This is a genomic window from Bradyrhizobium sp. SZCCHNRI3052 (assembly GCF_032484895.1).
In the GTDB taxonomy this organism is placed as follows: Bacteria; Pseudomonadota; Alphaproteobacteria; order Rhizobiales; family Xanthobacteraceae; genus Bradyrhizobium.
The window spans coordinates 1-113,367 of the sequence record NZ_JAUETW010000012.1 but is presented as its reverse complement, the minus strand read 5'-3'; the positions used below and the strand labels follow the sequence as shown (position 1 = coordinate 113,367).

The window sequence follows — 113,367 nt, the reverse complement described above, 5'->3', positions numbered from 1 at the left end:
GGCGCTCGGCCGTGGCGAGCGGCTGATGGGGTTCGGGCATCGGATCTATCGCGTGCGCGATCCGCGCGCCGACGTGCTCAAGAGCGCGATCGAGCGGCTGGCGGGCAGCGGGGCTGATCTGCCTTTTGCGAGCGAGGTAGAGGCTTACATTCGCCAAGCGCTGCGGCGGAAGAATCCGGAGCGCGTGCTCGACACCAATGTCGAGTTCTTCACCGCCATCCTGCTCGATGCGCTGAAGATTCCGCGCCAGGCGTTCACGCCGATCTTCGCGGTGGCGCGTGCCGCCGGCTGGACGGCGCATGCCCGCGAGCAACAGCGCACCGGGCGGTTGATCCGGCCGAGCTCGGCCTATATCGGGCCGAAGCCCTGATACCTTCAACGCGACGTGCGGCAGCCTCGCGCGCTGCCGCGCGTCAGCCCTTCACCACCGTCTTCAGGTAGTTGTAGGCCTTGATGATCTCGATCAGGCGATCCTCGGTGGAGCGGTCGCCGCCATTGGCATCGGGATGGTGCTGCTTCACCAGCGCCTTGTACTTGACCTTGACATCCTCGAGCGTCGCGTCGGGACCGAGGCCCATCACCTGCAGCGCCTTGCGCTCGGCGTTGAAGACCTTGCGCGTCTCGGCCTTGGGAGCCGAGCGGGGATCCGGACGCCAACTGCCGCGGCCGTTGATCTCGGCGAATACGCTGAACGGATCGGCGGCATCGCCGAGATCGCCCTCGGCGCTGCCGGTGCCGCGCTTGGCCGACGTGTTGGCACCCATCTTCCAGGTCGGGCGGTGTCCGGTCAGCGCATCCTTCTGATAGCGCGCGACCGCTTCGGCGTTCATCCCCGAGAAGAAATTGTAGGACTGGTTGTACTCGCGCACGTGATCGAGACAGAAGTGCCAATACTCGCGCGCGTTCTCGCGTCCCTTGGGCGCGCGATGCGAGCCCTTGTTCTTGCAGTCCGGCCACTGACAGGGCTGGGCCTCCTCGCGCACCACCGGCTGCCGCGCAGCCTGTTTCTTGGGCTTGATGCGGATGGAGTCGAAGAATTTGTTTGAATCGATCGGCATGGCGGACTTTGACTACGCAACGCGAAAAGCTTCAAGTCTTGACATTGCGAATACCTCAGGCGGGGACCGCCGATTGACGAAAAATAATTTGATGCGTATTTCCAGAGACCATGCGGACCCGAGATGCTATCATCGATAAGTTGCGCGAAGCTTTCTCGCCCGAAAGCCTCGATGTTCAAGACGAATCACATCTGCATGAAGGCCATGTGGGCCATCAGCCGAGCGGTGAGACCCATTTCCGCGTGTATATTGTGTCGCAGGCCTTCGCCGGCAAGAGCCGTGTCGATCGCCACCGCCTGATCAACGCCGCATTGGCAGCGGAACTTGCCGGCTCGGTGCACGCGCTCGCGCTGCATGCGAAGGCGCCGGGCGAGGCTTGATCCCCAATTAGAACGCCGTGCCCGCACGGCGCGGCCGCGCCTCCTCGGTTTCGCCGCGCGGCACCGGTACGATACGCAGCGCGGTGATGCGATTGCGCTCCCGGCGCAGCACGCGAAAGCGGAAGCCGTGGAACGTGAAGCTCTGGCCGCGCTCGGGGATCGAACGCGCCTCGTGAATGACGAGACCGGCAACTGTCGTTGCTTCCTCATCGGGCAGCGTCCAGTCCATCGCGCGATTGAGATCGCGGATCGGCACTGAGCCATCGACGACGACGGACCCGTCCGGCTGCACGCGCACCCCCGCGACCTGCACATCTTGCTCGTCGGAGATGTCGCCGACGATCTCCTCCAGAATATCCTCCAGCGTGACGATGCCTTCGACCTCGCCATACTCGTCGACCACGAGCGCGAAATGCGTCTTGCGCCGGCGGAACGCCTTCAGCTGTTCCGATACGGACCGCATCTCCGGTACGAACCACGGCGGGAGCGCCAGTGAAGCAACGTCGATGTGCGACACATCGCCCTCGGCGGCGCGAATCGCACGCAGCAGGTCCTTCGCATGCAGCACGCCGATGATGTTCTCTGGCGTGCCGCGCCACAGCGGGATGCGTGTGTACTCGGTGGCGAGCACCTCGCGCACCAGTTCCTCCTGCGGCAGGTCCGCATTCACCATCACCATTTCGGTGCGGTGGACCATCACGTCGGACACCTGCAATTCGCGCAGATCGAGTAGGCCGCCGAGCATGTCGCGGTCCTGCTTCTCGACCTTGCCTTCATGATGCAACAGATCGACGGCACCGCGCAGGCGTTCGGTCGGCGACAGGATCGGCTGATTGGCCCCGACCTTGAAGCCGATCAGCCGCATCAGCCCGCGCACGATCGCCTCGATCACGGCAAGCACCGGACCGAGCACGAACACAGTCGCGCGCATCGGCCTGGCGACCGCGAGCGAGACGCGATCCGGCGCATTGATCGCGATCGTCTTCGGCAGCACCTCGGCAAAGATCACGACCAGCGCGGTCATCACGCCGGTCGCGTAGAGCACGCCGACCTCACCGAACCAGGCGGTAAAAATACCGGTCGCCAGCGCGGAGGCGCCGATATTGGCGATGTTGTTGCCGAGCAGCAGGGCCCCGATCAGCCGTTCGCGCATGTCGAACAGGCTCGACACCACATCGGCATCGCGATTGCCCTGCTTCGACAGCCGCAGCATCGAGGCGCGGGAGGCACCGGTCAGCGCGGTCTCGCTCAGCGCAAAGAAGGCCGAGGCGGCGAGGAGGAGGATGACGACGGAGAGTGTGAACCAGTCCATGACGCCGATGTCGCTCTGTAGGGAGGCCGCCGATGATCCGTTGGCACTGCTCAATACGGCGTAAAGCCCGGGATCAGCTTCTGCTGCGCAATTTGGCCTGGAGAAAGTCGCGGACGCGCGCCGGATCGACGTCCTTCGCGATGACGGCGCGGCCGATGGCCTCCATCAGGATGAAGGTGAGCTTGCCGCGCTTGACCTTCTTGTCCTGCGCCATCAAGGCCAAAAGCCGATCGGCGTCGCCGATCCCCTCCTGGGCGAAGCCGGCGATGTCCTGCAGATGGGTCGGCAGACCGACCGCGGCAAGGTGACGCTCGATCCTGACGACGTCGTCGGGCGGCAGCACGCCGAGTTCGGCCGAGAACTGCGCCGCCAGCACCATGCCGACCGCGACGCCCTCGCCGTGGAACAGCCGATCGGAGAAGCCGGTCACGGCCTCCAGCGCATGGCCGAAGGTGTGGCCGAGATTGAGCAGCGCCCGGTCGCCGGTCTCGCGCTCGTCGCGGGCGACGATCGCCGCCTTGGCGCGACAGGAGGTCGCGACCGCGTGCTCACGCGCCGCACCGCCCTTGACGATGTCGGCATGGTTGGCCTCGAGCCAGGCGAAGAAGCTGGCATCGCCGAGCAGGCCGTATTTGGCGACCTCGGCGTAGCCGGCGCGGAACTGGCGCGGTGACAGGGTGTCGAGCACGGCGGTGTCGGCGATCACCAGCACCGGCTGGTGGAAGGCGCCGAGCAGGTTCTTGCCCTGGGGCGAATTGATGCCGGTCTTGCCGCCGACGGAGGAATCGACCTGCGCCAGCAGCGAGGTCGGCACCTGCACGAAATCGACGCCGCGGCGCAGGATGGCGGCCGCGAAGCCGGCGAGATCGCCGACCACCCCGCCGCCGAGCGCGATGACGAGATCGTTGCGCTCGATCCTGGCAGCGATCAGCGCCTCGCTGACCTTCTCCAGGCCGGCATAGGTCTTGGAGCCCTCGCCCTCCTCGACCACGATCGTGGACGCCGGGATGCCCGCCTCCGCCAGGATCGCCTCGGCCGGCTTCAGCCAATGCGCGGCCACGGTGCGGTCGGTCACGATGGCGGTGCGCACGCCGGGCCGCAGCGCGGCGATCCGCTGGCCGAGCGAAGCCAGCACGCCGCGGCCGATGACGATGTCATAGGCGCGCTCGCCGAGCGCGACGTCGACGATGATCGGATCGGAATGCTTCAGTGGTGCTGTCATCGGAGCGCGCCCATCGCCTGCGGAGGATCGGGTTGAACTGGATCGGGTTGTGGTCCGGCCGGCCCCGCCTCGGTCTCCGGTGGCGAGAAGAACGCCTGCAGCGCCTCCATGCAGTCCTCGACAACGCGATCATGCGGCACATCGCGCGAGCAGATCGTGAGATCGGCAAGCTGGTAGACCGGCTCGCGCTCGACGAGCAGGCGAGCGACCGTGCCTTCCGGATCGGCGGTCTGCAGCAGCGGCCGGTCGGCCCGCCGCCGGACGCGGCGCATGATCACGTCGGCATCGGCCTTGAGCCACACCGAGACCGCCTTCTCCTGGATGCGCCGCCGCGTCTCCTCGCGCATGAAGGCACCGCCACCGGTTGCCAGCACCGCCGGACCATTTTCGAGCAGACGGGCGATCACCCTGGCCTCGCCGTTGCGGAAATAGTCCTCGCCGCGCGACTCGAAGATTTCCGGTATGGTCATGCCGGCCGCGGTCTCGATCTCGGTGTCCGCATCGACGAAGGGCAGCCGCAACCGCGCCGCGAGCCGCCGGCCAACGGTCGACTTGCCGACACCCATCATGCCGACCAGCACGATCAGCCGCTTGCCGAGGCCTGCGAGAATCGCGGCCTCCGGAGCGGCTGGGCTGGGTGCGGGTTGCGTCGTGTCGGTCATCTCCAGGCTTCTAACCCAGCCCCTGCTGCTTTCAAAGGCATCCTGTTCCGTCCCCCCGAGCCAAGGCGAGCTGCCCGGTCTGCCCGACGGGCTTGCAAGGCCGATGCGAACATGTTGGATGAAACCGTTCCCTTTCTGGTGGCCTGCGCGACCGACATGCCCAGCCTGTTCCGCTTCCTGACCGTCATCGCCGTCATCGTCGGCGTGGTCTATGGCGCGATCTACGCGCTGGCGAATTTCGTCAATCCGAAGCCGCGCGAGATGACGGTGACGATCCCGCCCGACAGGTTCCAGAAGAGATGAGCGGCGCCGCTGCGACGAACCGAAAAGCCACAGGGCATTGATTAAGAATTTTGCGGTTGTCTGAGGCGGCCGGGCGCCGCGATATCGGCCAGATTTGCAGTCACCGCTCGCCGTGCCGGCACGAATACCTCGTAGTGATTCGATCGCCTCGGACGCAGCGGATTTCACGACATGAAGGTCAAGGCCTCCGACGCCGGGCTGATGAGCCTGTTCCTCGACATGATGGCCGCCGAGCAGGGCGCCGGTCAGAACACGCTGGACGCCTATCGCCGCGACCTCACCGATCTCTCCGAATTTCTCGGCGGCAAGGCCAACGGCTTCGCCACGGCCGACACCCAGGCATTGCGCGACTATCTCGCCGATCTCGACACCAGGGGTTTCAAATCCTCCAGCGTGGCGCGGCGGCTGTCGGCGATGCGGCACCTGTTTCGCTTCCTGCTGAGCGAGCGCATCCGCAGCGACGATCCCGCTGCCATCCTGTCGGGCCCGAAACGCGGCCGGCCGCTGCCCAAGGTGCTGTCGATCGGCGATGTCGACCGGATGCTGACCCGCGCCAAGGAGCTGAGCGAGGGCGCGGACGCTTCGCCGGCGCAGCGGCTGCGCGCGCTTCGCCTGTATTGCCTGCTCGAGGTGCTCTACGCCACCGGCCTGCGCGTCTCCGAGCTGGTGGCGCTGCCGCGCAGCGCGGCGCGCAACGACGCCCGCATGATCGTGGTGCGCGGCAAGGGCAACAAGGAGCGGCTGGTGCCGCTGAACCAGGCCTCGCGCCAGGCGATGGCGGACTATCTGGCGATGCTGGACAGGCAGAAGCCGGAGAAGAAGGCCAGCGCCACCTTCGGCAAATGGCTGTTTCCGTCGTTCGGCGAGAGCGGCCACCTCACCCGCCAGCACTTCGCCCGCGACCTCAAGGAGCTCGCGGTGGCGAGCGGCCTGCCGGCCCGGCTGGTGTCGCCGCACGTGCTGCGCCACGCCTTCGCCAGCCATCTGCTGCACAACGGCGCCGACCTGCGCATCGTCCAGACCCTGCTCGGCCACACCGACATCTCGACCACCCAGATCTACACCCACGTGGTCGAGGAGCGGCTCAAGAGCCTGGTGCGCGACCTGCACCCGCTGGCCGAGACCTGACCTCGCTTCACACCTTCCCGAAACCAAATCCGCCGGCGTGACGCCCGGCCGGCTTGACTTCGCGCCCGTCTGCCCCGAAAGAGCGCCATCCTGCCCGCGATCCCGGCGCGATGCCTGGAGGCTGGGCACCGATCGTACCCTAAGCTCCTGAAGTCCTTCGGCTTCAGGTCCGAAGGCCGAACCGATTTCGTCTCCCAGCGCTCTTCCTTCAGCTCTTCCATGCCGGATCCCATGCGCAGCTACCTCGATTTCGAAAAGCCCGTTGCCGAGCTCGATTCCAAGGTCGATGAACTCCGGGCGATGGCCGCCTCCGGCACCGACATCGGCGAGGAGGTCAGCCGGATCGAGGAGAAGGCCGGCCAGGCGCTGGCCGAGCTCTACGCCAATCTGACGCCCTGGCAGAAGACGATGGTCGCGCGCCACCCGCAGCGGCCGCATTTCACCGATTTCGTCAGCGGGCTGATCACCGAGTTCACGCCGCTGGCCGGTGACCGCAAGTTCGGCGAGGACGCCGCCTTGCTCGGCGGCTTCGGCCGCTTCCGCGGCGAGCCGATCTGCGTGATGGGCCAGGAAAAGGGCGCCACCACCGAATCCCGACTGAAGCACAATTTCGGCATGGCCCGCCCCGAGGGCTACCGCAAGGCGGTCCGGCTGATGGAGATGGCCGAGCGGTTCGGCATCCCGGTGCTGTCGCTGGTCGATTCCGCCGGCGCCTATCCCGGCCTCGGCGCCGAGGAGCGCGGCCAGGCCGAGGCCATCGCCCGCTCCACCGACGCCTGCCTGTCGCTCGGCGTGCCGAATGTCGCGATCATCACTGGCGAGGGCGGGTCGGGTGGCGCCATCGCCCTGACCACCGCCAACCGGGTGCTGATGCTGGAGCACGCGATCTACAGCGTGATCTCGCCGGAAGCCGCCTCCTCGATCCTGTGGCGCGACGGCACCAAGGCGCAGGAAGCCGCCAACAACATGAAGATCACCGCCCAGGACATGCTCCGCTTCCACGTGGTCGACACGGTCATCAAGGAGCCGGTCGGCGGCGCCCACCGCGACCCGGCGGCGATGATCGCCGCCACCGGCGAGGCGATCGCCCAGGCGTTCGACGAGCTGAAGGGCCTCGACGCCGACGCGATCCGCAAGCAGCGCCGGCAGAAGTTCATGGACATCGGCCGCAAGCTCGGCTGACCGGGCCGGAGCCGAGCTCCCGGCGCTCGCGGTTTTGTGAGTCTTTCCAGCCGTTTGGCCGCATTTCGGCCCCGCCGGCGGGGTCTGCTGTTTAGGAGTTGTTGACCAAGGCGGCCGGGGCCTTTCGGCATCGCCGGAGCGCGGGTTGCGAGGCTTGGGGTCAAAGGCTACAATTTTAATCAATGGTTTGACGGCATGACGCAGGGTCGACCCGTGATTTATCCAGCTTTCGGGCCGATCGCGTGAGATGAGACTGGGGTGTTGCGGCATGCCGGGTTTGCGGGGAGCTTTGCTTTGATCAACCGCGCTTTCGTCCGGGTTCTGATGACCTCGGCGGTGTTGGCCGCCGGCGCGCTGCTGACGGGTTGCAACAGCGATCAGGTCGCGCTCGCCACCAACGCCAAGGCCAACCAGCCGGTGCCGCCGAAGCTCGTCGCGACGATGGGCGAGAAGGACATGGATCTGCAGTCGCCGATCCTGGTCCGCGTGTTCAAGCAGGAAGCCGAGCTCGAGGTCTGGAAGCAGGACCGCTCGGGCAAGTTCGCGCTGCTCAAGACCTATCCGATCTGCCGCTGGTCCGGCGATCTCGGACCGAAGGTGCGCGAGGGCGACCGCCAGGCGCCGGAGGGCTTCTACTCGATCAATCCGAGCCAGATGAACCCGCAATCGGCCTACTATCTGTCCTTCAACACCGGCTATCCGAACGCGTTCGACAAGGCGCTCGGCCGCACCGGCTCGCAGCTGATGGTGCATGGCGACTGCTCCTCGCGCGGCTGCTTCGCGATGACCGACGAGCAGATCGCCGAGATCTATGCGCTCGGGCGCGAGTCCTTCTTCGGCGGCCAGCGCGCCTTCCAGTTCCAGGCCTATCCGTTCCGGATGACGCCGGTGAACATGGCCAGGCACCGCAACAATCCGAACATGCCGTTCTGGCGCATGATCAAGGAAGGCTACGACCATTTCGAGGTCACCCGGCAGGAGCCGAAGGTCGACTTCTGCGAGAAGAAGTACGTCTTCGACGCCCAGAAGCCGCCGGGCGCGACGCATGATCCGGTGTTCGACGCCTCCGCCAAGTGCCCGGCCTACGTCGTGCCCGACGAGATCACCGCCGCCGTGCGCGACAAGCAGCAGGCGGACGAGGCGGAATATGCCAAGCTCGTCGCCAAGGGCACGCCGGTCGCCAAGCTCAACACCGGCATCGATGGCGGCATGAATCCCATCTTCGCCAGCCGCGTGCCGGGCGCCTCCACCGGCCTGTCCGATGCCGGCGAAGCGCCGGGCCTGTCGCTCGCCAACTTCCAGGCCGCGCCAGGCACGATCCCCGGTCACGTCAACCCGCCGCGCGCACCCGGCGCCGACGAGGTCGCCGCGATGCCGGCCAGTGCGGCTCCGGCTCCCGCAGCGGCGCCCTCCACCCGGGTGGCGGCCGTCAGTGCGCCGGAGAAGCCGAGCTTCATGTCGAGCCTCGCCCGCAAGGTCGGGATCGGCGGCAATGCCGCGGCCGACACCAAGGCTGCGACCGCGAAGCCCGAGAGCAAGACCGCGGACGCCAGGCCCTCGGAGATCAAGCCCGCCGAGATCAAGCCTGCGCCCAAGCCGGTCGCGGCGAAGCCCGCCGAGACCCGGCAGGCCGCCGCGCGGCCGCCGTTCAAGCCCGCCGCCGGCGACGCGCCCGCCACCACGGCCTCGGCCCCCGCGCAGACCCAGACCGCGCTGGTCTCCGGCGCCGTGCCAGTGCTGCAGTCGAACTCGTTCGACAGCCGGTTCGCAGGATTCAAATAGCAAGCCGTCCATCGAGCGCCGCTTTTTTTGGCGAGATACCGAGGGCCGCCGGACGCTAGCCGCGCGCTCGGGTGCCACCCTCCCCTGGAGGGGGAGGGTCGATCGCACGCGAAGCGGGCGAGCGGGGTGGGATGATCTCTCCACGCATGCTTTTGCGCGCGGAGACATCACCCCACCCCGCCTCACGTTTCGCTTCGCTCCTCGTGAGGCGACCCTCCCCCTCCAGGGGAGGGTGAGCATCGCGTTTGTGGTGCCGTCGTGGTCAGCAATCTCAAACTGCATTTGGGGACGCGCGTCATTGTCCTCGCGACGCTCTTGGCGTCCGAGTGATGCATCGATCTCACCCTCTTCCGAAGCGAGGGTGCAGGGAAGGCCGGACCTCGACTGAGGCCCGTGGCCCGCCTGCGAAAAAAATGCAGGCGGCAGGTACCACAGGTCCAGCCGGACGACCCGGCCCTCCCTGCGCGATAGTTTTAACGGCTGCTTCGCGATCTCCCTGGGGACCGGGCTGTGTTGCCCCCATCACCGGCGAGATGCGCGGGGCATCAACAGCCGGCTTGACCTCAGCATCGGGAGGTCAGGACCACGCGACTTGACCGTGCGAGCCGATGTTGTTCGTCCGCGCGAATGATCACGCTGCAAACCGGCCCGCCCATCACATCCCGCACTCCACGCTTCGTGACGACCGCGCAGCGCCCCTCGTCGATGAGGCGGGACGGACGGAACAAATCACGAAATTCCGAAATTGAGAAGCGGCATATTTTTACTGATGGGACTGGACAGCCCAAATCAGCTTGAATGCGCGGGCAAATTCAGTCTTTCCGCGCAGCGCGTTTCTCATCGCTGCGAGGCATGGACCCGCCCGCCGCACGCGGGATGCAGAACCGAATGATCGTGTCCCCAAGCGTGGTGTAGCTGGCGGCCCACCGCGTTCGCCGGCTGGAGCCGGGCCTGTCAGCTGGCGATAGCCGTGAGGCTGACGTTCGGATCATCGCTCAATGGCGCGATGGTTTCCAGCGTCATGTAGCGGGCGCGTTGGACCGCCCATTCATCGTTCTGTTCGAGCAGGACAGCTCCGATGAGGCGGACGATAGCGTCCTCATTGGGGAAGATGCCGACCACCTCGGTGCGCCGTTTGATCTCGCCGTTGAGGCGTTCGATCGGATTGGTGGAGTGCAACTTGGTCCGATGCTGCGGCGGGAACGTCATGTAGGCAAGCACGTCGGTCTCGGCCTCGTCGAGGAAGCCGGCAAGCTTGGGCAGCTTGGGACGGAGCTGATCGGCGACCTTGCGCCATTGGGTGCGAGCGGCCTCGGCATCGTCCTGGGCAAAGGCCGTGGCGATGAAGGCGGAGACCACGCGCCGTCCGCTCTTGCCGGCATGAGCCAGCACGTTCCGCATGAAGTGGACGCGGCAGCGTTGCCAGCTGGCGTTGAGCACCTTGGTCACGGTGGCCTTGATGCCCTCGTGGGCGTCGGACACCACCAGCTTGACGCCGCGCAAGCCGCGGCGGGCCAGCTTGCGCAGGAAGGCGGTCCAGAACGTCTCGGCCTCGGACGGCCCGATGTCCATGCCGAGAACCTCGCGCCGGCCGTCGCTGTTGACGCCGACTGCAACGATCACCGCGACGGAGACGATGCGCCCCTGCTGGCGCACCTTCACATAGGTGGCGTCGATCCAAAGATAGGGCCAGTCACCCTCGATTGGACGGCCGAGGAAGGCCTTCACTTTGTCGTCGATCTCGCCGCACAACCGACTGACCTGGCTCTTGGAGATGCCGGTCATGCCCATCGCCTGCACCAGATCGTCGACCGAACGGGTCGAGACGCCCTGAACGTAAGCCTCCTGAACCACGGCGGTGAGCGCCTTCTCGGCCATGCGCCGCGGCTCCAGGAAGCCGGGGAAATAGGAGCCCTTGCGCAGCTTTGGGATGCGCAGCTCCACCGCACCGGCGCGGGTCTCCCAGATCCGGTCGCGGTAGCCATTGCGCTGGGCCAGACGTTCGGGGCTCTTCTCGCCATAGGCAGCCCCGGTCTGGCTCTCGACCTCCAGCTCCATCAGGCGCTGGGCCGCAAAGCCGATCATCTCGCGCAGCAGATCGGCGTCCGGGGTCTTCTCTACCAGCGTGCGCAGGTTCATCATGTCTTCGGTCATCGGTGGTTCCTCGGTTGCGTTGGCGTGTCGCAACCCGATCCTACCGGAGAACTGCCGGTGACCACCGCAAAGCCGCCCGCCCGCTACGGCGCTATTTGGGAGCGCGCGTCCGGGCGGCTTTGCTCCACCGAGCTACACCACCTCCGGGGACACGACCAACCGAATCGCCCGACGGGCAGAGGCGCCAGCGTCGGCGCCCAAGCCTTCATGGCCGGGCCGGCCGGTTGACGGCTGGAATATCATGTCATATTAAAAGTTACATGAGACCCAACAGCCAGTTGTCCGGCATCCTGCACGTCCTGCTCCACATGGCGGAGCACGACGGTCCGGTCACGTCCGAGGCCCTCGCAGCGATGATGCAGACCAATCCGGTCGTGATCCGCAGAATCATGGCGGGCCTCCGGGACAGCGGCTATGTGCGCTCCGAGAAAGGCCATGGCGGCGGCTGGACGCTCGCCTGCGATCTGGCGACCGTCACCCTGCGCGACGTCTACGATTCACTCGGGCGTCCATCGCTGTTCGCCATCGGCCATCGGAGCGAGACTCCCGACTGCCTCGTCGAGCAGGCGGTCAATGCGGCGCTCGACACCTCCATCCGGGCCGCCGAGACCTTGCTGCTGTCCCGTCTCGGCGCCATCACGCTGGCGGCGCTGAGCGCTGATTTCCACGACCGCCTCGAACGACGCAAGCGACCTCGCAAAGGAGACATTTGTCATGCCGGCTGACATTGCCGACGGCGCTCAGCAGTTCATCCGCGCGTTTTCCGATCCCGAATTCGTCGCGCGCTACACGGATGGTCCACGTCGCTTCGTGCCCGGTCTCGACGGGCTGCACCGGATGACGGCGGTCCTGCTGGCCGAGCGGGCGCCCGAACATGCGAGGGTGCTCGTGCTGGGCGCGGGCGGCGGGCTCGAGCTCAACGCGTTGGCGGAAGCGCAACCATCGTGGACCTTCGTCGGCGTCGATCCGGCGCCGCAGATGCTGCGACTCGCCGAACGCACGCTCGGCGCGCGGACGAGCCGGGTCGAACTGATCGAGGGCACCATCGACGATGCGCCGGCCGGCCCGTTTGACGCGGCGACATGCCTGCTGACGCTGCATTTTCTGGCAGCATCGGAACGGTTGCGGACAGTCCGCGCCGTGCACGACCGGCTCCACCCTGGAGCGCCTTTCGTGGTGGCCCATAGCTGCCTGCCCAACGAGCCAGTCGAGAGGTCGCTGTGGCTGGATCGGTATGCGGCCTATGCCGTTGCGTCCGGCACAGACCCCGAGCAGGCCAGGACGATGCGCGCGACCGTCGATGCCAGCGTCAACATGCTGAGCCCAGGGGAGGATGAAGCCATCCTGCGTGACGGCGGCTTTCGCGATGCCCGTCCATTCTTCACAGCGCTGACCTGGCATGGCTGGATCGGCCACGCCTGAACCGCCGCTGAGCATCACCGATGCCCCCTGAACGAACGCGATCAGGGCCTGCTAATTAGTTGCCCGGCCTGCGCCGGCATCCACGCATGTCCCTTCCCGCGGCCCCCGAAGAGGTGGATGACGCGGCTTGCGGACAAGCTTCGCGCCGGAGCCGTGCCACGTCTCAGCCTGCGTGATGTCGCGCACGGAGCGCGGGGACGCGATCTGCGACAAACGGCGCGTCACCCGAGGCGAGGTGACGCAACCGAGAGGAGCAGGTCATGAGCTTTTGGGATGATATCGGAGATGCCGTCAGTTCCGCCGTGGACGACGTGAAAGACGTCGCGAAGGATGTGGCGGGTGCGGTCGGCGGTGCGGCGGGCGCCGTGGTCGATACGGTCGAGCACGTCGCCGGCGATGCGGCCCATGCCGTGGGCAGCGTGGTGCATGGCATCGGCGCGCTCGGCGGCGAGGCCATCCATACCGTGGGCGGCGTACTCGGCGCGATCGGGCACGGTGCCGAGGCGATCGGCGGCGGCCTGCTTCACACCGTAGGCGACGTCGCGTCGACCGTGGTCCATGTCGGCGGCGACGTCCTCCATACCGGGATCAACGTCGCCGGCGACGTGGCGTCCGGGGTCGGCCACCTGGTGCATGGCGACATCGACGGCGTCATCAACGACGTCAAGCATATCGGCGGCGACATCGTCGACGGCGGGCTCAAGGTCGGTGGCGACGTGGCGCATGGCGCCCTCGACGTCGCCGGCGACCTCGCACACACCGCGGTCGGCCTCGGCGAGGCCGGGCTGGAGGCGGCCGGCGCAGTCGGCCACGGCGCGCTCGGCATGGCCGGCACCATCGTCGGAACGGCCGGCGAGGTCGGCATGGACGCGCTCGACGCTGCAGGCGCCGTGGTGAAGGGCGGCTTCGACGCCGGCGTGGCGGTGGCCGACGGCGCCATCGGCGTGGTCACCGACACGGCGTCGGCGGCGGGCCACCTGATCGGCGGACCGATCGGCGAGGCGATCTCCGGCATCGCCCACGGCGCCGATGCGGTCGGCACCGGCATCGTCGATGGCGTCGGCCATTTCGTCGGCGAGGGTCTCAACGGGCTGGCACAGACCGCCGGCGAGTTGAGCCACTCTCTGGGGCAGCAGCTCGACGCGATCGGCCACGACCTGGGCTCGCTGGTCAACGACCTCAGCCATGGCGATCTCGGCGCGGCGATCGGCGACGTCTTCAAGCTGGCCCGGGACGGCCTGCGCAGCGACGGCAGCATCCAGATCGCTCATGCGGGACAGGACGGCGGCAGCCATGGCGGGTTCTGGGACTCGATCGCGCAGGCGATCCATCAGTCCGCCGACAACGTCCAGGGCGGTCAGGGCCCCGGCTTCCCCGGCCCGTTGCACGGCGAGGGCTCGTCGCACAACCCGATCATCGTCGACAATTTCGGCGACCATGGCCATGCCGGCAACACCGGCATCGTACCGCCGAATTTCGACCACGCGCCGGTGGCCGTGCACGACGCGCCGCACGCCGACTACAGCCACATCGTCCAGATGGACGACGCGCATCACTTCGCGATGCATGGCTGAGGCAACGCCGCTCGGCCGGCAGGCATCCCGCCGTGATCGTCACGGCGGGATGTCGCGTCAGGATCGATCGGCGTCGTGCTGGACGATGGCCGGCGGTGCACCGGTGGCCTGCGCGCGATCGCGCGGCAGGGGATCGTTCATCGCCGAGAGCGCGCATAGCGCCAGCGAGCCCCACACGGCGGCGCTGAAATACAGCGACATCCAGGCGATCTCTTCCTTCCAGTGCTCGAACTCGTGGGTGACGGTCCAACGCGTGGCGGAGTCGCGCAGACCGGCGAGCGGATGCAGGAGTGGCGTGCCGGCGGCGCGCTCGATGCGCCAGCGCTTCACATACATCGGGACGTCGATCACGACCAGGAAGGCGAGATAGCAGGCGATGCCGACGAGGCCCGCGATCAGAAGGCCGCGCACCAGGCCGTCGAACTCCGGCAGCAGCCGGCCGAGGCCGATGCCGACGAACAGGAAGGCCACCGCCCACAGCGAGTTCTCGATCGCGTTGTAGAGGAAATTCCGGGTGACGACGGCGTACCAGGAACAGATCTCGGCGACGACGATCAGCGGCACGATGATGCGGGCCATGTTGACCGCGGTCTCGGCATCGGCGATCGCGCCGAGCTGCGCGAGGATGATGGCCCACTGCGCCGCGAAGGCGATCTCGGCGATGGTCGCGACGGTGCGGCCGATGAACACGCTCGACAGCCAGCTGTCGACCAGGCAGATGCGCTGCACGTCGGCGCGCGGCAGCACCGAGCGGAAGGCGCAGCCGAACACATAGGCCGCCGACAGCGCCAGCATCGAACTGGTCTGGGACGCCTGACCCGACGAACTGCTGCCGCCGTTGAGTTGCCGGTACAGGATGAACCAGAACACGATGTTGGCGAGGCTGACGAGCGTCAGCATCGCCCACCACAGGGCGACCGGGTTCGACAGGGCTCGCGACTGCGCACGCATCCGGGCACTCCAAATTTCATGTGAACGACATCGGATCGTATTAATTCCGTCATGCAGCGGCAACCCATTCCGGCCACGGAGGATCGCAAAAGGCCGTGTGCCGGCGAGCCCTGCGGCCTGCACTGGGAGTTTCGTCACGATGTCCCGAGTTCCCTGCAGCGGGGCGGCCCTTGCGCCTCGATGGTCGGATTCCAAACCCCTTGCATGGATCGGCACGGGCGGAGGTGCTGCCCGCGTTGACGCTTCGCTAACCGCGAATCGCGCGTGCCAAAACCGGTCCCGCCGCGGACCGTAGCTCGGCTGAGCGAGGGTACATTGCCGATGTTGACGATCCTGTCCTGCCTGCCCGCCGATCATGATCTGCGCTACGTCGCCGCCGCACTGCTCGTCTGCGTGCTCGGCTCGATTCTGTCCATGCGGCTGCTCGCGCGGGTCCGTCGCAACGCCGGCCTCCGCCGCTTCCATCTGCTGTTTCTGGCCGGACTCGTGGCCGGTGGCACGGTCTGGACCACGCACTTCGCCGCGGTCCTCGGCTACGACACGCCAGGATACCGCTCGTTCGAGCCGGCGATGACCTTCGCCTCGCTCGGACTGGCGGTGGCCTTTGCGTGGCTCGGCTTCTTCATCACGACACGCACCCAGCGCGGCCCGCTGATCGAGGCCGGCGGCGCGGTGTTCGGCTTCGGCATCGCCGCCATGCATTACAGCGGCATGAGCGCGCTCAAGCTCGACGGCGCGCTGACCTGGAACGTGCCGATGGTTTGGCTCTCGATCGCGCTTGCAACGGTGTTCGGTGCCGTCGCGGCGAACCGCATCGCGCGGCCGGTCACCCGCTTCTGCAAATATGGCAGCTCGCTCGCGATGGTGCTTGCGATCCTGAGCCTGCACTTCACCGGCATGCTCGCGTTGACCCTGGCACCAATGGCGGCCAGCAGCGCGCCGGTGCAGTCGCTGTCGGACAGCCTGATGCTGGTCACGGTCGTCACCGGCATCGGCCTGATCATGGCGATGGCCGCCTCGGCCTACATGATCGACATGCAGGCGACGCAGGAAGCGGTCGAAGGCTATCGGCAGCTGGCGCTGCAGGACCCGCTGACCGGCCTGCCGAACCGCAGCGGCCTCGGCCAGCGGCTCGCGCCGCTGCTCACCGAGGGCGACGAGACCGCGCATCTGGCGGTGCTCGCGATCGACCTCGACCGCTTCAAGGACGTCAACGACGCGCACGGCCATGCCGCGGGCGATGCGGTGCTGACGGTGATCGCACAGCGTATTGCATCGACGCTGCAGCCCGGCGAGTTCCTGGCGCGAATCGGCGGCGACGAGTTCGTCGCCGTCAAGAGCGAGATCTTCGCGCGCACCGAGGCGGCGAAGTTCGCCGAGCGGATGCGCGCGCTGGTGCTGGCGCCCGTCGAGTGGGAGGAGCGCAGCCTCTCGGTCGGCTGCAGCATCGGCATCGCGCTGCATCCCGACCACGGCCTGACCTCGGACGAGCTTCTTACCCGCGCCGACCTCGCGATGTACCGCGCCAAGAGTCTCGGCCAGGGCAAGATCTGCACCTATGAGCCGTCGATGGACGAGGCCAGCCGGCGCCGCGCCGAGCTCGCGATCGACCTCAAGCGCGCGCTGGTGCGCAACGAGTTCGAGCTGCACTACCAGGTGCAGAACGACACGCAGAGCGGCGGCATCGTCGGCTTCGAGGCGCTGCTGCGGTGGAACCATCCGGTGAAGGGCCGCGTGCCGCCGAACGATTTCATTCCGATGGCCGAACAAACCGGGCTGATCGTCGACATCGGCGACTGGGTGCTGCGCACCGCCTGCGCCACCGCCGCGACCTGGAGCCAGCCGTTCAGGGTCGCCGTCAACGTCGCGCCGATGCAGCTCAACCACGACCTGCCGAAGCGCGTCGCCGAGGTGCTGCGCGAGACTGGATTGGCGCCGGAGCGGCTGGAGATCGAGCTGACCGAGACCGGTATCATCGCCGACCGCCAGCATGCGCTGCAGGTGATGCAGGCCTTGAAGGCGATCGGCGTCACCGTGGCGATGGACGATTTCGGCACCGGCTATTCGTCGCTGTCGACCCTGCAGGTGTTTCCATTCGACAAGATCAAGGTCGACAAGAGCTTCATCCAGTCGGTCGAGACCAGCGTGCACGCCGCGGCGATCGTCAAGGCGACCCTGCTGCTCGGGCGCAGCCTCAACATCCCGGTGCTCGCCGAAGGCGTCGAGACCGAACAGCATCTCGCCTTCCTGCGCGAGGAAGGCTGCAGCAGCGTACAGGGCTTCCTGTTCGGCAAGCCGATGCCGCAGGAGGCGATCAGCCGGATGATTCGTGAGGTCGGAGGTACGCCGGCGGCTGCCGTCGGCGTGCACGCCAAGAAGGCTGCGGCCGCGTGACGGCAGATCTTGTCATCGTGATTGCCTTGCGGCCGAACTGAACAGGCGGCTGCGAATGTGATGGCTCACCCTCCCCTGGAGGGGGAGGGTCGATCGCACGCGAAGCGGGCGAGCGGGGTGGGGTGATGTCTTCACGCGCGCCGGCTCCAGAGGAAAGATCACCCCACCCCGCCTCACGCGCCGCTTCGCGCCCCGTGAGGCGACCCTCCCCCTCCAGGGGAGGGTGACCGCGGCACGCAGCCCGGCCAAGCTCGGCGCAGCGTTACTCAGAACGTGCGGATGATCTTGAAGTCCAGCCCGTCGGCCGCGGCGAGATGCATCGCCATGCCGGCGCGGCCCTGCCGGATCGTCACCTCGCCGCGCGCGCCGGAATAGACGATGTTGCGGCCGGCGGCAGCGAGCGGTTGCAGGGACAGCGAGCCGGCGCGCTCGGCGGCCGCCTTGAGAAAGCGCAGGCCCTCGTAGTTCGACTGGCCGACCGATCCGACCGGCGGCGCATCGGCGCCGAACATCGCGGTGTAGCGGCTCATGAACGCGTCATTGGCCTTGGAGCCGATGCAGCTGAAATAGCCGGAGGCCGAATACAGGTTCTCGGTGTTGTCGGCGCCGATGCCGAGCAGCACCGTTTCGTCCACCGCGCCGGCGAGACGCAGGGTGGTCGCGGCGAGGCCCGACTCGCCGAAGGCGCGATTGAAGGTAATGCTGTCGGTGCCGATCAGCGAGATCAGCACGACATCGGGCCTGGCGGCGCGGATCCGCGCCAGATGCGCCTCGTGGTCATCCTCGCCCACCGGCACGAACTCCTCGCCGACCACCTGGCCGCCGGCCTCGGTGATGAAGGTCTTGGTCTGGAGGTGCGACTGCCACGGCCAGACATAGTCGCTGCCGATCAGATACCAGCGCCGGGCGCGCTTGTTCTCCGCCAGCCAGTGGATGGCGGGGCGCGTCTGGCTGTGCGGCGTCTCGCCGATCGCCATCACGCCGGGCGTGCGCTCGCCGCCTTCATAGACCGGCGTATACACATACGGGATGCGCCCGCGGGTGAGCCGGCGCAGCGCCAGCCTCACCGCGCTGATATGCGAGCCCATGACCACGTCGATGTCGTCGAATTCGAGCGCGTCCCTGGCGCGCTCGGCCACCTCGTCCGCCGGCCCGCCGGAATCGTAGAACGACAACTCGATCTCGCGCCCGAGAATGCCACCGTGGCGGTTGATGTCGGACACCGCGAGCAGCGCGCTGTTGGTCGCGGCCGGCCCCCAGATGCCGGGTGACCCGGAGAAGGTGAGGAAGTTGCCGATGCGCAGCCTGTTCTGGGAGCCGCGCCGCTGGATACGGTCAGGATCGAAGGGGGCGAGTGCAGGAAGGCCGGCCCGCCGGGGCGGGCTCCTGAACAGCAGGGATGGCGGCAGACGGAGACGCCCGGCCGTGACAGATCCTGTCGAGAGCACACCCACTCCTTGGCCGCAACCGTGCCTGGCCCATTGTGGGCCGGCGGTCATACGCCGTCAAAATCAGCACGCGTTCGGCAAATATCCTATTCGAAAATGTTGAATGTTCAAGAATTGGGATGCATATAGATCGGGCAGCTACTGCCGGACATTCATTCAAGTCGGGACCGCAAGCGAAGTTCACCGTGGCCAAACCGCCCCATCCTAACAGCCCCCTCACCGAACATCTCGCCTACCTGCTCGCGCAGGCCAACCGGGAGATCAACCGGCAGCTGGAGTCACGCCTGAGCACCGAGGGCGTGCCCGTCGAGCAGTGGCGCATCCTCAAGGTGCTCTCCGACGGCGAGGGGCACTCGATGGGCGATCTCGCCGACGCGGTCCTGCTGAACCACCCGACCCTTACCAAGATGATCGACCGCATGGTCTCCGACTCGCTGGTCTACCGCCGCCAGGACGCCCACGACCGGCGCAAGGTGCTGATGTTCATCAGCGATCATGGCAAGGCGCTATGCAAGCGGCTGAACTCGCTGGCCGCCAGCCAGGAGGCGCACATCCTGGAGAACTACGGCGACAAGGCCACCGGCGAGCTGAAGCGGCTCTTGGAAAATCTGATCGACGCGGCGAGCTGAGGCACGCTGCGCTGCCGACATTCAGGGCTAAGCTCTATCCTCCCGTCATTGCGAGCGCAGCGAAGCAATCCAGAGCCCCGCCCACCACCCTGGATTGCTTCGCTGCGCTCGCAATGACGCGGAAATCGGAGCGGTCTTCGCGTCGCATCAAGACGACTTGACCACGCCTCGTCTCCTCGCCTGCGGCAAACCGGGCGGTCCGCCCCGGCAACGCCGGGATAGACGCAAGACGAATCCTCCCTCATCCTGTCCTGTGACGATCGCGACGAACGGGCCGCATAGAGCCCGCGCGCGGTCGCCGGCCGCAATCGACCGGACGAGGACACGACACAGGGAGGACAGGCCATGGGCATTCACCTGCTCGATCGCGCCATCGGCAGCGATTATCCGACATTCGCAAGCACCGCTGACATCCGCGCCTTCGAGCAGACGCCGTATGGCGAACGGATCGCCGCGCAGAGCACCTATGAGGCGTTGAAGTGCGGCGCCTCGGTCAATCCGGATGCGCCGGCGATCCAGTTTCTGCCCAACGCCGATCCGGCCGACACGCCGGTCGTGATCTCCTATCGCGACTTCATCGCCCGGGTGACGCAGGCGGCGAACATGTTTCATGCGCTCGGCGTCGGCCCCGACGACGTCGTCAGCTTCATGCTGCCTTTGGTGCCCGACGCCTTCGTCACGCTGTTCGGCGCCGAGGCCGCCGGCATCGCCAACCCGGTCAATCCGCTGCTCGAGCCGCACCAGATCGCCGAGATTCTCGATGCCGCCAGGACCAAGGTGCTGGTGGCGCTCGGCCCCCTGCCCGGCACCGACATCTGGCAGAAGGTCGAGAAGGTGCGCGGCGGCCTCAAGCACCTCAAGGCGATCGTGCAGGTGCATGGCGGCGGCGGTGACCCCGCCAACGGCATTCACGCGTTCAACGACCTGATCGGAGCGCAGCCGAGCGACCACCTCGTCAGCGGCCGGCAGATCAAGGCCAGCGACACCGCCGCCTATTTCCACACCGGCGGCACGACCGGCACGCCGAAGCTGGTGCGCCACAGCCATGGCAACCAAGTCTATCAGGCCTGGGGGATCAACCTGGTCCTGAAGGCCAAGCCCGGCGGCACCTTGCTGTTCGGCATGCCGCTATTCCATGTCGGGGGATCGCTGACCCAGGCGCTGCAGACGCTGTCGGCGGGCGGGTCCCTCGTCGTGCTGTCGGGCGCCGGCTGGCGCAATCCGAATGCGGTGCGCAACATCTGGGGCCTGGTCGAACGCTTCAAACCGGAGACGCTGTCGAGCGTGCCGACCGTGCTGGCGGCGACGCTCGCGGTGCCGCAAGGCGCCGCCGACATCTCCAGCCTGCGCTACGCAGCAGGCGGCGGCTCGGCCATCCCTGTCGCCGTGGGGCAGGCGATCATGGACAAGCTGAAGCTGCCGGTGATCGAGGTCTACGGCATGACCGAGACCGCCAGCGTGCACACCATGGCCTACCCGGACCAGCCGATCCGGCTCGGCTCGGTCGGCCTGCCGCTGCCTTACGCCAAAGTGCGCATCGTCAAGCTCGATGCCGATGGGCGTTACGAGCGCGATTGCGCCGTAGACGAGATCGGCGTCGTCATCATGGCCGGGCCCGGCGTGTTTTCCGGCTATCTCGACGACGCCCACAACAAGGGCGCCTTCGTCCAGGGGCATTGGGTCAATTCCGGCGATCTCGGCCGGCTCGATGCCGATGGCTTCCTGTGGATCACCGGCCGCGCCAAGGATCTCGTCATCCGCGGCGGCCACAACATCGATCCGGCGCCGATCGAGGAGATCCTGTTCCAGCATCCGGCCGTCGGCTTCGCCGCCGTGGTCGGCCAGCCCGACGCCTATGCCGGCGAGCTGCCGATCGGCTACGTCCAGCTCAAGCCGGGCGCGAGCGTGCAGCCGGGCGAGCTGGAAGACTGGGTCCGCGCCCGCACGCCCGAGCGCGCCGCGGTGCCGGTGCAGATCATCCCGATCGACCCGATGCCGGTGACCGGCGTCGGCAAGGTGTTCAAGCCGCAACTGCGCTGGGACGCCGCGACGCGGGTTTTCGCCAAGGTGTTGTCGCAACTGACCGACCGCGGCATCGATTGCAGCGTCAAGGTCGGCCCGCACGGCAGCCACGGCAGCATCGCCACGGTGACGTTGCGCAACGTGCCTGCGGAGACCCGCGAGGCGGTCGAGAACGAGGTGCACACATTGCTGGCGCCGTTCGTGATCCGGCACGAGGTGGTGATGGGGTGAGCCGCGATTCCGGGTGAGACAGCCGTCTCGGCATTTGATCGAGACGGTGGTGCTCTGGCACGATGCTGACGCGTTTCGTCACGTTTGCCAGGCCGGGGCGATGAACCCAACCGACATCACCATCGCGATCGAAGATGCCAGACAGGCTGATGTGGCCGACCTCATCGCGGAGGCCAATGCCTTTCTGCGGACGCTATACCCTGCTGAAAGCAATCATCCCGTCGATGCCCACGCGCTTTCGGTGCCCGGGGCCGCATTTTTTGCCGCCCGTCGTGACGGGACGCTGCTCGGATCGATCGCCCTTCGGCTCATTGGTCCAGGACACGCCGAGATCAAGCGATTGTTCGTTCGCGAAACCGCCCGCGGCTGTGGGCTCGGACGCAGGCTCCTCATGACGTTGGAAGACGAGGCCCAAGGTCGCGGGCTTGGCCGCGTGAGCCTCGAAGTGGGCATCAGACAGCCGCAGGCGATCCAGCTCTATCGCAGCTCCGGCTATCAGGATTGCGGGCCGTTCGGGATCTACCGACTCGATCCGCTCAGCCTGTTCATGACCAAACGGCTGGTGGCTTGACCAGGCTGGCTCGAACGGTGCTTGGGTGTCCGGATGCATCGAACGTGCAGTCAGGGGGAAGTGACGACAGGTCGGACAACAAAGTATCCCCGCGCGGCGGCGCCTCACCCCGGCCTCCTCCCTCGTCAGAACGAGGAGAGGGAGCCGACTGTCTATGCCGCGACTCATCGCCTATGATCCTGTCAGGAGCCACGGATTCCGACGCGTGAGAGCTCTCGGCTCCGCTAGTCCGGATGCGCCCTTGGCTTCGTCGATTGCAGCCGCAGCTCACCCGTTGGATTTGCCACCCCCTTGTCGGCAGCAACCTTGCGCAGCACATCCGGCCGGTCGGAGATGATGCCGTCGACGCCGTCATCGATCAGTTGCGCAATGTCCGCGGGCTTATTGACCGTCCAGACCACGACCTCCAGGCCAAGCGCATGCGCCTCGGCAATCAGCTCCGGCGTGACATCGGTAAAAAAGGGCGACCACACCTTGCCGCCGGCCGCCTGAATCGTCCGTGGCAGCGAGCCGCCGTGATCGGCGGGGTTGAAGCCCGCGGTCCAGCGTGTCGCCTCGGTCAGCGACACCGTGGGCGTCTTGCCGCTTTGCCGTGACAGATAGACGGTGGAGATCCTTGGCGCGCGCTGCTGCACCAGTTGCAAGGTGCGCCAGTCGAACGACTGGATCATGACCCGGTCGGTGAAGTGCTCGGCCTCGATCAGGCCGAGCAGTAGGGATACGAACCGCTCGGGGTCCGGCGCTTCATTCGGAAGCGCTGGATCGAGCTTGGTCTCGATGTTGAGGCGCACGCGATCCTTGCCAGAGCCCCTGACGAGATCGAACACCTGCTTCAGGGTCGGAATGCGCGGCGGCGGGACGTCCCCGGAGATCACCTGCTGCTCCGGAAACTGCCTGGCGTAGTCGCTGCCGGGACGGATCTGGCCGACGTCGTAGGACTGCACCTCCGCAAGCGGCAGATCGATCAGCAGCGGCCCCGGCGGCGCAACGTAGTTGCCATCGGGGGCGCGGGCGAGATCGGGATTGAGCCGTCGCTCATGCGAGACCACCAGCACGCCGTCCTTCGTGACGCCGACATCGAGCTCGAGCGTGACGAGATGAAAAGCCAGAGACATCTTGAAGGCCTGCAGCGTGTTCTCCGGATACAGCGCACGCCCGCCGCGATGGGCCTCGATGTCAAAGGCCATGGCAGGGCTCGCAAGCCCGAGCAGCAACAGAGCCGCGGTGAGGAACAGAGTGGGACGGTGCATGGCACCAGCCTACCACGGCCGCGCGGAATGCCCATTCCCCTTGTCTCCGCCGGGCATCTGAACTAGGCCTCTCTCCATCGGACCAGCCGACAACGCTGGCCAAGGACGGATCGAAGGGAGGCGATCCGCACGCGCAGCAGCGCCGTGCCTGCATCCCTTTGCCCCCTCCTTTCGCGTTCAGCTTTCGAGTTCACGTGCGACGGACCCATGCCCATGACCGACCTTCCTGTCATCATCGCCGGCGGCGGCATCGGCGGCCTCGCGACCGCACTCACCCTGCAGCAGATCGGCGTGCCCTGCGTGGTCTACGAGAGCGTGCGCGAGATGCGGCCGCTCGGGGTCGGCATCAACCTGCAGCCCAATGCCGTGCGCGAGCTGTATGATCTGGGCATTGGCGCCGACGATCTCGATCAGGTCGGCGTGCCCGCGAAGGAATGGGCGCTGGTCGGGCTGAACGGCAACGACATCTATTCCGAGCCGCGCGGGCTGCTTGCCGGCTACAATTGGCCGCAATATGCGGTTCACCGCGGCAAGCTGCACATGCTGCTGTACAGCCGGCTGGTGCAGCGGGCTGGCGCTGATTGCGTACGGCTCGGCAGCCGCGTCAGCGGCTATGAGAAGAACGCGGACGGCACGGTGACGGCGCGCATCGAGCACGCCGATGGCTCGCGATCCGAGCAGCGCGGACGGCTGCTGATCGGCGCCGACGGCATTCATTCGGCGGTGCGCGCGCAGATGCACCCCACGCAACCACCGATCCATTGGGGCGGCGCAGTGATGTGGCGCGGCGTCACCTGGGCGAAGCCGATGCGCACCGGCTCGTCCTTCGTCGGGCTGGGTACTCACCGCCATCGCGTCGTGGTCTATCCGATCTCGCATCCCGACCCGAAGACGGGGCTGGCGCTGATCAACTGGATCGCGGAAGTGACGATGGACAACACCGAGGGCTGGAAGCAGACCGGCTGGTTCCGCCAGGTCCCGGTGCAGGAGTTTGCGCATCACTTCGCCGGCTGGACCTATGACTGGCTCGACGTGCCCGCGCTGATCGCCGGCGCCGATGGCGCCTATGAGAACCCTATGATCGACCGCGATCCGGTCTCGACCTGGGTCGATGGCCCGGTCGCGCTGATGGGCGACGCCGCGCATGCGATGTACCCGACCGGCTCCAATGGCGCGAGCCAGGCGATCGTCGACGCCCGCGTGCTCGGTACCTGCCTGCTCGCGCACGGCGTCACGCCGGCCGCGCTCGCCGCCTATGACGAGAAACTGTGCGGCCCGATTTCGGCTGTCATCCTGCGCAACCGCGGCGCCGGCCCGTTCGGCCTGCTCAATCTGGTCGACGAGCGCTGCGGCGGGACCTTCACCAATATTGACGAGGTCATCCCACCGGCCGAGCGCGACGCGTTCATGGCCGGCTACAAGAAGGCGGCAGGGTTTGCCATCGAGCAGCTCAATGCCGCGCCGCGGACCATTGCCGAGGGGGCGACGGTCGCGAGCCTGTCAACAACCTGAGATGTGCCTTCGCGGCGATCTGACCCCGTGCATATGAGCGAGTCACCTCCACAGCCGCGAGGCGTGATCGCAATGCTGCGACGACTGGGCCGACTGTCCCTCGCCCTCGCACTCCTGATGCACTCGGGGCACGCCGGCCTTGCCGCCGGCTGCCGCAACACAGCGGCAACGTCGCGGCTCGTGGGCCCGATGATCATGGCCGGCTTCTTCGGGACCAAGGCATCGGATGCCGGATTTCAGCAGATTCTGTCCGATCTCGAGGAGGGGCTGATCGGCGGTGTCGTGATCCTCGGCCGCAATGTCGGAACGTCAGATGATCTCGCCGCGATGATCGATCGACTCCGGTCCTGCAAATGCGCGGCTCCTCCGTTCATCGCCATCGACGATGAAGGCGGAACGGTCGAGCGGCTCGGATCGAATGTCGGCCTTGCGGAAACGCCGTCGGCCGCGGAGATCGCCCGCGGCTCCGTCCCGGCGGCGCGCCGCGCTTACGCGGCACTCGCCGAGAAGCTCGCGACGCTGCACATCAACATGAATCTCGCGCCGGTGGTCGATCTCAACACCAACCCGTCGAACCCGATCATCGGTCAGCGGCAACGCAGCTATGGCCGCGACGCCGACACGGTGGTGCGCTACGCGGCAGCCTTCATCCGGGCGCACCGAAGGCAGGGCATCCTGACGGTGCTCAAGCATTTCCCGGGGCATGGATCGTCCACCGCCGACAGCCACGCCGGCATCGCCGACGTCACGACCACCTGGTCATCGGCGGAGCTGAAGCCGTACAGGCGCCTGATCAGGCGGGGACTGGCTGGCGCGATCATGGCCGGGCATCTCGCGCATTCAAGCCGATGGGGCGGCGTCGCCACCCAGAGCGGCGGCCGTGCGATCGATCGGCTGCTGCGCCGCGAGCTCGGCTATGACGGCGTGGTGATGACGGACGATCTCGCCATGAAGGCCATCCTCGATGCCAAGCCGCCGGCCGCCGCCGCCATCGCCGCCGTCAAGGCGGGCGCTGATATCATCATGTTCACCAAATTCAGCGACGAGGACCAGACCTCCGATGTCGGCCGCGAGATCAACGGTGCGCTGACGGCTGCTGTGTGCGCGGGCGAGCTCAAGGCCGGTGCGATGCAACGCTCCGTCGCGCGGATTCGAAGCTGGAGATCAGGCTGGCTTCAGCACAGCCGCAGGCAAGCACAGCAATAGCCTCGTTGTGCGCGGACCTTGGCCCATGGTTTCAGCCGGACGCAGCGCGACATGCTGGAGTTATCAAAGTGTCGCTGCAGGTAAGCCGGTGGCTATGGATCCCGGCGTACGCCGGGATGACGGCGGTGTGTTCGGCGCGGCTCGATCAACAAGCGTCATTGCGAGCCGCCCGGTCCCCGCAAAGCGCGGCCGGATGACAGGCTCCGCGAAGCAATCCAGAGTCGTGGGCGGATCTCTGGATTGCTTCGCTTGCGCTCGCCATCACGGAAGAGAGACCTCGACCCGAGCTTACGCGTACCTGCCGTGGCAGTGCTTGTACTTCTTGCCGGAGCCGCAGGGGCAATCCTCGTTGCGGCCGATCTTGCCCCAGGTGGTGGGGTCGTTGGGGTTGCGCGCTTCGGCCGGGACCGGGGCGGCGCCCGAAGAGGGCACGAGTGACACGTTGGCGAAGGCCATCTCGTCCTCGCCGGTGCTGGGATCGGCGTGGTGCGCCTGCATCGGCGGCAGCACCGGCTGCTGCTCCTCCGGTGGCACGATCTCGACCCGCATCAGCTGCGCGGTGACGGCCTCGCGCAGATGCGCGATCATCGCCTCGAACAGCGTGAAGGCTTCCGACTTGTACTCCTGCAGCGGATCGCGCTGGCCGTAGCCGCGCAGGCCGATGACCTGGCGCAAATGGTCGAGCATCACCAGGTGCTCGCGCCAGAGGTGGTCGAGCGTCTGCAGCAGGATGGTCTTCTCGACGTAGCGCATCACGTCGGGGCCCCATTGCGCGACCTTGGCGGCCATGCGCTCGTCGGCGTGGGTCTCAATGCGCTTGAGCAACTCCTCGTCGGCGATGCCCTCTTCCTTCGCCCATTCGTCGACCGGCAGGTCGATGTCGAGCACGCGCTTCAGCTCTTCTTTCAGGCCGGCGACGTCCCACTGCTCGGCATAGGCGTGCTCGGGAACGTGCTTGGCGACGAGATCGTCGATGAAGGCGTGACGCATGTCGGTGATCGTCTCGACCACGCTCTCGTCCTGCATCAGCTCGACGCGCTGGTCGAAGATCACCTTGCGCTGGTCGTTCTGGACGTTGTCGAACTTCAGGAGGTTCTTGCGGATGTCGAAGTTGCGCGCCTCGACCTTCTGCTGCGCCTTCTCCAGCGCCTTGTTGATCCAGGGATGGATGATGGCCTCGCCTTCCTTCAGGCCGAGCCGGGTCAGCATGCTGTCGAGCCGGTCGGAGCCGAAGATGCGCATCAGGTCGTCTTCCAGCGACAGGAAGAATTTCGACCGGCCGGGGTCGCCCTGACGGCCGGAGCGGCCGCGCAGCTGGTTGTCGATGCGGCGGGATTCATGGCGCTCGGAGCCGATGATGTAGAGGCCGCCTGGCTTGGTCACGGTCTTCGCCGCCTTCGAGCCCTTGGCGGGCTCGATCTCGACCGTCTCCTCGGCCTTCAGCACGATCTCGCGGAAGCGGGCAATGTCGGCCTTGATCTGCTCGATCTTGGCGGCCTTCTCGGCCTCGTCGGTGATCCCGGCGGTCTCCTGCTGCAGGCGCATCTCGAGCGAGCCGCCGAGCTTGATGTCGGTGCCGCGGCCGGCCATGTTGGTCGCGATCGTGATCGCGCCGGGCACGCCGGCTTCGGCCACGATATAGGCTTCCTGCTCGTGGAAGCGCGCATTGAGCACCGCGAACAGTTTCGCGGGCTTGCCGGCGCGAGCCGCCGCATAGAGCTTGTCGAGCGCGCGCTCGCTGCCGAAATCGATCTGCTTGTAGCCATGCTGCTTGAGATAGGCGGCCAGCACCTCGGACTTCTCGATCGAGGCGGTGCCGACCAGCACCGGCTGCAGGCGCGAATTTGCCCGCTCGATCTCGGCGAGGATCGCGGCGTATTTCTCCTGCTGGGTGCGATAGACCTCGTCGTCCTCGTCGAGACGCGCGACCGGCAGGTTGGTCGGGATCTCCAGCACCTCGAGCTTGTAGATGTCGAACAGCTCGTCGGCCTCGGTGGCCGCCGTGCCGGTCATGCCGGCGAGCTTCTCGTACATCCGGAAGTAGTTCTGGAAGGTGATCGAGGCCAGCGTCTGGTTCTCGGGCTGCACCGGCTGGTGCTCCTTGGCCTCGAGCGCCTGGTGCAGGCCTTCCGAATAGCGCCGGCCCGGCATCATGCGGCCGGTGAATTCGTCGATGATCACGACCTCGCCGTCGCGGACGATGTAGTCCTTGTCGCGGGTGAACAGCGTGTGCGCGCGCAGCGCCTGGTTGATGTGGTGCACGACGGAGACGTTCTCGACGTCGTAGAGCGACTCGCCCTTGAGTTGGCCGGCATCGCGCAGCAGGGTCTCGATCTTCTCCATGCCGGCTTCGGTGAGCGTCACCGTGCGCTGCTTCTCGTCGACCTCGTAGTCGGTCTTGTCGAGCTTCGGCACGAAGGTGTCGATGGTGTTGTAGAACTCCGAGCGATCGTCGAGCGGGCCGGAGATGATCAGCGGCGTGCGCGCTTCATCGATGAGAATGGAGTCCACCTCGTCGACGATGGCGAAGAAGTGCCCGCGCTGGACCATGTCCTCCAGCCGGTACTTCATGTTGTCGCGCAGATAGTCGAAGCCGTATTCGTTGTTGGTGCCGTAGGTGATGTCGCAGGCATAGGCCGCCTTGCGCTCGGCATCGTCGAGGCCGTGCACGATCACACCCGTGGTCAGGCCGAGGAAGCCGTAGATCTGGCTCATCCAGCCGGCGTCGCGGCGGGCGAGGTAGTCGTTCACCGTCACGACGTGGACGCCCTTGCCGGCGAGCGCGTTGAGGTAGACCGCGAGGGTCGCCACCAGCGTCTTGCCTTCGCCGGTCTTCATCTCGGCGATGTCGCCCTCGTGCAGCACCATGCCGCCGATCAGCTGGACGTCGAAATGGCGCTGGCCGAGGGTGCGCTTGGAGGCCTCGCGGACGGTGGCGAAGGCCGGGACCAGGATGTCGTCGAGCGTCTTGCCGTCGGCGAGCTGCTTCTTGAACTCCTCGGTGCGAGCCTTGAGCTGCTCGTCGGTCAGCTTGGCGAGCTCCGGCTCCAGCGCATTGATGGCATTGACACGGGACTGGTAACCCTTGACGCGACGGTCGTTGGCGGAGCCGAATAGCTTACGGGCGAGCGCGCCGATCATTGCTGAAATCCTGCCTCTATGGGTCTGCGTTGCAGCCGTAACTCATGGTTTGGGTTTGCTGTTCCCGACGTGATGCACCGCAGCACCCGCGCCAGCCTCGACCTTCGGCGCCGGGCGGCGTCCGCCAGATGAGTGGGAGACAGGCAAACCAGGGTTCAACGGCCAAAAACGCAGCAAAATAAGCGCCATCGCCCTTGAAGCGACCGGGCAGAGATATGGCTGGGGGGGAACGTTGTCAACGGCGCCCGACAGCGGGGCCGTCGTTGCCAACCTGTCGCCGATTTCACGAAATTGACAGACTTTTCGCGTTGCCAAGGCACGGCGATTGGGCGAGTGTCCCGGCCGCCCTGAGGCCTCCCCCTCGAGCCCCCTCTTCTCAACAAGGATTTTCCATGACCACGTCGTTCCCGGTTACGAAAACCGGCCTGCGCCTCGGCCTTGCCACCGCTCTCGCCGGAAGTCTCGCGTTGTCCCTGCTTGCCGCGCCCGCACGCGCCGCCGACGATGCCAACCCGGTGCTGGCCAAGGTGAACGGCGCCGAGATCCGCAAGAGCGACGTGACGCTCGCCGAGGAGGAGCTCGGACAGAGCCTCGCGCAGATGGATCCGGCGACCAAGGACGAGAACGTGCTGTCGTTCCTGATCGACATGAAGCTGGTCGCCAAGGCGGCCGAGGACAAGAAGGTCGCCGACAGCGAGGAGTTCAAGAAGCGCCTCGCCTTCACCCGCAACCGGCTGCTGATGGACAGCCTGCTGGCCAGCGAGGGCAAGGCCGCGACCACGCCGGACGCGATGAAGAAGGTCTATGAGGAGGCCGCCAAGCAGATCGGTGGCGAGCAGGAGGTCCACGCCCGCCATATTCTGGTGGAGACCGAGGACGACGCCAAGGCCGTCAAGGCCGAGCTCGCCAAGGGCGCCGATTTCGCCGAACTCGCCAAGAAGAAGTCCAAGGATCCCGGCGCCTCGGACGGCGGCGACCTCGGCTTCTTTACCAAGGAGCAGATGGTGCCGGAATTCGCCAACGTCGCCTTCTCGCTGGAGCCGGGCAAGATCTCCGATCCGGTGAAGACCCAGTTCGGCTGGCACGTCATCAAGGTCGAGGAAAAGCGCAGCCGCAAGCCGCCGGAGTTCGACCAGGTCAAGGGCCAGATCGAGACCTACGTCACCCGCAAGGCCCAGGCCGACTACGTCGGCAAGCTGCGCGAGGCCGCCAAGATCGAGCGCCTGGACAAGCCGGCCGCCGACGCCGCCAAGCCGGCGGACGCGAAGCCGGCCGACGCGAAGCCGGCCGAGCCGGCGAAGAAGTAAGCGGCTCGGCTACTTGGCTTGAGACGGGACATGGTCGCGTCATAAATGGTGTCGTCCCGGCGAAAGCCGGGACCCATACCGCGTGATGTTTGAAACAGGCACGCGGCCGATACCGGGGCTCCCAACTGGACCCTGTGGTTATGGATCCCGGCGTTCGCCGGGATGACAGCAGTGGGTGCAGTGACATCCACTCCCACAACGACGACCGAGATGATACAGAGCGCTTCCCGCTCATTCCTGCCGGAAGCCTCTCCGATGTCCTCAGCCGTCTCCCCGCTCGCCCCCACCGATGTCCCCGACATGCCCGCCGTTGCGGGCGTCAAGCTCGCGACTGCGGCGGCCGGCATCCGCTACAAGAACCGCACCGACGTGCTGCTGGCGCTGCTCGATCCCGGCACCACCGTGGCCGGCGTGTTCACCCTGTCGAAATGCCCGTCGGCGCCGGTCGAATGGTGCCGGGCCAAGCTGAAGGGCGGCAAGGCACGCGCGCTGGTGGTCAACTCCGGCAACGCCAACGCCTTCACCGGCAAGACCGGCAAGCAGTCGACGGCCCTGACGGCGGCGATCGCCGCCAAGGCGGTCGGCTGCAAGCAGGACGAGATCTTCCTCGCCTCGACCGGCGTGATCGGCGAGCCGCTGGATGCGACCAAGTTCGACGGCGTGCTCGAAGGGTTGGCGGGCACCGCGGCCCCTGAGGACTGGATGGGCGCAGCGCGCGCCATCATGACCACCGACACCTTCCCCAAGGTCGCCACCGCCACCGTCAAGCTCGGAAAGGCCAAGGTGACGATCAACGGCATGGCCAAGGGCGCCGGCATGATCGCGCCCGACATGGCGACGATGTTGTCGTTCATCTTCACCGATGCGCCGATTTCGGCCCCCGCGCTGCAGGCCCTGCTCAAGGCCGGCGTCGAGGACACCTTCAACGCGGTGACGATCGACGGCGACACCTCGACATCCGACACGCTGCTCGCCTTCGCCACCGGGGCCGCCGCGGCGAAGGGCGCACCGAAGATCAGCCGCGCCAGCGATCCGCGCGTGAAGGCGTTCGTGAAGGCGTTCAATGCCGTGCTGGCCGACCTCGCCGAGCAGGTCGCGCGCGACGGCGAGGGCGCCCGCAAGCTGGTCGAGATCATCGTCGAGGGCGCCAAGAGCAAGCCGTCGGCGCGCAGAATCGCGATGTCGATCGCCAACTCGCCACTGGTCAAGACCGCGATCGCCGGCGAGGACGCCAATTGGGGCCGCGTCGTGATGGCCGTCGGCAAGGCCGGCGAGCCGGCCGACCGCGACAAGCTCTCGATCTCCTTCAACGGCATCCGCGTCGCATCGAAGGGCGCGCGCGATCCGTCCTATGACGAGACGGAAGTCTCCGAGGCGATGAAGGCGCAGAAGGTGCAGATCAAGGTGGCGCTCGGCCTCGGCAAGGGCCGCGACCGCGTGCTGACCTGCGACCTGACCAAGGAGTATGTCGCGATCAACGGCGACTACCGATCCTGATTCCGCAACCAACCGCGGCCAGGAAGCGCGCAGCTGCCGGCGCGCTTCCTGGGGCCGAGTCGATCAGCTCGCGATCCGTGCGTCGGCGACCGCCTTCTGGAACAGCGCCTTCATCGCCTCCGCGATGCCCTGCGTCGGCGACACCTCGAAATAGAATCCGTCCGAGGCGCAGGCCTGCATCTTCTGCGCGATCTCGCTGTTCGGCGACGGGCCGAACGGCCCCTTGTTGAAGGGATCGATCCAGCTCATGTACCAGCTGTTGGTCGGCAGTTGCAGATAGGTCGTATAGAGGACCGCGATCTTGATGCCGCGGTTCTTGAGCGTGGTGCAGAGCGCCGGATTGATCGGCGACTGGCAGCGATTGCCGCTGGCCTTTGGCTTCAGGCAGGAGGCGTTGCTCTCGTCCGCGACGCCATCGGAGACGAAGAACAGGTATTTCAGCGGCGAGCCGGTCGTGCCGTCACCAGGCGTCGAGATCTCGTTGTTGATGGCGGGGAACACCGTGGTGAACGGCGTATCCTTGTCGGCCGTGTAGGAATCATTGTTGCCGTAGACGCCCATCAGGTCGATGTTGCCCGCGGCACTCTTGGCGCTGGACAGGCTCGACGACAGCGAAAACAGCGCCCGCAATCCGATCGTCTTCGACGCCGCGCCGAAATCGTAGATCGCCATGCGGAACTGGTTCGTATAGGTCTGCGTCTGCTGCGCCGTGTCCATGAGCTGCTGGGTGGCGCTGCGCAGCACGTCGATCCGGGTGGTCACGTTGAGCGTCTTGGCGAGATTGTAGTAGTTGTTGGAGTCGTTGTAGTCGTGGCAGGCGAAGGCGCATTTGTCGGAGGTCGCATTGACCATCTTGGTCACGTCCGCCGGCGTCGCCGCCACGCCCATCGACGGCGAATTGTCGAGCAGCAGATAGAAATCGATGTATCGCGGCATCGAAGCCTTGGCCGTCGACGAGCCCTGCAGGGTCATGGTCTTGAACCCGACGATGTTCATGAACATCATCGGCACGGTGGCCGAGAACGACACGGTGGCGGTCAGCACCGAGCCGGCCTTCTTCACCTCCGGCGTCAGGCTGGTCAGCGTATAGCCTGAGGTGCCCGACATGTTGCCGTTGAAGATCTTCGCCGCATCGTCATTGCCGGCGGCGATCACGCCGTCCGAGGTCATCGTGCCCGCGGCGATGAAGGCCGGCGAGGTCCGGGACACCGCGCCGACCGAGGCGGCGTCGACCGCCGCCTGCAGCTTGGCGCGCATCTGGTTGGCGCGGCTGTAGTCGACGCCGCAGCCGACCGCGGTGATCAGCGGGACGCAGACGATCGCGAACGTCACCGCGACGTTGCCGCTGACGTCACGCCGCAGGCGGCCGAGCAGGCTGGATAAAATTCGCATGAATGATGCCTAACAAACCATGAGGAGGCCATGGCGTTCACCCGTGAAAATACGCGGCCGGCCATTAAGGTTGGCTTATTTCGACCGTGGAAACCGGGCTCGAAACGGCCTAGGTTAAGATTCCCTCAACAGGCGCACCTGGTTCTCGGACCGGCGCATCCCTCTCAAACCGATCGGACCATGCCCGACCTGAAACTCACGCTCGTGGTCGCCTGCGCGCTCGTCGACGCCGACAATCGTGTGCTGCTGGCGCAGCGGCCGCCCGGCAAGACGCTCGCGGGACTCTGGGAGTTTCCCGGCGGCAAGCTCGAGCCCGGCGAGCGCCCCGAAGCCAGCCTGATCCGCGAGCTCGACGAGGAGCTCGGCATCACCGTGCGCGAGGCCTGTCTCGCGCCGCTGACGTTTGCCAGCCACGCCTATGAGACGTTCCATCTGTTGATGCCGCTCTACATCTGCCGGCGCTGGGAAGGCGTGGTCACCGCGCGCGAGGGACAGCAACTGGCCTGGGTGCGGCCGAACAAGCTGCGCGACTACCCGATGCCCCCGGCGGACATTCCGCTGCTGCCGCATCTGATCGATCTGCTGATGTGAGGATCGCGCAGCGACGTTTCTCCGGGCGAGTTCATGGCCCGTCCGGAACCCCTTGTTTCATTCGTGCAAGGGCGTTTTCGTCGATCCAGTTCTGGCTATTATCGGAAATATAAAATTCATTGCCGTCTGGATCGTAGAACGACACGAATTCAAGCCCGCCATTGAGGTGACAGTGGAAGCGAACTCCCTTTGCAAGCAGAGCGTGGTAGGTCTGCTCCAAATCCGTACAGCTCAGCATGATCGGGGTGCTGCGCGAGGTGTCGCCGGGCGGGCGTAAGGTGAGTTGCAGCATCATGCGCTGCCCGGGCAGGCCTACGGTCAGATCATATCCCCAATTAATGATGCCGCCAGGCGAGCAATGCCGCAGTTCAAATCCGAGTGTATCGACATAGAAGTCGAGTGCAGCTCTTTGATCGGCGACATAGACCGCGACGTAGTCGATCCGGGTAAGCATGGCAGGCGATACCGTGCGACTTTATAGGCGACGACTATAAGGCACGGCCTTCGGGAGAAAGTCTAGTCGCGGCCTGCTTTCTTCACCGCCGCCTCCAGGCTCGCCGTCGCCGAACCCGGCTTCAGCGGCTTCTGCTGGCTCTCGTGCGGGGCCCAGCCTGACAGCCAGATGATGTCGAAGGTGGCGCGGATACGGCCGTCGGGATCGGCGAAGCGCTCGGCATAGATCTCGGCCATGCGCAGCAGGGTGGCGCGGCGCAGCGGCGTGCGGCGGCGCTCGCCCAGGCTGTTGGTCGCGCCCATGCGGCGGAGATCCTGCATCAGGCCGAGCGCGCTGGCATAGCGGACCACGACGCGGTCGACGTCGGTGACGGGTAGCGCGAAGCCGGCACGCTGCAGCAGACCGCCGATGTCGCGCAGATCGGCGAACGGCGCGACACGCGGCGAGACGCCGCCCTCGCATTCGGCTTCGGCGGCGGCGAAGCTCTGCCGGAGCTCGGTCAGCGTATCGCCGCCGATCATCGCCGCCAGCAGCAGACCATCGGGACGCAAGGCCCGGCGAATCTGCACCAGCAGTCCGGGCAGATCGTTGACGAATTGAAACGCCAGCGCCGACAGCGCGAGATCGAGCGATTGCGCGGCCAACGGCAGCCGCTCGTCCGCGGTGGCGGGCGCGGCGATATGCGCGAGCTGCGAGAGGCGTCCCGAAAGATACGGCTTCAAGCCGGCGGCCGGCGTCCAGACGTCGGCAGCCGCGGTGAAGGACCGGTTCACCGCGGCAAGGCGATCCGCGATATCCTCGGCGACGCGCTCCAGCAGGAAGGTCTCGGGCGCGCGCGCAGCCCGCCGCAGCCTGAGCGCGAGCAAGCTGCGATCGAACAGAACGGGAGCGGTGCCGGGCGGGGTCATGGGGGCTGGTTACGCCGATCCTGGTGGCCGGGCAATGCACCGCTTGAGCAGCGTGGGTTGCGGCGCTAGCCTCAACACATGGGTGTGACGTTTGCTCCAATCAGCGTCGGACGACTTCGTGCAGCCGTGGGCGCGCTGCATGGCAGTCTCGCGCGCGTTGCGAAGCTCGCACTCGACGTCGCGCTTCCCACCCTGTGCATCGCCTGCCGCGAGCCGGTCGACGGCGAGGGCGTTTGTCCCGCCTGCTGGGGCAAATTGTCGTTCATCGAGCGGCCGTATTGCCCGAAGCTCGGCATCCCCTTCGTCTACGATCCGGGTCCCGAGCTGCTGTCGATGGAAGCGATCGCGGCGCCGCCGGCGTACGCCCGCGCCCGCGCCGCCGTGCGCTATGACGAGGTCGCCCGCACCCTGGTGCATCAGCTGAAATATCAGGACCGCACTGATCTGGCGCCGATCATGGGCCGCTGGATGGCGCGCGCCGGCCGCGAGCTGCTGGCCGAGGCCGACCTCGTGGTGCCCGTGCCGCTGCATTGGCGGCGCGGCTTTTCCCGCCGCTACAACCAGTCCGGCGCGCTGGCGCGGGCGGTCGCCCGGTCCAGCGGCGTCCGCATGCAGGGTGATGCGCTGCGCCGCGTGCGGGCGACCGAGCAGCAGGTCGGGTTGTCGCGCGCCCAGCGCACCAGCAATGTGCAGGGAGCATTCCAGGTATCTTCAGATCGCCTGCATGACGTGCAGGGGCGCCGCATCGTCATCGTCGACGACGTGCTGACCACCGGCGCGACGGTGGATGCCTGCGCCCGCGCTCTGCTGCGCGCCAAGGCGGCCGAGGTCAGCGTGCTGGTTTTCGCCCGGGTTGTCGATGCGCCCCGCGCTCCCATATAATCTATCGTTCTGAAACAGCTGAGCGCGACATGACCGCTGCGATCGAAATCTATACCCGTCCGGGGTGCGGCTACTGCACGGCCGCCAAATCGCTTCTGACCCGCAAGAACGTTGCCTTCACCGAGCATGACGCGGGCAAGGATCCGACGATTCGGCAGAAGATGTATGATCGTGTCGGCCCGGGCTCGACCTTTCCGCAGATCTTCATCGGCCACACCCATGTCGGCGGCTGCGACGACCTCTATGCGCTCGATCGCGAGGGCAGGCTCGACGCCATGCTGGCGGGAGACAAGGCGACATCATGAGCAACGACCGCAGCTTTACCGCCGCCATGGTGCAGATGCGCACCTCGCTCCTGCCCGAGCCGAGCCTCGAGCAGGGCATCAGGCTGATCCGGGAAGCGGTCGCGCAGGGCGCGGAGTACGTCCAGACGCCGGAAGTGAGCAACATGATGCAGCTCAACCGGACGGCGCTGTTCGAGCAGCTCAAGAGCGAGGCGGACGATCCCTCTCTCAAAGCCTATCAGGCGCTCGCCAAGGAGCTGGGCATCCATCTGCACATCGGATCGCTGGCGCTGCGCTTCTCGGCAGACAAGGCCGTGAACCGCTCGTTCCTGATCGGGCCCGAGGGCAACGTGCTGGCGAGCTACGACAAGATCCACATGTTCGACATCGACCTGCCGGGCGGTGAGAGCTATCGCGAGTCCGCCAACTATCAGCCGGGCGAGACGGCCGTGATCTCGGATCTGCCCTGGGGTCGTCTGGGGCTGACGATCTGCTACGACGTGCGCTTCCCGGCGCTGTATCGCGCGCTGGCCGAGAGCGGCGCCTCCTTCATCAGCGTGCCCTCCGCCTTCACCCGCAAGACCGGCGAGGCGCACTGGCACACGCTGCTGCGCGCCCGCGCCATCGAGACGGGATGCTTCGTGTTCGCCGCCGCCCAGTGCGGCCTGCACGAGAACAAGCGCGAGACCTTCGGCCACTCGCTGATCATCGATCCATGGGGCGAGATTCTCGCCGAGGGCGGCGTCGAGCCCGGCGTGATCATGGCGCGCATCGATCCGTCGCGGGTCGAGAGCGTGCGCCAGACCATTCCTTCGCTGCAGCACGGCCGCCGGTTCGGCATCGCCGACCCCAACGCGGGTCCGGACTATCTGCACCTGGTGCGGGGCTCGGCATGATCCGCTATGCGCTGCGCTGCGAGCGTGACCATACGTTCGAAAGCTGGTTCCAGAGCTCCTCGGCCTACGATTCGCAGGTGAAGCGCAAGCTGGTGGAATGCCCGACCTGCGGCTCGACCAAGGTCGAGAAGGCTATCATGGCGCCGCGCATCGTCAGCAAGAAGGGCCGCGAGGCCGTGCCGGTACCGGCCTCACCGACGCCAGCGCAGGAAGTGATTCCGCCGGGATCGACCGCGCTGATGATGGCGCAGGAGCGCGAGCTGCGCGCCAAGCTCAAGGAGCTGCGCGACCACATCGTCAAGAACGCCGACGATGTCGGCGAACGATTCCCGACCGAAGCCCGCAAGATGCATTACGGCGAGACCGAGCACCGGCCGATCTATGGCGAGGCCTCGCTCGACGAGGCCCGCGAACTGATCGAGGAAGGCATCGAGGTCGCGCCGATCCCGGTGCTGCCGGACGACCGGAATTGAGCAATAGAGACGCCCTCTCCGTCATTGCGAGCGAAGCGAAGCAATCCAGCGCCGGGCAAAGATTCTGGATTGCTTCGCTTCGCTCGCAACGACGGGAGAGAGATCTCGGCCTGCACTCTCTCTTTCGCCGGTGTGACGACATGTCCCCCCTCTCCTCGTCCTGGCAGCTCTGGGCCCTCCTCTCCGCGCTGTTCGCGGCCCTCACCGCCATCTTCGCCAAGGTTGGCGTCGAAGGTCTCAACTCCGATCTTGCCACGCTGATCCGCACCGCGATCGTGCTGGTGACGCTGGCGCTGATCCTGTTTGCGACGGGCCAGCTCACCAGCCCGGGACCGATCTCGACCAAGAGCTGGGTGTTCCTGACGCTGTCGGCGCTCGGCACCGGCGCCTCGTGGCTGTGCTACTTCCGCGCCTTGAAGCTCGGACCAGCGACGCTGGTCGCGCCGATCGACAAGCTCAGCGTCGTGCTGGTCGCCTTGTTCGGCGTCGTGTTTCTCGGCGAACGACCGAGCCTGCAGGGCTGGATCGGCATCGCGCTGATCGCGGCCGGCGCCGTGCTGATCGCGATCAAGGGCTGACTACACGGCGACCAGCAGCGCCACGCCGGCGACGATCAGCGTGATGCCGCCGATCTCGCGCAGCGAAACCGGCTGCTTGAACGAATAGTACGACACGCCCTGCGCGAACAGTACCTCGATCAGCGCGAGCGTGCGGACGTTGGCGGCCGCGGTCAGCGCGAACGCCAGGAACCAGAATTGCGATGCGAAGGCGCCGACGAAGCCGGCCATCATCGATGGCCGCCACAGCGACAGGATTCCGCGCAGGATGTCGGGCGCGCGCGCCAGCAGATAGACGGTGAGGAGCGCCGTCTGCACGAATAGGCCCCAGACCAGCGTGTACGACGCGGCGGTGACGAAGGACACGCCGTCGACGGTGATGATGGCGCCGCGGAAGCCGACGGCCGACAAGGCGAACGACGCCGCGGCAACCAGGCCGGTTACGGTCGGCCTCAACTCGGCAAAGCTCTTCTCACCGCCGGGCCTGAGGGCGGTGATGACGACGCCGATGGTGGCGATCAGGATCGCGATCACCTTTGGAAGCGAGAGCGGATCGCCGAGAAAGATGAAGCCGAAGATCGCGGTCTGGATCGCCTCGGTCTTCAGATAGGCCGTGGTGACGACGAAGGAGCGGTCGGTCATCGCCAATAGCATCAGCCCGGTGGCGATGATCTGGCTGAGCGCACCGAGCAGCAGCCACGGCCAGAACACCGCCGGCGGCCACGGCAGGTGGTCGCCGGTGGCCAGCAGCACCGCGGTCAGGAACACCAGCGAGAACGGAAAGCCGAACAGGAAGCGGATATTGGTCGCCCCCCAGGTGCCGAGCTTCGCCGTCAGCGACCGCTGCATCGCATTGCGCGCGACCTGGCCAGCGGCGGCGACCAGCGTGAAGGGAATCCAGAGCGAGGTGATGGAGAGCATGCGGCACAATGCAGTAGTGAGATTGGCACCGTGACGACCACGGGGCGCTGGGTCAACAGCGGTGAGGCGGTTCAGCCGCATGTCAGGATTGCAGCTCTCGCCGGAAGGGCCAGGACGGATTGGGTCTTGTGGTAAGCTCGCGCCACACATCCGGTGTCGTCCCTGCGAACGCAGGGACCCATAACCACCGGCTTCAATTGGGTTAGGCGATCCATCCACGCGATGGTGCGGCGATGTACTATGTCTATATTCTCGCCAGCGGCCGTCACGGTACGCTGTACATCGGTGTGACCAACTCGTTACGGACTCGGCTCGAGCAGCATCGCAAGGGCGAAGGCTCGGAGTTCGTGAAGAAGTACGGGGTGTTTCGGCTGGTCTACGTCGAAATCTACACTGTTGCTGCGGAAGCGATCACCCGCGAGAAGCAGCTCAAGCGCTGGAAGCGTGATTGGAAAATCGAACTGATCGAGCGCGACAATCTTGAATGGCGCGATCTCAGCGACCTGATCTCCTAGCGTGCCTCAAACCCCTCCCTGTGGTTATGGGTCCCTGCGTTCGCAGGGACGACACCGGTTATGGAGCGGCAGACGGGTCAAGCCGATGAATGGCCGCGCGCGCTACACCATCTGCTCGGCGACCATCATGTAGTTCACGTCCATGTCGGTCGACAGGCTCCAGCGGTCGGCGAACGGGCTGTAGACCACGCCGCTCTGCTCGGTGATGACCAGACGGTTGTCGAGCAGGTATTTGGTCAGCTCGTCCGGCGTGACGAACTTGCTCCACTCATGCGTGCCGCGCGGCAGCCAGCGCAGCACGTATTCGGCGCCGACGATGGCGAGCGCAAAGCTCTTCCAGTTGCGGTTGAGGGTCGAGACCACCATCATGCCGCCCGGCTTCAGCACCGCGGCACAGCGGCCGAGGAAGGCGCTGACGTCGGTGACGTGCTCGACGACCTCCATCGCCAGCACGATGTCGAAGCGCTCGCGCGGGTCCATCTCCTCGATCGTGGTGCAGCGGTAGTCGATCGACAGATGACCCTTCTCGGCATGCAGCCTGGCGGCGGCAATGTTGCTGGCCGAGGGGTCGACGCCGACGACCTGCGCGCCCAGCCGCGTGAACGGCTCGCACAGCAGTCCCGCGCCGCAGCCGATGTCGAGCATGCGCAGCCCCGACAGGCAGTTGAGGCTCTTGGCGTTGCGCTCGAATTTCCGGCAGGCGGCATCGCGGATATAGGTCAGGCGCAGCGGGTTGATCTTGTGCAGGGGCGCCATCTTGCCCTTGGGGTCCCACCACGTCTCGGACAGTTTGGAGAACTTCGCGATCTCGGCCGGATCGACGGTCGAGCCGGAGGGAACAGAAGTGCTGCGGGAATCCTGAGGCATTGTCATCGCTGAATACTCAATGATCGAAGCTGCGGCGCCGTACCGGGCTAACGCGCCGTGATGGCGTTCCGGAACGCCAGCGGCTCCGCGATGGTCGAAATGGTTTCCTTGCCCTCGCCCACACCCAAGATGGTGACATCGCCGTAATTGAGAACCCGTCCCATGATGGTCTGGTTGACGTCGACGCTCTCGACCTTGTCGAGAGCCATCTCGAAGGTACGGCGCTTGATGAAACCGGTTTTGTGCACGACACGGCGATTGGTGACGTCCGTCTCGGTGGTCAGGCGATGGAACCAGGCCCGGACCGTCCAATACAGGGCAACAATGGCGATGACGGCGGCGGTGGCCAGGCACAGCAGGACCAGATTGTCGTTCACGGTCATGCGGGAGAGGACGAGCAATCCAAACACGACGATCCAGGCTCCGATCGCCGGCAGGTAGAACATCCAATGTGCATTGGTCGAATACAGCACCTTCTCGCCGGGTTGCAGGATTTCGTCGATGTAACGCGCCATTCCAAAGCCTCTACCTGACCCTGTCACCACAAGGAACCGTCTTGCCCCCAGCCGCGGCGCTATGTATACGCGCGTTTCGGCTGGCGCGCCTCCGGTTTCGCGCCCAGCCGGTCAACTTATCCTCCTGATGGGAATGAGCGCGTCGTCATGGGTCGCCTCGTGCTGAAATTCGGCGGCACATCCGTCGCCAACATCGACCGCATCCGCAACGTCGCGCGCCACGTCAAGCGCGAGGTCGACGCCGGTCATGAGGTCGCCGTCGTGGTCTCGGCCATGTCCGGCAAGACCAACGAACTGGTCGCCTGGTGCACCGAGGCGTCGCCGATGCACGATGCGCGTGAATACGATGCCGTCGTGGCCTCGGGCGAGCAGGTCACGTCCGGCCTGCTGGCGATCGTGCTGCAGAGCATGGGCATCCAGGCCCGCTCGTGGCAGGGCTGGCAGATCCCGATCAAGACCAGCGATGCCCATGCCTCGGCGCGAATCGTCGATATCGACGGCTCCGAGCTGATCCAGCGCTTTCGCGACCGCAAGGAGGTCGCGGTCATCGCCGGCTTCCAGGGCATCAACGCCGAAACCGGGCGAATCACCACGCTCGGCCGCGGCGGCTCGGACACCTCCGCGGTGGCGATCGCGGCCGCCATCAAGGCCGACCGCTGCGACATCTATACCGACGTCGACGGCGTCTATACCACCGACCCCCGGGTGGTGCCGAAGGCCAAGCGGCTCGACAAGATCGCCTTCGAGGACATGCTGGAGCTGGCGTCGCAGGGCGCCAAGGTGCTGCAGGTCCGTTCGGTGGAACTGGGCATGGTGCACAACATGCCGATCTTCGTCCGCTCCTCATTCGACAAGCCCGAGGATATCGACCCGCACGCCAACCAGCCGCCGGGGACGCTGATCTGCAGCGAGGAACAAATCATGGAAAATCACGTCGTGACCGGCATCGCCTTCTCCAAGGACGAGGCCCAGATCTCGGTGCGCCAGATCGAGGACAAGCCGGGCGTCGCCGCCTCGATCTTCGGACCACTGGCGGATGCCAATATCAACGTCGACATGATCGTCCAGAACGTCTCCGAAGACGGCAAGACCACCGATCTCACCTTCACGGTGCCGGCCACCGATTACAATCGCGCGCGCGAGACCATCACCGCGGCCAAGGACAGGATCGGCTATCAGCGCCTGGATACCGCGACCGACGTCGCCAAGGTCTCGGTGATCGGATCGGGCATGCGCAGCCATGCCGGCGTCGCCGCCAAGGGATTCGCCGCGCTCGCCGCCCGCAACATCAACATTCGCGCGATCACGACCTCCGAGATCAAGTTCTCGGTGCTGATCGACGCCGCCTACACCGAGCTCGCCGTCCGCACGCTGCATACGCTCTACGGACTGGACCAGGCCTAGAAAATCCTCCTCCGCGACCACACCTGTCCCGTTCTGTGACAGCGGGACGGGCCGGAGATCGTTCGAAAGCCGTTGACGCCGCCCGCGGTGGCAGGCGTTTTGCTTGGCAAAACAAGCCCTAATTCGCTATACGCCATCGCAGGATGGCAGCCGCAAACTGTGCTCCAGTGAAGGTTGTTCTGGTTCGGGCCGGCACTCTGAGCGTGCGATAGTGCCGAATCGAGAAAGCTGTTCGATGCCGCGAGTTTAGCGCCAGATCCGGCCGCGTGCCGGGCTGGCCCCAGGAAGGGGGATTGTGCCACATGCGAAGCGCGTCGGGAGGCCCCCGCGTCCTGCTCAGACGGCTTCGCGAGACCATGGCGGAGCAGGTCTCGGCACAGGAGCGGCTCGACAAGATCGTGGTGCTGATCGCGGCCAACATGGTCGCGGAGGTCTGCTCGGTCTATGTGCTGCGCGTCGACAACACGCTCGAGCTCTATGCCACCGAAGGTCTGAACCGCGACGCCGTGCACATGACCGTGCTGAGCGCGCATGAAGGCCTCGTCGGCCTCGTCGCCAGCGAAGCGACGCCGCTCAACCTGAACGACGCGCAGAGCCATCCCGCCTTCTCGTATCGGCCGGAGACCGGCGAAGAGATCTACCACTCCTTCCTTGGCGTGCCGATCCTGCGCGCCGGCAACACGCTCGGCGTGCTGGTGGTGCAGAACCGCGCCAAGCGCACCTATGTCGAGGAAGAGGTCGAGGCGCTGCAGACCACCGCGATGGTGCTCGCCGAGATGATCGCCTCCGGCGAGCTCGCAGCGCTGGCGCAGCCCGGCGCCGAGCCGGCGGCGCGGCACTCGATCCACAAGACCGGCACGGTGCTGTCCGATGGCATCGCGCTCGGCCATGTCGTGCTGCACGAGCCGCGCGTCGTCATCAACAACTACATCGCCGAGGACCTGCCCAAGGAGATCAAGCGGCTCGACGCCGCGCTGCTCAAGCTGCGCGCCGACCTCGACCGCATGCTGGAGCGCGGCGACGTCGCCGATGGCGGCGAGCACCGCGAGGTGCTCGAAGCCTATCGCATGTTCGCCAACGACCAGGGCTGGTCGCACAAGCTGCACGAGGCGGTGGCGACCGGCCTCACGGCGGAAGCCGCCGTCGAGCGCGTGCAGTCCGACACCCGCGCCCGCATGCTGCGCTCGACCGATCCGTATCTGCGCGAGCGGCTGCACGATCTCGAGGATCTCGGCTACCGTCTGCTGCGTCAGCTCGTCGGCCAGGACCACGCGCCGCGGCGCGAGCACCTGCCGGACAACGCCATCCTGATCGCACGCGCGATGGGTCCGGCGGCGCTGCTCGACTACGACCGCAAGCGGCTGCGCGGCCTCGTGCTCGAGGAAGGCACCGCCAATTCGCATGTCGCGATCGTGGCGCGCGCACTGGGCATTCCCGCCGTCGGCGAGGTGCCGAACGCGCCGGGCATCGCCGATCCCGGCGACGCCATCATCGTCGATGGCACCTCAGGCTCGATCTATGTGCGCCCGTCGTCGGAGATCGAATCCGCCTATGCCGAGCGGGTGCGCTTCCGCGCCCGCCGTCAGGCGCAATATGGCGAGCTGCGCAACAAGCCCTGCGTGACCAAGGACGGCCAGCCGGTCGAGCTGATGATCAATGCCGGCCTGGTCATCGACCTGCCGCATATCGAGGACACCGGCAGCGCCGGCATCGGCCTATTCCGCACCGAGCTGCAATTCATGGTGTCCGCCAGCCTGCCGCGCTCGAGCGACCAGCTGGCGCTGTATCGCACGGTTCTCGACGCCGCGGGCCACAAGCCGGTCACGTTCCGCACCTTGGACATCGGCGGCGACAAGGCGCTGCCGTACATGGAGACCGTCATCGAGGAGAATCCGGCGCTCGGCTGGCGCGCGATCCGCCTCGGCCTCGACCGTCCGGGCCTGCTGCGCGGCCAGATCCGGGCGCTGCTGCGCGCCGGCGGCGGCCGCTCGCTGCGCATCATGTTCCCGATGATCTCGGAAGTCGCCGAGTTCGACACGGCGAAAGCGATCGTCGAGCGCGAGCTGACCTATCTGCGCCAGCACGGTCACACGCTGCCGGAGCGCGTCGACGTCGGCACCATGCTCGAGGTCCCGGCGCTGCTGTATCAGCTCGACGAGCTGCTTTCGAAGGTCGATTTCATCTCGGTCGGCTCGAACGACCTGTTCCAGTTCCTGTTCGCGGTCGATCGCGGCAATGCCAAGGTCTCCGAGCGCTTCGACACGCTGTCGACGCCGATCCTGCGGGCGTTGCAGCAGATCGTGCATAAGGCCAAGGCCGCCAAGCGGTCGGTGTCACTGTGCGGCGAGATGGCCTCCAAGCCGATCGGCGCATTGGCACTGATCGCGCTCGGCTACCGCTCGCTGTCGTTGTCGGCCACCGCGCACGGCCCTGTGAAGGCGATGATCCTCGAACTCGACGCCGGCAAGGCGGCGACGAAGATGGCCGAATGGCTGGCCGCGCCGGCCGGCAGCTTCTCGATGCGGCAGAAGCTGACCGAGTTCGCCGAGAGCGAAGGCCTCGCGCTGTAGCGGGTCTGTCGCGGCCTGCGCGTCTTCCGTTCGTATCGTTTGCTCCTAGAACAGATTGCATCATGTCGTCGCTTCCCCAAGCCAAACTGGATGTCCTGCTTGCGCATCACGCCTCGCTCGAGGCGGAGCTGCTCGGCCAGGTCAATTCCGACCGCTACGTGCAGATCACCCGTGAGCTGGCCGAGCTCAATCCGCTGATCGACGCGGTCAAGGCCTATCGCGCCGGCGTCAAGGAGCTCGCCGACACCGAGGCGCTGATCGCCGATCCCGCCACCGATGCCGAAATGCGCGCGATGGCCGAGGCCGAGCGCAACGAACTGATCGCGCGGCGCGGCGAGCTGGAGCAGAAGATCCGCGTCGCGCTGCTGCCGAAGGATGCGATGGACGACCGCAACGTCGTGCTCGAAATCCGCGCCGGCACCGGCGGCGACGAGGCCTCGTTGTTCGCCGGCGACCTGTTCCGGATGTATGAGCGCTTCGCCGCCCTGCAGGGCTGGAAGGTCGAGGTGGTCTCAGCCTCCGAAGGCACCGTCGGCGGCTACAAGGAGATCATCGCCGAGGTGCAGGGCCGCGGCGCGTTCGCCAAGCTGAAATTCGAATCCGGCGTGCACCGCGTGCAGCGCGTGCCCGATACCGAGACGCAGGGCCGCATCCACACCTCCGCGGCGACGGTCGCCGTGCTGCCCGAGGTCGAGGATGTCGACGTCGACATCAAGCCGGACGACCTGCGCATCGAGACCATGCGCGCGCAAGGCGCCGGCGGCCAGCACGTCAACAAGACGGAATCGGCGATCCGCATCACCCATATCCCGACCGGGATCGTCGTGATGATGCAGGACAGCCGCTCGCAGCACAAGAACCGCGCCTCCGCGATGAACATCCTGCGCTCGCGCATCTACGACGCCGAGCGGCAGAAGGTCGACGCGGCCCGCTCGGCCGAGCGCAAGGAGAAAGTCGGCTCGGGCGACCGCTCGGAGCGCATCCGCACCTATAATTTTCCGCAAGGGCGCGTCACCGACCACCGCATCAACCTGACGCTCTACAAGCTGCCGCAGGTGATCGCCGGCGAAGCGCTGGGCGAACTCATCGACGCGCTGACGACCGAGCACCAGGCCGCGCAGCTCGCCGCGCAAGGTGCTGCGGCGTGATGCGCACCGGCGCATTGCAGGAGGCGATGCGACGCTGCCCCGACGCAAACGGTGTCGTCCCGGCGAACGCAGGGACCCCTAACCACCGGCCTTCGTGGCTGTCACAGAAGGCAACTCCGACCGCCCGTCCCGCCACGGCACGGCGTATGGCTCCCCGCGTTCGCGGGGATGACGCGTGGAGGGAGTTTGCGCGATGACCGGCCTCATCGCCGGCGTGACGATCGATGCCGCCCGCCGTGCCCTGGCCGCGCGCTTTGCAGATGCGGGCCTCGACTCGCCCGAGCTCGATGCGCGGCTGCTGGTCGGCCATGCGCTGCAGCTCGACCTCACCGGGCTCGTGATGCACGGGAGACGACAGCTCTCCCATGACGACGCGCAGCGCCTGGAAACGCTGGTGCGGCGCCGGCTGGCCGGCGAACCGGTCGCCCGCATCCTCGGCACCAAAGAGTTCTGGGGCCTGGACCTGCGATTGTCGGCCGACACGCTGGTGCCGCGGCCGGACACAGAGACTGTCGTCGAGCTGGCACTGGAACATCTCGCGGCCGGCGGCGACCTGAAGCGTCGCTTGCGCATCGCCGATCTCGGCACGGGCTCCGGCGCGATCCTGCTGGCGCTGCTGTCCGAGCTGCCGGGGGCCTTTGGACTCGGTACCGACATCAGCTTGGCCGCGCTGACCACCGCGCGGGATAATGCGCGCGCGCTCGGATTGGCCGACCGCGCCGGCTTCGTCGCCTGCTCCTACGCCGCAGCGCTGTCTGCGGGTTTCGACCTGATCGTGTCGAACCCGCCCTACATCCCGTCGTCCGAGATCGGTGCGCTCAACGTCGAGGTGCGCACTCATGATCCGCTGCGCGCCCTGGACGGGGGCAAGGACGGGCTCGACGCCTACCGCGCGCTGATCCCGCAGGCGGCGGCCCTGCTGCGGCCGGACGGCGCTGTCATCGTGGAGGTCGGGCTTGGCCAGAGTGACGAGGTCGCTGCATTGATGGTGAGGGCTGGCCTGACGGCCGATTCCTCGACGATCCGGGCCGATCTGGCCGGTATTCCCCGAACCGTCATGGGCCTAAAAAAGCTCCGGTAAAGGTCGGGGAATGCAGAAAAAGCTCTTGGAATATCCCCCGGGAGCGACTACGTTCCATCCATAGCACCGGTGCAGGCCACGACGAGCGGTATTCACGGAACACCGCCGCGGTCAGATGCCAGAGAGCCGCGCCGGGCGATAGGTTCCAGAACGCAGATCTGCTGAGCGCGAGAGCCCGGATGGCTGCGCAGCCCGCGACTGCAAAGCGAACGAAAGCCTGACTTTGCACTTGAGGTCTTACGCTAAGCAAACTGGGTCGGTCGTGGCGCATGTCGCCTTGGCTGGCTGAATGACGTGGTTCGCCGGTCCCAGGGGCTGGCGGGTGGGGAACGCGTTTTGAACGCGCTTTTGTCGAGAGAATCGGCTGTCGATCACATCGGCATGGGTCAAACCGGCATGTCGGAACCGACATGGGTCGGATGGGACCATTTGGACCGCGCGCGAGGCGTCCGAGCCCGGCGAAGGTATTTCAATACACTCTCGGTATTCCGATAACAATCAGTGCTCAGACAATCGGTGCTCCTAACGCAGGGTTGGAATAAAGGCAGGACATGAGAAACGGTCAGAACAACAAGCGGATGCGCAACCGGAACAGCGGCGGTAACAACAACAATAACCGGCGCGGCCAGAATCCGCTGACCCGGGTGTTCGAGTCCAATGGACCGGACATCAAGATCCGCGGCACTGCCTCTCATGTCGCCGAGAAATATGTCCAGCTTGCCCGCGACGCCCGCTCTTCGGGTGACCCCGTAGCCGCCGAGAACTACTACCAGCACGCCGAGCATTATTTCCGCCTGATTGCCGCCGCGCAGGAGCAGTTCCGCCAGAATCAGCCGCAGCAGCCGCGCAACACCGAGGACCTGACCGTCGACGACCTCGACGATGACGGTGAGAGCTTCTCGCATTTCGGCCAGGAGCCCGGCTTCGTTCCGGCCCAGCCGCAGCCTCAGCCCCAACCCTTCATGCGCGACCGCGAAGGCGGCCAGCGCGAGCGCGGCGACAACCAGCCCTATCAGCGCGAGCAGCAGCCGCGCGAGCACCGCGAAGCGCGTGAGCATCGCGAGCCGCGCGAACACCGCGAGCCGCGGGAACACCGTGAACCCCGCGAACATCGCGAGCGGGAGCCGCGCGAGCACCGGGAGCGGCCGCAGCCGGTCCAGTACCAGCCGCAGCCGCAACCCCAACCCGTCATCGCCGACAGCGGCGTCGATCGGCTGCCGTCCTTCATCACCGGTCCGCAGCCGCAGATCGCCAATCCCCCGGCCGCCTTCGAGGGCGCTGCCGAGCGCTATCCGCGGCGCCGCCGGCGTCCGCATGGTCCGCGCGCTGAAGCAGCCGCTGCTGCACCGGCGCCGAGCGAGGACCTCAATCCGGGCGAATAGCGATTACGCTCCATCGTGAAATACGAAACGGGTGGGCTCTGAGCCCACCCTTTTTTTTGCGCGGGAGGCGCGCAGGAAAACGGCCCGGGATCATGCTTCGCGCGACGGCGGACCGACCTCGCGGCGACCGGCGCCACCGGATCCGGGGGCCGACGGTGACGGCGCCAGCACCGGTTCGAGCCGCGGGATCAGCCGGATGCGCTCGCGGCGCGCCGGGATCACCCGGTAGACCTGCTTGGTCGCCTCCACGATGTGGACACCGGCGAACGGCAGCGACAGCGCCGCGCCGACGCGCTCCCAGGCCATCGCCGATTTCAGGAACCAGCCGCCGACCGGAGGCATGAACAGCGCCTCGCCCCAGCCGGTCGGCGTGAACCAGGTCTGCCGCAGCAGTTGCGTGATCTGCGAGCGCGAATAGGGCCGGCCATGGCCGAACGGCGTGTTGTCGGTCCGCGTCCAGACGCCGCGCCGGTTCGGGATCACGATGATCATGCGTCCCGCCGGCGCCAGCACCCGCCACATCTCGCGCAGCAGCCCGGCCGGGTCGTCCGACATCTCCAGCGCATGCACGATCAGGATGCGGTCGATCGCCGCATCGGGCAGCGGCAGCGAGAACTCGTCCACCAGCGAGGCCAGCGTCGGCCGCGCCGTCGGCCATTTCAGCACCCCCTGCGCCGCCGGCATGAAGGCGATGCAGCGTTCGGAATCCTCGCGGAACAGGCCGAGATAGGGCGTGGGATAGCCGACGCCGAGCACCCGCTGCCCGGCCGCGCTCGGCCAGCGCGCGCGGATACCGCGGTTGATCAAGAGCCGCGCGACGATCCCGAGGCGACCCGAATAGAAATTTCGCAGATCGATCACGTCCATGACGTCAATGTATCATGCGAGCGCGCGCTGCCGCGCGCCGAATATTGCGTTGCGCCTCCAGCGTTAACGCCATATCTCTGCGCGGGACATCGGAGGCCGCCCCGCAGCGCTGCGCCCGGGCTCCGCTTCCACGACCTTCTGGCATCGCGAGCGCGACCATCGTGCCTCGCCCGGTCCCGCCGACGGAGACATCATGGCCGCCGACATCCGCGCCTTCACCTGCCTGTCCGACAATTTCGGCTATCTGATCCATGACCCGGCAACCGGTGCGACTGCCTCGATCGACGCCCCCGAGGCCGGACCGATCGTCCGGCAATTGGACGCCGAAGGCTGGACGCTCACCGACATCCTGATCACGCATCATCATCACGACCATGTCGGCGGCGTCGCCGAGCTCAAGCAGAAATATGGCTGCCGGGTGGTCGCGCCCCACGACAAGACGACGGCGATCGCCAACGTCGATCTGCGAGTCGCCCATGGCGATGTCGTGAAGATCGGCGAGTTGCTCGCGCGGGTGCTGGAAACGCCGGGCCATACGCTCGACCACGTCTCCTACGTGTTCGATGCCGACAAGGCGCTGTTTGCGGCCGACACGCTGTTCTCGGTCGGCTGCGGCCGGGTGTTCGAGGGCACCTATCCGATGATGTGGGACTCGCTTCTCAAGCTGCGCGCGCTGCCGGACGACTTCCGGCTCTATTGCGGCCACGAATACACAGCCTCGAACGTCAAATTCGCCCTCACCGTCGACGGCGACAACGCGGCGCTGAAGGCTCGCGCCGAGGAGGTCACGCGGCTGCGTGCCGCCAACCGGCCGACCATTCCGTCGCTGCTGGGCGACGAGAAGACCGCCAACGTGTTCCTGCGCGCCGACGATCCGGCCGTCGCAGTGCGGCTGCGCATGAAGGGCGCCAGCGCCGAGCAGGTGTTCGGCGAGCTGCGCGAGCGCAAGAACAAGTCGTAAGGGCGAGGACGACGATGGCCACGCTCTCGGCTGCCGACATCATCGCGCGTCTCGGCCTGCAGCCTCATCCGGAGGGCGGACATTTTCGCGAGACCTTCCGCGATCCGGCCGTCGACGCCTCCGGCCGCGCCGCATCGACGTTGATCTATTTCCTGCTCGCGCGCGGCGAGCGTTCGCATTGGCACAGGGTCGACGCGGTCGAGACCTGGCACTTCTATGCCGGTGCGCCGCTGACCTTGCGGATCGCCGCCGAAGGCCAGGCGCCGCAAACGACGACGCTGGGCATCGACCTCGCAGCCGGCCAGCAGCCGCAGGCGGTGGTGCCCGCCCATGCCTGGCAGGCCGCCGAGAGCGCCGGCGATTGGACGCTCGTCGGCTGCACGGTGGCGCCGGGCTTCATGTTCGAAGGATTCGAGCTTGCGCCGCCCGGCTGGGAGCCGGAGGTCTGAGTCACGCGCTCGCGCCGGCGACCTTCGCGGCCGGCTCGGCGAAGCGCTGGCGCTCCTGGGCGAGGAAGCCGGAAATCGCGTCGGCCGGCATCGGCTTCGCAAAGTAGTAGCCCTGGATGTAGTCCGCGCCCAGACGCCGCAGGCTGTCGAGCTGCTCCTTGGTCTCGACACCCTCGACGACGCACGAAATTTCCATGTCGGCGCAGAGGCCGGTCAGCGACTTGATGATCTTGTGGCTGATCGGGTTGGCATTGACGTCGCTCACGAAACTGCGATCGACCTTGAGCTTGTCGAGCGGCAGCCGGTGGACGTGACTGAGCGACGAGTAGCCGGTGCCGAAATCGTCCAGCGAGATGCCGCAACCGATCGCCTTCAATGCCGCGATCGACTGCTCGGCGCGGGCGAAGTCGAAGGTGACGGCGGTCTCGGTGATCTCGAACTCGATGCGGCGCGGCGGCACGCCGCTGGCATGGATGACCGCCAGCAGGGGCAGGACGCCATCCGGCGAACAGATGTCGTGCGCGGAGAGATTGAACGACACGCGAATGTCGTCCGGCCAGGTCCGCGCGGCGGCGAGCGCCTTGACCAGCAGACAACGCGTCAGGCTGCGGATGACGCCGATCCGCTCGGCGGCCGGGATGAAGCTTGCGGGCGACACCGTACCCAGCTTGGGGCTGTGCCAGCGCGCCAGGACCTCGAATCCGGTGGTGCGCGAATTCGTCGCGTCCATGATCGGCTGAAACGCCAGGTCCATCTCGGCGTCGAAATCGGCCGTGCGCAACAGGTGCTCGATCACGCTGCGGCTGCGGATCTCCGCCTCGAGCTCGGTCGAGAAGATGATGGCCTGGCCGCGGGCGCGGCGCTTGGCGTGGTACAGCGCATAGTCGGCGCATTCGTACAGCGCATCCGCAACCATGGCCGAGCGCGGATACAACGCAAAGCCGGTCGAGCACGACAGGCCCGTATGGGTCGTGTCGAACTGATAGGGCAGCTTGATGAGGTCGGTGATCTGCCGTCCGAGGTTGAGCAGATCGTCGTCCGTGGGATTGCCGGCGACCACCAGTCCGAACTCGTCGCCGCCGAGCCGGGCGAGATGGACCTGGCCGCCATGGCCGGCGCAGGCGTCGCGGATGCGGCGCGCGGCCTCGATCAGCACGCGGTCGCCGACCGTATGCCCATAGGTGTCGTTGATCGGCTTGAAGCCGTCGAGATCGATGATGCCGACGGCAAGCCGCGTGCCGTCCCGGTCGGCCTCGGCGAAAGCTTGCGTGAGCTCCGAGAAGAAGCGACGGCGATTGGGCAGATCGGTCAGCGAATCCAGATTGGCGAGGCGGAAGTTTTCATCCGACAGCGCTTGCGTCGCCGCCTGCTCCGCGAGCAGCGATTTGCGGCTGGCGACGAGCGCGGCGAAATCCCGATAATAGATGAACAGCACCGTGACCATCGCGCCGGACACGAGCAGCTGATTGACCGCGATCGCCCGCAGCGCGTGAACGCCCGTGGACATGAAGAAGATGACATAGGGCACGATGACCACGAGGGTCACGATCAGGGCTGCGGAGCGCAGGTGCATCAGGCAGAAGATGATGCCGATGACCGTGACCGCCATGTAGAACGCGACCTGCCCCTTGGCGAATGGGTCGCCGTAGGGAAACAACGCGAAGGACCAGACGACGAACAGCGCCCCGATCGGGCCGGCAATCCGGTTGGTGACACGCAGGTTGCGCAGCACCTCGGCGTCGCTGCTGGCGGCCTCGCCCTGCCGCAGCCACCACAGCATGCGCGCGCCGGTAATCGTCGATAGCAACGCCGGCACGGAAATCGTGAGCCACGTCGGCGCCAGCGGCAGGAACGTGTAGGCGAGCGCCAGGCTGTTGGTGATGAGAATGAAATAGAGCAGCGGCACCTGCTTGGAGAACGCCTGGAACTGCGCGCGCGTCAGCTCGGGACTGTCGGCGGGAACGCGAAACAACTCCCCTGCGCGGGCCATGTAACGTCTCACGTCCGGCATTGCCGCCCCGTTGTCAGCACCATTTCGCAGGGACTATCGCTCAGCACGGGTAAAGGGCGGGTTAGGTGCAGACCGCGCCAAACTGTAATCGGCGGTTGTGAGCTACCGGCCGGCGCGCCGGTTTTGCGCACGGTTAAGTGCGCATCAAGGATAACCGGCGGATTCGGACCGCCGTGCCGAGTCCGCATGCGAGCCGGCCCCGCCTGACGTCGCTCGACCTGATGCGGTCAGCGCTTGCGCAGGAGGAACATGTCCTTGGCCGCGACCAGACCGCCGCCGGCAATCAGCAGTGCGGCCACCGCCAGGGTGGCGCTCGGGCGGGCATAGCCGGCAACGATCAGGAAAGCCGTCGACAGCAGCGGCGTCGCATAGGATGCGGCACCGAGCACGCGAATGTCTCCGCGCTTCATCCCGATGTCCCAGGCATAGAACGCGGCGCCAACCGGGCCAATGCCGAGACCGGCAACAGCGAGCCACTGCGTCGGGCTGTCGGGCCAGACCGTTCGCTCGACCGCAACATGGACCAGGGCCGCGAGCGCGGACGTCGCCATGCAGAAGCCGGCGACGGCATCGGTCGGCACCGCCTTCAGACGGCGCGAGAGCACCGAATAGATCGCCCACACGAACGCCGCGACGAAGGCGGCCGCGAGCCCCGGCAACTGGCTCGCAGCGAAGCTCGCACCGTTGCCGAGCAACAGCAGCGCGGTGCCGACAAGCCCGATCACGGCGCCGGTCACGTGATGAACCGCGAGCCGCTCCCCCGGCAGAAAGGCCGAAAATAGCACGATCAGCAGCGGCCAAAGATAGTTCAGCAGCCCGGCTTCTGCCGGCGGCGCGAAGCGCAGCGCCAGGAAGTACAGCGCGTGATAACCGAACAGCCCACCGACGCCCACGGCCCACGCCGTCAGCGGCTGCCGCAGCACCCGTAGCCCGTCCGGTCGGCGGACCAGACTGAGCAAGCCGACCGCGCCGCCGATCGCGAAGGTCATCGCCGCAAGCTGGAAGGCGGGGATCGTGCCAGTTGCCACCGTCAACAAGGCGAGCAGCGACCACATCAGGATCGCGGTCAGACCGATCAGGGTCGCATTGCGCTGGGACATCAGGCGGCAGGCTCCGTCACGGCCGGCTCATGCCGGCCACCCACGCCTGCGTCCGTGCGGGGAGCGTCCAAGACGTGAATGCCCGCGGCGAGCGCGGGCATCAGGTTTTCCTTAACCGCAGATGGTGGCCGGAGGCAACGCCGCCGGCGAGGCTCACACCATGTACTGGCCGCCATTGACCGACAGCGTCGAACCGGTGATGGCTCCGGCCTCATCAGCCGCGAGGAACACCACGGCGCGCGCGATCTCCTCGGGCTCGCCGAGGCGCCCCACCGGAATCAGCGGCAGGATGGCTTTCTCGAGCACGTCCTTCGGCACCGCCTGCACCATCTCGGTGTTGATGTAGCCCGGGCAGATCACGTTGACGGTGATGCCGGCCTTGGCCGTCTCCAGCGCGAGCGCCTTGGTGAAGCCGATGTCGCCGGCCTTCGCCGCGGAGTAGTTGACCTGGCCGAACTGGCCCTTCTGGCCGTTGATCGAGGAGATGTTGATGATGCGGCCGAACTTGCGCGCGCGCATGCCCTCGATGACCGGGCGGGTCATGTTGAACAGCGAGCCGAGATTGGTGTTGATCACCGCGCTCCACTGCTCGAGCGTCATCTTGTGGAAGGCCGTATCACGGGTGATGCCGGCATTGTTGATCAGCACATCGATGGGACCGAGATCGGCTTCGACCTTCTTGATGCCTTCGCCGCAGGCCTCGAACGAGCTGACGTCCCATTTGTAGACGGGGATCTCGGTCTCGCTCTTGAACTTCTCCGCCGCGGCATCGTTGCCGCCGTAATTCGCCGCGACCTTGTATCCAGCCGCCTTCAGCGCCTTGCTGATCGCCGCTCCGATACCGCGCGTTCCCCCCGTCACCAACGCTACACGTGCCATGTCGAATCCTTCCCTCGATGACTGATCGCACAGGACAACCTCTGGCTGTCGCCGCGCTTGCCGTTGTTATTGGATCATGAACCTCCGCGCGACGATCAACTTGCCGCACGACCGTCCATGCTCGCTCAACTCCATTTTTTTAGTGGTCGATTATGCGACGTGTTTGACGGACATCAAGAACAAAACGCCCGGCGAGATCGCCGGGCGTTGATCTTTAGTTGAGCTGGACGCGATTGCGAAGGCTGAACGGTTCGCAGTCACTGCCGGCTTTTTAGTCGCGTGCAACGCACAGCGCGATGCCCATGCCGCCGCCGATGCACAGCGTGGCAAGACCCTTCTTCGCGTCGCGCTTCTGCATCTCGTGCAGCAGAGTCACGAGCACGCGCGCGCCGGACGCACCGATCGGATGGCCGATCGCGATCGCGCCGCCGTTGACGTTGACCTTGGCCGGATCCCAGCCGAGATCCTTGTTCACCGCGCAAGCCTGCGCGGCGAACGCCTCGTTGGCTTCGATCAGGTCGAGGTCGGCGATGTTCCAGCCGGCCTTCTTCAGCGCCGAACGCGACGCCGGGATCGGGCCGGTGCCCATGATCTTCGGGTCGACGCCGGCCTGGCCCCAGGACACGATCCGCGCCAGCGGGGTCTTGCCCTCCTTGGCCGCCTGCTTGGCGGTCATCAGCACCACGGCAGCCGCGCCGTCATTGATGCCCGACGCGTTGCCGGCCGTGACCGTGCCGTCCTTCTCGAACGCCGCACGCAGCTTGGCCATGGCCTCGATCGTCGCGCCATGACGCGGATATTCATCGGTGTCGACCACGGTGTCACCCTTGCGGCTCTTGACCGTCACGGGTGCGATCTCGTCCTTGAACCTGCCGGCCTTCTGAGCCGCCTCGGCCTTGTTCTGCGATGCAACGGCGAACTCGTCCTGCTGCGCGCGCGTGATCTGATATTGCTTCGCAACGTTCTCGGCGGTGTTGCCCATGTGATAGCCGTTGAAGGCGTCCCACAGGCCGTCCTTGATCATCGTGTCGACCAGATCGAGCGAGCCCATCTTCACACCGGCGCGCAGATATTGCGCATGCGCCGCCATGCTCATCGACTCCTGGCCGCCGGCGACCACGATGTCGGAGTCGCCATTGACGAGCGCCTGGTAGCCGAGCGCAACGGACCGCAGGCCGGAGCCGCACAGTTGGTTGATGCCCCAGGCCGGGCTCTCGACTGGAATGCCGGCGGCGATCGAAGCCTGGCGCGCCGGGTTCTGGCCCTGCGCCGCAGTCAGGATCTGGCCCATAATGACCTCCGAGACGCGGCCCGGCTCGACGCCGGCGCGCTCCAGCGCGGCCTTGATGGCCACCGCCCCCAATTCATGAGCCGGGACACTGGCGAAGGCACCGTTGAAACTTCCAACCGCGGTGCGGGCGGCGCTGACGATGACGACATCGTCTGACATGAGCATCTCCTGGGGTTCTTGATCTTGAACGTGAAAGCGAGGGCTTGAGACTCGAGGGTATTTGAAATGAAAATGATCTTTTCAGTTCACGGTCGTGCCGGCCCTCCGCAAGCCCCGGATTGGCGAGTGCGCAACCTTCGTCCTTCATCCTGTTAACGTCGTTGCGACATGTCAATTGGCGGCATCAGCAATTCCTGTTGCAGCGCATTCAAATTGGGATGCTTGGCCGTTTCGTGGGCAAGATTTCTGCTGCGGGATTAACCGTTCCGCACAAAACCGTAGCCGAACTCGCTCGAAAGTGATTACGTTATTGCATTGCGTAGCTCTTCGCCCTGCGGCGACGCCGCCGGGTTCCCTGTTCTCGGTTTGCATGTGTGAGCTCATGGCGAAATCTGACCAACCCACCACAATCAAGAAATACGCGAACCGGCGGCTCTACAATACCGGGACGAGTACCTACGTGACCCTCGAAGATCTGGCCTCGATGGTTAAGAACGGGGAGGATTTCCTGGTCTACGACGCCAAGACTGGCGACGACATCACGCGGTCGGTCCTCGCGCAGATCATCTTCGAGCAGGAGAACAAGGCCGGTCAGAACCTGCTGCCGACCACGTTCCTGCGCCAGCTGATCCGCTTCTACGGCGACAGCATGCAGATGGTGGTGCCAAAGTACCTTGAGCAGTCGATCGATACCCTGACCCGGGAGCAGGAGAAATTCCGCAAGCAGATCGCCGACACCTTCAGCGGGACGCCGTTCGCGCCGCTCGAGGAGCAGGTGCGCCGCAACATGGAACTGTTCCAGCAGACCTTCTCGATGTTCAAGCCGTTCACGCCGCCGGTGCGCGCCGACGAGAAGGCCGCCGAGCCGGCCCCGGCCGCCGACGACAACATCGACGAGCTGCGCCGTCAGATGAAGGAAATGCAGGACCGGCTCGATCGCATGTCGGAGCCGAAGAAGGACGAGCAGCAAGGCTGACGCCGAAGGCCGGCGGCTGATCAACCCGCCGCCGGCAGCTCCACCCTGCCGTTACCGATCCACGGCCGATCGACCGAGGCGAGGCCAATCACCCGGCCCTGGATGTAATCGCAGCCCCAGTCGCGCAGCAGCCCGACCGACGCCTCGTCCTGCACCCATTCCGCGACCGTCTTGATCTGCAGCCGTCGCGCCAGCTCGACCAGCGTCTGCACGAAGGCGCGGTCGTCAGCCGAGCGCACGAGATTCTGCACGAAGGCGCCGTCGATCTTGACGATGTCGACGCCGAGCTTGCGCAGATTGCGGAACGAGGTGTGCCCGGCGCCGAAATCATCGATGGCGATTCGGCTGCCGAGATCTTTCAGCCGCGTCACGAAGCCGCGGAGATCGTCGACGTCCTGGATCTCGACCGTCTCGGTGATCTCGACGATCAGCCGTTCGGCGACCCCAGGATGGGCGCGCATCATGGACTCGATCGAGGCCCACCAGTCCGGATCCATGGTGGTCTCAGGCGAGATGTTGAGGCTCAGGGTGACGTCGGGCGTGCTCGCGAGCTCCGCCACCACCAGCTCCAGAATGCGGTGATCGACCAGACGGATCAAACCGAGCCGTTCGGCGACTGGGACGACGTCCGGCGCCAGCAAGGCCCGGCCGTCATCCTGGCGCATCCGCACCAGGCATTCATAGAAGGCGGGCGCAAGCGTGTTGGCATTCACCACCGGCTCGAACGCTGTGACGATGCGCCGCTCATTGAGCGCGGTCACGATCTCGTCGGTGACGCGGATGTTGACCTTGCGCTGTGCGTCGCGCTCCACGTTCGGCCGCCAGGTCGAGAACGATCCGATGCGGCGGCGCTTGGCGGCGTCGAGCGTCTCATGGGCGCGGTTGACCGCTTCCTCGACCGAGCGGGCGTGACGGGGAACGCTCACGGCGCCGATCGTCGCGGTGACGGCGACCGGACCTGACTTGGTCGGCACCACCTCGTCGCGCACGGTCGCGAGAAAGCGCTCGGCCGCGGTGGTCATGTCGTCCATCGTGCAGTTCTTCAGGATCAACCCGAACTTGTTGCCCGAGAACCGCCCGAGCGTGTCGCCACCGCGGAGCCGGCCCCGGATGCGCTGGGCGATCTCCAGCACGACGCCGTCGGCGACGTCGAAGCCGAAGGCGTCGTTGATGCGCGCGAGATGATCGATGCCGACCAGCATGAAGGCGCAGGAGAAGCGGAACCGCTGCGACTCCTCGATCACCTCGGCAAGCGTCGCCAGCAGATGCGTTCGGTTCAGCTCGCCGGTCAGCGGATCGTGCCGTGACAGCTTGAGCAGCTGCTCCTCGCGGGCGTGGCGCTCGTTGTTGATCCGCACGATGCCCTGGGCACGCAAGGGCCGCCCATCGGGGCCGGCGAACCAGCAGCCGGTCTCCTCGACCCAGATCAATGGCGCACCGGCGTGGGTGCGCACGCCATATTCGATCCGGTACGGCGTGCCGGCGGCGCCATGCAGCGGCGCCCCCTGGTGCATGATCTCGGAGCGGATGCTGCGGTCCGGCTCGATCAGCTTGCTGAATTCGGCGCCGTTGCAGAGTTGCGGCAGCGGAACGTCGGCAAACACCGCCCCGACGTGATCGCTCCAGACGATCACGTCGCTCGCCAGATCCCAGACGAAGGCGGCTTGGCCCAGGGACGCCAGGATCATCGCGGTCTGTGGCAATTCGGATGTCAAGGTCGCCTCGTTTCGGCACAGGCCGGCAGGACCGGCGCTGATTTGGGAACGGCCAGCGCGCATCCGCGCGAGCGGCGGCGGCCGAGTTCGCGAATCAGACTACGCATCTCTGGTTAACGGAGAGCATGCCGAGGCGACGAGCGCGTGTCCGAGACGCGTCAACCATGTTTGGAACATGCAGCGCTCCAGAGCGCTTGGAACGGCATTGCTCTTGCGAGATCGAGGAGCGAAAGGCTCCGGCGTCCCAGAACGTGACAATCGCGCCGGCGGTGGTTGGACAATGTTAACGATTGATCAGGACGGCGATCGCCTGGATGGGTCGGAGGAGACCTCCCGCTCCGTGACGCTGCTGCCGAGCGATGCGAGCCATGACCTTCGCGCGCGGATCGTTCGCGCAGCACGCCCCGACGCCGGCTTCGTGACCCATCTGATCGCGACCGCCGAGCAGCTGCCGCAAACCCGCACGCTCAGGCGCGCGGCGGTTGCCGACGTCCACAGTGCCTATGCGGCGAGGCTTCAGCCGGTCACGCGTGCCGGCGGCCGGACCCGAGAAATGATGTGAGCGGCGCGCTCCTGCGCCTCAGGGCTTCGGCGCGTCGGGTTTGGGCGGCTCTGGAGCGCCCGGAGCAGCGGTCTCGGTCTCCTTTGCCTCCGCGACCCAGCCGGTCGTCGGAGCGGGAGCCGGCCGGGGGACCGAGCGGTCGAGCAGCACGGACTCGGCGACCGAAGCAGCAGCCGGCACGGCATCGATCGGCTCTTCAACGACGGGCGCGGCAGCATCCGCCTTCTGAACCTCCGCCTTGGCCGGTTCTTTGACCGAATCTCTGGCCGGCTCCTCGATCGGCTGAGGTTCCGGATCAGGCACGGTCGCTTCGGCCGGCGCCGGCACGGAAGCGGGAGCTGCGACGACTGAGCGGGCGGCGCGCTTGGTGCGCAGCGAGACTCCGCCGAAGAAATCGACCATCGCCAGCAGGGTCAGCAGCAGGAAGGTCGAATTCCCGAACTTCTGCCACATCGCGAATTCCGCCGCGGCGCCGCCGAAGACCAGCAGCGACAGCAGATGATCGGTCAGATATTTCCCGTTCGGCTTCGCCGCCTTGATGATTTCGAGCAGCAGCAGCAGCACGCCCAGGGCCAGCAGCATGTCGCCGAGCGAGATCGTCCAGACCTCGCCGGACGGAAGCTGAAGGCGCAGCAGCGTCTCGCTGAACGCGACCCCCGGCATCAGGAAGACGATCATGTTGTAGATCGCCAGCGGGATCAGCAGCAGCGGGAAACCGACCATGGACATCGGTTGAAGCCTTGGATGGCGCGGGCGGCGGCCCGGCGCAAAATCAATCGGTGCGAAGATGAGACAACGAGACGGGATCACGCGACACAGATACGCAACGGTCCCGGCGAATCACGTCGCACGGGACCGCTTTCAACCCCATCGATGGCCGAATTCGGGCAGCTTGGAAAGCGGCCCGCGCGGACAATCAGGCGTCTTTCTTCTTCAGGACCTGGCGGCCCTTGTACATGCCGGTCTTCAGGTCCAGGTGGTGCGGACGACGCAGCTCGCCGGAATCCTTGTCCTCGACATAGGTCGGCTTCTTGATGGCGTCAGCCGAGCGGCGCATGCCGCGGCGCGACGGCGAAGTTTTTCTTCTGGGGACGGCCATATCGGTATCCTCTAGGGTATTTTTGCAAGGCATCGTCCGCAAAGGACGGCTGCAGCCATGAAGCTGGCGAGCCCGGATGCCGATCAAGGCCGCGCTTATAGAGGAAGGGGTGCGGCATGGCTAGGGCTCTCCGAGGCATTTTTGGCCAAAATTGCGCCCGCTCGGACCTCACCGCCGTTCCCCCCAGCAGGCCTGCAGGCTGGAGGCCTGGGCCCGCACCATGTAGGTCGCCGACAGCCGCCGCACACCCGGCCCCGGGGCCCGGGCGCTGCGCCGGACGGGGTTCGGCAGGATCGAGGCCATCAGCGCCGCCTCGCGCGGCCCTAAGCCAGCTGCCGAGCGGTTGAACGCGTAATTGGCGCCCGCCTCCACCCCGAACTGGCCGCTGGGACCGAGCTCGGCGATGTTGAGGTAGATTTCGAGGATGCGCCGCTTGCCGAGGACGAGGTCGATCCACAGCGCCAGCGGCAGTTCCAGCGCCTTTCGAACATAGCTGCGGCCCTGCCACAGGAACAGGTTCTTGGCGACCTGCTGGGTGATGGTCGAGCCGCCCCGCGAGACCTCGCCGTCCTCGGCATCGTCCATGACCTCGCGCAGCGCGCCCCAGTCGATGCCGTGATGGCTGCAGAATTTGGCATCCTCCGCGGCCACCACCGAGCGGGGCAAATACGGCGACATGGCCGAGAGGTCGATCCAGTGCCGCGTCACCGGCTGCCCCGTCACCGACCGCCACAGCATCAGGGTCGAGGCGGGGTGACCCACGGCATAGAACGGCGTCAGCGCATAGGGCACGAGCAGCACCAGCACGGCGATCACGAGGATGGTTCTGACGGTACGCAAGGGCAGGCGCCGCTCGGTTGGGACCACCGCGGGGGCGGACAATTGGAGGGGATTATCCGACATCTCGATGTGGTTTCCTGCTTTTTTCCGCCGTCGCGGCCGAAAGCCGCCACCGCTCCGGCAATTGACGAAGTCGCCGCCATCAACGATTGTCCGGCGAATTTTGCCCCTGGAGCTCTTGTTAAATGACTGCGACGGCCCTCACCGACTTCACCCAACGCCTGGACAAGACCGCGGAAGAGACCGAAGCCTTGCTCGGCGAGCTCCTCGGCGATGCGCCGCTGGCGGACGAGATCATCAGGCCGAAGCGGCTGATCGAGTCGATGCGCTATTCGAGCCTGAACGGCGGCAAGCGGCTGCGCCCGTTCCTGGTGGTCGAGAGCGCCGCCGTGTTCGGCGTCCCGCGCAAGGGCGCGCTGCTGACCGGCGCGGCGCTCGAATGCATCCACTGCTACTCGCTCATCCACGACGATCTGCCGGCGATGGACAATTCCGACCTGCGGCGCGGGCGTCCGACCCTGCACAAGGTCTATGACGACGCCACCGCGATCCTGGCCGGCGACGCACTGCTGACCATCGCCTTCGACATCATCACCCGCGACGAGATCCATCCCGATGCCGGCGTCCGCCTCGCTTTGACCCGGGCGCTGGCCCGCTGCGCCGGTGTCGGCGGCATGGCCGGCGGCCAGATCCTCGACCTCGCCGGCGAGGGCCGGTTCGGCGACAGCGGCCCGGTCGACGTCGCCCGCGTCCAGCAGATGAAGACCGGCGCCCTGCTCCGCTTCGGCTGCATCGCCGGCGCCCTGCTCGGCCAGGCCTCGGCGGCCGAGTACCAGGCGCTCGACGACTACGGCCGCGCGCTCGGCGAAGCCTTCCAGATCGCCGACGACCTGCTCGACGTCGAGGGCGATGCCGCCACCCTCGGCAAGCCGGCCGGTGCCGACGCCGAGCTCGGCAAGACCACCTTCGTCACCCAGCTCGGCGTCGAGGGCGCCAGGCAGCGCGTCCGCGACCTGCTCGCCCGCGGCGATGCCGCGCTGTCGGTGTTCGGCGCCAAGGGCGACGTGCTGCGGGCGGCCGCGCATTTCGTCGCCGAGCGCAAGAGCTGAGGCGAGGCATTGGGCGGAGTCCATCCCGACGATCCGGACCTCGCCCGCTTCACGCGGCTGCCGGCTGCGCTGCGCGTCATCTATGCGCGGCCGCGCACCTTCATATCGCTGGGCCTCGCGATCGTCGCGTTCTTCCTGCTGCCGCCGGCACTCCGCCTGATCACGCGGCTCCTGATCAGCTGGGACATCTTCACCGCGCTCTACCTCGTGCTGGTCGCGGCGATGATGCTGCGCAGCGAGCATCATCACATCCGCCGCAAGGCGGTCATGCAGGACGACGGCCGTTTCGTGATCCTGCTGGTCACGGCGCTCGGCGCCTTCGCCAGCATCGCCGCGATCGTGCTCGAGCTCGGCGCTTCCAAGCGCGACGCTCCGGCGCTGACGCTGGCGCTGCTCACCGTCTCGCTGTCCTGGGCCGCGGTGCATGCGACCTTCGCCCTGCACTACGCCCATGACTACTACCGCGGCGCCAAGCCCGGCGGCCTGCAATTCCCCAGCGGCGACAAGGACGAGCACGCCGACTACTGGGACTTCGTCTACTTCTCCTTCATCATCGGCATGACCGCCCAGGTCTCCGACGTCGGCATCACCGACAAGATCATCCGCCGCACCGCGACCGTGCACGGCATCATCTCATTCGTCTACAACACCGCGCTGGTCGCCCTGATGGTCAACATCGCCGCCAGCGTAATCTCGTCCTGATCAGTTGCACACCTCGACGCTGGCATTGTTGGCCGGGCCGCCGCCGCCGCGATATTCCAGCCGGCAGCCGGGCCTGACGGCGCGGCACAGATAGGCGTCGCAATAGATCTGCCCGCCCGACTTCGGCCGGGCGGCTTGCGTCTGCGGCCTGGTGTAGCCCGAGGCCGTCCCGACGCCGAGACCGCCACCACCTCCGATCCCAACCCCGACGCCCGCACCGGGAGCCGGCATCGGCAGGCCGGCATCCGGCGCCGCGCGGGCGCGGCGGCGCGACGGCACATCTTCGTCGCTGCCATCGCGCTTGGCGACCGGCTTCCTGTCGCGCCGCTTCTCGCATTCATTGTCGTCGTTGACGAACGAACCCTCGGCGCAAACGATGCGGGCGCAGCGGTCGCCGTCCGGCTTGGTGCCATGCTGGCAGACCAGCGGGCAGACGCGCGCCTGCTTGAGCTTGATCGCCTGGAGCGCATCGGCCGAGGCGGCCTGGGTATCGAGCTTGGTACCGGCATAGCGGTTGAACTGCGACAGCGAGCGGCGCGAGGCCGAGCCCCAGTCGCCATCGGCATCCTCGGTGAGGCAGCCGACGCGGCGCAGCTCGAGCTGCACCGACTTGGCGAGATCGGCGGGCTGCGCGGCCGGGGTGAGCGAGGCGACCTGGCCCTGCTGCGGTGCTGCGGGCGTGGGCGCGCCGGGCGAGGTCGCCGCGCGCGGATTGTCGACCGCCGCGAGCTGCTGCTCACCGCGCTTCTTCTCGGCGTCGGCCGCCTGCTGCTGCGCCACCTGATTAGCCTTCTCAGCGACAATCCGAGCCTGCTCCGCCGCCCTGGCCTCGGCCTCCGCCTTGGCGAGGGTCTCCTTGCGCGCGCCCTCGGCGGCGAGCCGCGCCCGCTCGGCCTCGGTGGCGCGGGCCTTCTCGGAAGCGGCGGCGCGATTCTCCTCGGCGGTGAGCTTGTCGAGCTGCAACTTGGCGAGGCTGGCGTAGAACCCGTCGGGATATTGCGCCAGGAAGGCGTTCAGCGCGCCCTTGTTGCCGACCTGCATCGCGAGCTCGTAGTCGCGCCGGATGTCGGCCTGCGGGCTCGGCGGCGGCGTCACCGGCATCTGTGTCACGACGCGCGGCACGCCAGGGACCAGCGGCACGTCCTCGCCGCCGAGCGAGCCGTACACGAACGGCTCCTGGCGGTTGGCGGTCGCTTTCAGCACCTCGTCGCGGACGAAGCCGAACGCCTTGCGGACGTCGAGGCCGGGGGTCGCGATATGCCGCGACAGCGCTAGCGTGAATGGCGAGTTCTTGCCGTCGCCGTCCTGCGCGGTCGAGCCGGCCTTGGCGGAATAGGCGATCAGCGTATTTGGGCTGGTCGGCTCGACCTTGGCGAGGCCGCGGCCGAGGCTGCGGGTCGCCACCGTCCGCTGCATGTTGCGGGTGAACGGGTTGTCGCGGCAGGCGTCGAGAATGACCAGGCGCAGCTTCTTCGCCGGCTCGACGGCGACCAGAATACGGTCGAGCGACAGCGTCTCGTCATAGACGTCGGTGTCACGCTCGAGCCGGGCGTCGATCGGGATCAGATAGTTCGCCCCTTCGACCTCCATGCCGTGGCCGGCGTAGTAGACCACCGCAATATCGGCATCGCGGGCGGCGTCGGCGAAATCGCGCAAGGCCCGCCTGGTCTCCCGCGCGGTCAGATCGCGCCGGTAATCGACGACATCGAAGCCCGCGCTCTTGAAGGTCGCCGTCATCACCGCGCCGTCATTGGCGGGGTTCGTCAGTTGCGGCACGTTCTGATAGGCGGAATTGCCGATGACGAGCGCCACCCGCTTGTCGGCGAGCGCGGGGTGGCCGACCAGCAGCAGCGCTCCCGCCAGGATGTAACCGCCCAATCGAAGTGACCAAGACATCGTACCTACCCCATACCGCTGGGAGACCTGCTGGGACCTGCCTATCAGAGTGCAGCCCATTGGGCTTGTGACCGGGATCACGCAGATTTATTCCCGATCGACCTGGCCTCGGCCATTATAGTCTGTCGCTGGCGCAATGACGCCAGTTCATGCCTTGCCAAGCGCCGTTTTGCATCGAAAATGCGATCCTTGTTTGTCCAGGTTCCCAGGGAGTTGGCCGTGAGCACAGACCGTTCCACCGTCGAGGCCGTCGTTCAGGGATATTTCGATGCGCTCTACGAGGGCGACGCCGACAAGCTCGGTGCCGTGTTCCACCCCACCGCGGACCTGCGCTGGGTCGAGAATGGCGAACTCAAGATCCTGACCGTGCCGGACTGGCTGGCCTGGGTGCGCAAGCGCCCATCGGCCAAGGCTGAGGGCAAGCCGCGCGAGGACTTCATCGTCACCATCGATCGTTCGGACGACAAGACGGCCTTCATCAAGGTGCGCTGCCAGCTGCCGCCGCGCTATTTCACCGACTATCTCGTGGCGATGAAACTGAAGGACGGCTGGCAGATCGTGTCGAAGTCCTACCGCTACGACCTCCGGGATTGACGCCGGCGCGACGACGCCAAGCCCCCAGCCATGGAAGCTCACTTTCAGATATTCCTGATCCTGCTGGCCGTGTTGGCGGGAACCGCCCTGATCGCGCGACGCGCCAATCTCGCGCCGGCGATCCTCCTGATGCTCGCCGGCATCGCGCTCGCCTTCGTGCCGACGATGCCGGCGTTCGCGCTGCCCCCCGAGCTCGTGCTGCTGGTGGTGCTGCCGCCGCTGATCTATTCGTCGAGCGTCGCGATGAGCTGGCGCGAGTTCAAGCGCAATCTGCGGCCGATCGTGCTGCTCGCGGTCGGCTGCGTGATCTTCACCGCCTCCATGGTGGCCACCGCGACCCACTATCTTCTCGGCCTGCCCTGGAGCCTCGGCTTCCTGCTCGGCGCCATCGTTGCGCCGCCAGACGTGGTGGCGCCGCTCGCCATCGCCCGCCGGCTGCACCTGCCGCGCCGGGTCATGGTCATTCTCGAAGGCGAGGGCCTCGCCAATGACGCGACCGCGCTGATCCTCTATCGCTTCGCGGTGGCCGCCATCACCACCGGCGCCTTCTCCTTTCCGGTCGCGGCCGGCGAGTTCGGCCTGATCGTGGTCGGCGAGATCGCGTTCGGCATCGGCGTCGGCTGGCTGATGCTGCGCGCCCGTCACTATGCCCGCGACCCGCAGGTCGAGATCACCCTGTCGGTGCTGACGCCGTATCTGGCGTTCTGGATCCCCGAGCATGTCGGCGGCTCCGGCGTGATCGCGACGGTGGCCTGCGGCCTCTACATGAGCTGGAACGGACCGCTGTGGATCTCCTCGGCGACCCGCCTGCAGGGCATCTTCTTCTGGGACCTGATGATCTACCTCATCGAGGGCATGCTGTTCCTGCTGACCGGCTTCCAGATGCGGCTGATCTACGAGAAGTCGAAGGTCTTTCCGCTCGACGACATCATGATCGCGACCGCGCTGGTGCTCGCCATCGTCGTTATCGCGCGCTTCGCCTGGACCTTCCCGGCGACCATCCTGCCGCGTTTGCTGAGCTCGTCGCTGCGAGCCCGCGATCCCTTGCCGCCCTGGCGGCAGACCTTCATCATCGGCTTCACCGGCGTGCGCGGCACGGTCTCGCTCGCCACCGCGCTGGCGCTTCCGCTGACGCTGTCGACCGGCGACGCGTTTCCCTATCGCGACCAGATCCTGTTCATCGCCTTCGGCGTGATCTTCTTCACCCTGATCGGCCTCGGCCTGACCCTGCCGGCCGTCGTGCGCTGGCTCAGGGTCGGCAACCAGGGTCGCGCCGAGCGTCAGCGCGAGCATGAGCAGGAGATCGCGGCCCGGCGCGAGGCGCTCGACAGCGCCTTGCGGTCGCTGGAGACGATGACCAGCGATCGCGAGCTGTCGGACGAGGTGGTGCGGCTGCTACGGGCGCGCCACGAGGTCCGGACCAACCAGCTCCCGGAAGGTCTGAAGCCCGAGGACAACGACGCATCCGCGCTCGGCATCGAGCTGACCCGCGAGCTGATCACGGCAGAACGCAAATTCATCCACGTGATGCTGCGCGACGGCAAGATCACCGACGAGACCCGCCGCCGCATCGAGCGCGATCTCGATCTGGAGGAAGCGAGCCTCGCCAATCGCTCGTATGGTGAGTTGCCGCTGTAGGAGCTGAGAGCTGGTCACGCGGTTGTAGGACGCGATGTTGCGGCAAACGCCGTCATTGCGAGCGCAGCGAAGCAATCCAGAAATCCTTGCGCGGCCCTGGATTGCTTCGCTGCGCTCGCAATGACGTGGAGGGGAGCCTCACGTCACCGCTCGATCATCCAGCGCGTCACGGCCTGGTGGTAGTTCATCGGACCCGGCACCGTCTTGTAGGTCTTCAAGTAACGGAAGCCGGCCTTCTGCAGCGCGCGGTTGGGGGCGGTGTTGTAGGCGTGCGGCTCGCAGAACAGCTGCTTGAGCCGCAACCTCTCGAAATAGAAATCGATGCTGCGGCGGACGCATGCGGTGCCGAGGCCGCGGCTGCGCAGCTCGGGCTCGGTGATATGCAGATGCATGTGGGCGCGGTTGCCGTAGACGATGCGGTCGCAGCTGGAAAAGCCGATGGCGCGGCCGTCGAGCCGCCAGATCACCAGCAGCGCCGCGCGCTCGGCCAACGGCGTCTCGTACAGGGTCTGGAAGAGTCCGGCCCACACCGGCCTGGTCGGCATCCGCGTCGGGTCGATGCCCATCAGGTCGAGTTGCTCGATGCTCGACGAATAGAAGTAGTCGATGACCAGCGAGGTCTCGGCAAGTTCCATTTCGCGGATGTCGAGATTCATCGAGGCGTCCTCTTCAGCAGGCCTCAAGGTGCTGATCATGCGGGCGGCAGTGGGGCGGCGCCGTTCTGATGGGGGCAACCGCGACATCACGGCGTGCGTTGCAGCCGATCCGCATGCAAAAATTTCAGACCGCGGCGCGCGGCACAAGCAGCCGTCGGTTGCAGGTCGGCTGTCGCTCTCACGGCAGGCCGATTGGACATGAAATCTAGCCGAGGACTCTTTCTCAAGCTCCTCGCCTGCGACAGAGCGATCGCATATGACGATCGGAGTTGTGCGCCCGTCTGCTGCCACATCGTCATGGCCGGGCTCGTCCCGGCCATCCACGCCGCTCGGCATCCTCGGAACGACATGGATGCCCGGGACAAGCCCGGGCGTGACGGAGTAACGAATGGTCAGACCTTCTCGCCGCAAGCAACCGCGCGATCAACCCAGCGGCACAGGAGGCGCCGCTGGCTGAGCCGGGACCAGCGTGCCCGCCCTACTCCGCCGCGGTCACGCTCTCCGGCGCCTTGGCGCCGCTGCCGTAGCGCTGGTCGATGTAGTCGATGACGAGCGCCTTGAAGTCGGCGGCGATGGTGGGCCCGCGCAGGGTGCGGAACTTCTTGCCGTCGACGAAGACCGGCGCGGCCGGGGCCTCGCCGGTGCCGGGCAGGGAGATGCCGATATTGGCATGCTTGGATTCGCCGGGGCCGTTGACGATGCAGCCCATGACGGCGACGTTGAGCGCCTCGACGCCGGGATATTGCGTCTTCCAGGCCGGCATCTCCTCGCGGATGAAGTCCTGGATCGAGCGCGCCAGCTCCTGGAACGTGGTCGAGGTGGTGCGGCCGCAGCCGGGGCACGCCGCAACCAGCGGCACGAAGGTGCGGAAGCCCATGGTCTGCAACAGCTCCTGCGCGACCTGAACTTCGAGGGTGCGGTCGCCGCCGGGCTCGGGGGTCAGCGAGATGCGGATGGTGTCGCCGATGCCCTGCTGCAGCAGGATGCCGAGCGCCGCCGCGGAGGCGACGATGCCCTTCGAGCCCATGCCGGCCTCGGTGAGGCCGAGATGGATGGCGTAGTCGGAGCGTGCGGCGAGGTCCTGATAGACCGCGATCAGGTCCTGCACGGCCGAGACCTTGGCCGACAGGATGATGCGGTCCTTCGGCATGCCGAGCTCCTGGGCCCGGGCGGCCGACAGCAATGCCGACTGCACCATGGCTTCGCGCATCACCGCGCGCGCATCGCGCGGGTTCGCGGAAGCCGCGTTCTCGTCCATCAGCTTGCTGAGCAGCTCCTGATCGAGCGAGCCCCAATTGGCGCCGATGCGGACCGGCTTGCCGTATTTGTTGGCGAGCTCGATGATGGTCGAGAATTGCGTGTCCCGCTTGTCCTTGAAGCCGACATTGCCGGGATTGATGCGGTATTTCGCCAGCGCCTCGGCGCAGGCCGGATAGTCGGTCAGCAGCTTGTGGCCGATATAGTGGAAGTCGCCGATCAAGGGCGTGGTGATGCCGCGCTTGTCGAGCTGCTCGCGGATCTGCGGGACGGCCGCGGCGGCCTCCTCGCGGTCGACCGTGATGCGGACCATCTCGGACCCGGCGCGCGCCAGCGCTGCAACCTGGGCCACCGTCTGGTCGACGTCGGCGGTGTCGGTGTTGGTCATCGACTGCACCACGATCGGGGCGCCGCCGCCGACGGCGACGTTGCCGACCATGACGCGGGTGGTCCGATGCCGGGGAGCGGGTCCGGCGACATCGGACGCTGAGGTGTTCTCGGTCAGGATCTCGGGCTTGTTCATGGGCGCTCGGATATCAGGTTTTGGTGACATTCAGCAATGGATCAGTCGCGGCCAGGACCACGCGGTTCGGGCGGTTTACGAGAAAAAGCCCAACGATCACAAGCACGGCAGCCAGGCCAAAGGCCAGCGTCAGGGCGTCATGCAGGATGAAATAGCTCGCCAGCACCCCGAATAAAGGGGTGATGAAGGTAAATGCCGACAATTTGCTGGCCGAGTAGGCCTTGATCAGGGCGAACCAGACCGTGAACGTGGTCCCGACCACCCAGATCGACTGGTAGGCCATCAGGCCGATCACGAACGGGCTGGGAACCTGGGTCAACCGCTCCCCGGCAATGAGGGCCGCCAGGGCCATGATCGGGACGGAGACCGCCACCTGGTACCCCAATGCCCGCTCGGGCGCGATGAAGCGCAGCCGGGTGCCTTTGACGAACACCGTGGTCACACCCCAGAGCAGGCCGCCGCCGACCACCAGGAGATCGCCGAGCAGCACGCGGCCGTCGACATCGGCCTGGGGAATGCCGATCGCCAGCGCCACACCGGTGAAGCTGAGCGCCAGCCCGCCCCATTGCGCCGGCCCCATCCGTTCGCCGAGGAAGCGGAACGAGCCGAGCGCGACGAAGAACGGCGCGGTATACAGGAACACGATGGCGCGCGACGCCGAGGTCAGCAGCAGGCCCTGATAGATCAGCACGAATTCCAAGCCGAACAACAGGCCTGCCACCAGGCCGAGCCCCAGCGTGCCGTCGCGCTCGAACATCTTCACGCCGCGCACCCGCGCGAACACCAGCAGCACCGGCAGCGCACCGAGCGAACGGAAGGTGGCCTGCAGCAGCGGCGGAATTTCAGGCAGCGCGAGCTTCACGGCGATCTGGTTGAACGCCCAGGACAGGCACAGCACGAGGATGACGGCGATCGCGCCCAGGCCGAGCGGCCGGGTCGCGGCGGATGAGGTTGACGTTGCGGACACGAGGACGTTGGCTCCTTGGCGCGTTTCGTTTTCTGGACCGCCATCAAGGTGTGGTCAGCTTTGTCTTGGTCGGTCGGAGATGATGCGGACGTAGAGCGGCGGTGCTGGCCTCTGACTGCGCGCACCGGTCTCGCGCAGAAACTCGAATACGACGGTCATTCACACGTGTACAGCTTGCGCCGCAGTGAGCGTTCTCACGCCGCCTTCTGGCAATGGGCGCACAGCCCGGTGATCTCGACGACCGACAGTTTCGGCGTGAAGCCCGATGCCGCGGCGGCCAGCTTCAGGCTTTCGGCGATCGGCGCTGCCGGAACCTCGCCGACGGCGCCGCAGCTCTCGCAGATCAGGAACGCCACCAGCGCGGTCTGCTCGTGGTCATGGGCGCAGGCGAGGAAGGCGTTGCGGCTCTCGATGCGGTGCACCAGGCCGTTCGCCATCAGGAACTCGAGCGCGCGATAGACTGTGATCGGCGCCGGCCGCGCGGCGACCTTGGCAAGTTCCTCGATGATCTCGTAGGCGCCGAGCGGCCGGTGGCTCGACAGCAGCGCCTCCAACACCTGGCGGCGCTGCGGCGTGAACTTCTGGCCGCGCTGGGCGCAGATGCGCTCGGCATGGTCCAGGGCATCGGCCGCGCAGCGGCCATGGTCGTGATCCGGCGCCGGGAAGGTGGGCTTTGCGAGGGTCATTGCCGACAATCTAGCATCTCGGGCCGGTCTCGCCAAAGGCCGCGGCCGAGCCATGCATCTGCGGCGGGGCGGGTGCGCTCGGCAGGGCCATCAAATATTCATAAGCTTACTTATCATATCCGAGGCTCATTACAGCCAAAGCTTAGTTCCCCCTCTTGGAATCGAGATCAGCCATGACCCGCACGTCGGTGGACGTGAACTTCCTGTTTACGCTCGGCGAGCTGCAGCGCCTGGTGCGCGCCTATGCCGACAAGGAGGCGGCGCGCTTCGGCATGACCCGCGCGCAATGGGCCGTGCTGGCGAAGGTCGAGCGCTACGAGGGGATGAAGCAGTCCGAGCTCGCCGAGCAGATGGAGATGCAGCCGATCACGCTGACACGGCTGATCGACAAGCTCGCCGAGGCCGGGCTGATCGAGCGGCGCGGCGACGACAGCGACCGCCGCGTCAACCGGCTCTATCTGAAGAAGGCCGCGCGCCCGCTGCTCGCGAAGCTCGCGGTGCTGCGCAGCGATCTGACCGACACCGCCCTCCAGGGCATCAGCGCCGGTGATGCCGAGCGGCTGATGACCCATCTCGAAGCCATCAAGGAAAACGTGAGAAACGCCCTGCAGTCGCTGTGCGACGAGCAGCGAAAGGAGCAGCGCTATGGCTGAGCCCGCCCTGAAACTCGCCCCCGACCAGAAGGCCAGCCCGGATGCGGCGCCGCCCGCGGCCGCCGACGCGAAGCCGGCGCGCCCCGGATTGCTGCGCCGCTACCGTCGCACGCTGCTGCTGGTCGTGCTGCCGCTCGTCGCCGCCATCGGCGGCCTCGTGCTGTATCTCAATGGCGGCCGCTACGTGACGACCGACGACGCCTATGTCGGCGCCCAGAAGGTGCTCATCACGCCCGACATCTCCGGCAAGATCGTCAAGGTCGTCGTCAAGGAAGGCCAGCAGGTGCAGAAAGGCGACGAGCTGTTCGAGATCGACCCCGTGCCCTATCGCCTGGCGGTCGACCAGGCCAAGGCGGCGCTGGAGCAGGCGCGCATCAGCTATGACAACCTCACCGCCAACATCAAGATCTACGGCCAGATGCTCGATCTCGCGCAGCAGGGCATCGACCTGAAGCAGAAGGACGTCGAGCGCAAGCAGACGCTCGCCAAGAGCAATTTCGGCTCGCAGCTCGACCTCGACAATGCCGCGAATGCGCTGGTGACCGCCGGCGCACAGGCGCAGTACATCAAGCAGCAGCTGTCGAACGCGAAAACGCAGCTGCTCGGCAATCCCGATCTGCCGCTGGAGCAGTTCCCGCCTTACGTCCAGGCAAAGGCCAAGCTGGACGACGCGCAGCGCGACCTCGACCACACCACCTTGCGCGCGCCGATGCCGGGCATCGCGACGCAGGTCGACCAGATCCAGCTCGGCCGCTTCGTGGCCGCGGGCACGCCGGTGTTCTCGGTGATCGACATCAGCAATCCCTGGGTCGACGCCAACCCGAAGGAGAGCGACTTCACCTATGTCGCGGTCGGCCAGCCGGTCGAGCTCGACGTCGATGCCTTCCCCAACCACCGCTTCAAGGGCACGGTCGGCTCGCTGTCGCCGGGCACCGGCGCGCAGTTCGCGATCCTGCCGCCGCAAAATGCAAGCGGCAATTTCGTCAAGGTCGTGCAGCGCGTGCCGGTCCGGATCTATTTCGACAAGGCCGACAGGTTCGTCGCGAAGCTCAAGGCCGGCATGAGCGTCAACGTGTCGATCGATACCGGCCACGAGCGCACGCTGGCCGGGCTGTTCGGATCGGCGCACGCGGCGGACAAGGACGAGTAGCGTCATGACCGCGCCTGCGGCGGCCTCATCCGCAGTTCCGGGCTTCCGCCGGAACATGGTGACGATCTGCGCCATGACGGCGACGATCATGCAGGCGCTCGACACCACCATCGCCAACGTCGCGCTGCCCTACATGCAGGGCACGCTGTCGGCCTCGCAGGACCAGATCAACTGGGTGCTGACGTCCTACATCGTCGCGGCCGCGATCATGACCGCTCCGGTGGGATGGATCGCCAACCGCTTCGGCCGCAAGCGCACCTTCATCGTCTGTTCGGCCGGCTTCACCATCGCCTCCGTGATGTGCGGGCTCGCCCAGGACATCACCCAGATGGTGCTGTTCCGCCTCCTGCAGGGCGTGTTCGGCGCCTCGCTGGTGCCGCTGTCGCAGGCGGTCATGCTCGACTCCTACGCGCTGCATGAGCGCGCCAAGGCGATGGCGATCTGGGGCATGGGCGTGATGCTCGGCCCGATCATGGGGCCGTCGCTCGGCGCCTGGCTGACCGAGACCTATTCCTGGCATTGGGTGTTCTTCGTCAACCTGCCGTTCGGCGCCGTGACCGTGCTCGGCCTGATGGCGTTCATGGAGGAGACCAAGCCGAACGCGGAGCTGACCTTCGACTGGTTCGGTTTCGCGGCGCTCGCCATCGGCATCGGCTCGCTGCAGATCGCGCTCGACCGCGGCGAGGATCAGGGCTGGCTGGAGAGCAACGAGATCATCATCGAGTTCATCATCGCCGCCGTCGGCTTCTATTACTTCCTGGCGCATTCGCTGACGACGCAGCGGCCGTTCATCCAGTTCGCGCTGTTCAAGGACCGCAATTTCGTCGGCGGCTGCGTGTTCATGACGGTGATGGGCCTCGTGCTTTTCTCGACCATGGCGCTGTCGTCGCCGTTCCTGCAGAACGTCATCGGCTATCCCATCATCACCGCCGGCGTGCTGCTCGCGACCCGCGGCTGCGGCACCTTCGTCGCGATGATGCTGGTCGGGCGTCTCTTGCGCTATATCGAGGCGCGCACGCTGATCATCGTCGGCCTGGCGCTGACCGCAGTGTCGCTGTTCCAGATGACGGCGTGGACCGACCAGACTGGCGTGCCCGAGATCATCACCATCAGCATCATGCAGGGGTTCGGCTTCGGCCTCGTGTTCGTGCCGCTTTCGACCGTGGCATTCCTGACCTTGCCGGGCGAGTTGCGGACTGATGGAACCTCGATGCTGACCCTGGTGCGAAATGTCGCAAGCTCGATCGGCATCTCGATCGCGATCGCGCAGCTCACCGAGGGAACACGGCGCAACCACGCGATCCTGGTCGAGCACATCAACCCGTTCAATCACGCGCTGCAGATGCCCAATGTTGCCGGCCTCCTGAACCTGTCCACCGATGCCGGGCGCGCGATGGCCGACGCGATGGTGACCGTGCAGGCGCAGATCCTGGCATTCTCGCACGACTACCAGCTGGTCATGACGTTCATCCTGGTCTCGATCCCGCTCGCGGTCATGATCGGCTCGACGCGCACCGCGTTGCGCGCGCAGTCCGCCCCGGCCGACCACGCCGTCATGGAGTGACCGCTTCCCCCGCGACGGAAAATGCGCGCGCTGTCGAGACAGGGTGGGGGCGGGATAGCAAAAAGGTGACCGCGACGTGATGGATTTGTAACTTCAATCCGGCGCGTTTCCGGCTATCTTCTGCTCACCCCACTCGGTTCTCTGCGTATGAGTTGCGCGCAGGGACTGCACCTCATGAGCGCCCCACTCGTGATGTGCCGGGCGGGGGCGGTGGCTCCTCCAGCGCCGCCCCCAGCCCCGGGGCCTCCCTTTTCACATTTTGGCCTACGGCTTCTGCAGCGGCTCGATCTTCGCCGGTGCGGCAGCGGGACTGGCCTCGGCCGTCGGCAGGATCACGCCGGCCAGCGCCTGCACCGGATCGTCGCCGGGCTTGAAGCCGGACTGCACCAGGATCTCGTCGATCAACGGCTTCAGCGCGTGCACGCGCAGCAGTTCGCCGGCGAGGCCTTCGCCGAAGCCGACATTGCCGCCGGCACCGCCATTGCCGCCGAACGCGCCGCCGGTGTGCAGGATGCGAACGTCCTTCAGATTGGCGATCGGCTTGACCATCTCGCCGAGCGCGGCCGGCATGGTCGCGATGCGCTGCTTGGCGAGCTCGAAATCGATCACGTTGCTGCCGAGCTTGTTCTGGGCTTCGTTCTTCATCAGGATGACCGCGGCTTCCGCCTCGCCGATCTGGCGCACGCCGACGGCCTTGATCTTGTTGGCCTCGGCCTCCGCCTCGGCCAGGGTCTTGGCCGCCTCGCCGCGATCGACCGCGGCGCGCTTTTCTGCCTCGGCGGCAACGGTAATGCCGGTCGAGCGCTGCTCGGCCTCTTTCCGCGCCGCCATGACCGCGGTCTGACGCTCGCGGTCGGCGATTTCGATGGCGCGCGCCGTCGTCACCTTTTCCTCCGCAGAGACCGCGAGCGCCTCGGCCGCCTTGGCCACCGCGCGCGCTTCCGAGGTTTCCTTGCTCTTGGTCGCGATCTGGATGTCGTTGTCCTGCGTCGCGATCTGGATCTCGCGGTCGGCGTCGGTCTTGCGGCGGTTGATCGCGAGATTGCTTTCGATCGCCGCGGTCTCTCGCACCTTCAAGGCTTCCGCCTCGCGCTGCGCGATCTTCTGCTGCGCCTCGATGCGCGCATTCTCCTCGGTCTGCCACGCCGTCTGCGTCGCGCTTGCGACCTCGGCGCGGGTGCTCGCGGTCTTGTTGGCGATGTCGCGCTCCTGGCTGAGCTCGGCCTCCTTCTTGGTGCGCTCGATCTGGAGCGTGAGCTGGCGCGCCTCGAGGTCCTTCTGCGCGATCGCGACCTCGTTGTCGCGCACGATCGCGTTGCGGTCGCGGCGCCGCGTCTCGGTGACCGTCTTCAACAGCGTCAGGCCTTCGGCGTCGAAGAAGTTCTCGGCGTTGAAGAACGAGATGTCGGTCTGGTCGAGCTTGGTCAACGATACAGACTCGAGCTCCAGGCCGTTGGACTGCACGTCGGCCTCGACTGCGGCCTGGACGTGCTTGACGAAATCCGAGCGCTTCTCCTGCAGGTCCAACAGCTCCATCGTGGCTGCGACCGAGCGCAGGCCGTCGACGAACTTGGCCTCGACCTGGTCGCGCAGCAATTCGGCATTGTTGGTGACGGCGCCGAGGGTCTGCGCCGCCAGTGCGATCGAATCCACGTCGGGCTTCACGCGCACGTAGAACTCGGCGTCGATGTCGACGCGCATGCGGTCCTTGGTGATCAGCGAATCCTTCTTCGAGCGCTCGACGCGGAGCCGCAAGGTCTTGAGGTTGACACGCGCGATGGAGTGGAAGATCGGCAGCACCACGGCGCCGCCGTCGAGCACCACCTTCTTGCCGCCCAGGCCGGTACGCACGAACGCCTCGTCGCGGGTGGACCGATGGTAGAGAACGGCAAAGACAGTGCCGAGAACGACCAGCAGCACAACGCCGATCGACGCAGGCAGAACCAGATCAAACATGGGATTTACTTTCGGGTTGAGGAAAGTGTCTTGGAACTAAGGTGTCTTGGAGTTCGTGAGCTCGTCGGCTGCGGCGATCGCGATGAAGCGGCCATCCTTGCGGTCGACGAGGAGAACCGACGCGCCCACCGGCAAGGACGGCGAGCCCGGCGCGGCCGAGGCCGTCACCATGTGCCAGTTGCCGTGGACGTCCTTGACGCGGACGCGGCCGGGCAGCCCGCCATCGAGCGGGCCGACCGCCACCTCGCCGGTGCGGCCGACGAGATCGGACAGCCCGACCGCATAGCTCTCATCCTGCGGCACCAGCCGCGCCGCGTAGCGCGTCGAGCGCCGCAGCAGCGGCACCGTGACGACGGCGGCGAGCACGCCCGCGGCCGTTGGCGGCAGCGCCACCGCCACCAGCCGCGCGGCATCCTGGATCAGAAAGCCCGTGATCGAGAAGATGCCGAGCGCGAGCAGGATGCAGATCATCAGCGGCACGCCGCCGACATTGATCCAGGACAGCACGTGGCCGACGCTGGTGCTGTGGCCGTCGTGACCGAGATCGACGGTCTGGCCGAGCAGCTCGCTGATCGACAGGCCGATCAGCATCGAGCCGATCTCGACGCCGCCGACCAGAACGATCATCACGGCGGCAATCGCGAACGGCCGCACCTCGGGTTGCATGAAATGGTCGACGATGGTCATGGGACGACGCGCCCCCGCCCGTTCAATTCTGCGATTTCAGCCGCGCCAGCCGCTCGACGATGTCCTTGTCACGCTTCAGCTTCGACAATTCGTCGATGTCGGGCGACGGCGGGATGCCTTCCGGCACGCCGGTGGCGCGGGCGATGACGCGGGAGGCGCGCGCGGCCTTGGCGAGGCCGGCATCCGGCCCCTTGCGCGATGTGGCCTTTGGCTGGTCGGCGAGCGCCTCGCTGTGCTCGAGCTCGGCGAGACGCGCCTGCGCGTCCTGCAGGCTCGACAGAATCGCACGCAGGGTCGTCAGCACCGCATCGATGCGCTCGGCATTCTCGTCGATCGCCTTCGACAGCACCTCGAACTGGGCTTCGAGATCCATCTGCCGGGCGATGCCGGCGCGGGCGAGGTCGTCGCGGTGCTCGACGATCGCGACGCGGATCTGCTCGGCCAGCACGGTCGTCTCGCGCTCGATCTCGGCGCGGCGTGCATTGAGCCGATATTCCTCCGCGCGCGCATGCGACAGGCTCTCGCGCGATTCGCGCTCGGCCTGCTCGATCTCGCGGATCGCCTGGCTGACCAGCGCGACCCGGTTCTTGTCCTCGGCCTTTTCGATCGCTCCATAGGCGATCCCGGCGATGAGGCGCCCGGCGCGTGACAGGAGCGTGTCGGGGGCCGGCGCGTGTTCGGCGAGCATGACGTGGTCCTTTCGTGGGCTGACGGTTGGGCTGAGACGAGCGTGTGACGTTGCGGTAACGCCGAAATGGACTTCGAAGTCATCTTCGTCCGTTCGCACGAGCTGCGCCGGCGTCGCGTGCGGCCAGCCCGCGACGTAGCCGGTCACCTCGAACGGGATCGCGAAGCGACCGCGCGCGGTGCCGAGCGACAACATGCCGGCATTCCTGACATTCACCAGACGGTCGTCGAGCGGCAGCCGCGGATTCGAGGCGGCGCGATAGGCGGCACGGTCGCGCAAGCCGAGCGTGACGAGGCGCGACGGCAGCCGCGTGGCCTTGCGGATCGGGTCGTAGGCATGGCCGTGCAGCGTGACGAGATTGGCGCCGATGCCTTTGCCAGCAGCGATCTCGTCGAGCATGTCCATCATCAGGGCATAGTCGGCGAAGGTCGCCTCGATCGCGTCCCGCGCCTCGGGGGAGAGGAGCAGACGGTAGCGAACAGCCTGATCGTAAGTGCTTCCGGCCATCGGGAATGTTAAAGCACAATATCCGTGCTTTAGCAAGCCAGCTCCCGATCCAAGAACGCCGCTCCCTTCCGTGACCATGTCGAACGCCATGCCCATGCCGATATGTCGCGCCGATGCTGGCCGGCGGTTTAAGGCCGGCGAACAATCTCTGGTGATCGTTAAGGGGGCTGCTAGCGACGCCGGCAAATGCACCGCAGTGACGTGTAGCGACAAAGATCTCGCCGCGCGCGTGCGGCCCTGTCGCGAGGGAAGCGCCGTCAGTCCAGCAATTCGCGGCAGCCGAGATCGTCGAACGCAAGGAAGATGCGCTCGAGATTATTCCACCAGATCACCGGCGGGAGCTGGATCGCCCATTGCCAGACCCGCTGGGCGATGTGCCAGAGCACGGCGAGACGATAGTCCTGATCCAGTGCCGCCCTGTCGTAGCCGGTCACACCGCCTGCGACCAATGTCTGATGATAGCTGTCGAGCAACGGCCGCTCGATCCGCGCCCGACGGTCGGGATAGATTTGCAGCGCGATCATGTAGGCGAGATCGTTCGCGGGCACGCCGATCCGCCACTGGTCGAAATCAAACGCGCGCACGTCGTCGCTGTCGGCGGCCTTCGGCACCAGAAAATTCCAGACATGCGCGTCGCCATGCGCAATGCTGAGGTTTCGCCGCGACAGATAGCGTTCCGAGAGCCGCGGCGTCGCCGCCATCAGGCGTTCGTAGACCGCGCGCCGGTCCGCGCTCAGGCGGTCTCCCAACTGATCGGCGAAGCGCTGATAGTGGCCGGCAAAGGTGCTGCCGCGCTCGGCGCGCTCGTCCGCGGTCGCAAAGCTGCCGATGGACACGCCAAGCCGCGGATCGTCCCACCACGCCGCATGCAGCCGCGCCAGCGCCCGCACGATCCCCTCGGCCTGGGGCAGCGCAGGCGGCAGCGGCCATGGCGTCGCCGTCTGGTGCGTGTCGGTGAGATCCTCGAGCAACAAGTGCCAGGTGAGCGCGGCTTCGTCCCACGCGCCGCCGTAAGAGCCGGGCACGAGGCCCGTCGGCATGAGCCGCGCCAGCCCGCGATAAAAATTGACCTCGTGGCGCCCGCCCCGCCACAGCGTCTTGGCGAAGGCCGGCATCGGGATTTTCAGGATCAACGCCTTCGGCGCGTCCGGGGCCGCGCCGCTATAGGACAAACCAAGGCGGATGATGCGCGACAACAGCATCGGCCGGTCGCTGATCACGGCGACGTCCGAGACCGCGCCGGACTCGAGCACACCCGCCTCACGCATCGTCGCCGTCAACGCGGCGGGCTTGGCAACGGACGGCAAGTCGGTGGAGGACATGTGGGCGCCGTCCCTTCAGGGTTGCAGCTTGCCCATACTAGCAGGGATATTCCGAAGCGCTACTTGATCGGCGCGCGCGGCAGCACGGTGTCGCCGATCTCCATCCGGTAGACGTGCTCGAGCGAATACCAGGGCGTGGTGACGCCGGGCTCGGTCGGGTGCGGCGTGTCGTGGCGAATGAAGTTGCCGAGCAGCGCCTTGGTGACGCCGAACTGCACGTCGCTGTCGATGTGCGGGTCGTTGGGGTCGTAGACCTGCGAGATCAGCACCTTGAATCCCGGCTTGACGATCAGCGCATGCAGATGCGCCGGGCGATAGGGATGGCGGCCCTGCGCCTTCAGCAGGCGGCCGACGACCCCGTCGGTCGGGATGGGATAGCCGACCATCATCACCGAGCGAAACCAGAAGCGGCCATCGGCATCGGTCACGAGCTTGCCGCGCAGGTTCATGTCGGCCTGATCGGGATCCTGGTTCTCGTAGTAGCCGACCGGCGAGGCGTGCCAGACGTCGACCTCGGCGCCGGCGACCGGCGCGCCGTTCGGATCGACCACGCGACCGTGCACGAACAGCGCCGGGCCTGATGTCGCCGAGCGCACGATCGAGCCGCCATTGTCAGTGCGCGGCGAGTTCAACCGCCAGAACGGGCCGAGCAGCGACTGCGCGGTCTCGGTGTTGCCGCCATCGCCATTGTTGAGCAGGCAGACCAGCGGCGAGACGCCGAGCGAGCCGGCCATCAGCACGACCTCATTGTGGCTGTCGTTGGTGCGCTGACCGAGTTCGGCGATGATGGCGGCGGCTTCGCGAAATTCGGCCTCGGTAAGCCTGACATCGCGGACGAAGCCGTGCAGGTGCTTGATCAGCGACACCATGATCTCGCGCAGCCGCGGGTTCTCGGTGCGATCCATCACCGCCAGCACCGCCGGCGTGACGTCCTGTTCGCGGGAGATGGTCATCGTCAGGACTCCGTCACTCCGGGGGCGACGCGCCAGCGTCGAACCCGGAATCTCGATATTGCAGGACTCATCTCCAGATTCCGGGTTCAGCCTGCGGGCTGCCCCGGAATGACGAAGCGCTCAGCGCTTCGTCAGTTGATCGTCTCGACCGCCAGCGCGACGCCCTGGCCGACGCCGACGCACATCGTGGCGAGCGCACGCTTGCCGCCGCGGACCTCGAGGCCGTGCACCGCGGTCATCGCGATGCGCGCGCCGCTCATGCCCAGGGGATGGCCGAGCGCGATGGCGCCGCCATGCGGGTTGACGAAATCGGCGTCCTCGGCGACGCCGAGCTGGCGCAGGCAGGCGATGCCCTGGGACGCGAACGCCTCGTTCAGTTCGATCAGGTCGAAATCGGTGATCTTGAGGCCGAGCCGCTCCATCAGCTTGCGCACCGCCGGCACCGGGCCGATGCCCATGATGCGGGGCGGCACGCCGGCCGAGGCGAGGCCGAGAACGCGCGCGCGCGGCGTGAGGCCGTGCTTCTTCACGGCGGCTTCCGACGCGAGGATCATGGCGGCGGCGCCGTCATTGACGCCCGACGCATTGCCGGCGGTGACCGTGCCCGGATTGCGCACGATCGGCTTCAGCTTGGCCAGACCTTCTAGCGTGGTCTCGGGGCGCGGATGCTCGTCCTTGTCCACCGTCACAGGGCCGGCCCTGCCGCCGGGCACCATGACCGGCGTGATCTCGGCGGCGAAATAGCCCGAGGCGATGGCCTTTCCGGCGCGCTGCTGGGAGCGGATCGCGAACGCGTCCTGGTCGGCGCGCGACACCTGGAATTCCTCGGCGACGTTCTCGCCGGTCTCCGGCATCGAATCGACGCCGTACTGCTGCTTCATCAAGGGATTGATGAAGCGCCAGCCGATCGTGGTGTCGAAGATCTCGGCCGAGCGCGAGAACGCCTCGGTCGCCTTGCCCTGCACGAACGGCGCGCGCGTCATCGATTCGACGCCGCCGGCGATCGCGAGATCGACCTCGCCGGCGCGGATCGCACGTCCCGCCGCGCCGACCGCGTCGAGACCGGAGGCGCAGAGACGGTTCAAGGTCTGGCCCGGAATTGAATCCGGCAGGCCCGCGAGCAGCAGCGCCATGCGCGCGACGTTGCGGTTGTCCTCGCCGGCCTGGTTGGCGCAGCCGAAGAACACCTCGTCGACGGCAGCCCAGTCGAGATTGGGATGCTTCGCCTTGAGCGCCTTGAGCGGGGTGGCCGCGAGATCGTCGGTGCGCACCTTGGCCAGCGCGCCGCCGAACCGGCCGATCGGGGTCCGCACCGCATCACAAATGTAGACGTCTCGCATCGCTCTCTCCCGGGATATCAGTGTTTCTGTTCGAAGTTGACGGCGGTTTTAGGAGTGCGCCGGAGGCAGGTCAAATGACGGGAGCGCGGGGTGGTATGCATGCCGGCCGACGTCCCCACCATCTCCGCGCGACCGGTGCGCCCCTCCCCCGCAAGCGGGGGAGGTGCAAAAGTTGCCACCGTCCCGGAGTTGAGGGCGGCAGCCTCAAGTCTCTCCGTCATTCCGGGGCGACGCGCGACAGCGCGGCGAGCCCGGAATCCATCGGGCCGCACGACCCGCCGCAGGGTGGATTCCGGGTTCGTGCTGCGCACGCCCCGGAATGACAAGATGAGAAAGCTGCGATCATCTCGGCACTCCATCGGGGAGAAATTGCCATCGTGGAAAACCGGGACATCGCCTGCAAAGCGGTAGGACCGTCCGGGCAAATTGGCTAGTTTCCGCGCCATGACGATCCAGCAGCCCATCTCCGCCCCGGTTCCGCAAGAATCAGTGCCTGCGGCCGCGCCCGCCGAGGCGCCGGCCAAGCTCACGCCGATGATGGAGCAGTATCTCGACATCAAGGCAGCGCATCCGGGGCTGATGCTGTTCTACCGGATGGGCGACTTCTACGAGCTGTTCTTCGAGGATGCGGAAGCCGCCTCGAAAGCGCTCGGCATCGTGCTGACCAAGCGCGGCAAGCACCTGGGCCAGGACATCCCGATGTGCGGCGTGCCGGTGGAGCGCTCCGAGGACTATCTGCATCGCTTGATCGCGCAAGGCATCCGCGTCGCCGTCTGCGAGCAGATGGAGGATCCGGCGGCGGCGCGGGCGCGCGGCAACAAGAGCGTGGTCAAGCGCGGCGTGGTGCGCGTGGTCACGCCGGGCACGCTGACGGAAGACAATCTGCTCGATGCGCGCGCCAACAACTATCTGCTGTCGATCGCGCGCAGCCGCGGCTCCTCCGGCGGCGACCGGCTCGGGCTTGCCTGGATCGATATCTCGACGTCGGACTTCATCGTCACCGAATGCGCGTTCGCCGAGCTGACGGCGACCTTGGCACGGATCAATCCCAACGAAGTCATCGTCTCCGACGCGCTGTACTCGGACGAAGCGTTCGAGCCGGTGCTGCGCGAGCTCGCCGCGGTGACGCCGCTCACGCGCGACGTGTTCGACGGGGCCACCGCCGAACGGCGGCTGTGCGACTATTTCGCCGTCGCCACCATGGACGGCCTCGCGGTGCTGTCGCGTTTGGAAGCGACCGCGGCGGCCGCCTGCGTCACCTATGTCGAACGTACGCAAGTGGGGCAGCGCCCGCCGCTGGCGCCGCCGGCGCGCGAGGCGACCGGCAGCACGATGGCGATCGATCCGGCGACGCGCGCCAACCTCGAACTGACGCGCACGCTCGCCGGCGAGCGCCGCGGCTCGCTGCTCGACGCCATCGACTGCACGGTGACCTCGGCCGGCTCGCGCCTGCTGGCGCAGCGGCTCGCCGCGCCGCTGACGGAGCCGGTGCAGATCGGCCGGCGGCTCGATGCCGTCAACGTCTTCGTCGCCGACAGCGCCGCGCGCGAGGACATCCGCTCGATCCTGCGCGGCGCGCCCGACATGACCCGTGCGATGGCGCGGCTGTCCGTCGGCCGCGGCGGTCCGCGCGATCTCGCCGCTCTGCGTGACGGTATCGTTGCGGCCGACCAGGCACTGGCGCGGCTGTCGGCGCTCGACCAGCCGCCGCAGGAGGTGGCGTCGGTCATGTCCGCGCTGGCGCGGCCGGCGCGCGCGCTGGCGGAAGAATTTGCGCGCGCGCTCGACGAGCAGCTGCCGCTGATCAAGCGCGATGGCGGCTTCGTCCGATCCGGCTATGATGCGACGCTCGACGAGACGCGCAATCTGCGCGACGCCTCGCGCCTCGTCGTCGCCTCGATGCAGGCGCGTTACGCCGACCAGACCGGCGTGAAAGCGCTCAAGATTCGGCACAACAACGTGCTCGGCTACTTCGTCGAGGTCACCGCGCAGCACGGCGACAAGCTGATGTCGGCGCCGCTGAATGCGACCTTCATCCATCGCCAGACGCTGGCGGGCCAGGTGCGCTTCACGACATCAGAGCTCGGCGAGATCGAGGCCAAGATTGCGAATGCCGGCGAGCGCGCGCTCAATCTCGAGCTCGAGATCTTCGACCGGCTGTGCGCACAGGCGCTCGCGATCGGCGACGATCTGCGCGCCGCCGCGCACGGCTTCGCGATGCTCGATGTCGCCACTGCGCTGGCCAAGCTCGCGGTCGACGACAATTATGTGCGCCCGGAGGTCGACGGCTCGCTGGGCTTCGCCATCGAGGGCGGCCGTCATCCGGTGGTGGAGCAGGCGCTCAAGCGTGAGGGGCAGCCGTTCATCGCCAATTCCTGCGACCTGTCGCCGACGCCGGGGCACAAGAGCGGTCAGCTCTGGCTGCTCACCGGCCCGAACATGGCGGGCAAGTCCACCTTCCTGCGCCAGAACGCGCTGATTACGCTGCTGGCGCAGATCGGCTCGTTCGTGCCGGCGAGCCGGGCCCGCATCGGCATCGTCGACCGGCTGTTCTCGCGCGTTGGCGCCGCCGACGATCTGGCGCGCGGGCGCTCGACCTTCATGGTCGAGATGGTCGAGACCGCGGCGATCCTCAACCAGGCCGGCGAGCGCGCGCTGGTCATCCTCGACGAGATCGGGCGCGGCACCGCGACCTTCGACGGCCTCTCAATCGCCTGGGCGGCGATCGAGCACCTGCACGAGAGCAACCGCTGCCGCACGCTGTTCGCCACGCATTATCACGAGCTGACGGCGCTCGCCGCAAAGCTGCCGCGGCTGTTCAACGCCACGGTCCGCGTCAAGGAATGGCAGGGCGATGTCGTGTTCCTGCACGAGGTGCTGCCCGGCTCCGCCGACCGCTCCTACGGCATCCAGGTGGCGAAGCTCGCCGGCCTGCCGCCGGCCGTGATCAGCCGCGCCAAATCGGTGCTGGCGAAACTGGAGGCCGCCGACCGCGGCCAAAACGCCCGCGCGCTGGTCGATGATCTGCCGCTGTTCGCGGTGCCGTCGCGCGCGGCGGTCGAGCCCACCATGTCGAAGGAAGCGGAAGAGCTGATCGCCGCGGTGAAGGCGCTGCATCCGGACGAGATTACGCCGCGCGAGGCGATCGACGCGCTGTATGCGCTGAAGGCGAAATTGCCGAAGTCGTAGCTGGTCGTCATTGCGGGGCGCCCTTGCGCCGAAGCAATCCAGAGTCCCGCCCGCAGCCCTGGATTGCTTCGCTTCGCTCGCAATGACGTGGAGAGACCTATCGGACCGCAGCGACCTTCCGTCGCCCCAGCCACCATAGTCCGAGATTCCAGCCGACACAGGTCGCCAGCGCGCCGCTCAGGCCGGCGGCGGCGCCGAGGTGCAGGCTGCCGAGGTGCAGCGCCACCACGGCCAGCGAGAAGCCGATCAGGCCCCAGGCGCCGTTGGCCAGCACGGCCGCCGTCGCGGGCCCGCCGATGCGCGGCTGCAGGATCAGCATCATCGAGGTGAAGACGATGGGAAACAGCGCCAGGATGCCGGAGACGCTGGGGCCGGCCCAGCCGGAGACCGAGGTGACGGTGGCGACGAGCGTTGCCACCAGCGAGGCGCGCAGCGGCACGTCGTACCAGCGCCGCGTGATCAGCGGCATCTTGGCATGGCGATAGCGCTGCAACAACGGCAGGCAGATCGCGAAAGTGACGATGTTGGCGACGATGCCCATCAAGAGCGTCCATTGCACGCTCTTGATCAGCGCGGCGAGACCGAGCCACACCGCGACCGCGGTGGCGCTTGCCACCAGCACGCTGCGGCGCTGCGCCAGCACGGCGTAAGCGAGACTGAGGAAGATCGTGGCGGCATTGATCGGCAGGCTGGTCAGCGCACCCTGCGCGATGAACGCGGCATCGTGATCCAGCGCCAGGAAGACGTAGGTCGGGCCGGCCGAGATCGGCAGGGTCGCGACCAGCGCGCCGATCACGGGGCCGGTGCGCTCGGCGATCATCGACGCCGACACCACGAACGACGCCGCGATCGCCATGCGCAGAGCCAGCAGCAGCAGGAAGGAGGGATCGAGGGACATCAGTTCATGCTGCGCAGGCGGTGGGCTCCCTCCCCCGCCTGCGGGGGAGGGCTGGGGTGGGGGCGCGGCTCGGGTGGCGATGATGGGGTGTGCCGTGTGGAGAGAAGTCCCCCACCCGCCTCGCATCGGCGATGCGAGGCGACCTCCCCCGCAGGCGGGGGAGGCGCAGACCGAGCGAGCCTCAACAGCTTGTCTCCTCAGCCGCAGCGCCGCCGCGCACTACACCCGCTTCAAGCTGACAGACACCTTCGGGCCGTTCTTGATGGTCTGATAGACCACGCAATAGCGCTCGGTGAGCTTGAGCAGGAGGTCGAGCTTGTCCTGCGGCGCGTCGGTGTCGACCTCGAAGCGCAGACGGATTTCCTGGAAGCCGACCGGCGCCTCCTTGTCGACGCCGAGCGTGCCGCGGAAATCGAGATCGCCTTCGGCGAACACGTGGCCGCTCTTGAGCGGCACCTCGACTGCGGTCGCAACCGATTTCAAGGTCACGCCGGCGCAGGCCACCAGAGCCTCCAGCAACATGTCGCCGGAGCACAGCTCGAGCCCCGAGCCGCCGGTCCCCGGATGCAGGCCGGCCACCGCCATCGCGCGCCCGGTCTCGAGCTTGCAGGTCAGCCCCTCCTGCCCGACCTCGCCCTTGGCCTTCAAGGTGATCACGGCGGCGGACGGGTCGGCCTTGTAGCGTTCCTTGATCGGCGCCTGCATGGCGCGCAGCTCGGCGGCATCCATTTGTCGTTCTCTCCCGGATTTATTTCAGACGAGATGTACCGGGCCGGGCCGCCAAAGTCACCACCACAGGCCGCCGCCGGGCTCACGCCTGCCCTGCGTGTCCGGCATCGTCCGGTCGAGCGAGCGGTCCAGCGCGGTCAAGACATGCCGCTTGAACTGCTCGAACAAGGGCGCGTTGCGGTCGCGCGGCCGCGACAGATTGATGGTGATCTCCTCGAACAGCCGGCCGGGATGCGGCCGCATCACCAGCACGCGGTCGGCCAGCACCACGGCTTCCTCGACGTCGTGGGTCACGAGCACCAGCGTCGGGCGCGTATCAGTCCAGAGATCGAGCAGATGATCCTGCAGGTCCTTGCGGGTGAAGGCATCGAGCGCCGAGAACGGCTCGTCGAGCAGGAGCACCTCCGGCTGCGCCACCAATGCGCGGGCGATCGCGACGCGTTGCGCCTGGCCGCCGGACAGTTCGCGCGGCCAGACCTTGGCCTTGTCGGCGAGGCCGACACGTTGCAGCGCGCGGGCGACACGGTCGCGACGCTCGGCCGCCGGCAGCTCGGACAGGCCGAAGCCAATGTTGTCGGCGACCGAGAGCCACGGCAGCAGCCGCGGCTCCTGGAAGATGATGCCGACCTTGGGATGCGGCGCAATGATCGCGTCGCCGTCGAGCGTCACGGCGCCGGCGCTGGCGCGGTCGAGCCCGGCGATGGTGCGCAACAACGTCGACTTGCCGCAGCCGGAGCCGCCGATGATGGCGATGATCTCGCCGAGCTGGATCCCGGCCGAGAACCGATCCAGCGCGTGGACACCGTTGGGATAGACCTTGGTGACGGATGCGAGCTGCAGCATCAGGCCGCCCCGCTCTGGCGCACGAAACTGTCCTGCCAGCGCAACAGCGGCGCGGTTGATATCTCCAGCAGCCAGTCGGTGGCCTTGCCGATGATCGCGAAGATGACGATGGCCGCCACGATCTGTGCCGGCTTGCCGAGCTGCTGGCCGTCGATCAGGAGGTAGCCGAGCCCTTCGGAGGCGCCCATGAACTCGGCGGCAACGACGAACATCCACCCGAGGCCGAGGCCGACGCGCAGCGCCACCACATAGGCCGGCAGCACCGCGGGCAGCAGGATGCGGCGGATCATGGCCGGTCCGGACAGGCGGAAAACGCGGCCGACCTCGACGATCTTGCGGTCGACCGAAAGAATGGCACCGGTCAGGCCGAGATAGACCGGGAAGAACACGCCGACTGCGATCAGCGCCACCTTGGAGGTCTCGAAGATGCCGAGCCATAGGATGAACAACGGCACCCAGGCGATCGACGGGATCGCACGCAGCGCCTGGATCGTCGGATCGACCAGCCGGCGCGCGACCCCCCAATAGCCGCAGATGCCGCCGAGCAGCGTGCCGGCGGCGACGCCGAGGCCGAAGCCGATGCCGACGCGGGTCAAGGTCATCGTGATGTGGCGGGAGAGTTCGCCGGAGCGGGCGAGCTCGGCGATGGTGGTGAAGACCTTCGAAGGCGGCGGCACCAGCCGGCCGTTCGACCAGCCGGCCCGGACGGCAAGCTCCCAGGCGAGTGCGAGCGACAGCGGCAGCAGCAAGCCGAGCAGCGGGCGCATCAGCCGCGTGAGCCATGGCTGGCTGGCGGTCTGCGGTGTGGCCGCCGCGGCGGGGGCCTGGAGTTCGACGGTCATGGTCATAGTGAGAACAGCGCTCGGGTGCGAATGCAAGGCGTGGGGGCGGATGGCGATGGAGGCCAAGGACGGCGCCCCAAAACTCGCTGTCGTCCCGGCCTTGCGCCGGGACCCATACTCCGCGGCGGTCGTTGTGGAGCGAGATGCCGCTCCAGCGTGGTCAACAACAGGCGTCACGGAGTATGGGTCCCGGATCTGCGCCCGCCAACGCCATCGCGTTGGCGAGCTTGTCCGGGACGACACCGGTTTTTGATCGCCGGCTCTTGGCATAGGCGATTTGGCGCAGCGGCCTATTGCCCGAGCCGTGCAAGCCCTAGTTCGTCGGCAGCGGGACCTGGTCGTCGATCAGGGCGTCCAGCGTGGCCTTCACATCCACCTTCGCATCGACGACGCCGGCCTGCTGCAAAGCGAGGCCCGCGGCGAGGATCGACTCCCGCTGGGGTGCGCCGATGCGGCTGTGGGTCAGCTCGGTGCGCTCCTTGAGCTGCTTGTCGACCACCGTCTCAGGCAGCTTCGTGACGGCGATGAAGGTCCTCTTGAGGTCGTCGTAGTTGGCCAGCGCGTCCTTGCGCGCGACCTCGTAGGTGGCGAGCACGCGGCGGACGATCTCCGGATTATCCTTCAGGAACTGCTCGCGCACGTTCAGGATGCCCCAGGTGTTGGCGTCGGCCTTGCGGTAGAACAGCTTGGCGCCCTCCTCGACCTCGGCCTGCGCCATCATCGGATCGAGCCCGGCCCAGGCGTCGACGTCGCCGCGGATCAGCGCCGCCTTGCCGTCGGCGTGCTGCAGCAATACCGGCGTGATGTCCTTGTCGGTGAGGCCCGCCGACAGCAGCGCGCGCACCAGGAAGATGTGCGGATCGGTGCCGCGGGTCACCGCGACCCGCTTGCCCTTGAGGTCGGCCACGGAGGCAATCTTGGAATCCTTGGCCGTGACCAGCGCGGTCCATTCGGGCCGCGAATAGACGTAGACCGACTTGATCGGGTTGCCGTTGATCCGGGCGACCAGCGCGGCGGAGCCGGCGGTCGAGCCGAAATCGAGCGAGCCGGCGTTGAGGAATTCGAGCGCCTTGTTGGAGCCGGCCGACTGCACCCAGACGATGCTGATGCCGTCCTTGGCGAACTCCTTCTCCAGAAGTCCTTTCTGCTTCAGCACCAGCGACACCGGATTGTAGGTCGCCCAATCCAAGCGGATCTCCTTCACCGGCTCGGCTGCGCGTGCAGCGCCGCATCCCAGTAGAACCACGGCCGCAACCGCAGCAAATCCGCGCCTCGACAATCCACCCATCGTCACCCCTCCAACCCTCAAGAAACATTGCTGTTGTTTCAATGAGTTATGCCAGGGGCGCGCGAGAATTGCTTTTCCTTTCGACGGCGCCGTTCAGAACGATCATCATCCCGTGAGCACCGATGACAGCATGGATCGATTGTTGCATTGGAAGTTTCGTGACAGCACAGGCCTTGTTCGATATCCGGTTGCATCCATGGACAGCGTCGCCCCCCATTCCCACCCTGATAGCCTTTCCGATTTCGACAGCGCCGGCATCGCGGCTGCGGTCGACGCGTTGGCCGCGCAGCATTCGGGACGCGAGGACATGTTCCGCGCCGCCGTGGTGCAATTCCTCAAGGCCGAGCTGGTCAAGGCGCGCGCGGCGGCCCAGGCGCAACTATTGAAGGACCGCCACGGCCGGCGCTGCGCCGAGCAGCTCTGCTTCGTGCAGGACGAGATCATTCGCATCCTCTACGCCGCCGCCACCCAGCACCTCTATCGCTCGCAGGTGCCGAGCGGCGCCGAGCGCATGGCGGTCGTCGCCACCGGCGGCTATGGCCGTGGCCTGATGGCGCCGGAGTCCGACATCGATCTCCTGTTCATCCTGCCCTACAAGCAGACCGCCTGGGGCGAGCAGGTCGCCGAAGCCATTCTGTACTCGCTGTGGGACATGGGATTGAAGGTCGGCCACGCGACCCGCTCGGTCGACGAGTCGATCCGCCAGGCGCGCGGCGACATGACCATCCGCACCGCCATCCTGGAGACGCGCTATCTCGCGGGCGACCGGCCGCTCTATGACGAGCTGGTCGCGCGCTTCGACAGCGAGGTGGTGCAGGGCACCGCAGCCGAGTTCGTCGCCGCCAAGCTCGCCGAGCGCGAGGAGCGGCACCGCCGCGGCGGCCAGTCGCGCTATCTCGTCGAGCCCAACGTCAAGGACGGCAAGGGCGGCCTGCGCGACCTGCACACGCTGTTCTGGATCGCCAAATACGTCTACCGCGTGCGCGAGACCGCCGAATTGGTCGAGCGCGGCGTGTTCGACGCGCACGAGTACCGCACCTTCCGGCGCTGCGCGGACTTCCTGTGGTCGGTGCGCTGCAACCTGCATTTCGTCAGTGGGCGCCCGGAGGAACGGCTGTCGTTCGACCTGCAGCGCGAGATCGCGGTGCGGCTGGGCTACACCAGCCATCCCGGCATGCAGGATGTCGAGCGCTTCATGAAGCACTACTTCCTGGTCGCCAAGGAGGTCGGCAATCTCACCGCCATCCTGTGCGCCAAGCTCGAGGACCAGCAGGCCAAGCCGGCGCCGGTGCTGAGCCGGATGATCTCGCGCCTGACCACCGGCGCCACCTGGCGGCGCGTGCCGGAGAGCGACGACTTCATCGTCGACAACAACCGCATCAACCTCGCCGCGCCCGACGTCTTCAAGCACGATCCGGTCAATCTGATCCGCATCTTCCGGCTGGCGCAGAAGCACAACCTCGCCTTCCATCCCGACGCGATGCGCGCGGTCACGCGCTCTTTGAACCTGATCAACACCGAGCTGCGCGACGATCCCGTGGCCAACCGGCTGTTCATGGAGATCCTGACCTCCAACGATGCCGAGGTCGTGCTGCGGCGGATGAACGAGACCGGCGTGCTCGGCCACTTCATTCGCGCCTTCGGCCGCATCGTCTCGATGATGCAGTTCAACATGTATCATCACTACACGGTCGACGAGCACCTGATCCGCTGCATCGGGTTCCTGCAGGAGATCGAGCGCGGCGGCATCGACGAGTTCACCCTGGCCTCCGACCTGATGCGCAAGATCCGGCCCGAGCACCGCGCTGTCATCTACATCACCGTGCTGCTGCACGACGTCGCCAAGGGGCGGCCCGAGGACCATTCCATCGCCGGCGCCAAGATCGCGCGCCGGCTGTGCCCGCGGCTCGGCTTCAACAATGCAGACACCGAACTGGTCGCCTGGCTGATCGAGGAGCATCTGACGATGTCGACGGTGGCGCAGTCGCGCGACCTGTCGGACCGCAAGACGATCGAGAATTTCGCCGCCGTGGTGCAGTCCGTCGAGCAGATGAAGCTGCTGACCATCCTGACCACCGCCGACATCCGCGGAGTCGGCCCCGGCGTCTGGAACGGCTGGAAGGCGCAGCTGCTGCGTACGCTGTATTACGAGACCGAGCCGGTACTGACCGGCGGCTTCTCCGAGGTCAACCGCGCCAAGCGCATCACCGCGGCGCAGGCCGAATTCCGCAACGCCTTCACCGACTGGCCCGAGGACGAGCTCAACACCTATATCGGCCGGCACTATCCGGCCTACTGGCTCAAGGTCGAGCTGCCGCGCAAGATCCGCCATGCCCGCTTCGTGCGATCGAGCGAGGATGCCGGCCACAAGCTCGCGATCAATGTCGGCTTCGATCCGGCGCGCGGCGTGACCGAGCTGACGATCTTCGCGATGGACCATCCGTGGCTGCTGTCGATCATCGCCGGCGCCTGCGCCTCCGCCGGGGCCAACATCGTCGACGCCCAGATCTACACCACGACCGACGGGCGCGCGCTCGACACCATCGCGATCTCCCGCGAATATGAGCGCGACGAGGACGAAGGCCGCCGCGCGACGCGGATCGGCGAGACCATCGAGCAGGTGCTGGAGGGCAAGCTGCGGCTGCCGGACGCCGTGGCGCGGCGGACGACGCGGGGCAAGCAGCACAAGGCGTTCTCGGTCGAGCCGGAGGTCACCATCAACAATCAATGGTCGGAGCTCTACACCGTCATCGAGGTCTCCGGCCTGGACCGCCCCGGCCTGCTCTACGAGCTGACCACCGCGATTTCGAAGCTGAATCTCAACATCGCCTCGGCCCATGTCGCGACCTTCGGCGAACGCGCCCGCGACGTGTTCTACGTCACCGACCTGCTGGGCGCGCAGATCAACGCGCCGACCCGGCAGGCCGCGATCAAGAGCGCGCTGCTGCATCTGCTGGCGAATGACGACGCGGCCGCTCAACCGGCGGCATGAGCGACCATCGCGCGGCCCTGAGCCGCTCGGAGCTCGATTTGAACGAGGGGACCGGCACCAGCGCCGGCCCACGCAGGCTTGGGGGAGCCGAACCATGGCATTGATTGCAGGCATCGTCGTCGGGCTGATCGGCCTGCTGCACGTCTACATTCTGGTACTCGAGATGTTTCTCTGGACCAAACCGGCCGGCTTGAGAGCGTTCAACAACACGCCGGAGCGCGCGGAGCAGACCAAGGTGCTCGGCGCCAATCAGGGCCTCTACAACGGCTTCCTCGCCGCCGGCCTGTTCTGGGGCCTGGCGCACCCGACGCCGGCCTTCGCGTTCCAGATCAAGATCTTCTTCCTGCTCTGCGTGCTCGTCGCCGGGCTCTATGGCGCCGCCACCGCCAGCCGCAAGATCCTGTTCATCCAGAGCGTGCCGGCCACGATCGGCCTGGTGCTGGTTTGGCTCGCGGGCTGAGCCGGGCTGTATCTCCATCCTCTGTGTCGTCCCGGACAAGCCGTGACGCGCACAAGCGCGTCGCGGCGCCGATCCGGGGCCCATAATCCCAGGCAGCGTTTTGGGGCAGGATCGCCACTCCGAGCCGTAGCCATACGACGGCCTGTGGCCATGGATCCCGGCTCTGCGCCCGACGTCGCTGCGCGACGCCGGGCTTGGCCGGGACGACACCGAACTTGTTGAGCCAGTTGGGCTCATCATAGCGACATCGACGGAACCGCCGCACCCGTGCTCCCCTCGCCTTGCGTCCGCCCAGCCCTTCCTCCACACTCCCTCCCAGCGATGGCGCCCCGGTCGGGCAGACCAGCCGCATAACAAATCAGGAGGAACGATAGACCCCATGCGACAGGGATATTTCCGTCTTGCAGGGGCGGCCGCTTTGGCCGTCACCCTCTCCGTCACGTCAGCCTCGGCCCAGAAGAAGTACGACCCCGGCGCCTCCGACACCGAGATCAAGATCGGCCAGACCGTGCCGTTCTCGGGTCCCGCCTCGGCCTATGCCTCGATCGGCAAGACCCAGGCCGCCTATTTCAACATGATCAACGAGCAGGGCGGCATCAACGGCCGCAAGATCAAGCTGATCCAGTATGACGACGCCTATTCGCCGCCCAAGGCCGTCGAGCAGGTCCGCAAGCTGGTCGAGGACGACGGAGTTCTGCTGACCTTCCAGATCATCGGCACGCCGTCCAACGCCGCGGTCCAGAAATACCTCAACGCCAAGAAGGTGCCGCAGTTGTTCGCCGCCACCGGCGCCACCAAGTTCACGGACCCCAAGAACTTCCCGTGGACCATGGGGTACAATCCCAACTACTTCACCGAGGGCCGCATCTACGGCCAGTATATTCTGAAGGAGCATCCCAACGCCAAGATCGGCGTGCTCTATCAGAATGACGATCTCGGCAAGGACTACCTGAACGGCATCAAGGCCGGCCTCGGCGACAAGGCGTCGACGATGATCGTGTCCGAAGCCTCCTATGAAGTTTCCGATCCGACCATCGACTCGCAGATCCTGAAGATCAAGTCGGCGGGAGCCGACCTGTTGTTCTCGGCCGCGACGCCGAAACAAGCCGCGCAGGCGATCAAGAAGCTCCATGAGCTCGATTGGCACCCCGTGCACATTGTCGACATCAACGCGACCTCGGTCGGCGCGGTCATGCAGCCTGCGGGCCTCGACGCTGCCAAGGGCGTCATCTCCGTCAACTACGGCAAGGATCCGCTCGACCCGCAGTGGAAGGACGATCCGGGCCTGAAGCGCTATTTCGATTTCATGGCCAAGTATTATCCCGAGGGTGACAAGAACTCGAACTTCAACACCTACGGCTATTCGACCGCGCAGCTCCTGGTCACCGTGCTGCAGATGTGCGGCGACAACCTGACGCACGAGAACGTCATGAAGCAGGCGGCGTCGCTGAAGGATGTAACCGGCGACTTCTCGCTACCGGGAATGAAGATCAACACCTCGCCGACCGACTATCGCGTCAACAAGCAACTGCAGATGATGAAGTTCAACGGCGAGCGCTGGGAGCTGTTCGGCCCGATCCTGGAGGACAAGGGCGCGGCGGGCTAGCTGCACTCGACGTCGTTCCAGGGCGTCGCGACAGCGACGAACCAACCTCGAGATTCCGGGTTCGATGCTGCGCTTCGCCCCGGAATGACGCGGTCAACATCGATGGTACGGGGCTGCGCGATGGCGCGGCCCCGTTCTGCATTGCGGCACGGGTTGCGCCCGTTCGCCGCTGCGTGCGCTCGCCGACGGTCATTCGACCGCATCGCGGGTAACGACGGCTGTTGCGGCAGGATCCGCCGCCGCGTCGAGGGAGTATCAGTCGTTGATGACGTCACCCAGGTCGCGTTGCTTGACGACGCGGTCGATCAAGCCCCACTGCAAGGCTTCGTCCGCGGTCATGAAGTGATCGCGATCCAGGGTGCGCTCGACGTCCTCATAGCTGCGCCCGCAATGCTCGGCGTAGAGCCTGATCATGCGGTGCTTGGTCTGCTCCATCTCCCTCGCGTGAATCAGGATGTCGGACGCCTGGCCCTGAAAGCCACCGAGCGGCTGATGGACGTGAAGGCTTGCATTGGGCAGCGCCGTCCGCTCGCCGGGCTCTCCCGCCATCAGAAGAAACGAGCCCATCGAACGCGCCGTTCCCATGCAGAGCGTGTGCACCGGTGCTTTGACGAATTGCATCGTGTCATACATCGCCAGGCCGCTGGTGATCACGCCACCGGGTGAATTGATGTAGAGATGGATCGGCCGCTTTGGGTTCTCCGCCTCGAGGAAAAGCAGTTGCGCGCAGACCAGGGCGGAGACCGTATCGTTGACCTCGCCGTTGAGGAAGACGATCCGCTCGCGCAGCAGCCGCGAATAGATGTCGAAGGATCGCTCTCCCCGGCTCGACTGCTCGATGACCATAGGGACGAGTTGCATCGTGTCGCGCATGCGCGAGCTCCCGGTTTCAGTGAGGTGTCGGTGACTTGGAGAATCAGGCCGCGCGCATCAGGCTGCGCCTGTTGCTGTTCGCCGCCGACGGCGTCCGCCGCATCAGCGTCGTGGCGACCAACCCGTGAATGATTCTGAGCCTGGTGCCGCCCTCGGCATTGGGCATGACCTGGAACGTCACGATGCTCTCCAGGAACGGCGGTTCGTGGTCGCGCATCCGGTAGCGGACTTCTTCGCCGGGCGTCGCGGAGATTGGCGCAGCATCGGCGAGGTCGCCGCGCGGCAGCCAGTTCTCGCGCAGCGCAGGAATGCTGATGGCACGCCAGACCTTCTCCGGCGGCGCGTCCAGTTCGTAGTCGAGCACCAGATCGTCGCTCTGCAGGTCAGCCTTGATATCGGTCATTGGTCCATGTCCTTCAGCACGGCCTTCAACGCATCGACCCGCGACGGCCAGTAGGCACGGTACTTCGCCAGCCAGCGCGCGATCTGCGCCAGGCCCTCCGGATCGACCTCATAGTTGACGAAGCGACCCTGCCGTTCTTCCCTCACCAATCCCGCGCTTCGGAGAACCGCGAGGTGCTGGGACATCGCCGGCTGGCTGATCGTCAGACCCTCGCGAAGCGCGCTGGCATTCATGCTGCCGTTCGCCAGCTTCTCGAAGATCGCGTATCGCGTCGGATCAGCCAGGGCCCTGAAGATGTCACTCTCGATCATGCCAACACATAAGCATAAACTTATGTGTCGTGCAAGCGGCACTGGATCAGCATTCGCTCTCACCCAGCCCACTGCCGCGCTCCCTCCCCCCTTGTGGGGGAGGAGGGTTCGGGAGGGAGTAGCCACGGAGACGGTCGCCCGGAGCGCCCCCTCTCCCTAGCCCTCCCCCACACAGGGGGAGGGAACGTACCTTTTGCTTGGCGACTGCGGACTACCAATCTTGCGGGTGTAGTCAGACTTACACCGCCGGCACCTCGCCAAAGTTCTTGCCCACCGGCAGCACGGCGTGGCGGATCAGGCGCGAGTCTTCGACCGCCGCCTGGCGATGCTTCACCGCCTCGCGATAGACGGGATCGCGGATCATCTCGACGAAGGCTTGCACGCTCGGATATTCGGCGATGAAACAGTGGTCCCAACGTTCGTCCTGCGGACCGATCAGCATCAGCTCGAAGCGGCCCTGCCAGACGATGCGGCCGCCGAGGCGCTCGAACACCGGGCCGCTCTCGCGGCCATAGGCGGCATAGGCTTCCGCGCCGCTGACCTTGCGTCCATCGGGATAGGCTGCCTCCCTGCGCAGCCGCACCAGGTTCAGCATGTGGATCGGCCCCGGGCGGTCGTTCTCCCGAAACTGCGCGAACACCTCCTTGGTGGGATCGATATGGCCCATGAACTCCCTCGCCTGTTGTTGTTTACCTTGGCTTAACCATAACGCGGCGTTAGCGGCGCGAAACTCCTAATCACGCGTTAAGGTCTTTCTAACTGCCCCTTAAACTCCGGACGTTACCGTGGTCGGACGGCGGGGTCGCGGGCTCGGGTTGCGTATGGCGCGGGGACGGAAACAGGGCGGCGGACGCAAGGAGCCGCGATTCGGTCTTGCGGCCGCGATGGCCGATCTGCGCCTCGACCCCAAGGATCGCATTCCCTCCGACGACACGCCCAAGAAGTCAGTTGCAAAGACTGCAAAGAAAAGGCCGGTCGAGCCCGACGACGAGGACGATGTGCCGGCGCGCGAGCCGAAGGCCTCGACACCGAAACCAAAGCCGAGACGTGGCAAGTCGCGCTGGGGAATGTCGATCGGGCGCATGTTCTACTGGGCGCTGGTCTGCGGCCTGTGGGGCGTGATCGCGCTGGTCGGCGTCGTGATCTGGGCCGGCGCGCATCTGCCGCCGATCCAATCGCTGGAGATCCCCAAGCGGCCGCCGACGATCGAGATCGTGGGCTATGACGGCACCATGCTGGCGCAGCGCGGCGAGATGGCCGGCGCCAACGTCGCGCTGAAGGATCTGCCGCCCTATCTGCCGAAGGCGTTCATCGCCATCGAGGACCGCCGCTTCTACCAGCATTTCGGCATCGACCCGATCGGCATCGCCCGCGCCGTCGTCGCCAACATCCTGCATCGCGGCGTGTCGCAGGGCGGCTCGACCCTGACGCAGCAGCTCGCCAAGAACCTGTTCCTGACCCAGGAGCGCACGCTGGCGCGCAAGCTGCAGGAGGCGGAGCTGGCGCTGTGGCTGGAGCGCAAATATTCCAAGCGCGAGATCCTCGAGCTGTATCTCAACCGGGTCTATTTCGGCTCGGGCGCCTACGGCGTCGAGGCCGCAGCGCAGCGCTATTTCGGCAAGTCGGCGCGGCAGGTGACGATCGGCGAAGCCGCGATGCTCGCAGGTCTCGTCAAGTCGCCGTCGCGGCTGGCGCCGAACCGCAACCCGGAGGGCGCGGCCAAGCGCGCCCAGACCGTGCTGGCGGCGATGGCGGAGGCCAAGTTCATCACCGAGGCCCAGGCGCAGGCCCAGATCGCGCATCCATCCGTCGCGGTGAAGCCGGCCGGCGCCGGCACCATCAACTACGTCGCCGACTGGATCGGCGAGGTGCTCGACGACCTCGTCGGCCAAGTCGAGGAGTCGATCGTGGTGGAGACCACGATCGATCCGAAGCTGCAGAGCGTGGCGGAAGCGGCCATCATCGACGAGCTCGCGGCGAAGAGCGTCAAGTTCAACGTCAGCCAGGGCGCGCTGGTGGCGATGACCCCCGACGGCGCCGTGCGCGCCATGGTCGGCGGCCGCAATTATGCCGACAGCCAGTTCAACCGCGCCGTAACCGCCAAACGCCAGCCCGGCTCGGCGTTCAAGCCGTTCGTCTATCTCACCGCGCTCGAGCAGGGCCTGACGCCGGACACGGTCCGCCAGGACGCGCCGCTCGATCTGAAGGGCTGGAAGCCGGAGAACTACACCCGCGAATATTTCGGCCCGGTGACGCTGACCCAGGCACTGGCGATGTCGCTCAACACGGTCGCCGTGCGCGTCGGCCTCGAGGTCGGACCGAAGAACGTGGTGCGGACCGCACACCGGCTCGGCATCGCCTCCAAGCTCGATCCCAACCCGTCGATCGCGCTCGGCACCTCCGAGGTGTCGATGATCGAGCTGGTCGGCGCCTACGCGCCGTTCTCCAATGGCGGCCTCACCGTCTCGCCGCATGTGGTGACGCGGATCAGGACGCTCGACGGCAAGCTGCTCTACATGCGCCAGACCGAGCAGCCGGTGCAGGTGATCGAGCCGCGCAACGCGGCGATGATGAATCAGATGATGCAGGAGACGCTGATCTCCGGCACCGCGAAGAAGGCGGAGATCCCGGGCTGGATCGCTGCCGGCAAGACCGGCACCAGCCAGGATTTCCGCGACGCCTGGTTCATCGGCTACACCGCGCATCTCGTCACCGGCGTCTGGCTCGGCAATGACGACAACTCGCCGACCAAGAAGGCGACCGGCGGCGGCCTGCCCGTCGAGGTCTGGACCCGCTTCATGCGATCAGCGCATCAGAGCGTGCCGGTCGCGGCGCTGCCGAACGCGCAGGGCTCGGGCCTGGTCCCGACCCTGGCGCAGATCGCCTCACAGATCACGGCGCCATCTGCGCCGGCACCGAGCGCACGCTCGGCGCCGCCGAGCCGCGGCAACGCGCGACCGGAAGCCGCCGCGGGTCTCGACGGCTGGCTGGTGGATCGCTTGTTCGGTGGAAAGCGCTGAGCCGGCGAAGATGAGGTGAGAGGCGCATCCGCGAGGGGATGCACCCTTCTCAGCTGGCGGCTGCGGCGATGGGACGCGCTGCCGGCTCGGCGGTTGCCGCGCCGGACGCTCGGGCCAGTTTGCGCCCGATCTGCCGCAGCATCAGGCTCGCCCGCAGCGCGCTGTAGTCCAGCAGCCAGCGGCTGAAGGCACTGGCGGCCATCGGCCGCGCGAACAGGAAGCCCTGCATTGCATCGCAACCGAGCTCGGCCAGCAGCTTGCGCTGCGGCTCGGTCTCGACACCTTCGGCGACCACCGCCACGTCGAGGCTCTGGCCGACGCGCACGACCGCGGTCACGATCGCCCGCGTGCCGCTGTCGTTCTCGAAATCGCGCATGAAGCTGCGATCGATCTTCAGCTCGTCGATCGGCAGCTGGGCCAGCCGGCTCAGGCTCGAATAGCCGGTGCCGAAATCGTCCAGCGACAGGCCGACGCCCATGTTGCGCAGCTCGTTCATGGTCGCGATCACGGTGGCGCGCTCGTTGAGGATGACGCCTTCGGTGATCTCCAGCATCAGCATCTTCGCCGGCAGGTCGTTGGCGGCCAGGATCTGCGCCACCATCGCCGCCAGGTTGACGTTCTGGAAGTTGATCGGCGACAGGTTCACCGAGATGCAGGGGATGTCGAGACCGGCGCGGCGCCACGACGCCATCTGCTGGCAGGCCAGCTTGATCGACCACACGCCGATCTGCTCGATCAGGCCGCATTCCTCGGCGAGCGGAATGAACTTGGCGGGCGAGACCTCGCCGAGCACCGGATCGTGCCAGCGCGCCAGCGCTTCCACGCCGTGGATCGCGCCGTCGCGGGTGCGGATCTGCGGCTGATAGTGCAATGTCAGGGCCTCGCTGGCGATCGCCTCGCGCAGCGCGGTCGAATGCATCAGCCGTTCTTCGGCGAGCTTGTCGATGTCGGCGCTGAAGAAGCGGTAGGTCGCCCGGCCGCCGCGCTTGGCCTTGTACATCGCCGCGTCGGCCTGCTTGATCAGGGTCTCGATGTCCTTGGCATTATCAGGATAGAGGCTGAGCCCCATGCTCGCCGACATCGGCACCTGGCGCTTGCCGATCGTCAGCGGCATCGCCAGCGCGGCGGTGATGCGCGCGGCCGCGAGCGAGGCTTCCAGGGCATCGCGGTTCTGCAGCACGATCACGAACTCGTCGCCGCCGAGCCGGCCCAGCATGTCGCCGGGGCGGATCTGCGCTCGCAGGCGGTTGGCGAAGCCGACCAGGAACTCGTCACCGGCGGCATGGCCCAGCGTGTCGTTGACGTCCTTGAAATTGTCGGCGTCGAGGAAGGCCACGGCGACGTGTCCGCCGTCCGGACACGCCTTGATGGCTTCGGCGATCAGCGACGGGATGCGGGCCCGGTTCGGCAGGCCCGTCAGCATGTCGTGATAGGCGACCTGTGAGATCGTCGAGCGGACCTCCTGGCGCTCGATGGCGAGCGCACCGAGCTGGACGCAGGCGGCGACGATCTGCTCGTGCCAGGGACTGGGGCCGCGGCATTCACGGAAGTAGAAGGCAAAGGTGCCGATGACGCGGCCATCCTTACCCTTGATGGGCGACGACCAGCAGGCACGCAGGCCGGCGGCGAGCGGGCCGGCCTTGTAGGGTTGCCAACGCGGATCATTATCGATGTCGTGCGACAGCACCGGCTCGCAGAGATAGGCGGCGGTGCCGCAGGAGCCGACGTCCGGCCCGATCGCGACGCCGTCGAGGCTGGCCGAATAAGCGGGCGGCAGGCTGGGGCCGCCGAGCGGATGTACGTGCCCATCGGAATCGACGTGCAGGATCGAGCAGACGGCGTCCGGAGCGAGCTCTTCGACCCGGCGGCACAGCTGATCGGCGATGGTCGTGATCGAAACGTCGGACGCCAGCGACGCCATGATCAACTGCTGCAGCGAGCGCAACTGCTTGGTCTCCCGGATGTCCGTGAGCAGCCCGAACAGATATCTGACCTTGCCCCGCTTGGTCCGGTGCGCCTTGACATAGGCGGTCGTCCAGATCTCGCGGCCGTCCTTGTCGTAGACCAGCACGTCCTCTTCGATGCCACGGTCGTCCTCGAGGCATTGTCTCAGCCGGTCGACGATGGCGGGATCGGTGCAGGGGCCGATCAGCAGCTCCTCGGCGCGGCGCCCGATCGCCTGTTCAGGCGCGTAGCCGAACAGGCTGGCAAAGGCGGCGTTGGTGTAGAGGACGTTGAGATCGCGATCGGTGACGATGACGGCCCGGTTGGTCCGGTCGGCGACCGACGTCAGCAGCGCATTGCGCTCGCGCATGTCGACTTCGGTGGTCACGTCACGAATGAACAGCAGCGAACGGACCGGCTGATCCTCCCGGCCCGGCGGGAGCGCGCACAGCGACAGGCGGAGGCGGGTCCACCCGCCGTCGGCATGGCGCATCGTCATTTCGCGGGCGTCGGACTGGTCCGCCTCCTGCTGCGCGTCGGTCGTCTCGTCGCACGCGATCGCCGGGATCAGATCCGCGGGCAGACCCAGACTTTCGAGGTCGGCGCCGACCAGAGCGGCCGGCTCACGCCGCAGCAGCACCGACGCCGCCCGATTGGCGTGCTGGACGTGGCCCTGCGCGTCGAGAAAGAGAATCGCCTCGGAAACACCGTCGAGCGCGGCCGAGAGCAATTGTGTGGATGCGGCCGGTTGGAACTCGCTTGCAAGCATCGTTCGATTCGAGGCGCGCTGCACGTTTCGAGAGAAACGATCTGCGCTTTGGTTGCAGCGAACGACCCGGCAGCTCGCTGGGACGTCACCTTGGGTTTGATTGCGGTAAATCTGGCGAGCGCAGCGTTACAGCCACGTTAAAGCGCCGCCGAATTGGGCAATATCCTCCGACTGCAGGCGAGAAGGCTTAAGAATTCGATAGTCCGCAGGCGGGTTCTGAGTTCATCGTTGCAGATTGGAACCCTACGAAGAAATGGCCCGGACCAGACGGCCGGGCCATTGGGATTCACATCGTCGAGCGGTCCGTCGTCGATACCTCAATCGTCGATGCCGTAGCGATGCAGGTCGTTGCCGCAGGTGTCGAGCCACTTCTTGGCGCGCTCGACCGAGGCGCAGATCCGGCCACACACCTTCCAGAACCGCGGCGAGTGGTTCATCTCGATCAGATGCGCGACCTCGTGCGCGGCGAGATAATCGAGCACGAAGGGGGGCGCCAGGATCAGGCGCCACGAGAACGACAGCGAGCCGGCCGAGGTGCACGAGCCCCAGCGGCTGGACTGGTCGCGGATCGACAGCCGCTTGACCTTGACGCCAAGCTGCTCGGCATAGGCGTCGGCCGCCTTCTGCAGGTCACGGCGCGCCTCGCGCTTCAGGAAGTCGAGCACGCGGCGTTCAGTGTGCTCGATCCCGCCGGCCACGCACAGGATCTTCTCGCCACTGTCTCGCGTCTCGGTCCACACCGTGCCGCGTTCGCCCGCGCGATGCACGATCTTGTGCGGCACGCCGCGAAGCGGCACCAACGTGCCCGGCAGGAACGGCGCCGCCTTCGGCAGACGTCCTAGACGGGCTGCGATCCAGGCGCCGTGACGCTGCGCGAAGTCTTTCGCCTCGATGATGGTGCCGCGCGGCGGCATCGTGAGGATCGCCTCGCGATCCGACGGATGAATTCTCAGGGTATAACGTCGCGCACGACGGTGACGCCGCAATCTAATCGAGTAGATTTGCGAGCCATGCTTGACGAGAAGACGCGAGGGTTCGGCGGGCCGCCGATAGAGTAGCGCGCGAGTGGCCATTTCTGTCAGTCCGGGGGGTAAGAGCTCGCCCGGATTTTGCCATATCCACCGCCAGGGAAAGCGCTCGGCGCAAAAACAAATCATTTGCCCAACATACAGGGGTTCAGAAGGTTCCGCACCCTAGCAGTTGGGCCTCGCGCGCCCCCGAAAACATGAATTCAGATTCAAAAGCATCGCTCAAGAAGCGACGCCACATTCACTGCTTGAGTCACTCCTGAGTTTCGGTTTCGACCGTCCCTTCAAAGGGTTACCGCGCAGCCGGATTCGGATGCGCGGTGACCATCGTCTTCGCTCATTCAGCCGCAATGGCGAGCAGCGACTTCGGATCGGCTGCCGACAACATGAAATCGTTGATGCGCGGCACGATCTCCGACTTGAATCGCGAGCCGTTGAACACGCCGTAGTGACCGACACCCGGTTGCACGTAGTGAACCCGGCGGTGATCCGGGATCGACGAGCAGAGTCCGTGCGTCGCCTCGGTCTGACCGAGACCGGAGATATCGTCCTTCTCGCCTTCGACCGTCATCAACGCCACACGCGTAACCTTCGACGGATCGACCAGGGTGCCGCGATGGGTCATCTCGCCCTTCGGCAGCGCGTGCTTGATGAACACCGTCTCCACCGTCTGCAAATAATATTCCGCAGCCAGGTCCATGACGGCGAGATACTCGTCGTAGAAGTCGCGATGCTTGTCGACCTGATCGCCATCGCCCTTCACCAGGTTGGCGAACAGCGCCTTGTGGGCGTCGACATGGCGGTCGAGATTCATGCTGATGAAGCCGTTCAGCTGCAGGAAGCCCGGATAGACGTCGCGCATAACGCCCGGATGCGGGAACGGCACCTTGGTGATGACGTGGTTGCGGAACCAGTCGATGCCGCGCTCCTGGGCGAGATTGTTCACGCCGGTGGGGTTGCGCCTGGTGTCGATGGGGCCGCCCATCAAGGTCATCGAGATCGGCGCAAACGGGTCACGCTCGGCCTCCATGACCGAGACCGCCGCCAGCACCGGCACCGCCGGCTGGCACACCGCCATGACGTGCATGTTGGTGCCGAGAAAGCGCAGCATCTCGATGACATAGTCGATGTAGTCGTCGAGATCGAAGCGGCCTTCGGCCAGCGGGACCATCCGCGCATCGGACCAATCGGTGATGTAGACCTCGTGGGTCGGCAGGAACGCTTCCACCGTGCCGCGCAACAGGGTCGCGTAATGGCCGGACATCGGCGCCACGATCAGCAGCCGGGGCTGCGGCGCGCGCAAGGGGCGGGTCAGCTTGCGGTCGAAATAGAGCAGCCTGCAGAACGGCTTTTCCCAGATCGAGCGGACCTCGACCGGGGTCCGGATGCCGTTGACCTCGGTCTCGTCGAGTCCCCATTCGGGCTTGCCGTAGCGGCGTGTGGTGCGCTCGAACAGTTCGCAGGCCGCCGCGACCGATTTGCCCATCTGGGTGTGGGCCCAGGGATTGAGCGGATTCTGAAACAGGATCTTGGTGGCGTCGGTGACGGCGCGCGCCGGATTGAGCGAGGCGTGCGCCATTTCGTACATCCAGTACATCGGCGTCGTCAGGACCGGACTGCCTTCCGACGCCAGGGGCGGTGCACCGCCAAACTCACCTATCGGCATTCTCGTTCAACCTCTCTGCAGCGCAGCATACTGCCGAATGCGCAATTATGCGTCAATGCGGTGGTGTACGAGAAGGTGCCTCAAAGCGACGAAAAAGCCCGGAAATCCACGGGAAAAGCGTAATTATTCCCCTGCCGCCAGCAGCGAGCCGGCGCGGCGTGCGCTGCGCAAGAGAGCAATGAATGCCGCAAACGACGCCAGCAGCAGGGCGGCATTGAGCCCGAGCGCGGTCAGCATCAGGTCGGACCGGAAGACGTGATCCGCCAGCAGCGCGCGCATGCCCTCGAACACGTAGGTCGGCGGCAGGGACCAGGCAACCAGTTGCAGCCAGTGCGGCAGCACCTGAACGGGATAGTACACGCAGGCCAGCGGCATCAGCGCGAACATCAGTGTCCAGACGATGCTTTCGGCGCCGAGCCCGTTGCGCAGCACCAGCCCCGACACGAAGATGCCGACCGCCCAGGAGGTGAAGATCAGGTTGCAGAAGAAGGCGATCAGCGGCAGGCCGATGCTGTAGAAGTTGAAGTCGAAGAACCAGACCGCGATCAGGGTCATCGGAATGATGCCGATGGCCAGCCGGATCAGGCTCATCGTCATCAGCGCCAGCAGGAATTCGATCGGGGTCAGCGGACTCATCATCAGGTTGCCGATGTTGCGCGCCCACATCTCCTCCAGGAAGGAGATCGAGAAGCCGAGCTGTCCGCGGAACAGGATGTCCCACAGGATCACCGCGCCGATCAGGGTGCCGCCGGCGCGGGCGAAGAAGCCGGCATTGGCGGCGATGTAGGTCTGCAGAAACCCCCAGGTGATGATCTGCAAGGTCGGCCAGTACATCAGCTCCAGCAGCCGCGGCCAGGACGACAGCAGTAGATACCAGTAGCGCAGGATCATCGCGCCGATCCGGTGCGGGGCGATGCGGAGCGAAAGATCGTTCATTGCGCCGCCTCCCGGTTGCGGCCGCGGGCGACGTCGAGAAAGACCTCCTCAAGCGTCGAGCGGTTGTAGCGTGCCATGATCTGCGCCGGGCTGTCGTCGTCCTCGATGCGGCCGCGCTTCATGATGATGACGCGGTCGCATAGACGCTCGACCTCGAGCATGTTGTGGGAGGCGAGCAGGATGGTGGCGCCGCGGCGCTGTCGGTATCGCTCAAGATGGCCGCGCACCCAGTCGGCGGTGTCGGGATCGAGCGAGGCCGTCGGCTCATCCAGCAGCAGCAGCTCGGGATCGTTGATCAGCGCCTTCGCCAGCGCCACGCGGGTCTTCTGCCCGGCCGAGAGCTTGCCATTGGCGCGATCGATGAAGTCGCTCAGGTCGAGCTGCGCCGCGAGCTCGGCGATCCGCTCCTTGAGGTGGTCCACCGCATAGAGTCGGCCGAAGATGGTGAGGTTCTGCCGCACCGTGAGCCGCATCGGCATGTCGACATAGGGGCTCTCGAAATTCATCCGCCCCAGCACGGCCGCAGCCTCGTCCGGCATCCTGTGGCCGAGCACGGCGACCTCGCCCGAGGTCGGCTGCACCAGCCCCATGATCATCGCAATCGTCGTGGTCTTGCCGGCACCGTTGCCGCCGAGCAGCCCGGTGATGCTGCCCCGGCGGATCGCAAACGAGACGCCGTCGACAGCGGTCGTCGTCTTGTAGACCTTGGTCAGCCGCGACACGGCAATCGCGGGGGAAACCGAGCTGGAATCGGATGAGAGGGTCGGCACTGCGTCATCTTGCGTCATGGGAGGGGTTCATTGAGGCATTGTGCCGCAAACCGCAACAGGCCACCAACGGCGGGCCAGATTTGTCGCCGTGCTTGCGCGGCATTAGGTTCCCGTCATGACCGACGACGCCCTGATCATCGACACGCCCGACACCGACTATCGCCATCCGCGACAGCGCGTCCGGCTCGACACCATCCTGCGGCTGCGCTGGCTGGCCGCGCTCGGTCAATTGAGCGCGATCTTCATCGTGGTGCAGGGCCTGGAGTTCGACCTGCCAGTGGTGCCCTGTCTCGCGGTGATCAGCATCTCGGCGCTGCTCAATCTCGGCCTGCAGATCGCCTTCAACCCGATGCAGTTGCTGGAGCCGGCCCACGCCGGCGGCCTGCTCGCGCTCAACATCATCGAGCTGACGGTGCTGCTCTATCTCACCGGCGGGCTGGAGAATCCCTTCTCCTACATGTTCCTCGCCCCGGTGCTGATCTCGGCGACCGCCCTCCCCGTCCGCCTGACGATCATGCTCGGCCTGCTCGCCGTCACCTGCGCCACCGCCTTGTTCTTCATGCATCTGCCGCTGCCGTGGGAAGGCGAGGAGCCGCTGATCTTCCCGCCGATCTATCTGTTCGGTGTCTGGCTCTCGATCGCGCTCGCGATCGGGGTCACCAGCCTCTATGCGTTCCAGGTGACCGAGGAGGCGCGCAAGCTGTCGGACGCGTTGGCGGCGACCGAGCTGGTGCTGGCGCGCGAGCAGCACCTCACCCAGCTCGACGGCCTCGCGGCGGCCGCCGCGCACGAGCTGGGCACGCCGCTCGCGACCATCGTGCTGATCTCGCGCGAGTTGGAGCGCGCCCTGCAGGACAACAGCCAGGTCACCTCCGACATCAAGACCCTGCGCGAGCAGGCGCAGCGCTGCCGCGACATTCTCGGCAAGATCACCCAGCTGTCCTCGATCGGGTCGATGTACGACCGGATGAAGCTGTCGACCTTGATCGAGGAGACGGTCGCACCGCATCGCGACTTTGGCGTCGACATCAAGGTGCGCGTCGCGGTGACCGCGGCCAAGGAGCCGGTCGGCTCGCGCAACCCCGCAATCCTCTATGGCGTCGGCAACATCCTGGAGAACGCCGTCGATTTCGCGCGCAACGCCGTCGAGGTGAACGCCTGGTGGAACAACGAGACGGTCGAGATCGTGGTGTCCGACGACGGCCCCGGCTTTGCGCCTGATATCCTGAAGCGGATCGGCGAGCCCTATCTGTCACGCCGGCCCAGCGCCGAGGACGGCCCGGGAGGTAACCAGGGCGGCGGCCTCGGGCTCGGCGTGTTCATCGCCCGCACCCTGCTGGAGCGAACCGGAGCCAAGGTCTCGTTCAGCAACCGCACCTTCCCCGACCATGGCGCCGTGGTCCAGATCGTCTGGCCGCGGCGGCGCTTCGAGGCCAGCGAGGACGACGATGGCGAGGCGGAGCCGGAATGAAACCTCCAGGGCAGCCGCCGCTGGCGCGGTCCTGGCATACAGCACACCGGCCCCGCGCGGCGTCACGCCGCAGACTGCGGCAACCCGCGATCTTGGCAGCGGCGACTCGGCAGACCATATGAGGATGGACCAGATCGTCTCGCAACCATCGAGCCTTCTTCTCAAGGATATGACCGTGGGCGCCATCGCCGAACTGACGAACCATCCGGACCGCTCTCTCCTCATCGTGGAGGACGACAAGCCGTTCCTGGAGCGCCTGTCGCGCGCCATGGAGACCCGCGGTTTCACGGTGACCTCCTGCGAGAGCGTCGCCGAAGGTATTTCACAGATCGGCAAGGCGGCGCCGGCCTTCGCCGTGGTCGACCTCCGGCTGGGCGACGGCAACGGCCTCGACGTGGTGTCGGCGCTGAAGCGCAAGCGTCCCGAAGCGCGCGCCATCGTGCTGACCGGCTACGGCAACATCGCCACCGCCGTGACGGCGGTGAAGATGGGCGCCGTCGACTATCTCGCCAAACCGGCCGATGCCGATGACGTCGTTGCAGCGCTGCTGTCGACCACCAGCGAAAAATCCGAGCTGCCGCAGAATCCGATGTCGGCCGACCGTGTCCGCTGGGAGCACATCCAGCGCATCTATGAGATGTGCAACCGTAACGTCTCGGAAACGGCGCGCCGGCTCAACATGCACCGCCGCACCCTGCAGCGCATCCTCGCCAAGCGCGCACCGAAATAGGCGGATTTTTTGTTCGCCGCGGGTCAATGCGACTTCACGAACGCCTGCAACGCATGGAAGACGGTGCGCCGCGGGTTGCGGCTGCACCAATTGCGCATCCAGCTGTCGACCTCGGTCAGATCGAGCTTGATCTGCCGGCCCTCATCGCCGCGATCCGCGTTGATGGCGGACACGTAGCCCATCATCCACTGCTGATATTTTGAGATGGCGTTGACGTAGGGGCCGTCGCCACTGGTGATGGCCTTGTAGGTGCCGGGTGGCTGCTCCTCGGCGGCGGCGATGAAGCGCTCGCAGGAATCGGCGCCCACGCCCAGGACGTAGAACGCCATTTCCTCCGCGCGGACTCCGGTCGCGAAGAGCAGTGTCAACGCCAAGACCACCCGTCGCATCTGTCGTCCCTGTCCGCACCCCTGGGCTGGATACCGCTCGAGCCTTAAAAATGTTCCGGCATGTTGCGCCCCATGCGGGGCAATTGTCGGGCAGAGCCGGGGAAATTGCCAGGAGGCCGGGACGAGCGGATGTTGTCGCGCGCTGGCAACGGTCCTGAATCGGGCGCGGGCGGATTCACAGGTGGATCTGGAAGGCGCCACGATGCGCCGGCCCGACGTCAGCTCTCCCCCGTCAGCCGGGAGAAATCGGCCAGGACAGCAGCGATCAGCTCCCGATGCCTGGTATCCTGTTCCGCAAGGCTCGCGGCGTAGATGTTCAGGAGATAGCGCGCCTTCGCGGCGGCTTCCGGCCACGACTCGGCCGCGTTGGCGAGCAGGTGCTGCTCGAGAACAGCCTGCCGATCGCGCAGCTCCCGCGCATGACTTTCGGCCTCTGCCAACGCGCGACGGAGGTCCACGGCCTTCTGCGCGCTCATCCCGCGGTGCCTGTCGAGATCGAGCGGCTCGTCAGTCATCCGACGCACTCGCGTCGACACGCTGCGCGTCTGCAAGATCGACCGAGCTGATGGACAGCATCTCGACGGCAGCGGAGCGCGAACCGGCGACCGGGACCATCATCATTGTCGCAACCCGGCGGTAGGCAGCAAAGGACAATCCCTCGATCAGTTCCTCGTCCGTGACCACCTCGTAGGTGCCCTCGGGCAAGAGACGCTCGATGCTCCTGATCCGGAACGGGTGTTTGAAGGTGACGAATTCGCGCCGCGAGCGGATGCTCATCTGCGCCTACCTTTCGCAACGGCTGTCGCTGTCGCGACTTCGAAGTCTTTCGAAGCATGCGCCTTGCGGCCGGCAATAGCCACCGCTTTCTCATCAGCACGACGTGATGAGCGGCGTGGCGTCATCGGACCGTGTCGCTGCGCTTTGGTGCTCGCTATTGCAGGGGCCAGGGTGTATCAATGGCGATCACCGCCATTCCGACGGCATTCACCGGTGACTGAGGGTCACGAGCGCTCCCGCCGCAAACCACGCGAGGGGTAGCCAATGCCGCAGTTTCGTCTGAGCGAGTGGATCGTTCCACCCATTATCGTGCCGCTTCTGCTGATCCTTCTCGCGCTCGCAGTTGCCGCACTGCATTCGTAGATCCGACCACCGCGGCGCCCGCATCGGCAACCGGTGGACGACGGCCGCCCGGCCGACCGGCAGTGACGCTGCGCACGCAGGATCGACGGGGCGCTCGTCCGATGCGTTGAACCAGCTCCAACCCGAGTCGAGGAGACCGACATGGCCAAAGGTCAGCAAAAAGGCAATCGCGAAGCCAAGAAACCCAAGAAGGAAAAGCCCAAGAGCATTGCCGCAGCGCCGAGCCAAAAGGCCGGAGCATGGCAGCCGGATTTTTCCAGTGACAAGAAGAAGCGCTAGGGGATTTCCGGTCCTCATCAGTCTGGATGGTCTCCCGCGCGCAATGCGGTGCCGATGCGGCCGACCGTACTCGATAGTCCAAAGGACAGAACATGGCGCGCGAAACGATCTATGTCGTTCAGGCGTTCAGCGCCGGCCGGGGCGGACGCGCGAAAGCCGAGACGCCGATTGCCTGCAAGACGGAAGCAAGCGCGCGCCGGACTGCGGAACGGCTGGTGTCCAGCAAGGCAGGCGTCGTCGCGTTCTCATCCTCGGGCGATCCCGACATGGGCGACTATGACGATGAGCCGACGATCTTCTTCCGCCACGGCGAGTTGCCGTCGGCTTTCGATTGAGATGCGCGCAACCCCTTTGTCGCCGGCGACCATTGCCGAACGACGCCCCTTGGATGACGTCCGCCCTCACCGCGGTGTCCTCCGAACCTGATCGGTCACACACATGATTGAGTTTCCAAATCACAGCCGCTCCTATGACCGCACGCGACGTGCCGTACGGTTCTGGGGCTATGACAGCGCGATGGAAGCGTCGTTCTTCGTCGACGAGGGTGCGTTGAGACGCCTGCAGCCCGACGCCCGCCCCGACGAGTCGGGCTTTCTGACCGCATTCGATTCCAACCGCGAGCGGATCTGCGCCGCCGCCGCCCGGCTCTATGTCCGCGGCAGCCGGGGCTCCTACGATCTCGTCGCCGCCAATTTCTGACGGCGATCGGCCAGGCCGGCGGTGATGCGGATCGGCTCTCAGCGATGCTGATGTCTCTCATCTCGAGACTCGCGACCTGACGGAGCCTCTGTCACCTACCTAGACGGGGAAACCCCGTCCAGTGGAGCGCATTTGAGGATTCTCTAGAGGTCCACGTGGCCCTGCGGGTCGATCAGCCGGTTGATCCGCTGCGCCGCCGCGAGCCCGAAGCGTACCGTCATCAACTTGCGCGTCGGCGCCGGCAATCGGTGCTCAGGCGCCTCGCAGTGCAGGTGGGCGCCATAGGCATCGGCGACGATCAGGCCGGTGTCCTGCGGAAAGATATCGCACGGCAGATCCTGCGTGAAGGCGAAGAACAGCCGGTCGCAATGGGCACGGTAGTCCTCCCATTTGTGATCCGCGCGCAGATCCTCGACCGACGACTTGATCTCGACGATCCAGATCTCGCCGCGCTCGTTCAGCGCCACCAGGTCGGCGCGACGGCCCGACGGCAGCGGCAGCTCGCTGATGGTGGCAAAGCCGAGCGAGCGCAGCAGGCGCGAGGTGCCGCGCGCGATCGCCAGCGCCGTCTCCGACTGGCGGCGGTCGGTGGGAACGAGGCTGATCCTGGCGGCGGACGATTCCATTGCCGCAGCATAACCGATTCCAGGCGTCGCCCAAGCCCGCCGATCACCCGGGAACCGGAACCTGACGCCGGCCTTCCGCTTAACAAGCCGGCCGCCGGCCGGGCGGCGCAGCGAGGCGCCGTCCATGATCGACGATCTCTGGTACAAGAACGCGGTGTTCTACTGTCTGTCGGTCGGCACCTATATGGACGCCGACGGCGATGGCATCGGCGATTTCAAGGGGCTGACGCGCCGGCTCGACTATCTGCACGGGCTCGGCATCACCGCGATCTGGCTGATGCCGTTCCAGCCCTCGCCGCAGCACGACGACGGCTACGACGTCGCCGACTATTACGGCGTCGACCCGCGCTACGGCACGCTCGGTGATTTCGTCCAGTTCACGCATGGCTGCAAGCAGCGCGGCATCCGGGTGATCATCGACCTCGTCGTCAACCACACCTCCGACCGGCATCCCTGGCGGGCTCAATCGGTGGTCGCAACACCAAGTGTTTTCATTCGTGACAGCAGCTCGTCAAGCGCTTCTGCTGGAGT

104 protein-coding genes (1 of these 104 only partly in view) are annotated in these 113,367 nt (G+C 66.4%); 51 read left to right on the top strand and 53 right to left on the bottom strand.

The features are described from left to right. Window positions 1-370, top strand: the 3' end of a protein-coding gene (locus QW887_RS27250) for a citrate synthase/methylcitrate synthase (protein ID WP_316195445.1). It extends 719 nt beyond the left edge of the window; only the last 370 of its 1,089 coding nucleotides appear in the window; its start codon lies beyond the left edge, outside the window; its stop codon occupies window positions 368-370. A gap of 43 nt (window positions 371-413) precedes the next feature. On the opposite strand, the gene QW887_RS27245 is transcribed toward QW887_RS27250, so the two are convergent. After that, complete coding sequence (locus tag QW887_RS27245; RefSeq protein WP_315715227.1) at window positions 414-1,058, bottom strand: J domain-containing protein; 645 nt, start codon at window positions 1,056-1,058, stop codon at window positions 414-416. Window positions 1,059-1,168: 110 nt separating this feature from the next. On the opposite strand from QW887_RS27245, the gene QW887_RS27240 reads away from it, so the two are divergent. Then, complete coding sequence (locus tag QW887_RS27240) at window positions 1,169-1,438, top strand: BolA family protein (protein ID WP_316166243.1); 270 nt, start codon at window positions 1,169-1,171, stop codon at window positions 1,436-1,438. Between the two features lie 7 nt (window positions 1,439-1,445). Here the strand turns inward: QW887_RS27240 and QW887_RS27235 are convergent, their stop codons facing one another. From QW887_RS27235 to QW887_RS27225, 3 genes are all read right to left on the bottom strand, one after another. Next, a complete protein-coding gene (locus tag QW887_RS27235) occupies window positions 1,446-2,750 on the bottom strand; it encodes an HlyC/CorC family transporter (protein WP_316195443.1) in 1,305 nt (434 codons plus the stop codon). A 73-nt stretch (window positions 2,751-2,823) separates the two neighbouring features. Next, window positions 2,824-3,972: a 3-dehydroquinate synthase gene (gene aroB, locus QW887_RS27230; protein WP_316195441.1), complete on the bottom strand. Its 1,149-nt coding sequence runs from the start codon at window positions 3,970-3,972 to the stop codon at window positions 2,824-2,826. After that, window positions 3,969-4,634, bottom strand: coding sequence for a shikimate kinase (locus QW887_RS27225; protein ID WP_315715223.1), 666 nt, complete (start codon window positions 4,632-4,634; stop codon window positions 3,969-3,971). Before QW887_RS27225 ends, aroB begins: the two co-directional genes overlap by 4 nt. A gap of 156 nt (window positions 4,635-4,790) precedes the next feature. On the opposite strand from QW887_RS27225, the gene QW887_RS27220 reads away from it, so the two are divergent. The 4 genes from QW887_RS27220 to QW887_RS27205 all read left to right on the top strand — a co-directional run bounded on the left by QW887_RS27220 (window position 4,791) and on the right by QW887_RS27205 (window position 9,029). Next, a complete protein-coding gene (locus tag QW887_RS27220) occupies window positions 4,791-4,937 on the top strand; it encodes a histidine kinase (protein WP_315715424.1) in 147 nt (48 codons plus the stop codon). 171 nt (window positions 4,938-5,108) lie between these two features. Beyond that, window positions 5,109-6,065 carry a site-specific tyrosine recombinase XerD gene (gene xerD / locus QW887_RS27215; RefSeq protein ID WP_316195439.1) on the top strand — a complete coding sequence of 319 codons (957 nt, stop codon included), beginning with the start codon at window positions 5,109-5,111 and terminating at the stop codon, window positions 6,063-6,065. Between the two features lie 219 nt (window positions 6,066-6,284). Continuing rightward, the gene (locus QW887_RS27210; protein WP_316166246.1) at window positions 6,285-7,247 is read left to right on the top strand and encodes an acetyl-CoA carboxylase carboxyltransferase subunit alpha; all 963 of its coding nucleotides are present in this window, start codon (window positions 6,285-6,287) and stop codon (window positions 7,245-7,247) included. A gap of 294 nt (window positions 7,248-7,541) precedes the next feature. Then, the gene (locus QW887_RS27205; RefSeq protein ID WP_316195438.1) at window positions 7,542-9,029 is read left to right on the top strand and encodes a L,D-transpeptidase family protein; all 1,488 of its coding nucleotides are present in this window, start codon (window positions 7,542-7,544) and stop codon (window positions 9,027-9,029) included. A gap of 954 nt (window positions 9,030-9,983) precedes the next feature. Here QW887_RS27205 and QW887_RS27200 read toward each other — a convergent pair. Further along, window positions 9,984-11,183, bottom strand: a complete 1,200-nt coding sequence (locus QW887_RS27200) for an IS256 family transposase (RefSeq protein ID WP_315714240.1) — start codon at window positions 11,181-11,183, stop codon at window positions 9,984-9,986. A 260-nt stretch (window positions 11,184-11,443) separates the two neighbouring features. Here QW887_RS27200 and QW887_RS27195 point away from each other — a divergent pair, with 260 nt between their 5' ends. From QW887_RS27195 to QW887_RS27185, 3 genes are all read left to right on the top strand, one after another. Continuing rightward, the gene (locus tag QW887_RS27195; protein WP_315735202.1) at window positions 11,444-11,908 is read left to right on the top strand and encodes an Rrf2 family transcriptional regulator; all 465 of its coding nucleotides are present in this window, start codon (window positions 11,444-11,446) and stop codon (window positions 11,906-11,908) included. Beyond that, window positions 11,898-12,605: a class I SAM-dependent methyltransferase gene (locus QW887_RS27190; RefSeq protein ID WP_315715217.1), complete on the top strand. Its 708-nt coding sequence runs from the start codon at window positions 11,898-11,900 to the stop codon at window positions 12,603-12,605. Before QW887_RS27195 ends, QW887_RS27190 begins: the two co-directional genes overlap by 11 nt. Window positions 12,606-12,865: 260 nt before the next feature. After that, a complete protein-coding gene (locus QW887_RS27185; RefSeq protein ID WP_316195435.1) occupies window positions 12,866-14,179 on the top strand; it encodes a hypothetical protein in 1,314 nt (437 codons plus the stop codon). Between the two features lie 57 nt (window positions 14,180-14,236). Here QW887_RS27185 and QW887_RS27180 read toward each other — a convergent pair whose 3' ends face one another. Continuing rightward, window positions 14,237-15,130 (bottom strand): hypothetical protein, encoded by an 894-nt coding sequence (locus tag QW887_RS27180; protein WP_315715215.1) that lies wholly within the window; start codon window positions 15,128-15,130, stop codon window positions 14,237-14,239. Between the two features lie 321 nt (window positions 15,131-15,451). Between QW887_RS27180 and QW887_RS27175 the strand changes: the two genes are divergently transcribed. Then, window positions 15,452-17,524 (top strand): putative bifunctional diguanylate cyclase/phosphodiesterase, encoded by a 2,073-nt coding sequence (locus QW887_RS27175; RefSeq protein ID WP_316195433.1) that lies wholly within the window; start codon window positions 15,452-15,454, stop codon window positions 17,522-17,524. 266 nt (window positions 17,525-17,790) lie between these two features. Here QW887_RS27175 and QW887_RS27170 read toward each other — a convergent pair whose 3' ends face one another. Further along, entirely contained in the window at window positions 17,791-18,972 is a 1,182-nt protein-coding gene (locus QW887_RS27170; protein WP_316195431.1) for a substrate-binding domain-containing protein, read from the bottom strand. Window positions 18,973-19,157: 185 nt separating this feature from the next. On the opposite strand from QW887_RS27170, the gene QW887_RS27165 reads away from it, so the two are divergent. From QW887_RS27165 to QW887_RS27155, 3 genes are all read left to right on the top strand, one after another. Then, complete coding sequence (locus QW887_RS27165) at window positions 19,158-19,601, top strand: MarR family winged helix-turn-helix transcriptional regulator (RefSeq protein WP_315715212.1); 444 nt, start codon at window positions 19,158-19,160, stop codon at window positions 19,599-19,601. Between the two features lie 345 nt (window positions 19,602-19,946). Next, window positions 19,947-21,854 carry an acyl-CoA synthetase gene (locus QW887_RS27160; RefSeq protein ID WP_316195429.1) on the top strand — a complete coding sequence of 636 codons (1,908 nt, stop codon included), beginning with the start codon at window positions 19,947-19,949 and terminating at the stop codon, window positions 21,852-21,854. A gap of 100 nt (window positions 21,855-21,954) precedes the next feature. After that, entirely contained in the window at window positions 21,955-22,425 is a 471-nt protein-coding gene (locus tag QW887_RS27155; protein ID WP_316195489.1) for a GNAT family N-acetyltransferase, read from the top strand. A gap of 224 nt (window positions 22,426-22,649) precedes the next feature. Here QW887_RS27155 and QW887_RS27150 read toward each other — a convergent pair whose 3' ends face one another. Next, a complete protein-coding gene (locus tag QW887_RS27150) occupies window positions 22,650-23,675 on the bottom strand; it encodes a glycerophosphodiester phosphodiesterase (RefSeq protein WP_316195428.1) in 1,026 nt (341 codons plus the stop codon). A 213-nt stretch (window positions 23,676-23,888) separates the two neighbouring features. On the opposite strand from QW887_RS27150, the gene QW887_RS27145 reads away from it, so the two are divergent. Both QW887_RS27145 and QW887_RS27140 read left to right on the top strand, forming a co-directional pair. After that, window positions 23,889-25,187, top strand: coding sequence for a flavin-dependent oxidoreductase (locus tag QW887_RS27145; protein ID WP_316170992.1), 1,299 nt, complete (start codon window positions 23,889-23,891; stop codon window positions 25,185-25,187). A 72-nt stretch (window positions 25,188-25,259) separates the two neighbouring features. Then, window positions 25,260-26,393, top strand: coding sequence for a glycoside hydrolase family 3 N-terminal domain-containing protein (locus QW887_RS27140; RefSeq protein WP_315825532.1), 1,134 nt, complete (start codon window positions 25,260-25,262; stop codon window positions 26,391-26,393). Between the two features lie 288 nt (window positions 26,394-26,681). Here QW887_RS27140 and secA read toward each other — a convergent pair whose 3' ends face one another. Beyond that, a complete protein-coding gene (gene secA, locus QW887_RS27135; RefSeq protein WP_315715205.1) occupies window positions 26,682-29,534 on the bottom strand; it encodes a preprotein translocase subunit SecA in 2,853 nt (950 codons plus the stop codon). 392 nt (window positions 29,535-29,926) lie between these two features. On the opposite strand from secA, the gene QW887_RS27130 reads away from it, so the two are divergent. Together QW887_RS27130 and argJ are read left to right on the top strand one after the other, a co-directional pair. Further along, window positions 29,927-30,841, top strand: coding sequence for a peptidylprolyl isomerase (locus QW887_RS27130; RefSeq protein WP_315715204.1), 915 nt, complete (start codon window positions 29,927-29,929; stop codon window positions 30,839-30,841). Between the two features lie 255 nt (window positions 30,842-31,096). Beyond that, window positions 31,097-32,338, top strand: coding sequence for a bifunctional glutamate N-acetyltransferase/amino-acid acetyltransferase ArgJ (gene argJ / locus QW887_RS27125; protein ID WP_316195425.1), 1,242 nt, complete (start codon window positions 31,097-31,099; stop codon window positions 32,336-32,338). A gap of 63 nt (window positions 32,339-32,401) precedes the next feature. Here the strand turns inward: argJ and QW887_RS27120 are convergent, their stop codons facing one another. After that, window positions 32,402-33,730, bottom strand: a complete 1,329-nt coding sequence (locus tag QW887_RS27120) for a TadE/TadG family type IV pilus assembly protein (protein WP_316174461.1) — start codon at window positions 33,728-33,730, stop codon at window positions 32,402-32,404. Window positions 33,731-33,910: 180 nt separating this feature from the next. Here QW887_RS27120 and QW887_RS27115 point away from each other — a divergent pair, with 180 nt between their 5' ends. Further along, window positions 33,911-34,321, top strand: coding sequence for a (deoxy)nucleoside triphosphate pyrophosphohydrolase (locus tag QW887_RS27115; RefSeq protein ID WP_172184528.1), 411 nt, complete (start codon window positions 33,911-33,913; stop codon window positions 34,319-34,321). A 31-nt stretch (window positions 34,322-34,352) separates the two neighbouring features. On the opposite strand, the gene QW887_RS27110 is transcribed toward QW887_RS27115, so the two are convergent. Both QW887_RS27110 and QW887_RS27105 read right to left on the bottom strand, forming a co-directional pair. Next, complete coding sequence (locus QW887_RS27110; protein WP_316195422.1) at window positions 34,353-34,775, bottom strand: VOC family protein; 423 nt, start codon at window positions 34,773-34,775, stop codon at window positions 34,353-34,355. 62 nt (window positions 34,776-34,837) lie between these two features. Further along, entirely contained in the window at window positions 34,838-35,683 is an 846-nt protein-coding gene (locus tag QW887_RS27105) for a methyltransferase domain-containing protein (RefSeq protein WP_316195421.1), read from the bottom strand. A 78-nt stretch (window positions 35,684-35,761) separates the two neighbouring features. Here QW887_RS27105 and QW887_RS27100 point away from each other — a divergent pair, with 78 nt between their 5' ends. The 5 genes from QW887_RS27100 (at window position 35,762) to QW887_RS27080 (ending at window position 38,796) form a co-directional block, all read left to right on the top strand. Next, the gene (locus tag QW887_RS27100; protein WP_316195419.1) at window positions 35,762-36,565 is read left to right on the top strand and encodes a ComF family protein; all 804 of its coding nucleotides are present in this window, start codon (window positions 35,762-35,764) and stop codon (window positions 36,563-36,565) included. A 29-nt stretch (window positions 36,566-36,594) separates the two neighbouring features. After that, window positions 36,595-36,870 carry a glutaredoxin 3 gene (gene grxC, locus QW887_RS27095; protein ID WP_315715197.1) on the top strand — a complete coding sequence of 92 codons (276 nt, stop codon included), beginning with the start codon at window positions 36,595-36,597 and terminating at the stop codon, window positions 36,868-36,870. After that, window positions 36,867-37,745: a carbon-nitrogen hydrolase family protein gene (locus QW887_RS27090; protein ID WP_315715195.1), complete on the top strand. Its 879-nt coding sequence runs from the start codon at window positions 36,867-36,869 to the stop codon at window positions 37,743-37,745. The genes grxC and QW887_RS27090 overlap by 4 nt, the downstream gene beginning before the upstream one ends. Beyond that, window positions 37,742-38,218: a DUF1178 family protein gene (locus QW887_RS27085; RefSeq protein ID WP_315751936.1), complete on the top strand. Its 477-nt coding sequence runs from the start codon at window positions 37,742-37,744 to the stop codon at window positions 38,216-38,218. The genes QW887_RS27090 and QW887_RS27085 overlap by 4 nt, the downstream gene beginning before the upstream one ends. 140 nt (window positions 38,219-38,358) lie before the next feature. After that, window positions 38,359-38,796 (top strand): EamA family transporter, encoded by a 438-nt coding sequence (locus QW887_RS27080; protein ID WP_315751935.1) that lies wholly within the window; start codon window positions 38,359-38,361, stop codon window positions 38,794-38,796. Here the strand turns inward: QW887_RS27080 and QW887_RS27075 are convergent, their stop codons facing one another. Continuing rightward, window positions 38,797-39,696 (bottom strand): DMT family transporter, encoded by a 900-nt coding sequence (locus QW887_RS27075; protein WP_316166265.1) that lies wholly within the window; start codon window positions 39,694-39,696, stop codon window positions 38,797-38,799. Between the two features lie 233 nt (window positions 39,697-39,929). On the opposite strand from QW887_RS27075, the gene QW887_RS27070 reads away from it, so the two are divergent. Beyond that, the gene (locus QW887_RS27070; RefSeq protein WP_315715191.1) at window positions 39,930-40,211 is read left to right on the top strand and encodes a GIY-YIG nuclease family protein; all 282 of its coding nucleotides are present in this window, start codon (window positions 39,930-39,932) and stop codon (window positions 40,209-40,211) included. A 102-nt stretch (window positions 40,212-40,313) separates the two neighbouring features. Here QW887_RS27070 and ubiG read toward each other — a convergent pair whose 3' ends face one another. Then, entirely contained in the window at window positions 40,314-41,078 is a 765-nt protein-coding gene (gene ubiG, locus QW887_RS27065) for a bifunctional 2-polyprenyl-6-hydroxyphenol methylase/3-demethylubiquinol 3-O-methyltransferase UbiG (RefSeq protein ID WP_409977941.1), read from the bottom strand. A 47-nt stretch (window positions 41,079-41,125) separates the two neighbouring features. Next, on the bottom strand, window positions 41,126-41,593 hold the full coding sequence (locus tag QW887_RS27060) for a PH domain-containing protein (RefSeq protein ID WP_315715189.1): 468 nt from the start codon (window positions 41,591-41,593) through the stop codon (window positions 41,126-41,128). Between the two features lie 147 nt (window positions 41,594-41,740). On the opposite strand from QW887_RS27060, the gene QW887_RS27055 reads away from it, so the two are divergent. From QW887_RS27055 to QW887_RS27035, 5 genes are all read left to right on the top strand, one after another. Then, window positions 41,741-42,997 carry an aspartate kinase gene (locus QW887_RS27055; protein WP_315715188.1) on the top strand — a complete coding sequence of 419 codons (1,257 nt, stop codon included), beginning with the start codon at window positions 41,741-41,743 and terminating at the stop codon, window positions 42,995-42,997. Between the two features lie 302 nt (window positions 42,998-43,299). Then, complete coding sequence (gene ptsP, locus QW887_RS27050) at window positions 43,300-45,567, top strand: phosphoenolpyruvate--protein phosphotransferase (protein ID WP_315715187.1); 2,268 nt, start codon at window positions 43,300-43,302, stop codon at window positions 45,565-45,567. A 62-nt stretch (window positions 45,568-45,629) separates the two neighbouring features. After that, on the top strand, window positions 45,630-46,715 hold the full coding sequence (gene prfA / locus QW887_RS27045) for a peptide chain release factor 1 (RefSeq protein WP_315715186.1): 1,086 nt from the start codon (window positions 45,630-45,632) through the stop codon (window positions 46,713-46,715). 193 nt (window positions 46,716-46,908) lie between these two features. Next, window positions 46,909-47,796 (top strand): peptide chain release factor N(5)-glutamine methyltransferase, encoded by an 888-nt coding sequence (gene prmC, locus QW887_RS27040; RefSeq protein WP_315715185.1) that lies wholly within the window; start codon window positions 46,909-46,911, stop codon window positions 47,794-47,796. A gap of 551 nt (window positions 47,797-48,347) precedes the next feature. Continuing rightward, complete coding sequence (locus QW887_RS27035) at window positions 48,348-49,178, top strand: DUF4167 domain-containing protein (protein WP_315751931.1); 831 nt, start codon at window positions 48,348-48,350, stop codon at window positions 49,176-49,178. A gap of 90 nt (window positions 49,179-49,268) precedes the next feature. On the opposite strand, the gene QW887_RS27030 is transcribed toward QW887_RS27035, so the two are convergent. Then, window positions 49,269-50,045, bottom strand: coding sequence for a class I SAM-dependent methyltransferase (locus QW887_RS27030; RefSeq protein WP_315751930.1), 777 nt, complete (start codon window positions 50,043-50,045; stop codon window positions 49,269-49,271). A gap of 193 nt (window positions 50,046-50,238) precedes the next feature. Here QW887_RS27030 and gloB point away from each other — a divergent pair, with 193 nt between their 5' ends. Both gloB and QW887_RS27020 read left to right on the top strand, forming a co-directional pair. Next, the gene (gene gloB / locus QW887_RS27025) at window positions 50,239-51,006 is read left to right on the top strand and encodes a hydroxyacylglutathione hydrolase (protein ID WP_316195414.1); all 768 of its coding nucleotides are present in this window, start codon (window positions 50,239-50,241) and stop codon (window positions 51,004-51,006) included. Between the two features lie 14 nt (window positions 51,007-51,020). Beyond that, window positions 51,021-51,455: a cupin domain-containing protein gene (locus tag QW887_RS27020; RefSeq protein WP_315715181.1), complete on the top strand. Its 435-nt coding sequence runs from the start codon at window positions 51,021-51,023 to the stop codon at window positions 51,453-51,455. 1 nt (window position 51,456) lies between these two features. On the opposite strand, the gene QW887_RS27015 is transcribed toward QW887_RS27020, so the two are convergent. From QW887_RS27015 to QW887_RS27000, 4 genes are all read right to left on the bottom strand, one after another. Further along, a complete protein-coding gene (locus QW887_RS27015) occupies window positions 51,457-53,466 on the bottom strand; it encodes a putative bifunctional diguanylate cyclase/phosphodiesterase (RefSeq protein WP_315715180.1) in 2,010 nt (669 codons plus the stop codon). 227 nt (window positions 53,467-53,693) lie between these two features. Beyond that, the gene (locus QW887_RS27010; protein ID WP_315751928.1) at window positions 53,694-54,566 is read right to left on the bottom strand and encodes a DMT family transporter; all 873 of its coding nucleotides are present in this window, start codon (window positions 54,564-54,566) and stop codon (window positions 53,694-53,696) included. A gap of 153 nt (window positions 54,567-54,719) precedes the next feature. Continuing rightward, window positions 54,720-55,445 carry a beta-ketoacyl-ACP reductase gene (locus QW887_RS27005; protein WP_315715178.1) on the bottom strand — a complete coding sequence of 242 codons (726 nt, stop codon included), beginning with the start codon at window positions 55,443-55,445 and terminating at the stop codon, window positions 54,720-54,722. Window positions 55,446-55,716: 271 nt separating this feature from the next. After that, complete coding sequence (locus QW887_RS27000) at window positions 55,717-56,895, bottom strand: acetyl-CoA C-acetyltransferase (RefSeq protein WP_315715177.1); 1,179 nt, start codon at window positions 56,893-56,895, stop codon at window positions 55,717-55,719. Window positions 56,896-57,277: 382 nt separating this feature from the next. Between QW887_RS27000 and phaR the strand changes: the two genes are divergently transcribed. Further along, window positions 57,278-57,871, top strand: a complete 594-nt coding sequence (gene phaR, locus QW887_RS26995) for a polyhydroxyalkanoate synthesis repressor PhaR (RefSeq protein WP_315715176.1) — start codon at window positions 57,278-57,280, stop codon at window positions 57,869-57,871. A 20-nt stretch (window positions 57,872-57,891) separates the two neighbouring features. On the opposite strand, the gene QW887_RS26990 is transcribed toward phaR, so the two are convergent. Continuing rightward, window positions 57,892-59,559, bottom strand: a complete 1,668-nt coding sequence (locus QW887_RS26990) for an EAL domain-containing protein (RefSeq protein ID WP_316166459.1) — start codon at window positions 59,557-59,559, stop codon at window positions 57,892-57,894. A 367-nt stretch (window positions 59,560-59,926) separates the two neighbouring features. Here QW887_RS26990 and QW887_RS26985 point away from each other — a divergent pair, with 367 nt between their 5' ends. Continuing rightward, window positions 59,927-60,148, top strand: coding sequence for a hypothetical protein (locus QW887_RS26985; protein WP_316195412.1), 222 nt, complete (start codon window positions 59,927-59,929; stop codon window positions 60,146-60,148). An 18-nt stretch (window positions 60,149-60,166) separates the two neighbouring features. On the opposite strand, the gene QW887_RS26980 is transcribed toward QW887_RS26985, so the two are convergent. The 3 genes from QW887_RS26980 to QW887_RS26970 all read right to left on the bottom strand — a co-directional run bounded on the left by QW887_RS26980 (window position 60,167) and on the right by QW887_RS26970 (window position 62,087). Next, the gene (locus QW887_RS26980) at window positions 60,167-60,877 is read right to left on the bottom strand and encodes a hypothetical protein (protein WP_316195411.1); all 711 of its coding nucleotides are present in this window, start codon (window positions 60,875-60,877) and stop codon (window positions 60,167-60,169) included. Between the two features lie 187 nt (window positions 60,878-61,064). After that, entirely contained in the window at window positions 61,065-61,247 is a 183-nt protein-coding gene (rpmF, locus tag QW887_RS26975; RefSeq protein ID WP_006610266.1) for a 50S ribosomal protein L32, read from the bottom strand. 168 nt (window positions 61,248-61,415) lie between these two features. Next, complete coding sequence (locus QW887_RS26970; RefSeq protein ID WP_315715422.1) at window positions 61,416-62,087, bottom strand: transglycosylase domain-containing protein; 672 nt, start codon at window positions 62,085-62,087, stop codon at window positions 61,416-61,418. A 185-nt stretch (window positions 62,088-62,272) separates the two neighbouring features. Here QW887_RS26970 and QW887_RS26965 point away from each other — a divergent pair, with 185 nt between their 5' ends. Together QW887_RS26965 and QW887_RS26960 are read left to right on the top strand one after the other, a co-directional pair. Continuing rightward, complete coding sequence (locus QW887_RS26965; RefSeq protein ID WP_315751923.1) at window positions 62,273-63,196, top strand: farnesyl diphosphate synthase; 924 nt, start codon at window positions 62,273-62,275, stop codon at window positions 63,194-63,196. Between the two features lie 9 nt (window positions 63,197-63,205). After that, entirely contained in the window at window positions 63,206-63,898 is a 693-nt protein-coding gene (locus tag QW887_RS26960) for a DUF1345 domain-containing protein (RefSeq protein ID WP_316171004.1), read from the top strand. Here the strand turns inward: QW887_RS26960 and QW887_RS26955 are convergent, their stop codons facing one another. Then, the gene (locus QW887_RS26955; protein ID WP_316195409.1) at window positions 63,899-65,794 is read right to left on the bottom strand and encodes a caspase domain-containing protein; all 1,896 of its coding nucleotides are present in this window, start codon (window positions 65,792-65,794) and stop codon (window positions 63,899-63,901) included. It abuts the gene before it with no gap. Window positions 65,795-66,013: 219 nt separating this feature from the next. On the opposite strand from QW887_RS26955, the gene QW887_RS26950 reads away from it, so the two are divergent. After that, a complete protein-coding gene (locus QW887_RS26950; RefSeq protein ID WP_315756871.1) occupies window positions 66,014-66,388 on the top strand; it encodes a nuclear transport factor 2 family protein in 375 nt (124 codons plus the stop codon). Window positions 66,389-66,418: 30 nt separating this feature from the next. After that, complete coding sequence (locus QW887_RS26945) at window positions 66,419-68,026, top strand: Na+/H+ antiporter (protein ID WP_316195408.1); 1,608 nt, start codon at window positions 66,419-66,421, stop codon at window positions 68,024-68,026. 143 nt (window positions 68,027-68,169) lie between these two features. Here the strand turns inward: QW887_RS26945 and QW887_RS26940 are convergent, their stop codons facing one another. The 4 genes from QW887_RS26940 to QW887_RS26925 form a co-directional block, all read right to left on the bottom strand. Further along, on the bottom strand, window positions 68,170-68,682 hold the full coding sequence (locus QW887_RS26940) for a GNAT family protein (protein ID WP_316166276.1): 513 nt from the start codon (window positions 68,680-68,682) through the stop codon (window positions 68,170-68,172). A gap of 478 nt (window positions 68,683-69,160) precedes the next feature. Then, the gene (gene ispG / locus QW887_RS26935) at window positions 69,161-70,462 is read right to left on the bottom strand and encodes a flavodoxin-dependent (E)-4-hydroxy-3-methylbut-2-enyl-diphosphate synthase (RefSeq protein ID WP_316174445.1); all 1,302 of its coding nucleotides are present in this window, start codon (window positions 70,460-70,462) and stop codon (window positions 69,161-69,163) included. 13 nt (window positions 70,463-70,475) lie between these two features. After that, entirely contained in the window at window positions 70,476-71,429 is a 954-nt protein-coding gene (locus tag QW887_RS26930) for a DMT family transporter (RefSeq protein ID WP_316195405.1), read from the bottom strand. Between the two features lie 194 nt (window positions 71,430-71,623). Continuing rightward, window positions 71,624-72,115: a Fur family transcriptional regulator gene (locus QW887_RS26925; RefSeq protein ID WP_315751916.1), complete on the bottom strand. Its 492-nt coding sequence runs from the start codon at window positions 72,113-72,115 to the stop codon at window positions 71,624-71,626. 173 nt (window positions 72,116-72,288) lie between these two features. Here QW887_RS26925 and QW887_RS26920 point away from each other — a divergent pair, with 173 nt between their 5' ends. From QW887_RS26920 to QW887_RS26910, 3 genes are read left to right on the top strand one after another with little or no spacing between them, the layout of a single operon-like run. Further along, complete coding sequence (locus QW887_RS26920; RefSeq protein ID WP_315751915.1) at window positions 72,289-72,768, top strand: MarR family transcriptional regulator; 480 nt, start codon at window positions 72,289-72,291, stop codon at window positions 72,766-72,768. Then, window positions 72,761-73,918 carry an HlyD family secretion protein gene (locus QW887_RS26915; RefSeq protein WP_315715163.1) on the top strand — a complete coding sequence of 386 codons (1,158 nt, stop codon included), beginning with the start codon at window positions 72,761-72,763 and terminating at the stop codon, window positions 73,916-73,918. Before QW887_RS26920 ends, QW887_RS26915 begins: the two co-directional genes overlap by 8 nt. A gap of 4 nt (window positions 73,919-73,922) precedes the next feature. Further along, entirely contained in the window at window positions 73,923-75,482 is a 1,560-nt protein-coding gene (locus QW887_RS26910) for an MDR family MFS transporter (RefSeq protein WP_316195403.1), read from the top strand. A gap of 264 nt (window positions 75,483-75,746) precedes the next feature. Here QW887_RS26910 and QW887_RS26905 read toward each other — a convergent pair whose 3' ends face one another. The 6 genes from QW887_RS26905 to pcaF form a co-directional block, all read right to left on the bottom strand. After that, window positions 75,747-77,438: a flotillin family protein gene (locus tag QW887_RS26905; protein WP_316195401.1), complete on the bottom strand. Its 1,692-nt coding sequence runs from the start codon at window positions 77,436-77,438 to the stop codon at window positions 75,747-75,749. Window positions 77,439-77,474: 36 nt separating this feature from the next. Further along, window positions 77,475-78,125 carry an OB-fold-containig protein gene (locus QW887_RS26900; protein ID WP_316195399.1) on the bottom strand — a complete coding sequence of 217 codons (651 nt, stop codon included), beginning with the start codon at window positions 78,123-78,125 and terminating at the stop codon, window positions 77,475-77,477. 22 nt (window positions 78,126-78,147) lie between these two features. Then, window positions 78,148-79,320, bottom strand: coding sequence for a PspA/IM30 family protein (locus QW887_RS26895; RefSeq protein WP_316195487.1), 1,173 nt, complete (start codon window positions 79,318-79,320; stop codon window positions 78,148-78,150). Window positions 79,321-79,577: 257 nt separating this feature from the next. Next, window positions 79,578-80,642 carry a phosphotransferase gene (locus QW887_RS26890; protein ID WP_316195397.1) on the bottom strand — a complete coding sequence of 355 codons (1,065 nt, stop codon included), beginning with the start codon at window positions 80,640-80,642 and terminating at the stop codon, window positions 79,578-79,580. 59 nt (window positions 80,643-80,701) lie between these two features. Next, a complete protein-coding gene (locus QW887_RS26885) occupies window positions 80,702-81,595 on the bottom strand; it encodes a dioxygenase (RefSeq protein WP_316195396.1) in 894 nt (297 codons plus the stop codon). Between the two features lie 131 nt (window positions 81,596-81,726). Further along, entirely contained in the window at window positions 81,727-82,935 is a 1,209-nt protein-coding gene (gene pcaF, locus QW887_RS26880; protein WP_316195394.1) for a 3-oxoadipyl-CoA thiolase, read from the bottom strand. Between the two features lie 444 nt (window positions 82,936-83,379). Here pcaF and mutS point away from each other — a divergent pair, with 444 nt between their 5' ends. Next, on the top strand, window positions 83,380-86,124 hold the full coding sequence (mutS, locus tag QW887_RS26875) for a DNA mismatch repair protein MutS (protein WP_316195392.1): 2,745 nt from the start codon (window positions 83,380-83,382) through the stop codon (window positions 86,122-86,124). Between the two features lie 97 nt (window positions 86,125-86,221). Here the strand turns inward: mutS and QW887_RS26870 are convergent, their stop codons facing one another. The 5 genes from QW887_RS26870 to QW887_RS26850 all read right to left on the bottom strand — a co-directional run bounded on the left by QW887_RS26870 (window position 86,222) and on the right by QW887_RS26850 (window position 90,724). Then, window positions 86,222-87,022: a hypothetical protein gene (locus tag QW887_RS26870; RefSeq protein ID WP_316195391.1), complete on the bottom strand. Its 801-nt coding sequence runs from the start codon at window positions 87,020-87,022 to the stop codon at window positions 86,222-86,224. Between the two features lie 219 nt (window positions 87,023-87,241). After that, complete coding sequence (locus tag QW887_RS26865; RefSeq protein WP_315715155.1) at window positions 87,242-87,751, bottom strand: OsmC family protein; 510 nt, start codon at window positions 87,749-87,751, stop codon at window positions 87,242-87,244. A 57-nt stretch (window positions 87,752-87,808) separates the two neighbouring features. Further along, a complete protein-coding gene (locus QW887_RS26860; RefSeq protein WP_316195389.1) occupies window positions 87,809-88,594 on the bottom strand; it encodes an ABC transporter ATP-binding protein in 786 nt (261 codons plus the stop codon). Then, window positions 88,594-89,442: an ABC transporter permease gene (locus tag QW887_RS26855; RefSeq protein ID WP_316195388.1), complete on the bottom strand. Its 849-nt coding sequence runs from the start codon at window positions 89,440-89,442 to the stop codon at window positions 88,594-88,596. Before QW887_RS26855 ends, QW887_RS26860 begins: the two co-directional genes overlap by 1 nt. 307 nt (window positions 89,443-89,749) lie before the next feature. Further along, a complete protein-coding gene (locus tag QW887_RS26850) occupies window positions 89,750-90,724 on the bottom strand; it encodes an aliphatic sulfonate ABC transporter substrate-binding protein (RefSeq protein WP_316195386.1) in 975 nt (324 codons plus the stop codon). 196 nt (window positions 90,725-90,920) lie between these two features. Between QW887_RS26850 and QW887_RS26845 the strand changes: the two genes are divergently transcribed. From QW887_RS26845 to QW887_RS26835, 3 genes are all read left to right on the top strand, one after another. Then, the gene (locus QW887_RS26845) at window positions 90,921-93,716 is read left to right on the top strand and encodes a [protein-PII] uridylyltransferase (protein ID WP_316174428.1); all 2,796 of its coding nucleotides are present in this window, start codon (window positions 90,921-90,923) and stop codon (window positions 93,714-93,716) included. Window positions 93,717-93,810: 94 nt separating this feature from the next. Continuing rightward, window positions 93,811-94,176: a DUF1304 domain-containing protein gene (locus QW887_RS26840; protein WP_315825557.1), complete on the top strand. Its 366-nt coding sequence runs from the start codon at window positions 93,811-93,813 to the stop codon at window positions 94,174-94,176. Window positions 94,177-94,555: 379 nt separating this feature from the next. Next, entirely contained in the window at window positions 94,556-95,782 is a 1,227-nt protein-coding gene (locus tag QW887_RS26835; protein WP_315715149.1) for an ABC transporter substrate-binding protein, read from the top strand. 255 nt (window positions 95,783-96,037) lie between these two features. On the opposite strand, the gene QW887_RS26830 is transcribed toward QW887_RS26835, so the two are convergent. The 4 genes from QW887_RS26830 to QW887_RS26815 form a co-directional block, all read right to left on the bottom strand. Beyond that, a complete protein-coding gene (locus tag QW887_RS26830) occupies window positions 96,038-96,655 on the bottom strand; it encodes an ATP-dependent Clp protease proteolytic subunit (protein ID WP_315715148.1) in 618 nt (205 codons plus the stop codon). 43 nt (window positions 96,656-96,698) lie between these two features. Continuing rightward, entirely contained in the window at window positions 96,699-97,058 is a 360-nt protein-coding gene (locus QW887_RS26825) for an SRPBCC domain-containing protein (protein ID WP_315715147.1), read from the bottom strand. Continuing rightward, window positions 97,055-97,369: a metalloregulator ArsR/SmtB family transcription factor gene (locus QW887_RS26820; protein ID WP_315715146.1), complete on the bottom strand. Its 315-nt coding sequence runs from the start codon at window positions 97,367-97,369 to the stop codon at window positions 97,055-97,057. The genes QW887_RS26825 and QW887_RS26820 overlap by 4 nt, the downstream gene beginning before the upstream one ends. A gap of 238 nt (window positions 97,370-97,607) precedes the next feature. Then, on the bottom strand, window positions 97,608-98,036 hold the full coding sequence (locus QW887_RS26815; RefSeq protein ID WP_315715145.1) for a DUF1330 domain-containing protein: 429 nt from the start codon (window positions 98,034-98,036) through the stop codon (window positions 97,608-97,610). A gap of 154 nt (window positions 98,037-98,190) precedes the next feature. Here QW887_RS26815 and QW887_RS26810 point away from each other — a divergent pair, with 154 nt between their 5' ends. Beyond that, a complete protein-coding gene (locus QW887_RS26810) occupies window positions 98,191-100,389 on the top strand; it encodes a penicillin-binding protein 1A (protein WP_315715144.1) in 2,199 nt (732 codons plus the stop codon). Window positions 100,390-100,438: 49 nt separating this feature from the next. Here the strand turns inward: QW887_RS26810 and QW887_RS26805 are convergent, their stop codons facing one another. From QW887_RS26805 to QW887_RS26785, 5 genes are all read right to left on the bottom strand, one after another. Then, window positions 100,439-103,102 (bottom strand): EAL domain-containing protein, encoded by a 2,664-nt coding sequence (locus QW887_RS26805; protein ID WP_316166290.1) that lies wholly within the window; start codon window positions 103,100-103,102, stop codon window positions 100,439-100,441. Window positions 103,103-103,419: 317 nt separating this feature from the next. Next, window positions 103,420-104,259: a SprT family zinc-dependent metalloprotease gene (locus QW887_RS26800; RefSeq protein WP_315715142.1), complete on the bottom strand. Its 840-nt coding sequence runs from the start codon at window positions 104,257-104,259 to the stop codon at window positions 103,420-103,422. Window positions 104,260-104,467: 208 nt separating this feature from the next. Beyond that, window positions 104,468-105,796 carry a polyhydroxyalkanoate depolymerase gene (locus QW887_RS26795; protein ID WP_315715141.1) on the bottom strand — a complete coding sequence of 443 codons (1,329 nt, stop codon included), beginning with the start codon at window positions 105,794-105,796 and terminating at the stop codon, window positions 104,468-104,470. A 123-nt stretch (window positions 105,797-105,919) separates the two neighbouring features. Beyond that, the gene (locus QW887_RS26790; RefSeq protein WP_315715140.1) at window positions 105,920-106,732 is read right to left on the bottom strand and encodes an ABC transporter permease; all 813 of its coding nucleotides are present in this window, start codon (window positions 106,730-106,732) and stop codon (window positions 105,920-105,922) included. Next, window positions 106,729-107,520, bottom strand: coding sequence for an ABC transporter ATP-binding protein (locus QW887_RS26785; protein WP_315715139.1), 792 nt, complete (start codon window positions 107,518-107,520; stop codon window positions 106,729-106,731). The genes QW887_RS26790 and QW887_RS26785 overlap by 4 nt, the downstream gene beginning before the upstream one ends. A gap of 97 nt (window positions 107,521-107,617) precedes the next feature. Here QW887_RS26785 and QW887_RS26780 point away from each other — a divergent pair, with 97 nt between their 5' ends. Continuing rightward, window positions 107,618-108,973: an ActS/PrrB/RegB family redox-sensitive histidine kinase gene (locus QW887_RS26780; RefSeq protein ID WP_315715138.1), complete on the top strand. Its 1,356-nt coding sequence runs from the start codon at window positions 107,618-107,620 to the stop codon at window positions 108,971-108,973. Between the two features lie 175 nt (window positions 108,974-109,148). Continuing rightward, window positions 109,149-109,703, top strand: a complete 555-nt coding sequence (locus QW887_RS26775) for an ActR/PrrA/RegA family redox response regulator transcription factor (RefSeq protein ID WP_315715137.1) — start codon at window positions 109,149-109,151, stop codon at window positions 109,701-109,703. A gap of 23 nt (window positions 109,704-109,726) precedes the next feature. On the opposite strand, the gene QW887_RS26770 is transcribed toward QW887_RS26775, so the two are convergent. The 3 genes from QW887_RS26770 to QW887_RS26760 all read right to left on the bottom strand — a co-directional run bounded on the left by QW887_RS26770 (window position 109,727) and on the right by QW887_RS26760 (window position 110,869). Next, window positions 109,727-110,092, bottom strand: coding sequence for a hypothetical protein (locus QW887_RS26770; protein WP_315715136.1), 366 nt, complete (start codon window positions 110,090-110,092; stop codon window positions 109,727-109,729). 218 nt (window positions 110,093-110,310) lie between these two features. After that, on the bottom strand, window positions 110,311-110,607 hold the full coding sequence (locus tag QW887_RS26765) for a hypothetical protein (protein WP_315715135.1): 297 nt from the start codon (window positions 110,605-110,607) through the stop codon (window positions 110,311-110,313). After that, window positions 110,600-110,869 (bottom strand): hypothetical protein, encoded by a 270-nt coding sequence (locus tag QW887_RS26760; RefSeq protein ID WP_172115156.1) that lies wholly within the window; start codon window positions 110,867-110,869, stop codon window positions 110,600-110,602. The genes QW887_RS26765 and QW887_RS26760 overlap by 8 nt, the downstream gene beginning before the upstream one ends. Window positions 110,870-111,373: 504 nt before the next feature. On the opposite strand from QW887_RS26760, the gene QW887_RS26755 reads away from it, so the two are divergent. The 3 genes from QW887_RS26755 to QW887_RS26745 all read left to right on the top strand — a co-directional run bounded on the left by QW887_RS26755 (window position 111,374) and on the right by QW887_RS26745 (window position 112,210). Further along, window positions 111,374-111,511, top strand: a complete 138-nt coding sequence (locus QW887_RS26755) for a hypothetical protein (RefSeq protein WP_172115158.1) — start codon at window positions 111,374-111,376, stop codon at window positions 111,509-111,511. Window positions 111,512-111,603: 92 nt separating this feature from the next. Continuing rightward, the gene (locus tag QW887_RS26750; protein WP_315715134.1) at window positions 111,604-111,846 is read left to right on the top strand and encodes a hypothetical protein; all 243 of its coding nucleotides are present in this window, start codon (window positions 111,604-111,606) and stop codon (window positions 111,844-111,846) included. A gap of 103 nt (window positions 111,847-111,949) precedes the next feature. Then, entirely contained in the window at window positions 111,950-112,210 is a 261-nt protein-coding gene (locus QW887_RS26745; protein WP_315715133.1) for a DUF1488 domain-containing protein, read from the top strand. Window positions 112,211-112,353: 143 nt separating this feature from the next. Here the strand turns inward: QW887_RS26745 and QW887_RS26740 are convergent, their stop codons facing one another. After that, window positions 112,354-112,836 (bottom strand): MmcB family DNA repair protein, encoded by a 483-nt coding sequence (locus QW887_RS26740; protein WP_315715132.1) that lies wholly within the window; start codon window positions 112,834-112,836, stop codon window positions 112,354-112,356. A gap of 124 nt (window positions 112,837-112,960) precedes the next feature. Here QW887_RS26740 and QW887_RS26735 point away from each other — a divergent pair. Next, window positions 112,961-113,367 (top strand): alpha-amylase family glycosyl hydrolase (locus tag QW887_RS26735; protein ID WP_316195382.1); only part of this gene is annotated, 407 nt, incomplete at its 3' end.

Excerpts from the sequence above, each read along its gene's own strand:
- QW887_RS27245 (WP_315715227.1), bottom strand. The coding sequence starts at position 1,058 with ATGCCGATCGATTCAAACAAATTCTTCGACTCCATCCGCATCAAGCCC.
- QW887_RS27240 (WP_316166243.1), top strand. The coding sequence starts at position 1,169 with ATGCGGACCCGAGATGCTATCATCGATAAGTTGCGCGAAGCTTTCTCG.
- QW887_RS27235 (WP_316195443.1), bottom strand. The coding sequence starts at position 2,750 with ATGGACTGGTTCACACTCTCCGTCGTCATCCTCCTCCTCGCCGCCTCG.
- aroB (WP_316195441.1), bottom strand. The coding sequence starts at position 3,972 with ATGACAGCACCACTGAAGCATTCCGATCCGATCATCGTCGACGTCGCG.
- QW887_RS27225 (WP_315715223.1), bottom strand. The coding sequence starts at position 4,634 with ATGACCGACACGACGCAACCCGCACCCAGCCCAGCCGCTCCGGAGGCC.
- QW887_RS27220 (WP_315715424.1), top strand. The coding sequence starts at position 4,791 with ATGCCCAGCCTGTTCCGCTTCCTGACCGTCATCGCCGTCATCGTCGGC.
- xerD (WP_316195439.1), top strand. The coding sequence starts at position 5,109 with ATGAAGGTCAAGGCCTCCGACGCCGGGCTGATGAGCCTGTTCCTCGAC.
- QW887_RS27210 (WP_316166246.1), top strand. The coding sequence starts at position 6,285 with ATGCCGGATCCCATGCGCAGCTACCTCGATTTCGAAAAGCCCGTTGCC.
- QW887_RS27200 (WP_315714240.1), bottom strand. The coding sequence starts at position 11,183 with ATGACCGAAGACATGATGAACCTGCGCACGCTGGTAGAGAAGACCCCG.
- QW887_RS27195 (WP_315735202.1), top strand. The coding sequence starts at position 11,444 with ATGAGACCCAACAGCCAGTTGTCCGGCATCCTGCACGTCCTGCTCCAC.
- QW887_RS27190 (WP_315715217.1), top strand. The coding sequence starts at position 11,898 with ATGCCGGCTGACATTGCCGACGGCGCTCAGCAGTTCATCCGCGCGTTT.
- QW887_RS27185 (WP_316195435.1), top strand. The coding sequence starts at position 12,866 with ATGAGCTTTTGGGATGATATCGGAGATGCCGTCAGTTCCGCCGTGGAC.
- QW887_RS27180 (WP_315715215.1), bottom strand. The coding sequence starts at position 15,130 with ATGCGTGCGCAGTCGCGAGCCCTGTCGAACCCGGTCGCCCTGTGGTGG.
- QW887_RS27175 (WP_316195433.1), top strand. The coding sequence starts at position 15,452 with ATGTTGACGATCCTGTCCTGCCTGCCCGCCGATCATGATCTGCGCTAC.
- QW887_RS27160 (WP_316195429.1), top strand. The coding sequence starts at position 19,947 with ATGGGCATTCACCTGCTCGATCGCGCCATCGGCAGCGATTATCCGACA.
- QW887_RS27155 (WP_316195489.1), top strand. The coding sequence starts at position 21,955 with ATGAACCCAACCGACATCACCATCGCGATCGAAGATGCCAGACAGGCT.
- QW887_RS27150 (WP_316195428.1), bottom strand. The coding sequence starts at position 23,675 with ATGCACCGTCCCACTCTGTTCCTCACCGCGGCTCTGTTGCTGCTCGGG.
- QW887_RS27145 (WP_316170992.1), top strand. The coding sequence starts at position 23,889 with ATGACCGACCTTCCTGTCATCATCGCCGGCGGCGGCATCGGCGGCCTC.
- QW887_RS27140 (WP_315825532.1), top strand. The coding sequence starts at position 25,260 with ATGCTGCGACGACTGGGCCGACTGTCCCTCGCCCTCGCACTCCTGATG.
- secA (WP_315715205.1), bottom strand. The coding sequence starts at position 29,534 with ATGATCGGCGCGCTCGCCCGTAAGCTATTCGGCTCCGCCAACGACCGT.
- QW887_RS27130 (WP_315715204.1), top strand. The coding sequence starts at position 29,927 with ATGACCACGTCGTTCCCGGTTACGAAAACCGGCCTGCGCCTCGGCCTT.
- argJ (WP_316195425.1), top strand. The coding sequence starts at position 31,097 with ATGTCCTCAGCCGTCTCCCCGCTCGCCCCCACCGATGTCCCCGACATG.
- QW887_RS27120 (WP_316174461.1), bottom strand. The coding sequence starts at position 33,730 with ATGCGAATTTTATCCAGCCTGCTCGGCCGCCTGCGGCGTGACGTCAGC.
- QW887_RS27115 (WP_172184528.1), top strand. The coding sequence starts at position 33,911 with ATGCCCGACCTGAAACTCACGCTCGTGGTCGCCTGCGCGCTCGTCGAC.
- QW887_RS27110 (WP_316195422.1), bottom strand. The coding sequence starts at position 34,775 with ATGCTTACCCGGATCGACTACGTCGCGGTCTATGTCGCCGATCAAAGA.
- QW887_RS27105 (WP_316195421.1), bottom strand. The coding sequence starts at position 35,683 with ATGACCCCGCCCGGCACCGCTCCCGTTCTGTTCGATCGCAGCTTGCTC.
- QW887_RS27100 (WP_316195419.1), top strand. The coding sequence starts at position 35,762 with ATGGGTGTGACGTTTGCTCCAATCAGCGTCGGACGACTTCGTGCAGCC.
- grxC (WP_315715197.1), top strand. The coding sequence starts at position 36,595 with ATGACCGCTGCGATCGAAATCTATACCCGTCCGGGGTGCGGCTACTGC.
- QW887_RS27090 (WP_315715195.1), top strand. The coding sequence starts at position 36,867 with ATGAGCAACGACCGCAGCTTTACCGCCGCCATGGTGCAGATGCGCACC.
- QW887_RS27085 (WP_315751936.1), top strand. The coding sequence starts at position 37,742 with ATGATCCGCTATGCGCTGCGCTGCGAGCGTGACCATACGTTCGAAAGC.
- QW887_RS27080 (WP_315751935.1), top strand. The coding sequence starts at position 38,359 with ATGTCCCCCCTCTCCTCGTCCTGGCAGCTCTGGGCCCTCCTCTCCGCG.
- QW887_RS27075 (WP_316166265.1), bottom strand. The coding sequence starts at position 39,696 with ATGCTCTCCATCACCTCGCTCTGGATTCCCTTCACGCTGGTCGCCGCC.
- QW887_RS27070 (WP_315715191.1), top strand. The coding sequence starts at position 39,930 with ATGTACTATGTCTATATTCTCGCCAGCGGCCGTCACGGTACGCTGTAC.
- ubiG (WP_409977941.1), bottom strand. The coding sequence starts at position 41,078 with ATGCCTCAGGATTCCCGCAGCACTTCTGTTCCCTCCGGCTCGACCGTC.
- QW887_RS27060 (WP_315715189.1), bottom strand. The coding sequence starts at position 41,593 with ATGGCGCGTTACATCGACGAAATCCTGCAACCCGGCGAGAAGGTGCTG.
- QW887_RS27055 (WP_315715188.1), top strand. The coding sequence starts at position 41,741 with ATGGGTCGCCTCGTGCTGAAATTCGGCGGCACATCCGTCGCCAACATC.
- ptsP (WP_315715187.1), top strand. The coding sequence starts at position 43,300 with ATGCGAAGCGCGTCGGGAGGCCCCCGCGTCCTGCTCAGACGGCTTCGC.
- prfA (WP_315715186.1), top strand. The coding sequence starts at position 45,630 with ATGTCGTCGCTTCCCCAAGCCAAACTGGATGTCCTGCTTGCGCATCAC.
- prmC (WP_315715185.1), top strand. The coding sequence starts at position 46,909 with ATGACCGGCCTCATCGCCGGCGTGACGATCGATGCCGCCCGCCGTGCC.
- QW887_RS27035 (WP_315751931.1), top strand. The coding sequence starts at position 48,348 with ATGAGAAACGGTCAGAACAACAAGCGGATGCGCAACCGGAACAGCGGC.
- QW887_RS27030 (WP_315751930.1), bottom strand. The coding sequence starts at position 50,045 with ATGGACGTGATCGATCTGCGAAATTTCTATTCGGGTCGCCTCGGGATC.
- gloB (WP_316195414.1), top strand. The coding sequence starts at position 50,239 with ATGGCCGCCGACATCCGCGCCTTCACCTGCCTGTCCGACAATTTCGGC.
- QW887_RS27020 (WP_315715181.1), top strand. The coding sequence starts at position 51,021 with ATGGCCACGCTCTCGGCTGCCGACATCATCGCGCGTCTCGGCCTGCAG.
- QW887_RS27015 (WP_315715180.1), bottom strand. The coding sequence starts at position 53,466 with ATGCCGGACGTGAGACGTTACATGGCCCGCGCAGGGGAGTTGTTTCGC.
- QW887_RS27010 (WP_315751928.1), bottom strand. The coding sequence starts at position 54,566 with ATGTCCCAGCGCAATGCGACCCTGATCGGTCTGACCGCGATCCTGATG.
- QW887_RS27005 (WP_315715178.1), bottom strand. The coding sequence starts at position 55,445 with ATGGCACGTGTAGCGTTGGTGACGGGGGGAACGCGCGGTATCGGAGCG.
- QW887_RS27000 (WP_315715177.1), bottom strand. The coding sequence starts at position 56,895 with ATGTCAGACGATGTCGTCATCGTCAGCGCCGCCCGCACCGCGGTTGGA.
- phaR (WP_315715176.1), top strand. The coding sequence starts at position 57,278 with ATGGCGAAATCTGACCAACCCACCACAATCAAGAAATACGCGAACCGG.
- QW887_RS26990 (WP_316166459.1), bottom strand. The coding sequence starts at position 59,559 with ATGATCCTGGCGTCCCTGGGCCAAGCCGCCTTCGTCTGGGATCTGGCG.
- QW887_RS26980 (WP_316195411.1), bottom strand. The coding sequence starts at position 60,877 with ATGTCCATGGTCGGTTTCCCGCTGCTGCTGATCCCGCTGGCGATCTAC.
- rpmF (WP_006610266.1), bottom strand. The coding sequence starts at position 61,247 with ATGGCCGTCCCCAGAAGAAAAACTTCGCCGTCGCGCCGCGGCATGCGC.
- QW887_RS26965 (WP_315751923.1), top strand. The coding sequence starts at position 62,273 with ATGACTGCGACGGCCCTCACCGACTTCACCCAACGCCTGGACAAGACC.
- QW887_RS26955 (WP_316195409.1), bottom strand. The coding sequence starts at position 65,794 with ATGTCTTGGTCACTTCGATTGGGCGGTTACATCCTGGCGGGAGCGCTG.
- QW887_RS26945 (WP_316195408.1), top strand. The coding sequence starts at position 66,419 with ATGGAAGCTCACTTTCAGATATTCCTGATCCTGCTGGCCGTGTTGGCG.
- QW887_RS26940 (WP_316166276.1), bottom strand. The coding sequence starts at position 68,682 with ATGAATCTCGACATCCGCGAAATGGAACTTGCCGAGACCTCGCTGGTC.
- ispG (WP_316174445.1), bottom strand. The coding sequence starts at position 70,462 with ATGAACAAGCCCGAGATCCTGACCGAGAACACCTCAGCGTCCGATGTC.
- QW887_RS26925 (WP_315751916.1), bottom strand. The coding sequence starts at position 72,115 with ATGACCCTCGCAAAGCCCACCTTCCCGGCGCCGGATCACGACCATGGC.
- QW887_RS26920 (WP_315751915.1), top strand. The coding sequence starts at position 72,289 with ATGACCCGCACGTCGGTGGACGTGAACTTCCTGTTTACGCTCGGCGAG.
- QW887_RS26915 (WP_315715163.1), top strand. The coding sequence starts at position 72,761 with ATGGCTGAGCCCGCCCTGAAACTCGCCCCCGACCAGAAGGCCAGCCCG.
- QW887_RS26910 (WP_316195403.1), top strand. The coding sequence starts at position 73,923 with ATGACCGCGCCTGCGGCGGCCTCATCCGCAGTTCCGGGCTTCCGCCGG.
- QW887_RS26905 (WP_316195401.1), bottom strand. The coding sequence starts at position 77,438 with ATGTTTGATCTGGTTCTGCCTGCGTCGATCGGCGTTGTGCTGCTGGTC.
- QW887_RS26900 (WP_316195399.1), bottom strand. The coding sequence starts at position 78,125 with ATGACCATCGTCGACCATTTCATGCAACCCGAGGTGCGGCCGTTCGCG.
- QW887_RS26895 (WP_316195487.1), bottom strand. The coding sequence starts at position 79,320 with ATGGCCGGAAGCACTTACGATCAGGCTGTTCGCTACCGTCTGCTCCTC.
- QW887_RS26890 (WP_316195397.1), bottom strand. The coding sequence starts at position 80,642 with ATGTCCTCCACCGACTTGCCGTCCGTTGCCAAGCCCGCCGCGTTGACG.
- QW887_RS26885 (WP_316195396.1), bottom strand. The coding sequence starts at position 81,595 with ATGACCATCTCCCGCGAACAGGACGTCACGCCGGCGGTGCTGGCGGTG.
- pcaF (WP_316195394.1), bottom strand. The coding sequence starts at position 82,935 with ATGCGAGACGTCTACATTTGTGATGCGGTGCGGACCCCGATCGGCCGG.
- mutS (WP_316195392.1), top strand. The coding sequence starts at position 83,380 with ATGACGATCCAGCAGCCCATCTCCGCCCCGGTTCCGCAAGAATCAGTG.
- QW887_RS26870 (WP_316195391.1), bottom strand. The coding sequence starts at position 87,022 with ATGTCCCTCGATCCCTCCTTCCTGCTGCTGCTGGCTCTGCGCATGGCG.
- QW887_RS26865 (WP_315715155.1), bottom strand. The coding sequence starts at position 87,751 with ATGGATGCCGCCGAGCTGCGCGCCATGCAGGCGCCGATCAAGGAACGC.
- QW887_RS26860 (WP_316195389.1), bottom strand. The coding sequence starts at position 88,594 with ATGCTGCAGCTCGCATCCGTCACCAAGGTCTATCCCAACGGTGTCCAC.
- QW887_RS26855 (WP_316195388.1), bottom strand. The coding sequence starts at position 89,442 with ATGACCATGACCGTCGAACTCCAGGCCCCCGCCGCGGCGGCCACACCG.
- QW887_RS26850 (WP_316195386.1), bottom strand. The coding sequence starts at position 90,724 with ATGGGTGGATTGTCGAGGCGCGGATTTGCTGCGGTTGCGGCCGTGGTT.
- QW887_RS26845 (WP_316174428.1), top strand. The coding sequence starts at position 90,921 with ATGGACAGCGTCGCCCCCCATTCCCACCCTGATAGCCTTTCCGATTTC.
- QW887_RS26840 (WP_315825557.1), top strand. The coding sequence starts at position 93,811 with ATGGCATTGATTGCAGGCATCGTCGTCGGGCTGATCGGCCTGCTGCAC.
- QW887_RS26835 (WP_315715149.1), top strand. The coding sequence starts at position 94,556 with ATGCGACAGGGATATTTCCGTCTTGCAGGGGCGGCCGCTTTGGCCGTC.
- QW887_RS26830 (WP_315715148.1), bottom strand. The coding sequence starts at position 96,655 with ATGCGCGACACGATGCAACTCGTCCCTATGGTCATCGAGCAGTCGAGC.
- QW887_RS26825 (WP_315715147.1), bottom strand. The coding sequence starts at position 97,058 with ATGACCGATATCAAGGCTGACCTGCAGAGCGACGATCTGGTGCTCGAC.
- QW887_RS26820 (WP_315715146.1), bottom strand. The coding sequence starts at position 97,369 with ATGATCGAGAGTGACATCTTCAGGGCCCTGGCTGATCCGACGCGATAC.
- QW887_RS26815 (WP_315715145.1), bottom strand. The coding sequence starts at position 98,036 with ATGGGCCATATCGATCCCACCAAGGAGGTGTTCGCGCAGTTTCGGGAG.
- QW887_RS26810 (WP_315715144.1), top strand. The coding sequence starts at position 98,191 with ATGGCGCGGGGACGGAAACAGGGCGGCGGACGCAAGGAGCCGCGATTC.
- QW887_RS26805 (WP_316166290.1), bottom strand. The coding sequence starts at position 103,102 with ATGCTTGCAAGCGAGTTCCAACCGGCCGCATCCACACAATTGCTCTCG.
- QW887_RS26800 (WP_315715142.1), bottom strand. The coding sequence starts at position 104,259 with ATGATTTGTTTTTGCGCCGAGCGCTTTCCCTGGCGGTGGATATGGCAA.
- QW887_RS26795 (WP_315715141.1), bottom strand. The coding sequence starts at position 105,796 with ATGCCGATAGGTGAGTTTGGCGGTGCACCGCCCCTGGCGTCGGAAGGC.
- QW887_RS26790 (WP_315715140.1), bottom strand. The coding sequence starts at position 106,732 with ATGAACGATCTTTCGCTCCGCATCGCCCCGCACCGGATCGGCGCGATG.
- QW887_RS26785 (WP_315715139.1), bottom strand. The coding sequence starts at position 107,520 with ATGACGCAAGATGACGCAGTGCCGACCCTCTCATCCGATTCCAGCTCG.
- QW887_RS26780 (WP_315715138.1), top strand. The coding sequence starts at position 107,618 with ATGACCGACGACGCCCTGATCATCGACACGCCCGACACCGACTATCGC.
- QW887_RS26770 (WP_315715136.1), bottom strand. The coding sequence starts at position 110,092 with ATGCGACGGGTGGTCTTGGCGTTGACACTGCTCTTCGCGACCGGAGTC.
- QW887_RS26765 (WP_315715135.1), bottom strand. The coding sequence starts at position 110,607 with ATGACTGACGAGCCGCTCGATCTCGACAGGCACCGCGGGATGAGCGCG.
- QW887_RS26760 (WP_172115156.1), bottom strand. The coding sequence starts at position 110,869 with ATGAGCATCCGCTCGCGGCGCGAATTCGTCACCTTCAAACACCCGTTC.
- QW887_RS26755 (WP_172115158.1), top strand. The coding sequence starts at position 111,374 with ATGGCCAAAGGTCAGCAAAAAGGCAATCGCGAAGCCAAGAAACCCAAG.
- QW887_RS26750 (WP_315715134.1), top strand. The coding sequence starts at position 111,604 with ATGGCGCGCGAAACGATCTATGTCGTTCAGGCGTTCAGCGCCGGCCGG.
- QW887_RS26745 (WP_315715133.1), top strand. The coding sequence starts at position 111,950 with ATGATTGAGTTTCCAAATCACAGCCGCTCCTATGACCGCACGCGACGT.
- QW887_RS26740 (WP_315715132.1), bottom strand. The coding sequence starts at position 112,836 with ATGGAATCGTCCGCCGCCAGGATCAGCCTCGTTCCCACCGACCGCCGC.